Raw genomic sequence first — 114,639 nt, 5'->3', positions numbered from 1 at the left:
CTGCTGTCGATGCTCGCCGGCGGCCTCGCGTATCGGACCGATCTCACCGCCGAGGAGATCCGCGGTGCCGCGCAGGCGATCCAGGAGAACGCGCACCTGTCGCTGAACGAGCTGCGCACCGTGCTCGGGACTCTCCGGTCCGATGGCGCCGTCGCGGCTCCGCAGCCGACCCTGGCCCATCTGAGCGTCCTGTTCGACGAGGTACGCGCCGCCGGCCAGCGGGTCGAGGTGGCCGACGCCATCGCCGACCGGGACCTGCTCCCCGAACAGACCGGCCGGCACGCCTACCGGATCCTCCAGGAGGCCCTCACCAACGCGCGCAAACACGCACCGGGCAGCCGGGTGACCGCCGAGCTCGACGGACGGCCCGGCGAGGGCCTGCGGATCCGGGTGAGCAACCCGGCGTCCGGAGCGTCCCCCGGACCGGGCGGGCGGCTGGGCCTGGTCGGCCTGGCCGAGCGGACCCGCATGGCGGGCGGTACCCTCGACCACGCCTTCCGGAACGGACGGTTCGTTCTCGATGCCCGCCTGCCCTGGGAGAATCCGAGCTCGTGATCCGACTGGTGATCGTGGATGACGACCCGATGGTGCGGACCGGGCTGCGCCTCATCCTGGGCGGCGAGCCCGACCTGGAGATCGTCGGCGAGGCCGGCGACGGCCGGGAGGCCGTGCACGTGATCGACGATCTCAAGCCCGACCTCGTGCTGATGGACATCCGGATGCCCGTCCAGGACGGCCTGGCCACCACCGAGCTCCTGGTGACGCGCCCGGCTCCGCCCCGGATCCTCGTGCTCACCACGTTCGACGCGGACGACATGGTGCTGCGGGCCCTGGAGCTGGGCGCCGCGGGCTTCCTGCTGAAGGACACCTCGCCCCCCAAGATGGTCGAGGCGGTCCGTAACGTGGCCAACGGCGAGCCCGCGCTCTCGCCGAGCGTCACCCGCCAGCTGATCGCGGCCGCCACGCGGCACGATCTCCCGCGTACGCACGCGCGACGCGAACTGGCCAGGCTCACCGACCGGGAGCGCGAGGTCGCCGTCGAGGTGGCCCGCGGCAGCTCCAACGCCGAGATCGCCCAGAGCCTCTACATGAGCGTCGCCACCGTCAAGGCCAACATCACCCGGATCTTCGCCAAACTCCAGACCGACAACCGCGTCCACGTCGCCATGAAGGTCCGCGACGCCGGCCTCCTCTGACCGCCTACTTGATGAAGCCCTGCTGCGTGAGCCAGTCGTGGGCGACCTGCTTCGGCTCGTAGCCGTCCACGTCGACCTTCGCGTTGAGCCGGCTCATGGTGTCGTTGGTCAGCTTCTGCGCCACCGGTGCGAAGATCTTCTGGATCTGCGGGTACTTGTCGGCGATCTGCTGGCGCAGGGTGAGCGACGCGTTGTAGACGGGGAAGAAGTGCTTGTCGTCCTCCAGGACCTGCAGGTGCTTGGCGGGGATGCGGCCGTCGGTGGTGAAGACCTCACCGAAGTTGCAGGTCGAGCCCTTGGCGGTCTCGGTGTAGATGACCCCGGTGTCGAGCTGTTTGACGTTCCCCGCCGGCACGTTCATCCCGTACGCCTTCTTCAGGCCGGGCCAGCCGTCGTCACGGGTGGAGAACTCGCTCTCGATACAGAACGTCGCCTCGGCGGGCTTGGTCTTGAGCAGGTTCGCCAGGTCGGACATGGTCTTCACGCCGAGCTGCTGCCCCTCCGCCTGCCGGATCGCGAACGCGTACGTGTTGTTCAGCGGAGCGGGCGGCTCCCAGACGATCTTGTTCTTGGCCAGGTCCTCCTTGGCCACCGCCTGGTACTGCTCGGTGGGGTCGGCGATCGGCTTGGCGTGCTTGAGATAGGTGATCCAGCCGGTCCCGGTGTAGTCCCAGTACAGGTCGACGAGGCCCGAGGTCAGGGCGTTACGGGTGTTGGTCGAACCCTGGATGTTGGTCTTGTCGGTGACGCTCGCGCCGTGCGCGCGCAGCAGCTGCAGGGTCATCTGCCCGAGCACGAGCTGTTCGGTGAACTCCTTGGAGCCGACCCGCAGCGACGCCCCCTTGAGCTCCTGGCCGGCGCTTCCCTGCTCGACCTCGGACTTCGATCCGCCGCAGGCCGCGAGCGAGGCCGCAAGAGTGAGCACTCCGAAAGTCGCTCCGATGGCGCGAAGACGCATGTGAACCTTTCTCTCTCCCGGCCGGTCATGGCGATCGGTCGGGGCGTGGTCGGGAGGAAGCGGTCAGGAGAGACCGCGAGGTCGTAGTACGTCCTCGGCGAGGCTGCCGAGCCAGTCGACCAGGAACGCGATGCAGCAGGTGAGAACGCCTCCAGTGATCAGGACCGGATGGCGTGACAGTTTGATGCCGTTGACGATCATGTCGCCGAGGCCGCCCGCGTTGACGAAGGTGGCGAGCGTGGCCACGCCGACGGTGAGCACCAGTGCCGTCCGCAGACCGGCCAGGATCACCGGCACGGCCAGCCGCAGCTCCACCGAGAGCAGTACCTGCAGCCGCGTCATGCCCATGCCGCGTGCCGCCTCGACCAGGGCGGGGTCGACCTGCTGGATGCCGACCATCGTGTTGCGGAGCACGGGCAGCACGCCGTACGCGACCAGGCCGATCATGGCGATCTTGAACCCGACTCCGAACTTGATGGTGAGGAGCACCAGCACGCCGATGGAGGGGATCGCCTGGCCCAGGTTGGAGAGGCCGAGGATGACCGGGCTCACCCACCTGGCCCTCGGCCGCGAGACGACGACGCCGAGAGGGATCGCGATGACGACGATGATCACGCTGGCGATCAGCGTGAGTTTGAAGTGCTCGATCACCCGGTCGTGCATGTACGTGTAGTTCAGCGTGCGCCGCTCGATCGAATCGAGCTTGAGCCCGTGCACCCACAGGTAGAGCACGCCGAGCGCGGCGGCGATCGCGATCGGCGTCCCCAGGTGCCGGAACAGGACGCGCGCCCGGCCGCGCCGTGGTGCCCCGGTGTCACCGACCCCGCCGGTGACGGGCAGCGTGTCAGCCACCACTCGGCTCGACCTCCCGGCTCTCACTGTTGATCGCTTGACAGATGTCCTGGTAGGTCAGGCGGTGACGTACGTCCCCCGAGACGGCGGCGACCTCCTCGGTCCCGTGCGCGACCATGGCGTCCAGCGCTTCGCGCAGGGTCGCCGTCGCCTCGACCTCCGGCAGTCCGGCCGTCCCCTCCGGGCCGTCGCCGGCGGTGCGGGCCTCCTCGACGGTGATCAGGGCCAGGCGCTTCAGCGTCCCCGCCGTGCCGATGAAACCGGCGACGTAGTCGTCCGCGGGAGCGCTCAGGATCCGCGCCGGCCGGTCGTACTGGGCGATGTGCGACCCCTCCCGCAGTACGGCGATCCGGTCCCCGAGCTTGATGGCCTCCTCGAAGTCGTGCGTGACGAAGATGATGGTCTTGCGGAGTTCGCGCTGCAGGCGCAGGAACTCGTTCTGCAGGTGTTCGCGGGTGATCGGGTCGGTGGCGCCGAACGGCTCGTCCATCAGCATCACCGGCGGGTCCGCGGCGAGCGCGCGAGCCACACCGACCCGCTGTTGCTGTCCGCCGGACAGCTGACGTGGATACCTCGACCGGAAGTCCGCCGCGTCGAGCCCGACCAGGCCGAGCAGCTCGTCGACCCGGTCGTTGATCTTGGCCTTCGACCAGCCGAGCAGTTTCGGCACCACGCCGACGTTCTGGGCGATGGTCAGGTGCGGGAACAGCCCGATCTGCTGGATCACGTAACCCACGTGGCGGCGCAGGTCGTCCGGGCGCATCCGCAGCACGTCCTCGTCGCCGATGCGGATCTCGCCGGAGGTCGGCTCTATCAGCCGGTTGATCATCTTCATCGTGGTCGTCTTTCCGCACCCGGAGGGGCCGACGAAGACGACGAGTTCCCCGGCCGGCACGTCGAGCGAGACCGCGTCCACGGCGGGAGCGGTCTGTCCCGGATAGCGCTTGGTGAGCTCGCGCAGCTCGATCCGGACGCCACCGTCACTGTTCTCGAACACGAAGACCCCTCGGACTGGTTAGACGGCGGACGATGAGGAAGAACAGGTCGCAGAGGAGGGCGAGGATCACGACGCCCAGCGTTCCGGCCAGCGCCTCGTTCAGCGAGTTCGCCGAGCCCAGCCGGGCCAGCCCGTCGAGGATCTGCTGGCCCAGCCCCGGACCGGCCACATACGCCGCGATCGCGGTGATGCCGATGATCATCTGTGTGGCGACGCGGATCCCGCTGAGGATCAGCGGCCAGGCGAGCGGGAGCTGAAGGCGCCACAGGACGTGAAAGGAGCTCATCCCCATGCCGCGCCCTGCCTCGATGACCGCCGAGTCGACGCCGCGCAGGCCCACGACCGTGTTCCGGATGATGGGCAGCAGCGAGTAGAGGGTGAGCGCGAACACGGTCGGTGACCAACCGAGGCCCAGTACCGGGATCAGCAGGCCGAGCAGCGCGAACGACGGGATCGTGAGGAACCCGCTGGAGACACCGATGGCGAAGCCGCTCAGTCGCCGGTGCCGCCAGGTGAGCACCCCGATGCCGACACCGAGCACGGTGGCGATGGCGATGGACAGCGCCACGACGAGTGCGTGCTGTCCGAACGCACGCGTGAGCTCGTCCGACCTCGTCTGGACGTACTCCGTGAACGTCATCGCACTCTTTGAATAGCCATGTTTTATACCTAATTGTCGGGATCTAGCGCTTGGAGGGTGGAATCTTACGGCATGAAACGGTCCGAAACCATGTAGGGACCCTCAGTCACGACGGCGACGGTCGTGTTCGCGCGCCGCGCGCGGGTACGTGGCGCGCCGACGGCGAGCCGAGGGCGGGAGGCGTGGATCGTCGCCGCGGAACACGTGGCCGGCCTGCGAAAACGCCCCCGAGTGTCGAGTGCGGGCGCGGCCGCGCGATGACGGCCGGAGCGTGCCGCGACGGGAGCGGATCACGACCAAGATCACGTTTTGGCATCGCGTTCGGGATTCGCCGGAGCGAGGCAATTAGCCGACGAAATTTTCGGCGGAGCGCCGCCCGGCCCCCGTACGGAAAAAGCCCTCACCCGTATGGGGGGCGGGCGGTCGCCCGCGGTGTCACCCCTTGACGGTCAGCAGGGGGCGGAGTTCGACGACCGGGTCGGCGACGCCCGCGTGGCGCAGGCTGGAGACGACCGGGCCGATGTCCTTGTAGACCCAGGGCGCCTCCTGCTTGAGGTCACGGCGCCAGGCGGCCAGGACGTCGGCGCGGTGGGTGACCTTCGGGTCGCGGTGGTCCAGCGGCGTGACCACGCGGAACTCCCGCAGGAACGCGTCGAGCTCCTTGTCGTTCGACCGTGAGGCGGCGCCGCGCGGCACCCGGCGGCCCGCGCCGTGGCAGGCGCTCGCCAGCGACCGCGGGTTGCCGTGCCCGCGCAGGATGTAGCTCGCCGCGCCCATCGAGCCCGGCACGATGACGGGTTCGCCCCACAGCGCGTACGGGCCGCCGGCCGTCTCCTCGTAGCCCCCGGCCGGGGTGGCGCCCTTGCGGTGGGTGACGGTGTCGCCGTCCTGCCAGAGCAGGTTGTGCGGCGCGTCGTACACGAGGTCGGCGGTGAGATCGCCGCACTCGGCGGCCAGCCCGGTGCGCAGCATGAGGGACAGGAAGAACCGGTTACCGACCGCGAAGTTCGCCGCGTTTCCGAGGGCGTCGAGGTAGCGCCCGCGCCGCGTCGCGGAGCGCTCGTCGAGCGACATCGGGATGATCTTGTTGTCGGGCACGGGGAGCTCCTGCGGCCATGCGGCGCGGGCCTGGTCCATGCCGTCGGCGTTCGCCTGGTGGCCGAGGGACAGCGAGCCGCTGTGCACCATCGAGACGACTTGGCCGAGCTCGAAGCCCCAGGCGTACGCGGCCTGCCGGTCGTGGACGGCGGCGACGTACTGCAGCTCGGCGAAGTGGTTGCCGCCGCCGACGCTGCCGATGATGCTGTCGTAGCTCGTCCCGCCCGCGCTCGTGATCCAGTCGCGGAACGGCTCCGCGGTCGTGGTGGGGTAGCGGGCGCGGTGGATACGGTCGTGCCTCTCGTCCTCGCGCAGCGCGGCCCAGACGCCGTCGTTCGGCGGCGGACCGGCGTCGAGGAGGCCGGGCAGGCCGTCGCGGAGCAGGCCCTCGCGCTGCGCGGCGGTCAGGGCGATGCGGCGGCCGCCCTCGAAGAACAGGTGGCGCAGGCGGCGTTCGAGCGCGTCGAGCCGGGGGCGTACGTCGTCGGCGGTCAGCGAGGTCGTCTCCACGCGCATGCCGCAGTTGATGTCGTTGCCGACGGCCTGGGGGATCAGCGCGCCGCGGGTGCGCAGGACCGTGCCGATCGGGATGCCGGCGCCCTTGTGGAGGTCGGGGGTGAGGACCACCCGGGTGATCGCGGCGTCCCCGCCGAGTCGTTCGAGGGTGCCGGCGGTCTGGAGGACGGTGAGGATCTCGTCGATGGCGCTGGATTCGATCGGCACGTCCTCGGCGGCGCAGATGTCGACCGGGACGTGCCAGGGGTTGGGCAGGCGCAGCCAGTCGTCGTCGACGCGGACGAGTCGTGGATCCTGCGTGGGAGAGCTGGGCATGAGGCCTTCCTGACGGCTGCGGATGAGGGCATGAAGAAATGCGCCGCGTTTTCGGTGCGCGGCGGATCGCCGGTATTCCCCGGGTTCAGCAGCCGCGAGGTGAAATGACGATATCCCGCCGGGCCGGGGCGGCCGCAACGGGATTTCGTCGGTTCTCTCGGTTACCGGGTCCGCATCGCCGCGACCGGGGCGGTGAGCGGGGCCCGGCGGGCGCTGCGGAGCGTGCTGACGCTCATCGCGAGCAGCCAGTAGCTGAGGATCGCGCCTATGGAGGCGGTCGTGCCCCAGCCGTTGGCGGCGTAGAAGAACGAGGGCTTGTTGCCGAAGAACATCGAGGGGATGAAGGCGAAGTTGATCGCCGCGAGGACGTACGCCGAGCGGCCGGTCCAGCGAGGGAGCGCCCGCGTACGGCCGATCGCGTACCCGAGGGCGGCGAGGAAGATGCCGAGCAGCATGCGCCCGATCGAGCCGTACAGGATGTAGGTGCCGCTGACGGTGATGGTCGGGTCGATCGGGTGGTCCGTCGCGATGACGGAGCCGGCCTCCAGGCCGCTGGAGATCAGGGTGACCACCACGTACGCGAGCCCGGCCGCGGAGGCGATCCCGCCGATCCACTCGTGCTGGGGGCTGACCGACTTGATCAGTTCACGGAAGCCGGTGACGAAGAGCAGGAGGGCGCCGAGGGCGAGAATGCCGATCAGGAGGCGGGCCAGAACGTTCCAGTCCGGCGGCGCGTCGTCGTAGACGAAGTAGAGCGGCACTTCGACGATGAACGCCACGGCGGCGGTGAGGCAGGAGAATCCAGTGAACTTGCGGGCGAGTTTCTCGTTCATTGCGGCTGGGGCCTTTCCGAGCGTTTCTTGCTGATGTCGGCAATCCTGCTGGGGAAGGCCACAGTGCGTCCGTGGGCGTGGACACCGAGTAAGGGTGGACCTGGCACCACTCTTTCCCCGGTGGTGCCAGGACCTGGTGCGTGCGGAACGACGGCTCGGCGGGGTCCTACGCCGGGGTCTCCCAGAGGTCGAGTTCCCGGTCGATGTCGCTGCCGGGCGCCGTGTCGCCGCCCCGTGCCCAGTACTGCGCCGCCCGGCCGAACGGCAGGACGGTCGACGCCGCGCTGCCGGCGACGCCGACGTAGTTGTTCAACGCGCGTGTCCCGCCTTGACCGTCTGGTACCTGGTAGGACAGGACCCGTATCTTGCGTTGGTCGAACGGGTACGGCTTCCCGGATGGATCGGTCCAGTACTGGTTGAAGCCGAAGTTGCGAAGAACGCCGTTCTTGGCCGATCGCCCGGTCTGCTTTCCCGTGCTGACGAAGACGTGAAAGTCGTTGATTCTCGCGTGTTTCCCGGTGGCGTCGGCCCTGACGCGAGAAAGGGTCTGGCGGCCGCCGCCGTACCCGGACTCCATGAATTTCCGTCCGGGCGTCGAACGCAGCAGCGCCGTGAAGGACTTCGCCTTGATCTGCCGGAGCTCGGCGCGCAACCGGCGCACCAGGCCGCTGACGCGCCGGAGCATTCCTGCCAGCACCGTCATCACCCGCCCGACGTCGCCGGCGGTCCTGCTCGACTCCGCGGTGATCCGCTGCGCGGCGGCAAGCTCCGAGGCTCCCAACGTCTCGGCCGCGGCCAGCTGGGCGCTGAGCCAGGCCACAACCGCCCACACCACCACCTCGCTGATCATCCCGCGGATGATCGCCTCCACGTCGGTGATGAGCGAGCTGACCAGCTGCAGCAGCGCCGCCGTCCGGTCGGCGCTGCCCGCGGTGTCCGCGATCCCGTCTCGCACCTCCGTCAGGCGCTGCCGCGCGGTGTCCGCGGCGATCCCCTGCCACGTCTCGCCGAGAGTCCGGTGCATGGTCTCGTCGAGGTCGGTCGCGAGCTTGCGGCAGCCCTGGGCGATGCTGTCGAAGTTGTACGCCGCCTGTCCGGTGGCGATCGGGTCACCCGTCAGCCGGTCCGCGACGGTCTTCGTCCAGTAGAACGCGTTCAGCAGGAAGGAGACGCCGCCCCGGGCCAGAAAACCGATCGGGTCGGCGATGATGTTGGCGTAATTGGAACGCACCGCTAGGAAAGCGGCAGAGGCGTCGGTGACCAGCAGTGCGATATCAGTGCCGATGTTGTACTTGTCGTCGCTGTCCAGGTCGCCGAAGAACCGCCAGGTATGAAGGGCCGCCGATCCCAGCGTGCCGGCGGCCATGGGCAGAGAAGTGATGACGCCGTTCCAGGCGCGGTGGTCCTGGTAGAACCGTGAGGCCGGATTCAACTGGCGGAGTCGCCGGCCGTCGCCGTATTCGTCGCCGACTTTCGCCAATACCCGCAGACACGCCGTCTCAGCGGAAGAATAGTGGGTGCCCGTCGCGTGGAGACGTTTCTTCGCGCCGTCGATGGCGCCGGACATGTGGTCCAGATGCTGTTCGAACTCGGCGGCGAGCGACAGGAAATCCTGTCTCAAGGACCGGAGCAGCCCCCACACGTGCTCGGGCGACAGGGCACGCGTCGCATCGCCGGTGGCGCGGTGAAAGGTCTCCACCCGGGTCGCCAGTGTCTCGACGCCGCGCGCGGCGCTTCCGACGGCACCGGCGGAGGCGATGTATCCGTCCATACGCCGTCCCTCAAGACGATCCCGCCGGTGCCCGGCGTCAAGCGGTGAATGCCGAAGTCGATCTTACCGAGCGGCCTCGCGGCTCCCATCGTTGACCTCGGCGGCCATCCGTCCAGCGCGTGGTCGGCGGTCAGGTCCTGGGTGCCGATGACGTCCAGCAGGCGCAGCTGCTCCACAGTTCGCCTTCCGCCGTGTGGCCCGGCGGAAGGCGAGATACCGTGCGTAAGGCGGCTTCGAGTATCGGTTTCGGTCTGAGTGGGGACGGCTGGTCTTGCGGGGCGACACGATCGGTGGATCGCGATGAGACGTCGGCAGCGACTCGAGTTAATGCTGCAGGTGACGCTCGTCATCACGGCAAGCCTGTTGGGAATTGTCACCAACTATGCCACGAACAGTCAGCGAGCGCCGTACGTCCTCAAGGTCCTGCAAGGGGTCGCCACTCCCGCCATCGGGGTCTTCATTCTCGCGCTGATCGTCGGGAACGTCATCGTCTATCGCCTGGAGAGCCCCACGGCGCCCAAGCGGGTCTGGGATTCCCGGCGCACCCCCTATCCGGGGCTGGACGCCTACTCGGAAGACGACGCACCGATCTTCTTCGGCCGAGACATCCAGATCGCAGAGTTGGTCCGTCGGTCGCATGAAGCGCCGGCCCGCTTTGCGGACCGCTTCATTCCCCTGGTCGGCGCCTCGGGCAGCGGCAAGTCGTCCCTCATCCGCGCCGGGCTCGTCCCGCGGCTTCGGGAGCGTCGATGGACGGTGTTCCCGGTGATCGTCCCTGGAGCGGACCCGATGAGCGCACTGGCGAAGGCGCTGAGCAGCGTCCTACCCGACGTCGATGTGACGGACCTCCAGCAACGGCTACGCCGCTCACCGCAGGCGCTCGGCGCCGAACTGCGGCGGCTACGCCGGGGCGGTCAGAGGTTTCGGCGGCTGCTCATCGTGATCGATCAGATGGAAGAGCTGATCACGCTCAGCGGACGAAGCGAACGCACGCTCTTTCTGAACATCCTGGCCGATGCTCTACGGCGCGATTCACGCCTGTGGGTGCTGACGACGGTACGAGTGGAATTCCTGCGGGACTTTCTGGAGACATCTCACCCGGAATTGTTCCAGTCGCCGATGGCGATCGGCACGTTGGGCCGTACCCAGCTGGTACAGGTCATCGAGCGGCCTGGCGAACTCGCCGGAATGTCATTCGCGTCCGGCCTGGTCGAGGAGATCATTAAAGAGACCGGCACCGTCGATGCCCTTCCCCTGCTGGCTTACCTCCTGCAGGAGCTCTACTACACGGTCAGTCCAGCCGCCGTCGCGACGGAGGAGCACTACAGGGCCCTGGGGGGAGTCGCGGGCGCACTGGCGCGCCAGGCCGATCAGGTCGTAGTCGAGCTCCGGGGCGACAAAGGGATCGACGACGTGCTCAAGGTCTTGTTGAAGTTCGTGGCGGTGGAAGGTCAGGAGGTCGCCCGCCGTAAGGTCTTCCTGACCGGCCTGTCGGCCGAGGAGCGCCGAGTCGTAGACGCCTTCGTGGACGCGCGTCTTCTCGTCACTGATGTAGAGGAGAACCGGCCGTCGGTGCACGTCGCCCATGAGGCGTTGTTCCGTCAGTGGCCTCCGCTGCGTCAAGAGGTGGAGGCGCGAGCCGAACAACTACGCCAGCGTGCCGAGCTGGAACGTTGGGCGGCCGACTGGTTCCGCTCCGACCGGAGCGGTGACTATCTGCTCACAGGGGATCGGCTGGTTCTGGCCGAACGCTGGCTTGCCGGGCTGGAAGAGACCGGTCAGGCATCGGATCCGGTACGGCAGCTCGTCGACGTCTCCAAAAGACGCGACCTGGCCTTCCTACGCAGGGTCTCTGACGGCATCGGCGAGCACGTCCTGGCGAACGTCGAGCGGTATCCAGAGCTGTCTATCCTGCTGTCGCTGGCAGCGTTAGGGGAGTGTGCGGCCACTCCGGCGGCGCAGCGCGCCCTAATGACCGCGTTGGCCTTTAGCCATCTGCGCACCGTGCTGGTCGGCCACACCGACACGGTCCGCAACCTTGCCTGGTCGCCGGACGGCTCCAAAATCGCCACGGCATCACGGGATGGGACCGCGCGGATCTTCGACGCGGTTTCCGGGCGCGGTCTTCTGACGTTGACCGGTCATACGTCAATGGTGGAGATGGTCGCCTGGTCCCCGCGTTCGAATCGGGTCGCGACCGCGTCCCGCGACCGCACCGTACGAGTGTGGGACGCCCACACCGGCGCCCAGCTCGACGTCCTCAGCGGAGCTGGGGACGTCGTGCGAGCCGTCGCCTGGTCTCCCGACGGTCGCTGGATCGCCTCGGCGTCCCGGGACCTGGTCGTACGGATCTGGGACGCCTACACCGGACGGCTCGAACAGGCATTGCACGGACACCGGGACAACGTGCTCGGTATCGGCTGGTCTCCTGACGGGAGGCGTCTGGCCACCGCCTCACACGATCGAACGGCGATAATTTGGGATCTCGACGGCTCGACGCCCACGCGAACGCTGAGCGGGCACACGGACTTCGTCGAGGGACTGGCGTGGTCGCCCGACGGTGCCGAGCTGGCCACGTCGTCCGGCGACCACACCATCCGGATCTGGGACCCCGACGATGGCCGGGAACGGCTGTTGATTCGCGGCCACGCAGACCAGGTCTGGAACGTGGCGTGGTCGCCCGACGGCACTCGGATTGCGTCGGTGTCCACGGACCGAACGGCCAGGGTCTTCGACACCCGTGACGCCAGGCTCGTCGCCGTGCTGCGCGGTCACGATGACACCGTATGGGGCGTCGCTTGGTCACCCGACGGTACCGCGATCGCGACGGGCTCCGAGGACAGCACCGCCCGCATCTGGAACATCGTCCCCCAGGGAGCCGAAGACGTCCTCGTTCATGGGCACGACGAACGCGTGAACCAGGCCACGTGGTCCCCCGACGGATCGCAGGTGGCGACGGCATCCGATGACGCGTCGGTGGGCGTCTGGGATGCTCGCACCGGCCGGCGGACCTCAGTTCTGAGCGGTGGTGCCGGCTCCCACACGGATCGCGTCTGGGCGGTCGCGTGGTCGCCGAGCGGATCCACGATCGCGACCGGTTCGAGTGACGACACCGTGCGGCTGTGGCAGGACGGCTCGGCCGTCGTCCTGGCGGAAGGCGTGACCGTCGAGGCCGTCCACTGGTCGCCGGACGGAACCCGGCTGGTCACTGGCGGACACGACGCTCTGCTACGTGTCTGGGAAGTGTCCGAGCGGGTGTGCACCGCCACCCTTAGCGGCCACCAGGACTGGGTGATCAGCGCAGCCTGGTCACCAAGCTCACGCATGATCGCCTCTACCTCGGACGATCGGACCTGCCGAATTTGGGAGGTCGGCTCCTCGGATCAGCTCACCGTCCTGCGTGGACACGATAACTGGGTGGATGACGTCTCCTGGTCACCGGACGAACGTCACGTCGTCACCTCGTCTGCGGACTGGACGGCCCGCATCTGGGAGGTCGCGACGGGGCGGGAGGTGGCGATTCTCAGAGGCCACCAGGGCCGGGTGCGCACGGTCGCGTGGTCTCCTGATGGAACTCGCATCGCGACCGGTTCCGATGACCACACCGTGCGCGTGTGGGATGCCGCGAGCCAAGAGGAAGTCGTGGTAGCCGGAGTCCATCAGGACAAGGTGACGTCGGTGGACTGGTCCGCCGACGGGCGGCTGCTGACGGCTTCGTTCGACGGGACGGCCCGGATCTGGCGCGCGGAGCCGGACTTCGATGTCCTCCAGGCCAGGGCGCGAAATCGAGTGTTTCGCTCACTCAGCGCCGAAGAACGCCGCAACCACCTTCTTCCGTCACAACCTTGACCGCTAAAGAACCGTCTCAACGGTCCGTACGTCCGTGTCGAGCAGGTAGTCGGCCGGATCGAGGTTCATTTGCTCGCGTTTGGGAGACGCCCAATAGGCGGCGTTCCGGTCCGCGAACGTCTCGTCCCCCTCATAGGAGACCAACCACACGAACTGGTTGCGCTCCCGGTCCAGCCATCCACCGCCGATCTCAAAACCGAACTCCAGCCGTAGGGGCACGATCAGGCTCCGCCACTTATCCGCCCACTCGTCCAGCAGGCTGGCGCGAACCGTGTAGACCCGGAGTTGCGTTGTCCGCGGCATCTGACGCATCCCATTCCCTCGTCCTCGCCCCCGTCGGGCGCCCGATCGACTGATTATCCCGACAGGCTCATGACGTGGCCGTCAGGTCCTGGGTGCCGATGACGTCCAGCAGGCGCAGCTGCTCCACGGCCCGGGTGCCGGGGCGCGGGGCGAACCACAGCAGGCGCTGGCGGCCGTCCTCGCTCAGCAGGGTCAGGCAGTCGATCTCGATGACGCCGAGCTCCCGGTGGATGATCCGCTTGCTGTCCCGGCGGCGTACGGCGACGTCGCCGGTGTCCCACAGCCCGGCGAACTCCGGGCTCTCGCGGCGGAGCGCGGCCACCATCGCGTCGGAGTGACGGTCCCTCCCGCGGCGGCCCACGGCGGCGCGCAGGTCCGCCGCGAACGCCGCCGACTGGTGCGCGTGGTCCTCCGGCGGATAGATCGCGCGGGCGGCCGGGTCGGTGAACCAGCGGTAGGCGAAGCTCGTCTCGAAGCCGCCCGACGTCGGGTGCCGGCCGAGCAGCGCCACGGCCAGGGGGTTCTGCACGAGGGTCTCGTGGAGGTCGGTGATGATCTGCGCGGGCGTACCCGTGAGCCGGCCCAGCAGGTCCAGCATGGCCGGCTGGACGTGCGCCAGTGCGCCGTGCGGCGGAGGAACGGGACGTCCGCCCAGGTTGAACAGGTGGTCGCGCTCGTCGTGGTCGAGCCGCAGCGCCCGGGCCAGCGCCGAGAGCATCTGCGCCGACGGCTGCGCGCCGCGGCCGCGTTCGAGTTCGGTGTAGTAGTCCACCGAGGCCCCGGCCAGCGTGGCGATCTCGTCGCGCCGCAGCCCCGGCACCCGCCGCCGCGGCCCGGTGGGCAGGCCGACGTCGGCCGGCCTGATCCGCGACCGCCGGGAGCGCAGGAACGCGCCGAGCTCGGAGAGGTCCATCAGCCCAGTATGGCCAGAGGCGGCCCGCTCATCGTGGGGACGTCGTCCCCAGGAACGGCGTCCAGGGGTTACCGCGCCCGGCGATCGATGGTATCTGTGGGTAGTTGACCGATTACCTGATTCCTCTTGGTGTGTCCTTCACGCCGCCGGGGAGGTGCGTTGAACGAGCGGATCGTGCCCCGTCACGTGGCGTGCGTGATGGACGGCAACGGCCGGTGGGCGGCACTGAGGTCGCTGCCGCGCACGGCCGGGCATCGGGCGGCGGAGGCCGCGGTGATCGACGTGATCGAGGCGGCGCACGCGGCCGGGGTCGAGTGGCTGAGCCTGTACGCCTTCTCCACGGAGAACTGGCGGCGGCCCCCGGCCGAGGTCGCCTTCCTGATGCGGCTCGTACGGCGCGCCATCCGCAAGCACGCCCTGTCGTTACACGCGCGCGGCATCCGGTGCCGCTTCCTCGGAGTCACCGATCCCCGCATCCCGCCGCCGCTGGCCCGCGACATCGCCGACCTGATGATGCTCACCCGCGACAACCGGCGGATGACGCTGACGGTGGCATTCGACCACGGCGGGCGCCGCGACATCGTGGAGGCCGCGCGGTCGCTCGTCCGCGACCGGGTGCCGGCGGAGGAGATCACCGAGGAGACGTTCGCCCGCCATCTGCCCCACCCCGACACGCCCGAGGTGGACCTGGTCATCCGCACCTCCGGCGAGCAGCGCATCTCCAACTTCATGCTCTGGCACGTGGCCTACGCCGAATGGGTCTTCCCGCTCGTGCTCTGGCCGGACTTCCGCGCCGGGCACTTCCGCGAGTGCCTGGACCTCTACCGGCGGCGCGAACGCCGCTTCGGCGACGTACGGGTACCCACCACGACAGGAGACGCATCGTGACCAGCGAGACGACGACCGCACCGGCTTCGCTCGACACCGCCGACCTGTACGGCCCGGACTCGATGCTGCGGCGGTTGTGCCACGAGGCGCGCTGGGGGCTGGCGGTCGCCCGCGCCACCGTCCTGGAGGCCGCGCACCCGCAGATCGGCGCCGCGCTGATCGCCAACTCCACCTTCGTCGCCCATCCCTGGCGGCGGCTGCGCAACACCGTCCTCAGCGCCCAGCGGCTGGTCGACCCCGACGAGCGGGTACGGCGGCGGGAGGCCGCCCGGCTCAACCGGCTGCACGCCCGCATGGCCGGCACCGACGCCGAGGGCCGCCCGTACACCGCGCTCGATCCCGGGGCGCGCGCCTGGGTGGTGGCGACGCTGTTCGAGTCCACGGTCACGATGTACCGGCTGGGCGGCCGGTCCCTCGACGGCGCGTCCCTCGACCGCCTGTACGCCGAGTTCCGGGCGTTCCTCGCCCAGATGGAGGGCGGTGAGGGCGAGCTGCCGCCGACGCTGCGGGAGTTCTGGCGCTACTACGACCTGATGGTCGAGGAGCGCCTGGAGAACACCGAGGCGGCCGCCCTCATCCTGCACCGGCTGTTCGCGGAGGTGCCCGCGCCGCCCGTGCTGCGCGACCGCCCGGCGGTGTGGGCGGCGGGACGGGCGCTGGCCGCCCCGCTCGCCACGGCGGTCACCGTGGGCTCGCTGCCGGCCCCGCTGCGCGAACGGCTGGGGCTCGCCGAGATCCCCGGCGCGCGGACGCTGACGCACGCCGCGTACCTGTCCACCGGGCTCGCGTCGCGCCTGCTGCCGGACGCGTGGACGCGGCTGGAGACGGTCATGGCGATGTTCGATCCGACCTTCACGCCACGGCCGGGCACCGACCCGTTCGCGGGGCTGCGGCGCGGCACGGCCAAGGCCGGGGCGCTCCTGCGCCTGCTCACGCCCGACCGCGAGACGGCCGCCGAGGCGCCGCCATCGGCCATGCGTTTCTTCGCCGAGGTGCTGGACCAGACCGGCAACGGCTCCCTCGACTGGCCCGACCTCGCCGCGATGGCCCGGGAGATCGCCACCCGCCTCGACCTGGACGAACGCGGCGAAGACCGCCTGTTCACCGCCTTCGCCGACTGGTGGCGCGAGCTCCAGGCCGCGCTCGACACCGACCACGACGGGCGCATCAGCGGGCACGAGTACGCCGCGGCGGCCGCCACCATGACCAGCCCCGCCCTCGTCCGGGTCGCCGAGGTGCTCTTCGACGCCACCGACACCGACGACGACCAGGCCATCGACGCCGAAGAGCACCGCACGCTCTTCCGCGTGGCGTTCGAGCACGACCCCGGCGACACCGGCACGCCGGACCGCCTGACCCGCGCCGCGTTCGTCCGCGAGTTCCTGAACTTCATGGCCGGCCGCCACCACTCCGAGGGTTATGACCGGCTCTTCGCCCAGGCCTGAGCTCCCGGGTCAGCCCGGCAGGGTCGCCGCGACCAGCCGGCGGATCGCGTCCAGGTCCACGTCCTCGGCCAGCGCCGACTCCTCGGGCATGTCCTTGATCACCTCTTCGACGTTGAGCAACGTACGGAACAGCCGCGGCAGCACGGTGCGGGCGAGCAGGTCCTCGGCGAGCGCCGCGCTGTCCGCGTTGTCCATCGCGTACCGCTCGGCGAGGTAGGCGCTCAGGCGTTCGTACGTGCTGGCGAAGATGGCGTCGAAGTACGTGCTCGAACTGCCGGGCAGCCGCTCGGCCTCGGCGATGATCAGCCGGCAGGTCCGCACCTGGGCCTCCCACACCATCAGCTGCAAGAACCGCCCGCAGAACCGCGTCACCGCCTCCGGGGGGTCCTCGGCGTACGCGCCGGGGGTGCCCAGCCGGTGGAGGTACAGCTCACGCACGAGATCCAGGACCGCGAGGAACAGCTTGTCCTTGCTCTCGAAGTGGGCGTACAGCGTCCGCTTGGACGTCTCGGCGCGCGTCGCGACGGTGTCCATCGACGCCCGTTCATAGCCGGTCTCGAGGAACACGTCCTTGGCCGTGAACAGGATGTGACGGCGCAGCTCCTCGCCGCGCCGCTGCCGGCTCCGCTGCGGTTCGTCCTTCATCGGCTTGCGTCCTCACAAGTAAACGGTACAGTAGAGTTTACTTCACTCGGAGGCCCGGACCGGCTCCCTTGGAGAGAACTCATGATCGTCATCACCACCCCTGCGGGAAACATCGGACACCGGGTCCTCGACCGGGTCCTGGCCGGCGACCAGCCGGTCCGCGTCATCGTGCGCGACCCGGCCAAGCTGCCCGCCGACGTCCGTGACCGGGTCGAGGTCATCCAAGGCTCGCACGGCGATCGGCGGGTCGTCACCCGAGCCTTCGACGGCGCCGACGCCGTGTTCTGGCTCTATCCGCCCGACCGCGGAGCCGACGACGTCGTCGAGTCCTACGTCGGCTTCACGCGCCCCGCCGCCGAGGCGATGCGCGGCCAGGGCGTCAAGCGCGTCGTGGACGTCAGCTCCCTGGGCCGCGGCACCGCCTACGCGGGCCGGGCGGGGCAGGCGACCGCGTCGCTGGCCATGGACGACCTGATCGCCGGCACCGGCGTCGCGTTCCGCGCGCTGGCCCTGCCCGGGTTCATGGACAACATGCTGCGGCAGGCCCGGGCCCTCCAGGAGCAAGGCGTGTTCTTCGGCGCCCTCGCTCCCGACCTGAAACTGCCCACCGTCGCCACCCGCGACATCGCCGCCGTCGCCGCCCGCCTGCTGCTCGACACCACGTGGACCGGCCGGCAGGAGCTCCCGGTGCTCGGCCCGGAGGACCTGTCCAACAACGACATGGCCGCCGTCATCTCCGAGGTCCTCGGAAAGCCGGTGTGGTACGAGCAGGTCTCCGCTGAGGCGCTTGGGAAGCGGCTCACCGGCCACTCCGTCTCCGAGGCCGTGGCCCGGGCGATCCTCGACATGATGACCGCGGTGAACAACGGCCTGTACGACGGCGTCGCCCGTACGCCCCAGCACGCGGTCGATACTCGCGGCGCCCACCCGTCCTGCGCACGCCTGCCGAGCACGGGCCGGCTCGCACGGCACACGCGATGAGCCTCGTCTCACCCTGGGGACGCCGTCCCCGGGGAAAGGGCCCTCTGGTCACCCGCGTCCCGTACGGCGACGGTGGAGGGAAACGAGGAGGAACACATGCCATTCGCCAACCTCAAGGTGCCGGCGGGCCTGCTGTCGGCCGAGGAGAAGCAGAGACTCGTCACCGGAGTCACCGAGCTGTACGTCGAGACCTTCGGCGAACGAGCCCGGCCCAACACCATGGTGCTCGTGGAGGAGGTCACCGACGGCGGCTGGGGAGTGGCCGGCCAGGTCCTGACCCAGGCGAAGCTCCAGCAGCCCGACGAGCAGCCCGACCAGAAGCCGGATTCCTCCGGCGGCTGAGCGCCCCGCGGGAACCCGGCGGGCGTCCGGTGAGTCGAACCAATTCTTCGATCATGATGAGGAGACACCGGTTTGACTCAGGACGTCATCGGCGAGGCCCTGGTCCGGGCCTTCGCGGACGAGAACCTCACGGCCCGGATCACCGGCCCCACGACGATCGGCATCAGCGTCCCGGACGTGGGCGACCTCAGTACCGACATCGGTGAGTGGCGCGCCCACGCCGGTCGCGTGGCGCCGGCCGACCTTCCCGCGTTCGCCGCGGACTTCGTGCGCGGCTTCGCGCGCGGGATCCGCAAGCAGCTGGACCGGGCGCAGGCCGCCGCGGCGGTCGACATCGAGAGCCTGCTGGCCGCGGAGGCGCTGCGCGTGCGGATCTACCCCGAGGCGGCGCTGGCCGAACCGCCCGGCATGCGGGACGCCCTGCTGACCCGCACTCTCGCGCCGGGGCTGGTGGAGACGGTGGTCGTCGACCGGCCCGACTCGATCGTGCCGCTCAACCGGGCGGACCTCGGCGGCCGGCCGGAGGACCAGGTCTTCGGCGCCGCGCTCCACGCGTCCCTGAGCCGGGAGCCGCACAACACCGGGACCGACGAGATCTGGGGCGTCCCGATCACGCACATCGGCGAGACCCACCGTTACATCGGTTCCCGCGTTCACGTGCTCAGGCGCTTCCTCGGACCCGCCCCGTACGGCGCGCTGGTCTCCTTCCCGGTCCCGGAGTACCTGATCGTCCACGAGATCGGCGGCACGCACGTGATCGCGGCGATGGAGGCCATGCAGGCTCTCGCCCGTACCCACGTCGAGAAGGGGGAGAACGCCCTGACCGCCCAGGTCTACTGGTGGCGCCCCGGCGCGTACGAGCAGCTGCCCGAGGCGCAGGCGCTCGCCGGCGGCCAGGTGCCCGACCTGCGGCCCGTGGAGATCGAGGTGGACCACCAGGAGAAGAGCATCACCCCGCGCACCGCGGAGACGCAGGAACTCGTCGACCTCTGGATGCGCGCCAACGCCTGACGCCCGGGGTCACGGAAGAACGCGTTCGGCCGGCGGGCGGGGATGGCGGGCCAGGTGGTCCTGGAGTTCGCGGTGGCGGAACTGGTAGGCGATGCCCGCGACGCGGATCAGCGCGGCCTCCTCGTAGCACCACTGCAGGAACCGGCCCGGCCGCCGTGGCAGCCGGCCCACCATGCAGACCGTCAGCAGCAGATAGCGCAGCGCCGCCAGGCCCGCAGCGCCCGCGGGCAGGAGGATTCCGAGCCAGAACGCGAACACGAGGCCGGCGGCCGCCGCGGCCGCCGTGAGTCCGTTGAGCCCGCCGGGCCGGATCTGCGCGATGATCCCGGCGCAGAGTGCCGCCGGCAGTACCAGCCCGAGCATGACCGCCACCCCGCTGGCGAGGTCGTCGCGGACGATGTCGCGCGGGGCGGCGACCGGCTTGGAGCCGGGAGTCATCGCCGCGTTCCAGAGACTGAACAGGGCCCCGGCCACCAGACCGCAGGCCGGACCGGCCACCAGGCCCACCGGCCCGTACCGGACTCCGCCGATGAGCCCGAGCGCGGCACAGACCGCGAGCACGATGACCGTCACGCCGGACCGCAGTTCTCCCAGGTCGATGTGGGTGAGGCGGGGCCACTCCTCCACCCATGAGATGAACCCCACGCCGCCGGCCATCACGACGGCCACGACCATGCCGAGTGCGTACCCGCCGGCGGTGCCGGAGCGGATCGCCACCATGAGCACCGATCCCGTGACCGCCGTGACGAAGGCGATGAGTCCCAGGGTGAGGACGCGAGCGCCGTTGCCGGCGAGCGGCCAGAGCTCGTGCAGAACGATGTCCGTGCTGGACAGGGTGCGCCCCGCGACGGGCGGCCGGGTCGCGTTGGCGTTCAGATGGCGGGCCAGGACCCCCAGCCAGGCGTGGACCTGCTCGGGCCGATGGCGGGGCCGCCCGCCTCCGGAGGCGGTGGCCGCGACGGCCGCGGGGATGTACAGGCCGAGCAGATGGTCGCGGATCTCGTCGGGGTCCGCGGCGCCGGACGGGCCCGTGAGGCGGGTCAGTTCGGCGGGATCACGCAGGTACGCACCGGTCTCGGGGTGGCGTTGCTGGTAGACGGTGACGGCCACGGTGAGCCGCCAGGGCGTGGCCAGGGCGTCGGCCAGCGGGTGGCCGGGCCGGGCGAGAGCGTCCAGGACCGGCTGCCAGCGTGCCCGCTGATGTGCGCCGGCCACCGCCTCGACGAACCTCCCCGCGGGCTTCGCCCTGACCGGCCGGAGGGTGATACGGGCCGCGTCGTGCGCCCAGGCCTCACTGGCGATGAGCTCGTCGTAGTCGGTCGAGCGGCAGGTGATCACCAGCCGGGCCTTGGCGCTCCCGCGCTGGTGGGCGTTCAACGCCCGCAGCGCGTTGCCGGCGCGTGAACCGTATCCGGGCTCCGGCTCGGCGTCCATCTCGTCCAGCCCGTCGACGACCGGCAGGATCCGGTCGTGCTTCACCAGCGCCCGTGCCGTGGCCGGGCGCAGCCGGAAGGTCCGGACCAGGTGGGTCGTCAGCCAGTCGGGCACGCTCACCTTCGGGTCCCAGCCGGCCGCCGGGACACGGACCGGCACCGGATCGTCGAGCGCGCGGTCCGGGTCGGTCAGCAGGCCGAGGATCAGCTCGATCGCCAGCACCGTCTTCCCGGACCCGGGGTCCCCAGTGATCACCAGTCGCTGCGGGCTCAGCGCACGGAAGTATCCGGCGATCCCCTTCAACGTGCCCTTGGCCGCGGCGCCGGTGGCGTTGTGCCCGGGCGCGGGGGTGAGGACGAACTTCACGTTGATCGTCCGGTCCTGGCCGCCCAGGAGCTGGGTCCGCTGCGCCGTCTCGTCGCTCAGGACCCTGACGGCCAGTTCCCTGGTCCACCGGTCCACGTCGGTGTCACCGGCCCGCTCGGCGCGAGCCGCCTGCCGGCCCGACCACACCGCCACCAGCAACGAGAGGAGGGAGAGCGTCGCGCTCAACGGATCGATGCCGCCCCACGTCGCCTTTCGCAGACCGGCCACGGCCACCGCGCCGGCCAGCACGAGCAGCAGCCCGCACGCCAACGCCCATATCCCACCCGAGCGGCGATCCCCGTTCATATCGCACCATCATCAACAACGACGCGCCCGCGCGCATGGGCTTCGGCGCATCAGGGGGTCCCCGGACGAAAGCTACCGAGGAGGCGCCACCAGACCGGTCTCGTAGGCGATGATGACCAGCTGGACCCGGTCGCGGGCGTCGAGCTTGGTGAGCAGGCGGCTCACATAGCTCTTCACGGTGGCGACGCTGATGACCAGCTCCGCGGCGATCTCGCTGTTGGACAGGCCGCGTCCGACGAGGGTCAGCACCTCGTGCTCCCGTTCGGTGACGCCGTCGAGCGTGGGCGGTTCGGGAGCGGGCGCCGGACGGCCGGCGAACTCCTCGATCAGGCGGCGCGTGACACTCGGGGCGATCAGGCCGTCGCCGGCGGCGACGACGCGGATCGCGGCGAGGATGTCGTCCAGCGCCATGTCCTTGACGAGGAATCCGGCCGCGCCGGCGCGCAGGGCGCCGTAGACGTGGTCGTCGTCGTCGAACGTGGTCAGGACGACGACGTGCGCGGAGGAGGGACCGGCCGCGATCCGCCGGGTGGCCTCGATCCCGTCCATGCCGGGCATGCGGATGTCCATCACGACGACATCCGGGTCGAGGTCCCGTGCCAGCTCCACCGCCTCGGCGCCGGTGCCGGCCTCGCCGGCGACCTCGAGGTCGGGGGCGTCGGTGATGACCATCTGCAGGGCGGTGCGGACCAGCGGCTGGTCGTCGGCGAGAACGACGCGGATGGTCATGCGACGCCTGCGGGGAGGGGGAGTTCGGCGGTCACGCGGAAGCCGCCTCCGGGCACCGGCCCGGCGGAGAAGTCTCCATGGAGCAGGGCGACGCGTTCGCGCATCCCGGCCAGGCCGTAGCCGGTGTCCGGGGTGCCGCCGCGTCCGCGCCCGCCGTCGACGACCTCGAGCAAGAGCGCCCCGTCCCGATGGTCGATGGAGACGGTGCACGATCGGGCGTCGGCGTGCCGCACCACGTTCGTGACGGCCTCCTGGATGATCCGGAAGGCGGACAGGTCGACCTCCGGAGAGAGCGGGCGCCGGTCCCCGTGCCATCGGACGTCGACGTGGACACCGGCGGCCGTGGTCGTCTCGGCCAGCCGGTCGACGTCCGCCAGACCGGGCATCTCGTCGAGCGGTGCGATGTCGGTTCCCTCTTCCCGCTCGGCCTGCCGGAGCGCGCCGAGCATCCGGCGCAAGCCGGACAGCGTCTCCCGGCTCGCGGTCTCCACCTCGCCCAGGGCGTCGCGTGCCCGGGCGGGCTGCGTGTCGATGACTCTCCGCGCCGCTCCGGCCTGCAGGGCGATGATGCCGATGCTGTGCGCGACCATGTCATGCAGCTCGCGGGCGATCCGGAGCCGTTCGGCGGTCACCGCCTGCGCGCGCCGGCCGTCGGCGTGCTCGCGGGCCTGACGGACCGAGTTCCCGATGAGCCAGGCGATCAGCGCCGTCATCATCACGGCCAGCTCCGTCGAGGTCCCGATGGACCATCCGCACGCGACCCGGAAGGCCAGATAACCGGCCAGCGTGGCGACCACCAGACCGGCGGCGGTGAGAGACGTCCGGCGCCGCCCGGAGGCCGCGACGAAGCACAGGGCGACGTCGACGGAGAGGAACTGCGGCACCGGGATCGCGCCGACGCTCAGCGGAAGCGTCCCGATGACGGAACCGGCGAGCACCAGGACGATGGCCGCGATCGGCCGGCGGAGCAGCAGGCGGCCGCCGGCCAGCGTGAGCGCGGTGGCCGTCATCAGCATCGTCAGGCCGTCCCACCGGTAGAAGATGACCCCGGTGTTCATCGATGCCGCGTTCTCACCGGGCAGCCTCAGCCGGATGAGGAACGTGAAGACCGTGCCGGCGCACCAGGCCGAGGTCGTCCAGACGCCCGGCGTAATGCGCCTGAACAGGGGAGAAGGGGACGCGGCGGACATGGACCCGATCGTATTCGGGTGATCTTGGGGACGCATCGGACCACGGGCGTACGACCACGGGCGATACCCGTCCCCGGGGATACCGCCGACGGCCCGATGCGCGGCGGGCCCGGCCCGCGACACCGTTGGCCAGTGATCGAAGTGAGCGGACTGACGAAGCGCTATGGCCCGAAGACGGCCGTCAACGGACTCACCTTCACGGTGCGTCCGGGACACGTCACCGGGTTCCTCGGCCCCAACGGCGCGGGCAAGAGCACCACGCTGCGGATGATCCTGGGACTGAACGAGCCGACCAGCGGAACCGCCGCCGTCGCCGGCCGCCCGTTCCGGGACCGCCCGCGCGGACTCCGGCACGTCGGCGCGCTGCTCGACGCCCATGACGTGCACGGCGGCCGCACCGCGTACGCGCAGCTGTCCGCGCTGGCCCGCGGCAACCGGATCCCACGGCGCAGGGTCGAGGAGGTCCTGCGGGAGGTGGGCCTGGCCGAGGCGGCGCGCCGTCGCGTCGGCGGGTTCTCACTGGGCATGAGGCAACGGCTCGGCATCGCCACCGCTCTGCTCGGCGACCCGCCCGTGCTGTTGTTCGACGAGCCGATCAACGGGCTGGACCCCGAGGGCGTGCGATGGGTGCGCGGGCTGTTCCGCCGCCTGGCCGCCGAAGGGCGGACCGTGTTCGTCTCCAGCCACCTCATGAGCGAGATGGAGCACACGGCCGACCATCTCATCGTCATCGGCCGGGGCGAGCTGATCGCCGACGAGAGCCTGGCCGCGTTCGCGGCCCGCGGTACGCCCCAGAGTGTGACCGTGCGCACTCCTGACGTCGCCTCGCTGACGGCCGTCCTGACCGCCGAGGGAGCGTCCGTACGACCGGACGGGGACCAGGCGCTCACGGTCACCGGTCTGAGCGCCGCCCGCGTCGGCGAACTCGCCTTCCGGCACCGCGTGCCGCTGCACGAACTCGCCGCCCGCACCGCCTCGCTGGAGGAGGCGTTCATGGAACTCACCGCCGGCAGCGTCGAGTACCTCGCCGGAGACGTCCGATGACCGCGCCGGCCCTCACCGACCGCCCCGCCGTCGCCGAGCCCCGCGCCCGGTTCCGCGACCTCCTCGCCGCCGAGTGGACCAAGCTCTGGTCGCTCCGCTCGACCTACTGGACCCTGCTCCTCAGCGGGCTGGCCGTCATCGGGCTGAACGTGAACGCCGCCGTCGCCGACCACCACAACTGGCCGCGGTACGGCGCCGACATCCGCGCCATCTTCGTTCCGATCTGGGCGATGCGGGACGCTTTCACGCAGGTCGCCGGTCTGGTGCTCATGCTCGCCGCCGGCAGCGTCGGCGCGATCACGATCACGGGCGAGTACGGCACCGGACTGGTCCGCACGACCTTCTCGGCCGTGCCGGACCGCCGTTCGCTGGTGACGGCGAAGCTGATCGACGTGACGGTGGTCATGCTCGGCTACGGAGCGGTCGTCGCCGGAACCTCCTTCTGGGCGACCCAGGCCATCCTGTCCGGCCGCCACGCCGGCATCTCCATCGGCTATCCCGGAGCGTTCCAGGCGGTCGCGGCGTCGGCGGTGCTCGCACCGGTGTGCGCGCTCATCGGCATGGGCCTCGGCGCGATCATCCGGCACGGCGCGGCGACCATGGTGATCACCACCGCGGTGCTCCTGCTGCTGCCCTTCTGCTTCACCGACCACTACCGCTGGACGGCCGACATCGAGCACGTGCTTCCCGCGAGCGCCTGGCAGCGCCTGATCGACGTCGGCTACGGACGTTTCGGCTTCCCCGTGCGCCGGCCGACGACGACCACCGAGGCGTGGATCGCGTTGGCCCTCTGGGCGCTCGGCGCGGCGCTCGTCGCCATCACCGTCGTCCACCGCCGCGACGTGTGAACGATGGGCGCCACTCTCATCGTCACCAATGACTTTCCGCCGCGGATGGGCGGCATCGAGACGTTCGTCCACGAACTGGCGCGCCGGTTCCCGCCCGGCGAGGTGGTGGTCTACACGTCGCGTGAGCCGGGCGGGGAGCGGTTCGACGCCGGACTGCCGTTTCCCGTGGTACGGGATCGAGCTCGGACGCTGCTGCCGACTCCGACGGTGGCCGCGACGGCGGCGGCGGTCGCGGACGAACACGGATGCGACCGGGTGTGGTTCGGCGCGGCCGCGCCGCTCGGCCTGCTCGCCGGGAGGCTCGGACTCCCCTCGGTGGCCACCACGCATGGGCACGAGGTCTGGTGGGCGTCCTTGCCCGGGTCGCGGCAGGTGCTGCGCCGGATCGGCGGCCAGGTGGGCACCGTCACCTACCTGACCGGGTACACGCGTCGGCGGATCGTCCGGGCCTTCGGCCCCCGGACGCGAACGACGCGGCTGGTCCCGGGCGTGGACACCTCGGTGTTCCGCCCGGACGCCGACACCTCCGGGATCAGGGAGCGCTACGGCCTGCGGGACCGGCCCGTCATTCTCAGCGTGTCACGGCTGGTCCCCCGCAAGGGGCAGGACCGGCTGATCCGGGCGCTGCCGCTGGTGCGGCGGGCGGTGCCGGACGCGACACTGCTGATCGTCGGGTCCGGCCCGTACGAGGACCGGCTGCGCCGGCTCGCGGGGGAGGGGGTCGTGTTCGCCGGGCCGCATCCGCACGAGGCGCTGCCGCCGTTCTACGCGGCGGCGGACGTGTTCGCCCTGCCGTGCCGGAGCCGGCTCGGCGGGCTGGAGGTCGAGGGGCTGGGAATCGTCTTCCTGGAGGCCGCCGCGGCCGGGCTTCCGGTCCTGGCGGGGGATTCGGGCGGTGTACCCGAAGCCGTCCGGGACGGCGAGACCGGGTACGTGGTGGACGGGCGTTCGGTGCCGGCCATCGCCGACCGGCTGGTCGAACTGCTCACCGCCCCCGGCGCGATGGGGGAGAAAGGCCGCGCCTGGGCCTGTGCGGAGTGGACCTGGGACCGTTCCTACGAGCGACTGCGCGACCTGCTGTCCCGTACGGACGGCACCTGACCGGACGGTGGCTCCGCGTTCATCTCCGCGGGGCGTGGCCGGACAGGCGACGGGTGAGCTCGGCGGAGGCCTCGCGGACGCGGGCGGCGATCTCGGGCCACTCCTCCTCCGCGCGGGCGTCGCGGCGGAACGTCACCGTCATCGCGGCGGCCGGGCGGCCGACGTGGTCGAAGCTGCACGCCGCGATGCTCGCGAAGCCCTCCGTCACGTGGCCGTCCTCGACCGCCCAGCCGCGCCGGGCGTCCTCGGCCAGGAGCCGGCGCAGCTCCCGCAGCGAACGGGGGCCCGCTCCGGTCCGGTTGACCAGCTCTCCGGGAACCAGGGCCCGCACCTGCGCGGTGGGCAGGTGGGCCAGCATCACGCGGCCGCTCGCGGTCAGGTACGCCGGCATCCGTACGCCCACGTCCGTGACCAGGGTCGCGTGGTGGCGGGGCTGCTCCTTCAGCAGGTACAGCGTCTCGGCCCCGTGCAGCACGCCGAGCTGGACGATCTCGCCGAGCCGGTCGACCAGGCGGACGAGGAGCGGGCGGGCCAGGCGCTCCAGCGGGCCCTGGCGCAGGTACGCCGAGCCGATCTCGAACGCGGTCACGCCGAGGCCCCACAACCGGTCTTCGGGCAGGTACGTGACGAAGCCGTCCTCGGCCATCGCGGTGAGCAGGTGGTACGTGCTGGAGCGCGGAAGGTCCAGCGAGCGGGCGATGGCCGAGGCGGCGAGGGGCCGCGCGGAGGAGGCCAGCAGGCGGAGCACGGCCATCACCCGCCGTGCCGCCGGCACCTGTTCGCCCGCCATACCTTCTAGTGTCTCGTATCTGAGACACATGCCGTCCACCCGGGGTGCGGGCACGGCACGCGGTCGCGTCCAATAGGGGTATGACGAACATCCCCGTCGGCACCGGCCCGCTCGCCTTCGGCGACGTGGTGGCGGTCGCCCGCCACGGCGCCGAGGTCACCCTCACCGACGAGGCCCTCAAGGCGATCGCCGAGGCCAGGGCGCACGTGGACGACCTCGCCTCCCGGCCCACGCCCGCGTACGGGATCTCCACCGGCTTCGGCGCGCTCGCCACCCGGCACATCCACGAGGAACTGCGGGCACGGCTCCAGGAGAACATCGTCCGCTCCCACGCCGCCGGGTCCGGGCCCGAGGTCGAGCGTGAGGTCGTCCGGGCGATGATGCTCCTGCGCCTCAGCACGCTCGCCACCGGCCGTACCGGCGTGCGCCCCGTCACCGCCGAGACCCTCGCCGCGCTGCTCAACGCCGGCATCACCCCGGTCGTGCACGAGTACGGCAGCCTCGGCTGCTCCGGCGACCTGGCCCCGCTCAGCCACGTGGCGCTCGCGCTGATCGGTGAGGGCGACGTCCGCGACGCCGACGGGAACAAGACCTCCGCGGCTCAGGCCCTGGCCGAGGCGGGCATCCAGCCCCTCACCCTCGTCGCCAAGGAGGGCCTGGCCCTGCTCAACGGCACCGACGGCATGCTCGGCATGCTCGTGCTGGCCATCGAGGACCTGCGAGCCCTGCTGCGCGCCGCCGACATCGGCGCCGCCATGAGCGTCGAGGCCCAGCTCGGCACCGACCGGGTCTTCGCCCAGGACCTGCAGGAGCTGCGGCCCCACCCCGGCCAGGCCGACAGCGCAGCCAACCTCCGCCGGCTCCTCAAGGACTCGGCGATCATGGAGTCGCACCGCGGGCCGCACTGCAACCGCGTCCAGGACGCCTACTCGCTGCGCTGCTCCCCGCAGGTGCACGGCGCGGCCCGCGACACCCTCGCCCACGCCGCTCTCGTCGCCGAGCGCGAGCTGGCCTCCGCCGTCGACAACCCCGTCGTGCTGCCGGACGGCCGGGTCGAGTCCAACGGCAACTTCCACGGCGCGCCCATCGCGTACGTGCTGGACTTCCTCGCCATCCCGGTCGCCGACGTCGCCTCCATGGCCGAGCGCCGTACCGACCGGATGCTGGACGTGGCCCGCTCGCACGGGCTCCCGGCGTTCCTGGCCGACGACCCGGGCGTCGACTCCGGCTACATGATCGCCCAGTACACCCAGGCCGCCGTGGTGAACGAGCTCAAGCGGCTCGCCGTGCCCGCCAGCGTCGACTCGATCCCCAGCTCGGCCATGCAGGAGGACCACGTCTCCATGGGCTGGGGCGGCGCCCGCAAGCTGCGCCGCGCCGTCGACGGCCTCACGCGGGTCGTCGCGATCGAGATCATGACCGCCGCCCGCGCCCTCGACCTGCGGGCGCCGCTGCGGCCCGGCCCGGCGACCGCCGCCGTCGTCGCCGCCCTGCGGACGGCCGTGCCCGGGCCCGGCCCGGACCGTCACGTCGCCCCCGAGATCGCCGCCGCCGTCGACCTGGTCCGCGACGGCTCCCTCGTCACCGCCGCCGAGTCCGTCGTCGGCCCCCTCGCGTAAAGGAGAGAACGCCATGGGTCCCCGTCCCGTACGCGCGCCGCGCGGCACGACACTGAGCGCCAAGGGCTGGCAGCAGGAGGCCGCCCTGCGGATGCTCATGAACAACCTCGACCCCGAGGTCGCCGAGCACCCCGACGAGCTGATCGTGTACGGCGGCTCGGGCCGCGCCGCGCGCTCGTGGGACGCCTTCGACGCGATGGTCCGCGCGCTGCGCGACCTGGAGGCCGACGAGACCCTCATGGTCCAGTCGGGCAAGCCGGTCGGCGTCTTCCGTACGCACGAGTGGGCGCCGCGGGTGCTCATCGCCAACTCCAACCTCGTGCCTCAGTGGGCGACCTGGGAGGAGTTCCGGCGGCTGGAGTCGCTCGGGCTGACCATGTACGGGCAGATGACCGCCGGCTCGTGGATCTACATCGGCACGCAGGGCATCCTCCAGGGAACGTACGAGACGTTCGCGGCGGTGGCGGCCAAGAGGTTCGGCGGCACCCTGGCCGGGACGATCACGCTGACCGCCGGGCTCGGCGGCATGGGCGGCGCCCAGCCCCTCGCGGTGACCATGAACGGCGGCGTCGCGATCTGCGTCGAGTGCGACCCCTCGCGCATCGACCGCCGGGTCGAGCACCGCTACTGCGACGTGCGCGCCGACAGCGTCGAGGAGGCGCTGCGGCTCGCGCAGGAGGCCAAGGAGGCCCGCCGGCCCCTGTCGATCGGCCTGCTCGGCAACGCCGCCGACATCGTGCCCGAACTCCTCGCGGCGGGCGCGCCCATCGACATCGTGACCGACCAGACCTCGGCGCACGACCCGCAGATGTACCTGCCGCGCGGCATCGCCTTCGAGGACATGGCCGACGCGCGCGAGAAGGACCCCGACGGCTTCGTCGCCAGGGCACGCGAGTCGATGGCCGCACACGTCGAGGCGATGGTCGGCTTCCAGGACGCCGGCGCGGAGGTCTTCGACTACGGAAACTCGATCCGCGGTGAGGCGCAGATCGCGGGCTACACACGCGCGTTCGACTTCCCCGGCTTCGTGCCGGCCTACATCCGGCCGCTCTTCTGTGAGGGCAAGGGCCCGTTCCGCTGGGCCGCCCTGTCCGGTGACCCGAAGGACATCGCCCGTACCGACAAGGCGATCCTCGACCTGTTCCCGGAGAACGAGCAGCTCGCCCGCTGGATCCGGATGGCGGGGGAGAAGGTGCACTTCCAGGGGCTGCCCGCGCGGATCTGCTGGCTCGGGTACGGCGAACGGGACCGGGCCGGGCTGGAGTTCAACAAGCTCGTGGAGAGCGGCGAGATCAGCGCCCCGATCGTGATCGGCCGCGACCACCTCGACTCGGGCAGCGTCGCCTCGCCGTACCGCGAGACGGAGGGAATGGCCGACGGCTCCGACGCGATCGCCGACTGGCCGCTGCTGAACGCCCTGGTCAACGCCTCCTCGGGCGCCTCCTGGGTGTCGATCCACCACGGCGGCGGCGTCGGCATCGGCCGGTCGATCCACGCGGGCCAGGTCTCGGTGGCGGACGGCACGCCGCTCGCCGCGCAGAAGCTGGAGCGCGTCCTCACCAACGACCCCGGCATGGGCGTCATCCGTCACGTCGACGCCGGGTACGACCGCGCGGCCGAGGTGGCCGCCGAACGTGCCGTACGGGTCCCGATGCGCGAGGCTTGAGCCATGGCGTTCGAAGACATGTGGGAGGCGTTGCGCCCCATCGGGCGGGCCGACGGCGGTGGCTACCGGCGGTTCTCCTGGACGGCGGCGGACCGGGAGTGCCGAGCGTGGTTCACCGAAGAGGCCCGGTCCCGTGGGCTGACGGTGGAGCGCGACCCGAACGGCAACCTGTTCGCCTGGTGGGACGCCGAGAAGAACACGGGCGCGAGCATGGGCGGCCTGATCGCGTCCGTGGCGAGCATCGCCGCGGACGCCATGACGGGCGACTTCCACGGGGAGCCGGTGACCGGACGCCGCGACGCCGTGCTGACCGGCAGCCACCTGGACTCCGTGCCCGACGGCGGCGCGTACGACGGGCCGCTGGGCGTCGTCTCGGCGTTCGCCGCGATCGACCTGCTGCGTGAGCGGGGCGCGACGCCCCGCCGGCCGATCGGCGTGGCCGTCTTCGCCGAGGAGGAGGGCGCCCGCTTCGGCGTCGCCTGCCTGGGGTCACGGCTCGCCACCGGGGCGATCGACCCGGCACGCGCGCGCGGCCTGCGCGACGCCGACGGCGTGACCTGGGGCGAGGCCATGGCCGCCGAAGGGTACGACCCCGAGGCGATCGGCCCCGACCCGCAGCTTCTGTCGCTCAACTGCTTCGTCGAACTGCACGTCGAACAGGGCCGGGCCCTGACCGCGCCGGTCGGGCTGGCGAGCGCGATCTGGCCGCACGGGCGGTGGCGCTTCGACTTCACCGGGGAGGCCGACCACGCGGGCACCACCCGGCTCGCCGACCGCCGCGACCCGATGCTGCCGTTCGCCCGTACGGTGCTCGCCGCCCGCGAGGCCGCGGCTCGGCACGACGCCGTCGCGACCGTGGGCAAGGTGCGGGTCACGCCGAACGGGGTCAACGCCATCCCGTCGTCGGTGGCGGCCTGGCTCGACGCCCGCGCACCGTCCGAGGAGGCCGTGCGCGCGACCGTGGCGGACGTCCGTGCCGCCGCGCGGGAGGCCGCCGGGCGCGACCGCGTCGAAGTGTCGCTGAGCGAGGAGTCCTACACCGAGGTGGTGGACTTCCACGCCGACCTGCGCGACCGGCTGGCCAAGACGCTCGGCGACCCGCCGGTGCTGCCGACCGGCGCCGGCCACGACGCCGGCATTCTCTCCGCGCACCTGCCGACCGCGATGCTGTTCGTGCGCAACCCGACCGGCGTCTCCCACGCGCCGGCCGAACACGCCGAACTCACGGACTGCCTGGCGGGCGTGGAGGCGCTCGCGGACGTACTGGACGAGCTGGCGTGCCGGTGAGATATCACGCCGCGCACGCGTGGCTGGACGGCGCGGTCGTCGCGGACGTACTGCTGGAGGTCGAAGGAACGCGCTTCACGTCGGTGGTCTCCGGCGTGCCCGCGCCCCCGGACGCCGTACGGCTGGCCGGGCTCACGCTGCCGGGCCTGGCGAACGCGCACTCGCACGCGTTCCACCGGGCCCTGCGGGGGCGCGTACAGGCGTCGCGGGGCACCTTCTGGACGTGGCGTTCGCAGATGTACACGGTGGCCGCGCGCCTGGACCCGGACAGCTACTTCGCGCTCGCCCGCGCGGTGTACGCGGAGATGGCACTTGCCGGGATCAGCTGCGTGGGGGAGTTCCACTATCTCCACCACGGGCCGGGCGGGGTGCCGTACCGGGACGCCAACGCCATGTCCGCGGCGCTGCTGGCGGCCGCCGAGGAGGCGGGCGTGCGGATCACCCTGCTCGACGCGTGCTACCTGACCGGCGGCATCGGCGACCCGCTGCTGGGGCCGCAGCTGCGGTTCGGCGACGGGACGGCGTCGGCGTGGGCCTCCCGGGTGTCGGCGCTGCGGCCGGGCGAGCACGCCCGCGTCGGCGCCGCGATCCACTCCGTACGGGCCGTGCCGCGCCGTGAGCTGGGCGAGGTCGCCGAGTGGGCGGCCTCACACGCGGCGCCGCTCCACGTGCACCTGTCGGAACAACCGGCCGAGAACGCCGCGTGCCTGGAGGCCTACGGCCGGACGCCGGCGGCCCTGCTGGCCGAGACCGGCGCGCTGGGACGGCGGACGGTGGCCGTGCACGCGACCCACCTGACCGCCTCGGACGTGACCCTGCTGGGCGGTACGCGCACGGGTGTGTGCATGTGCCCGACGACCGAACGCGACCTGGCCGACGGCATCGGCCCGGCCCGCGCCCTGACCGACGCCGGTTCGCCGCTGTCGCTGGGCTCGGACCAGCACGCGATGATCGACCTGTTCGAGGAGGCACGAGCGGTCGAACTGGACGAACGCCTGCGCACCCGCGAGCGAGGCCACTGGACCGCCGCCGAACTCCTCACCGCCGCCACCGCGGACGGCCACACGGCACTGGGCTGGCCGGAGGCGGGCCGCCTCGCCCCGGGCGCGTACGCGGACCTGGTCACGGTGACGCGCGACTCGGTCCGCCTGGCGGGCGCGGCCCCGGACCACCTGGCCGAGTCCGTGGTCTTCGCCGCGTCCCCCGCCGACGTGCGGGATGTGGTCGTCTCCGGCCGCCAGGTCGTCCGCGACGGTCACCATCTCCTCGTGAAAGACGTACCCGCCGCCCTGACCGAGTCGATCGCCGCGGTGACGGGTTGAACGGACGGCCGTGTTGACCGCGTCGCTGCCGTTCATCCGGATGGTTTCAGCGGCAGGTGGACCCTGGCATCATGTCGCCCGTGCACCGACGAATGCTTTCACTGGCTCTCATTCCGGTGCTGCTCTTTCCTGTGGCATGCACTTCCTCTCGCCTCTCGGCAGAACGTCCCAGAGCCAAAGGTGAGGCGGTCGTCGTACTCGCTGGAAACGGCCGGACCGTGCAGCCGAGGCCGAACGCCCTCGCCACCCGAGTCGGCTTCGACAGGCCGAGCGCCATGGCTTATTCGGCGGCTGACGGGGCTTTGCTGGTAGCCGCCAACCATGAAGGCCAGGGGCAGATCATAAGCATCGGCAGGAATGGGCGCGTCGGGGTCCTGCAATCGGAACTTCCGGGCCCGGTCCGGGCGATGGCGGTGCGCGGGTACAAGGTATGGACTCTATGGCCCGCACAGGATCCCTCCGACGCGAGCTGGTCGGCGCTGTTCCGACAGTCATTGGACGGAGACGATCCCGTCCCGCTCTTCGGTGGCTACGACGAAGACCGGGGCGGCTATAAAAAGGCGTTGACACAAGTGGATCGGAAGGGCGCTCCCGTGTCCCGGCGGGCACAACGCGAACTCTTCCGTTCATGGAATCCGGTGGGCCTCCATGTCCCGGTGAAGGGTTCTCCCATCGTGGCACTTGCCGACGGGCGGCTCTTCGAAGCCCTGGGCAGGTCCAAGGTTCGTCAGCTCGTTCCCAAGGGCTACCGAAAAGCAGTGGACGCCGTGGACGGGAAGGCGTTTTCCGCATTGGCGATGGCCGATGACGTACACGGAGGTTTCGTCGTTCTGAGCCCGGCGGGAGCCGTGCGGGTGCCGGTGGACGGAGCCGCGGAGGGAGTGCGCTTTCGCCCCCGGATCCCACCTGCGGTCTACAAGGGCTGGTGGAAGGAATGGGGCGCGACGGTGCTCGGCAACGGTGACGTGCTCGTCGCCGCGCAAGGGCGGCTCTATCGAGCGGGCCGGGACGGGGGCGTGAGGGGGATTCCGACGGGCAGAGCCGTGACCTGCCGCGCCGCGTCGAAACTGTCCGGCTTCGGGGTCCCCGCGAGAACGCGGCTGCTACGGCTGCCCGACGGACAGGTGATGATGTCGGCGGTTGATCAGTGCTATCGCGTGTACGGTTTCAAGCTGCCGAATTCGTGAGCGCCGCCAGGTGAGATCGACCGGGTGCGGCGGCCGGTGCCGCCCAGCACGACCCAGACTCCGGGCTCGATCTCGCGGGACCGGGTGCGGATCTCGTCGCCGAGGTCCTGCGGCCACCGGGTGTCGGCCGACCAGCGGACCGCTCTGAGCCGGGCCTCGGTGAGGTCCGCTCCGGTGAGGTCGGCGCCGGTCAGGTCCGCGCCCACGGCGTCGGCCCGGACCAGGCGGGCGCGGCCGAGCCGCGCTCCGGCGAGGTTCGCGCGGGCGAGGCGGGCGCCCGTCAGGTCGGCGCCGGTCAGCTCGGCCGGTGCCAGGTCGGCGCCGGACAGGTCGGCCCCGGTGAGGTCGGCGCCGGTGAGGTCCGCGCCGGCGAGGTTGGCCCGGGCCAGGTTGGCGAACAGCAGGTCGGCGCGGGTCAGGTTCGCGCTCATCAGCTGCGCGCGCGTCAGGCGGGCGCCCGCGAGGTTCGCCCGGAGGAGGTTCGCCGAGATCAGGTCGGCGTCGGTCAGCGTCGCGCCGGTCAGGTCCCGTCCGGTCAGGTCGGCGCCGATGAGGTTCGCGCCGGTCAGGTCCCTGGCGACCAGGTCGACGCCGACGAGGTTCGCGCCCGGGACGGGGGGGAGCATGTCGGGCGTACGGTGTCTGCCGAGGTGAACGTCGGCCGTGGCCTGGGCTCCCGCGGCGATCAGGAGCCGCGCCCACCAGGGTGAGACGGTCAGATGCACGCAGGGCCGCAGCGGCCGGGCCGCCGCGACGAGTCTGGCGGCCATACGCCTAGCGTCGTCGGTCATCCGCGGCCCCCTCTCGTGCCGGTGTCGTGCATCTCACTCGCAGAAGATACGGCCTTTGGGGCCCCTCGGAGGCCCGGTCCCGTTCGCCGACGGCGATCGTGCTCACGGCGGCCATGCCGCCGCCAGCGAAACGAGCCCGGCGGCGGGTCCGCCCGCACGCATCGACTCCCGCCGCCACGCCATTCGCCGAACCCGGACTCGTCGATTTCCTCGTGTCGGGGTGTCGAGAGCCGGGCGCGTACGGGTTCGTGGACGGCGGTACGACCGGTGACGGCATCAACGGCGCCGTCGGCGGTGATCGCGGTCAGGTCCGTACGCCACCCGGCAGCGGCCGCCGTGATGCGGAAGCCGTCCGGTAGCCGTGGGGGGCGGATGCTGGGCGCGCCGCGAGATCCGTCGTGCCTTCCGGGCACTTCCGCTGGTGGGCGTGCGCGTTCCGGGCGAGGACGGCGGGTGCCCTCGGCGACTCCGGGCAGTGTGGTCGTCGGCCGGCGGGGCCCGGGAACGGGGTGGCACGGCATAGGCTCGCCGCGAGATGCGTGTGGCGATGCTCGGGCCCCTGCGGGTCCGCGACGGGGACGGCCGGCCGGTCGAGGTCGGTGGGGCTCGGCTGCGGCTGTTGCTGATCCGGCTGGCGCTCGATCCCGGGCGCGTCGTCACGGCCGACCGGCTCGCCGACGACCTGTGGGGAGACGGTGCGCCCGCCGATCCGGCCGGGGCGCTGCAGACGCTCGTCGCGCGGCTGCGGCGGGCCCTTCAAGGCGAGCGTGCCCGCCTTGTGTCGCATCCGGCCGGTTACCTGCTCGACGTCGCGCCCGCGGACGTCGACGTCCTGGCGTTCGAGCGGGCCGCGGCGGACGGCCGTGCCGCGCTGGCGGCCGGTGAGCACGCTCAGGCGGCGGAGCTGCTCCGTGGCGGCCTGGACCTGTGGCACGGGACGCCCCTCGCCGACGCCGCCGGGGCGCGGTTCGCCCTCGCGCCCGCCGCGCGGCTCGAAGAGACCCGTCTCACCATGGTCGAGGACCTTCTCGCCGCCGACCTGGCCCGGCGGGCGCCCACGGCCATCGGTGAGATCGAGGCCCTCGCCCGCGAGCATCCCACGCGGGAACGCCTGCACGCCCGGCTCATCCACGCGCTGCGCGCCGCCGACCGGCGGGCCGAGGCGCTGGAGGCGTACGAGCGCGTCCGGCGGGAACTGGCCGACCGGCTCGGCGTCGACCCCGGGCCCGAGCTGCGCGAGGCGCACCTCGCGGCGCTCCGCGAGGAGAACCGCCGCGGCGTGCCCGCGCGGGCGACCAGCTTCGTCGGCCGCGAGACGGAGCTGGCGCGGGTCCGTGACCTGCTGAACACGCACCGGCTCGTCACGATCACCGGGTTCGGCGGCACGGGCAAGACCCGCCTGGCCCTGGAGGCGGCCGACGCGGCGGCGACGTCCGTACGGCTGGTCGAACTCGGGTCGGTCGCCGACCCGGCACGCGTCGTGCCGGCGGTCACCGCGGCGGTCGGCGACGGCGACCTGTTCGGGAGCGGCGCGGACCGTACGCCGCTCGAGCGCCTCGGTTCCATGCTCGCCGGGCACGACCTGCTCCTCGTCCTCGACAACTGCGAGCACGTCGTCGACGCCGCCGCCCGCCTCGCCGAGCATCTCCTCGCCGCGGCGCCGGGCGTCACGATCCTCGCCACGAGCCGGGAGCCCCTCGCCATCGCGGGCGAGGCGCTGGTACCGCTGGCGCCGCTCGGCCTGGACGGGCCCGCCGTCGCGCTCTTCGCCGACCGTGCCCGTGCGGTACGGCCCGGCTTCACCGCCGACGACGCGGTGACCGGGATCTGCCGCGAGCTGGACGGCATCCCGCTGGCGATCGAGCTGGCCGCCGCGCGGCTGCGGTCGATGACGCTCGGGCAGCTCGCCGAGCGGATCGGCGACCGGTTCGGGCTGCTGGAGCGCGGCAGCCGCACGTCGCTGCCGCGCCACCGTACGCTGCGGGCGGTCGTGGACTGGAGCTGGGACCTGCTCGACGACGCCGAGCGCGCGGTGCTCCGCCGGCTGTCGGTCTTCCTCGGCGGCGCCACGGTGGAGGCCGTCACCGAGGTCTGCGCGCCCGCGACCGAGCCTCTCGACCTGCTCGCCGGACTGGTCGACAAGTCGCTGCTCATCATGGCCGAGACCGACCAGGACGTCCGGTACCGGATGCTGGAGACCGTCCGCGAGTACGCCGGGGAACGGCTGGAGGAGTCGGGGGAGGCCGAGCGCGTACGGGAGGCGCACGCCGCGTACTTCCTGGCCCGCGCCGAGACCGCCGAACCCCGGTTGCGCGGCCCCGGGCAGCTCGCCTGGCTGGCACGTCTCGACGCCGAGCAGGGCGACCTGGACGCCGCGCTCGGCCACGCGATCGGCCGCGGCGACCACGGGCGGGCGCTGCGCCTCATGGCCGCGCGCACCTGGGCCTGGCTCATCCGCGGGCGGCGGCGTGAGGCGGGCGAGTGGGCGCGGGCGGTCCTGGCGGCCGTCGGCGACGAGCCTCCGCCCGGCCACGAACCGGACCACGCCATCTGCCTGCTCATCGCGCCCCACCCCGATCCGGCCCGGGTGAAGCGCGCGCTGGAGGTGACCCGGCGCTCCGACCGGCCCGCCGCGCTCGCGGCGTGGACGATGGCGAGCGGCTACTCGGACGGGCCGGAGACGATCCGCGCGCGTGCCGAGGAGGCGATCGAGCGGTTCGGCGCGGCCACCGACCCCTGGCTGCGGGCCATGGCCGACATGGCGTACGGGGTGGTCGAGTTCGAGTACGTCGCCGGAGGTGCGAGGAGGGCCGAGGAACGGCTCCGCGCCGCTCTCGACGGCTTCACGGCCGCGGGCGACCGGTGGGGCCAGGCGGTCACGCTGTTCGCGCTGGGCAACGTGCTGGCCAACCGCGGCTCGTGGCCGGAGACCGTGCGCGCCCTCGAACGCGCCCATGCCCGCGCCGCCGAGGTGGGCGGCGCGGAGGAGATCCCGGCCCCGATGATATTGCTGGTCCGGCTCGGCGAGGCGCGGATGCGGGCCGGCGACCGGGACGGCGCGCGGGCCGATCTGGAGCGCGCGCTGACCGCCGCCGAGCGCGGCGCCGACCCGATCGCGCTCGCCCGGGTGCGGCGCGCCCTCGGCGATCTCGCGTACGCCGAGGGCGACATCGCCGAGGCCGTGAGCTGGACGAGGGCCGCGCTGGCCGGGGGGTGCGACGCGCCGCCGCAGTTCGTCGCGCTGCTGCACATGTCGGGGGCGCTCGCCGAGGCCGCCCTCGGTGAGCACGGGCGCGCCGACGAACTGCGCGCCCGCGCCCTCACACTGATCGCTGACACGGGCGACGACGTGGCCCGTGCGAGCGTCCTGGAGGAGGCCGCCGCGTGGTGCGCCGACCCGGCCGATGCCGTGGCGGTCCTGGCCGCCGCCCGTAAGCTGCGGGGCATCGAGGACACCGGCGACCCCGGTGTGCGCTCCCTGCTCGCCCGCTGCCGCGCCGACCTGGGGGAGGAGGCGTTCGCCGTCGCCTGGGAGCGCGCTCTCGCCGACCCGGAGGCGTTCGCCGCTCAGGCCAGCGCCCGCAGGTAGTCGTCGACCGGCGCGTCGTAAACCCCGATGTAGCCGTCGGGACGTACGAGCACCAGGCCGTCGGTGCCGTACGCGCGGCGCGCGTGTCCCGCCGCGTCGACCAGGTCGGCGCCGTCGTCGCCGACCGTGTAGGCGCGGACGGCGGCTCCGTATCGCTCGTTCACCCGGGCGACCGTCTCCGCGTGCCCCTCTCCGAAGGCCAGCAGCGTGAAGTGCGGGCCGCGGAAGACGTCGAACAGGCGTCCCTCCCGCAGCGGTGCGTCCGGCGCCCGCTCCCCGGCCTTCCCGCCGCCCACCGACAGCGAGGCGCCGGGATAGCCGATGCCGAGCTGATCGGTCTCCCCGCCGCGGCGGTACGCCTCGGCATGGCGCTCGGACATTCCCCGGTACAGCCGGGTGCTGAGGCCGAGCACGCCGGCGGCGACCGGGAGCCGCTCCTCCTCGTAGGTGTCCAGCGCCCGCTCGGCGGCCAGCTTCCAGCCGAGGTTGTAGGCGTCCTGGACGCCGGTGTTGAGGCCCTGGCCGCCGGCGGGGGAGTGCACGTGCGCGGCGTCCCCGGCCAGGAAGACCCGGCGGTCACGGAATCGCTCGGCCATCCGGATGTTGACCCGGTAGACCGACGCCCACCCGACCTCGCGCAGCCGGACGTCCGACACCTCCGAGACGATCTTCTGGAACGTCGGGAGCGTCAGTTCCGGCGTGTCGGTGCCGATGAGCGGGGCGGTGAGCTGGAAGTCCTCGGTGCCCGGCAGCGGGCAGAGAGCGAAGCGCGGCGTCCGGCTCGCCGTGTCGCCCCAGAAGTGCCAGTGGTCCCGGTCCACGTCGTCGGTACGGACGTCGGCGATGAGCATCCGCTCGGTCTCGTGCGTCTCGCCCGCGAACCCGATGCCGAGCCGTTTGCGCACCACGCTCCGGCCGCCGTCCGCGCCGACGAGGTAGGCCGCGCGGATCCGTTCGCCGCCGGCGAGCACGGCCGTCACCCCGTCATCGTCCTGCTCGAAGTCGATCAGCTCGCCCCGCTCGACCCGCCCGCCGAGCTCGGCCAGCCGGTCGCGCAGGATCTGCTCCGTCCGCCACTGCGGGAGCATCGGGGCCGTGGGATACGGCACCTCCGGAGTCGGCTCCTTCGGTTCGTGCATTCGGCCCTCCCAGACGACCTCGCCGCCCGCGTACGAGCGCAGCGGCGGGTACGGCGCGCCGGCCGTCAGGACGGCGTCCAGCACGCCGAGGTCGTCGAAGACCTCCAGCGTGCGGGGCTGCAGGCCCTTGCCGCGCGACCCGGCGGGCCGCTCCTTCTCGATGATCCGGAAGTCGGCGCCCCGCCGCGCGAGGTCGCACGCCAGCGTCAGCCCGGTCGGCCCGGCGCCGACGATCAGTACTCGTGTCTCGTTCATGGCCCGTACGGTGCCGGGCGCCGCTGTCAGCTCACCGGCATCCCGCTGTCAGCCGGACGCCGTCGAGTATCAGCCGCAGGCCGTGCTCGAAGTGCTGCTCCGGATGGGGCGCGGTCAGGTCGTCCGCGGCGGCGACGAGGTTGGGGTGCCGCACCGGGTCGAGGGCGGCCGTCAGGCGCTCCGTGGCCTCGGCGCCGCCGTCGGGCAGCCCCGCGGCGAGCTGCTCCTCGATGACGTGGCCGACGACGAAGTAGTTGAGCGTGTCCACCGCCCACAGGGCGTCCCGGCCGCTCAGCCCGGCCTCCCGCAACAGGCCGGCCATGGTCTCGCCGTACGCCAGGGCGTTCGGGAGCGGAAAGAACACGCCGGAGAACACGTGGGCGCCGTCGCGGCGCGACAGCAGCGCCCGGCGGAGGCGGCGGGCCAGCTCGGCGGCCCGCTCGTGCCAGGGCGGGCGCGTGTCCAGGTCCTCGGTCAGACCGGCGAGCATCGCCTCGGCCATGGCCTCCAGCAGGGCCTGCTTGCTGGGGAAGTGCCAGTACGTCGCGCCGTTCTTGACGCCCAGCGCGGTGGCGAGCCGGCGCATGGTCAGGCCGTCGAGGCCGACCTCGTCGAGCAGGTCCAGGGCGGCCGTCAGCACGTGGTCGCGGGTCAGCCGCATGGCGCCGTCCTCTCGGAGTTCACGTTGACAGACGCGAACAGTATGCCGCAGACTTCAACGTCGTTGAAGTTCAACACTGTTGAAGTATCTGGGGAGGGCACATGCGCCGGGTCTGTTTCCGCTCGTACGGCGGGCCGGAGGTGCTCAAGACCGAGGACGCGCAGCGACCGGAGCCGGGCGAGGGCGAGCTGCTGGTCGAGGTCGGCGCGGTCGGCGTGACGTACCCGGTCGTGCGCCTCACCCGCCGGCCCGACGTCGCGCTGCCGCACGTGCCCGGCGGTGATGTCGTCGGCCGCGTGGTGGCGGCCGGGCCGGGGCTGGCCGAGCGGGTGGGCGAGCGGGTCGCGGCGCTCGCGTTCGACGGGGCGTACGCCGAGCTGGCGGTCGTTCCGGCGATGTTCGCGTTCCCGGTGCCGGACGCGGTGGACGACGCCGGGGCGGTCGGGCTCGTCCGCGGTGGGCAGGTCGCGCTGGGCGCCCTGCGCGCCGGCGCCGTGCACGCGGGGGAGTCCGTGGTGGTCACCGGCGCGGCCGGAGGCGTGGGGCACCTCGCGGTCCAGCTCGCACGGGAGCTCGGCGCCGCGCGGGTGGTGGCGGCCGTGGGCGACCGGGCCAAGGCCGGGTTCGTCCGCGACCTCGGGGCCGACGAGGCCGTCACCTACGACGAGGAGTGGGGTGCGCCCGCCGACGTCGTGGTCGACGGGGTGGGCGGCGACGTGCAGGCGGCGGCGCTGCGAGCGCTGGCCCCGCTCGGCCGGCTCGTCGCGTACAGCGGTGCGGGGCGGCCCGTGGACGTGAACGAGCTGCGGGCGCACGGGCGGTCCGTCGTGGGCTTCGCCATGCGGCCGTTCGTGGCGGGACGGCCGGAGGCGTACGCGCGGCAGCGGGAGGAGCTGTGGGACCTGTACGCGCGTGAGCGACTGATCGTGGGCGTGCACCGGACGCTGCCCTTGGAGGAGGCCGCCGAGGCGCACCGGATCATCGAGCGCCGCGAGAACCGGGGCCGGGTCCTGCTGCGCCCCTGACGTCTCGGATCCGAGACGGCGCGTGCGGCGCGGGGGTGCCGCCGCCCGCGCCGCCGGTGAAATGCTGGCGGCGTGAGCACCGTGATCACGAACATCGGCGAACTGGCCGGGGCGGCCGAGGACCGCTGGCTGATGGAGGACGCCGCGCTGGTCATCGACGGCGGACACATCGCCTGGGCGGGTCCGTCGCGGCGGGCGCCCGCCGCCGACGAGGCGTACGACGCGGGCGGGCGCGCGGTCCTGCCCGGATTCGTGGACTCCCACGCGCACCTGGTGTTCGCGGGGGAGCGGGCCGAGGAGTTCGCCGCCCGGATGAGCGGCCGCCCGTACGCCGCCGGAGGCATCCGCACCACCGTCGAGCGGACGCGCGCGGCGTCCGACGACGAGCTGCGGGCCAACGTGCGGCGCCTCGTCGCGGAGATGGCCCGGCAGGGCACGACGACGGTCGAGTGCAAGTCCGGCTACGGCCTCACCGTCGAGCAGGAGGAGCGGGCCGTGCGCATCGCGGCCTCGCTGGTGGACGAGGTGACCTTCCTCGGCGCCCACGTGGTGCCGGCGGACACCGACCCGGCCGAGTACGTGCGGCTCGTCACCGGGCCGATGCTGGCGGCGTGCGCGCCGTACGCGCGGTTCGTCGACGTCTTCTGCGAACGCGGGGCGTTCGACGCGGACCAGACGCGGGAGATCCTGACCGCCGGGCGCGCGGCCGGGCTGGTGCCGCGGCTGCACGCGAACCAGCTCGGGCACGGGCCGGGCGTGGCCATCGCGGTGGAGTTCGACGCCGCCTCGGCCGACCACTGCACCTTCCTGTCCGAAGAGGACGTCGCCGCCCTGGCGGGCTCGCGGACGGTGGCGACGCTCCTGCCGGCGGTGGAGTTCTCCACGCGCCAGCCGTACCCGGACGCCCGCGCGCTCATCGACGCCGGGGCGGACGTCGCGCTGGCCACCGACTGCAATCCGGGCTCGTGCTACTCCTCCAGCATGGCCTTCTGCGTCGCCCTGGCCGTACGGGAGATGCGGATGACACCGGAGGAGGCCGTGCGCGCGGCGACCGAGGGCGGGGCGAAGGCGCTGCGCCGGACGGACGTCGGGCACCTGCGCCCCGGTGCACGTGCGGACGTGCTGATACTGGACGCGCCGTCACACATCCATCTCGCCTATCGGCCGGGGGTTCCGCAGGTGGCGCGCGTATGGCGCAATGGCCGGGCGGTTGAATTTCGGCACGGGAATTTGTCCTAAAAACAATCGATAGGGCTTTCTGTCCGCTGTTCGGGGAAGTATTCGCCGACGTCAGGGCCTTTCTCGGCCACCGTTGGGCGTTGACTGATCACCAATCGTCATCCACTGTTGTCAGTGCACTGGCCCTAGCCCCTCGGGAGTCCATGATGCGCGACCTTGATCGTTCGCGGCCTCAGGCGGACCGGTATCGGTTGTTCCCGACCTGAGCGTACGTTCTTACGCCGCCGGTAGAAATCTGCCGGACGAAAGGCTTGATCTCGTCCGGACGAAACGACTATGCCATGAGGCGAAAAAGTGATCAGCATTCTCATCGTCGAGAATATGAACCTTGTCAGAGGCGGTCTTGTCGCCTTACTTTCCGGACATCCGGACATGGAGGTGGCGGCCGCGCTGGAGTCGGCGGACAAGGCGCTCCCGACCGCCCTCGAACTCGAACCCGACGTCGTCATACTCGGGGCGGACATGGACGACGGCTTCGCCGTGGTCCGGTCCCTCCACGAGGAGTTGCGGTCCTGCGCGACCGTGATCATGGCGAACCGCCGCCGTCCGGGCGACCTGCGGCGGGCCGTCGCCGCGGGCGTGACGGGCTTCCTGCTCATCGACACGCCGCCGGCCGACCTGGCCGACGCGGTCCGCCGCGTCGCCCAGGGCGAGCGGGTGATCGACTCGGAGCTGGCGTTCGCCGCGCTCCACCGCCCGGAGAGCCCGCTGACCGAGCGCGAGGTGGACGTGCTGCGGCTGGCCGCCCAGGGCGCGTCGTCGGCGGAGATCGCGGGTCACCTGTTCCTGTCGGTCCGCACGGTCCGCAACCACATCTCGCGGATCATCGGCAAGATCGGCGCCCGCAACCGCGTCGACGCCATCCGCATCGCCGACGACGCCGGCTGGCTCTGACGCGAGGCGATCATCTCACCGCCGGCGCGCGTCCTTCGGTCGTCCAGTGGCCGTGCAGCTCCCGGTAGAGGGGGCAGTCCTCCAGCAGGTCCTCGTGCGCGCCGAGCCAGGCACGGGTGCCGTCCAGGACGAGGATGCGGCGCGCGCGCCGGGCCGACGTCATCCGGTGCGCGATCACCATGAGGGCGCCCGGCCGGGCGGCGAAGGCCCGCTCCGCGCGCTCCTCGGCCGCGGCGTCCAGGTGACACGTCGCCTCGTCCAGGATGACCAGCCGGGCCGGTGAGACGTACGCGCGGGCCAGCGCGACGAGCTGGCGTTCACCGGCCGACAGGGCGGCCGGGTCGACCGTGCCGTCGAGGCCGCCCAGCCGCTCGGCCAGCGGTCCGGCCCCCACGGCCGCGACGGCCCGGTCCAGCGCGTGGTCGGAGGCGCCCGGCCGCAGGTAGGACAGGTTCTCCCGGAGCGTTCCGCCGAAGACGTACGCCTCCTGCGGGATCAGCGCGCGGACCGACGGGTCGGCCTCGGCGGCCGGCACGCCGCCCAGCGTGACCGACCCGTGCGCCGGCGTGAGGAGGCCCACGGCGAGCCGCGACAGCGTGGACTTGCCGATGCCGCTCGGGCCGACGATCGCCAGGTGGTCGCCGTCCGGCACCCGCAGGGACAGCGCGTCGACCACCGGTTCGGCCTCCGGCCCGTACGCGAAGGTCACCCGCCGCAGCGCGAGCTCGCTCCCGCCCGAACGCGCCGGGTACGGGGCCGGCGGCGTCCCGGCGGCCGACATCACGCGGTCGAGCGTCACGGCGAGCCGCAGCCCGCTGCCGCCCACGCCCCGGATGATCGTGGCCAGCGCCGGCGACAGCCCCTGCAGCACGTACGTCAGCGAGCCCAGCACGACCCCGGGCGTGGCGCCGTGCCGCACGAGCCACGGCGCCGCGCCCAGCACCAGCAGGAGTGGCAGCCGCCCGCCCACGGCCAGCGCGACCGTGCGGCCCGCTGCCAGCCGGGCCATCGACCGGGCCGCCGCGGCCTGGGCGTCGATCAGCCGCCCGGCCGAGGCCGCCACGGCGTCCTCCGCGCCGCACGCCGCGATGTCGCGGAGCCCGCCGGCCAGGGCGGTGGCCGACTCGGCGATCCGCTCCTCGGCCAGGATCAGCTCCCGCTGCCGGCGGATCGACCGCCCGACGAGACCGAGGAACAGCCCGAGTCCCGCCACGACCGGCGGCACCACGAGCAGGAGCGTCACCGGCATCAGCGTCAGTAGCCCGACCAGCGCGCCGGCCAGCGTGAACACGAATCCCTGCACGATGTTCAGCAGGCCCGCGAACGTGTCCCGGACGATCTCCACCTGCTGGGTCAGCCGAGCGACGGCGCCGTCGTCCGCTCGTTCGGTGCGGACCGACTCGTGGACGGCGCCGCGCACGACGTGACGGACGAGCGCGTCGCGGAACGGTTCGACGACCGCGGCCAGCGGCCCGTACGCCCGGGCGGCGCCGACCGCGCCGACCACGGCCGCGCCGGCCAGCACGCCCAGCCAGGCCAGCGCCGGCCCGGCCCGGTGCGCGAGGAACGCGTCGGTGGCGCCCGCGACCGAGCGGCCGAAGACCAGCACGGGCACAGCGCCGAGCGCGGACCACAGGCCGAAGGCCACGAGCGCGCGCGGCCGGCGCCGTAGCGCGGCCACGAGGACGCGGCGGCTCCTGGCCCGGTGGTCACTCACCGAACACCTCGCGGTACTCCGGATCCGACCACAGCTCCCGGTGCGGCGCGCAGGCGCGCACCGTCCCGCCGTCGAGCCAGGCGACCAGGTCCGCGCGCGCCGCGGTGCCCACCCGGTGAGCGATGATCAGACGGGTGCGGCCGTCGCGGGTCAGCACGTCGCCGACCTGCGTCTCGGTCACGGTGTCCAGGCTGGACGTGGCGTCGTCGAGGACGAGGACCCGGCCGGGATGGGCGAAGGCACGCGCCAGCCCCAGCCGCTGCAGCTCACCGCCCGACAGGGGCGCCTCCGACGGCGGCGTGCGGTACCCCAGGGGGAGACGGCGGATGAAGGCGTCCGCGCACGCCGCGCGGGCGGCCGTCTCGGCGTCGCCGCCGATCGCCTCGGCGATCGTGTCGCCGAACAGCGCGGGCCGCGCGAAGGCGTACCCGACCGCCTCCCGCAGTTCGGCGTGCTTCAGCGACGGCAGAGGCACGCCGTCGAGCAGGACCTCACCGTCGTCGGGGTCGGCCAGCCGTCCGGCCAGCGCGGCCAGCAGCGACTTGCCGCCGCCGGAGCGCCCGACGACGGCCACCGCGCCGCCGCCGGGGACGACCAGATTCACGCCGTCGAGCACCGAGGCGGCCGACACGCCACGGAACTCCAGCCGTCCGGGCCCGCCGGGCAGCGACCCCGGCCCGTACGCGGACATGGGCCGGTCGAGCACCGGGGCCAGCCGGGCGGCGCCGGCGCGGGCGCGGGCCAGGCGGCCGAGCTGGGCGATCACCGGGCCGATGTCCGAGCCGAGCCCGGCGTACTGCGCTCCCGCGAGCAGCCCGCCCGCGGTGAGCCGTCCGTGGGCCAGCTCGTACCCGGCGACGGCGAGCACCGCGAGCTGGAGGAACGGCACGGCCAGGGTGCTGCGGCCCGCGGTCGTCGCCTGGATCCGCCAGGTCGCGTGGCCCTGCGCGGACAGCTCGGGCAGCGGGGCGAGCACCCGCTCGGTCTCGCGCTCGGCGGCGCCGGCGGCGGCGACCGTGCGGCTTCCCGCGAGGGTCTCCACCAGCCGGGTGGCGATCCGGCTCTGCGCCTCCAGGTACCGGCCGACGACCGCCGAGGTGTCGCGGACGAACGAGCGCAGCAGCGCGACGATCGCGGGCAGGCCGAGCGCGAACGTCAGCGCCAGCCAGGGATCGAGAAGAACGAGGGCGATCACCCCGCCGAGCGGTGGGACGACCGCGGTGGCCGCCAAGATCGCGGCGGACGGGGCGTACGCGGTGTCCGCGGTCGCGGTGACCGCGCGGCTCGTCAGGTCGCCGGGAGGCAGGCCCGCGGACGGGCCGAGGCCGAGGACGTGCCGGGTGAACAGGTGCCGCAGCCGTGCCGTCGCGACGGCCGTGCCGGCCCCGGTGGACAGCTCGGTGAGCGCGTCGCCGGTCATGGAGATCGCCACCAGGCCCGCGTACACGAGAGGCCAGGTGAGCGAGGTGGAGCCGCCGAGCACCCCGTCCACCGCCCGGCCGAGGACGGCGGGGAGGACGAGCGCGGCTCCGGCCTGGAGCAGAGAGGTGACAGCGAGCAGGCTCGCCCAGACGCCGCCGTAGCGGACGGTCCGGATCACGAGCCTGCTCGCCGTCATCGGTCTCCCTCGGGGACTGCCGCACGGTTCCGTACGGGACGGGGCCGGTGGGCAGCCCCTGCTGTCGTGGTCCTGCCATGGCTACCAGGGCCACGGGGCAGGCGTCAGAGGCAGATCGTGATGCTGTGCGAGCTGTGGCAGAGCAGGCTCAGCGTGCTGTTGGCCTCGCCGCCGCCACCGCCGCCACCGGGGGTCGTGCTCATCCCCTGCATGTCGAGAAGCGCCATCGTCGTGTCACCTCCTCACGGATGAAGGACGGCCTCGACCGGGAAGACCGGTCATCAGAGGCAGAGAACGATGCTGTTGGAGCTGTGGCAGAGCAGGCTCAGCGTGCTGTTGGCCTCGCCGCCGCCACCGCCGCCACCGGGGGTCGTGCTCATCCCCTGCATGTCGAGAAGCGCCATTTGTCGTGTCACCCCCTCGCCGGTTGCGTGATCGCGGTCCCCGCGAGGGTTCTCGCGGGAGGCTTGGGTTCCCCGAGGAAGGGAAGGTGGACCGGCCGGTCGTGCAGCGCGGCGCCCATCGCCAGCAGCACGCCCGCCGTGCCGGTGCCCAGGTCCATCGACATCCGCAGCAGGTTCTCGCCGGGGAAGGACAGCCCGCCGCCATACGAGAGCGCGTGCCACGCCAGGTCGCGTACGTGCGTGGCGGCCCGCGTGTCCCGCCGGCGCGCGAGGTGCAGGAGCATCCCGGCGCGCCCGCTGAACAGCCCCGACTGCGCGTAGTAGCGCGTCAGCGCGGCCGTGCGGATCCGGGCCGAGGCCTCGCGGAACCGCTGGTCCTCGCGGTGGGCGAGGTAGTCGTCGATGACCATGCCGATCCCGACGCTGCCCCGCGCGAGGTAGGGCAGGACGCGGTTGCCGTCCTGGACGTGCAGCGCGCCGTTCTTGTCGGTCGTGCACCCGTCGAGGTCGAGCCCGATGGCGCGGGCCGCGAGATCGAGCAGGTGGGTCTCGCCCGTGCGCTCGTACCGCCGGATCAGCATCAGGGCCGGGCCGGACAGGCCGCGCATCAGCCCCGGCCGGGCCGGCGTGGCGTCGGCGGTCTCGACGTGGTCAGCGACGAGCCGGGTCGCGCGGTCCGCCGCCTCACGCAGTGTCGGCGAGGCCAGCACGTCGGCCAGGTGGTCCAGGTTGAGGGCGATGCCGGACAGGCCGCCGTGCAGGTCGACGCCGAGCTTCTCCCAGCGGTCGCCGAGGCAGATGTCGGCGACCCGGGCCGCGGCGCCGAGCTGCCCGAGGTGGGCCAGACCGTACGCGGCGCCGTGCAGCCCGTCGTACAGGCCCAGACCGGTGCCGCGCGGCGGATCCGTCGCGTGGTCGGCGAGCCACTCCACATGCCGCGGCGATACCTCGCAGCCGGTGACGTCCAGGGCGTACAGGACCCCGGCCGCGCCGTACGCCAGGCCGAGCCCGCCGCTGCCGAACTGCTGGATGTCGCCGGGGAACAGCCGGTCGTCGCGGCCCGGCGTCGCGCTGGCGAGGATCGCGGTGCCGAGCGCGCCGCGCGCGTCCCGCCAGCCGGCTGGCTCCGGGGCGAACCGGGGGATCGGACGCCGGCCCGGTTCGCCCCGGTTGATCTCGTCGACCGCCTGCTGGAGGTACCCCTCGGGGACGGGGAACCACTCGGCGATCACCTCGGCCAGGTGTGCCGCCTTGGCCAGGTCGAGCATGAACAGGTTCGTGGTCGGCATGAAGAGCGCGATCTTCAGGCAGGCGAGGCTGTACAGGTCGATGTCCGTGCCGCGCCGGTCGGGCGGCGCCAGGAAGCCGGGGTTGGCGAGCGTCTGCCGGCGCTGCTCGGCCGCGGGGGCCGCCGCCTCGAAGTCGATCAGGGACACCGTGTCGTCGGGCCCCACCATGATGTTGAACATGTGCAGGTCGTTGAAGGCGACCCCGCGCGCGTGCACCTTCCGGATGATCCGTTCGGTGCCTGCGTAGATCTTCATCGCCCATTCGGTGTACGCCGCGAGGTCCTCCGGGGCCGGCTCGGGGTCCAGGAGAGGATGCCGCTCGGCGAAGAAGCCGTTCAGCGGACGGCCCTCGACGAACTCCTCGACGAGGAAGTGGTGTTCGCCGACCACGAAGTAGTCCAGGGCCGCGGGCACCCCGTCGATGCCGGCGAGGAGCCGGAGGATGTCGTGCTCGCGCCTGACCCGCGTGACGGCGTCGGTGCCGTCGGCCGCGAGCCCGGCATGCGGCCGGCCCTCTTTGAGCACCACCCTCCGGCCCGTCCTGGTGTCCTCCCCGGCGTACACGCCGCCGCCATTGGAGAAGTGGAGCGCCTCTTTGACCTCGTACGGGACGTCGGTCATGGTGACGGCGTTGCGCGCCTCCAGGTGCGGGACGAGGCAGGCGGGCAGCGTGACCCAGGGCGGCACGGTGAAGACCGGGTTGCGACGGTCGGGAACGAGGCGTCCCTCGCCGTCCTCGATCGCGGCCACCAGCCGGCCGTCCTCATCCTCACAATGGCGTTCGATGAACCCGCCGTACCGGACATAAAGCGGGCCTTCGCCAATGCGGAGGTCGCTGAGAATGTACGGTCCGGGCTGTCCCTTGAGAATGTCGCCGAGTTCGGTGAGAAGGGTGGCGAGCTCCGCCTCGTCGCGTGGGTAGATGGTGACGAGTTTTCCGCTGGCGCCCCGGGGAGAGTATTTCGCATTGCGCATGAGCAGCACGTTCACACTGCGCAGGTGCTTGAAGGAGACACCGCGGGGCACGCAGTGGTCGCGGACGCGTACGAGCACGTCAGCGGCGTTGTCGTGAGACGCGGAGATGTGGATCTTCCAGCCCTGCGCCGGGATCTCCTGGGCCGGCGGGACGTAGACGACCCATTCACTGCGCGGCACGCGCTGCCAGCCGTCGGGGAGCGGTTCGTCGACGATGGAGAAAGCCGGGCTCTCCTGTCCGTCGAGGACGTCATAGAAGAGCCTGTCTTTCAGGCAATACACCTCGTACTGCTTTTCCACCGCTGCTTCCTCTGCTCTTCGACACCGGAGGGGGCGAACGTCGGATGCGACCGTTCGTTCCGAGAAGAGAGACTTGCAGCCCGAGGTGGTGGAAACCTAGGGACAAGTGTCACTAATGGCCCGTGAACTTATCCCATTGGGCTAAGTGAGTCACTCTAGGTAAGAGCGGAAGTCATGGTCATTCTTCCTGCATAGGACAAGTTGCCGGGTATTTGGGACGTGCCAAATGGCGGGCGATCCCGGTGCCGTGGTCATGGCTCTATGCCGGGACGCGAGGGGCGTCTCATGGCGGCCGGCCCGGTGAGGACGGCGACGGCCGAGGCCTCCGGGTGGCGCTGCGCCGGGGCGAAGTGATCTTCCGAGGCGAGTTTGCCGATCATCCTTCGTTCGTCGGCATGGCTCTAGTAGATTCGGTCCGCCCGTAGCTTTCGACGCACATACATGCGGGTATTACTCTGCGTGACTATAGTGGGCTGCCCGCGGCAGCCCATCTGAAGTTTGAGGAGAGGGCAATGGCGGCCGATCCAGATTCACTCATACTCGCCGAACCTTGGCGAAAAGGCTCGCGCAGTGGTGGCGGCGGCTGCGTGGAGGCCGCTCGCGTGGCGATGCCCCACCCTCGACCGGTTGACGCGCCGATCAGCGCGGAGGACGACACCTCCCGATAACGCCGCGTCAGCCCACCGGGGTCGCGTCCCCCTCGTTCATCGGTTCAGCGGCCGTCTGGCCTTCCATTCGCGCAGCGGCCGCTTTGATGAACTCGATGGTCTCGTCCTCGCGCAGCGCCAGCTGGCGCAGGTGATCGAATGCTTCGAGATATTCGGCCACCTCTTCGCTGTCGGTGACCGTCGCCGGCTTTTGCGTATTCTCCAGGTACAGCACGCCGGGCGGACCCATCTCGAATCCGAGCACGGTGAACTCACCGAGCATGCCGAAATGCGCTCCCTTCTCGAAGGGAATCAGCTCGAGCGTGATGTCGGGACGGCGGGCGAGGTCGAGCAGATGGGCGAGCTGGCGCGGCATGATGCCCTGGTCACGCTGGCCGCCGACCCTCCGCCGGATGACGGCCTCATCCAGTACGTAGTGCTGTTGCGGGAGATCCTCCCGGCTGAACATCTTGTCCTGGCGCTGCATACGGACCTCGATCACCGTCTCGGCGACCGGCTGGGGCTTGTACTCGATGGTCAGCGCCCGCGCGTAGTCCTCCGTCTGCAGCAGGCCGGGGACGAGAAGCGGGCTGAACGAGCGAATGAACGAGGCGCCGAGCTCGTACCCCAGGTACGTCGAGTAGGCGTCGTCCAGATGATCGCGGTAGAGAGTCCACCAGCCGCGTTCCCGCGCTCCGCGGGCGAGCGTGGACAGCTCGGCGATCCGCTCCTCGTCGGTCACGCCGTAGTGGCGGAGGAGCGCCTGAAGGTCGGTCGTCGAGATGCGGACGTTGCCGCCTTCGATGCGGATCAGCTTCGACGCGGACCAGTCGAGTGCCCGGGCGACCTCATCCTGGGTCTTGCCGGCGTCACGCCGGAGCCGCTGGAGCTCGGCGGTGAGGCGTGCGCGCTGAACGACGGGGCCGGGGTCCAAGGCATCTCTCCCCTCGCGGACGAAGATCGAGAATCCGGGGGGCTCGGCCGGACATCTCGCTCATCGCTGCCTTCCAACGCGCTTAGATTAAATCAGCGAGGTGGCAATGTGCCATACCTATTTCGAGCGAGGTGGCAAGCGTCCACCCGGCGGCTCATCAGGTCGCATGAATTGATCATGGCGGGATCGTTCCAATAAGAATCCGGCGTCGGCCGAAAAGGACGCCGTCCCGGTCGTGTGGCGGTCGTCGCCTTCCTTGTCGCCGCAGGTGAACGCCGAATCGCGCCGAATTTCAGTCGCCGCAATCGCGGGAATCGGCTCGCTCCGGCCGGCGCCGTCTGATCCGGTATGCGTGTCGGCCTTTCGCCACCTGGCCACCCGCGAGGCCGTGCGCCGCCGGTCGGCCCGACGCCGCCGCGCGCGGCGACAGGCGGCGGTGCGGTGACCGGCGCCGCGCGGGCAGGCGGGTTGATCGGAGGCGGGACGCGGGGAGGCGTCGCGGTGGGAGGCGGCCCGACGGCACGCATGACGCGTGGACGCATTCTGAAATGTGAAGAATGGCGTGCTGCCGTCTTACTTCATGGCGAATAAACAGTGGGCAACCTGCGTTATTGCAATTATTCGAGTCTATTGGAAATGGCTCGAAGCTGCGTTATCATTCTTTTAGCGGAAGAGTAGACGGGAGCTGTTCTTCCGTAAAGGAGGTGATTCGAGTGGTCATCCTGATCGTCGTGGCCGTCGCCGTGTTCATCGGAATTCGTTCCGAGCGCGCACGTCAGGCCCACCAGATGTGGGGCAGCTACAAGTCCCGCCTCGCGTCCATGCGCGGGCTACGGATGAAGGAGACGCTGAACGCCCTCTTCGGCATCTGCGCCCTCGTGTTCGTCGTCATCCTGATCACCGGTATCGGCGGTTGACGCGGATCAACGGGGGCCGGTCCGCGGCGATGTGGTCGACCGAGAGGACCTCGGCGACGAAGAGCACATGGTCGCCGGCCGGCACCCGTTGCCGGGTCTCGCACTCGAGCGCGGCCAGGCCGTCGTCTATGATCAGGGCGTCGGACAGCCGTCCCCGGTGATGGGGGACGCTCGCGATGAGCAGCCGGGCGCTCGGGCGCCCGGCTGCCGCGAACCGGCCGGCGATGGCCCGCTGCGCCGCCGACAGCACCGTCATCGCCCAGCGATCGCACCGGTGCAGCACCTCGGCGAGGTACGACTCGTTCGCCACCGAGATCATGACCAGCGGCGGGTCGAGCGACACGGACGAGAACGCCGTCAGCGTGGTGCCGATGTCGTCCCGCCCGTCGCGTACGGTCACCACCACGACGCCGGTCGCGAAGGTCGCGAGCGCGTCGGTGAAGTCCCGCGACGGGACCTCCTCCACGGTGAGTCCTCCGTTCACACGGCCCCGGCCTGGAATCGATGTCGCGGCGCCGTCAGCGGCCGGACACCGTCACATGATCTCCCAGGTGCCCGGCAGCATCAGCGGGCCCCCGGACGGCAGGCCCACGCGCGCCGCGACGGCGGACAGCGGGCCCCACGCGTCGAGGCGGGCGGTGGCGGCGGTGCGGTCCTCGCTCGACTCCGCCGGGCGCAGCCGGTCGATCGGAGACACGTGCGGGTACAGGCGCACCGGAGCGTCCACCGCCAGACCCGCCTTCTTGCGGGCCAGTTCGAGCGCCCGCGCCAGACCGCCGAGCTCGTCCACCAGCCCCCGCTCGTGGGCGTCCGCGCCGGTCCACACACGGCCCCGCGCCAGGGAGTCGACGCGTTCACGCGGCAGGTCGCGGCCCTCGGCCACCTTGCCGACGAAGTCGTCGTAGATGCGGTCGAGGAAGGAGTTGACCCGGCCCCACTCCTCCTCGGTGAAGTCGCGGGTCGGCGCGTACATCCGCGCGTGCGCGCCCTGCTCGACGCTGTCCAGGCCGATGCCGAGGCGGCCGAGCAGGTCGCCGACGACGGGTTTGCCGAACACCACGCCGATGGAGCCGGTGAGCGTGCCCGGCTGGGCGACGATCACGGTCGCGGGAGCCGCGACGAAGTACCCGCCCGACGCGGCCACGTTGCCCATCGACACGATCACCGGCGTGCCGGCCTTGCGGGCCAGCACGATCTCCCGCCAGATCGTGTCGGAGGCGACGTACGAGCCGCCGGGGGAGTCGACGCGGAACACGATCGCCTTGATCCTGTCGTCGCGCACCGCCGCGCGGATGGCCGTCGCGATCGTGTCCGAGCCCATGGACGAACCCTGGCCCGGCATGGCGCCGCGCCCGCTGCGGCCGAGCCGGATCGCACCCTGGCCCTGGATCAGCGCCACCGCGTCCTGCCGCTGCCGCGGCAGCCGCTTGGCCAGCCCCTGGGCGCGGTTGTACCGGGCGACGTACCGCAGCCGCGCGTCGTCGTCGCCCACGGCCGCGCGCACGTCGGCGTACACCTCGTCGCGGTAGGCCAGCTTGTCGACCAGTCCGGCCTCGAGCGCCTCGGCGCCCAGGAGCGGCGCGTGGTCGATCAGTTCGCGCACGCGCTCCTCCGAGAGCCCGCGCCCCTCGGCGACGCCCGCCACCACCTGTTCGCCGGCCGAGGCGACCAGCCGGCCGGACATCTCCTTGTGCTCGGGCGTGTAGGCGCGCTCCATGAACGTGTTGGCGGCCGTCTTGTACTCGTGGCGCTTCGCGAAGCGCGGCGTGACGCCGATCTTGGCGAGCGCCTCGTTGAAGAACGGCTCCTCCAGCGCGACGCCGGTGAGCGCCAGGTCGCCGGACGGCTGCAGGTAGATCCGCTCGAACGCGGTCGCCAGGTAGTACGGGACCGTGCCGCGCCCGGTCTCGCCGAACGACTCCGCCCACGCCACCGCGAGCTTGCCCGCGTCACGGAACCCGCGGACCGCGTCGCGCAGCTCCTGGGCCATCGCCAGCCCGAGCCGCTGCCCCCCGATCCGAACGACGAGCGCACGCACCCGCGGGTCCGTACGGGCCCGGCGCAGGCCTCCGAGGACGTCACGCAGATGGGTACGGCGCATGCTGAGCAGGGCCGACACCGGGTCGGCCGGCTGCCCCTCCACGATCCCGTCGGTCAGGTCCAGTTCGAGGATCAGCGGGGCGTTGCGCCGATCGCGGGCATCTTTGAGCAGGTCAACGACTGATCCGGCATCCACCATGAGGCAACTCTATGTGCGCCGTGCCGCGCGCGAGCCGGACTCGGCCAACCGCCTTCCACCGCCGGGGCCGCTATTCTCCGGTCGGGCGGTGACGGGGAGGCGGGTCCGTGGACATCTGGCTGGTGCCGTCGTGCGCGCTCGGCGGAGTGGTCGCCGGCTGGTTCGCCGCGCCGCTGGCCGAACGCTACTTCGAGCGTCCGGTGCGGTGGGCGCGGCCGGGTGTCTCGCTCACGATGGCGGTGACGTTCGGGCTGCTGGCCTGGCGCCTCGGCGGGCGGGCCGAGTTGCCCGCGTTCCTCTACCTCGCCGCCGTCGGAGCGCTTCTGGCCTTCGTCGACGTCGCGGTCAAACGGCTTCCCGACCCGTACACCCTGCCGTCCTACCTCATCGGACCGGCGCTCCTGGGCGTCGCGGTGCTCACCGACGGTCGTCCCGTACGCCTGGTGCACGCCCTGGTCGGGCTGGCGGTGCTGTGGGCCCTGTACGCCGTGCAGCACCTGTTCGCGCCCGGGGCGATCGGCTGGGGTGACGTCAAGCTGTCCGGCGTGCTCGGCCTCTACCTCGGCTGGCTCGGCCTGGCGGCGTGGTGGCTTGGCGTGCTCGCCGGATTCGTGCTCGGCGGCCTGTACGCGGCGGCGCTGCTGATCACGCGCCGGGGTTCGCGGAAGACCGAGATCCCGTTCGGGCCGTTCATGCTCGCCGGGGCCCTCGCGGGCATCCTGCTGAGCTGAGACAGACGTCCTAGGCTATCGTCGATCACTCAGAGTAGTCAGATGATCGGGGGGCGTCCCATGAAGACCGCACCGGCGGCCGGACACGTCGTGCTGCGCGCGCCGGCGTCCGGCGACTTCGGCTGGGTGATCCAGCGACACGGAGCCCTGTACGCCGCCGAGTACGGGTGGGACGCGACCTTCGAGGCCCTGGTCGCCCGGATCGTGGCCGACTATGTCGACGAGCGCGGGCCCGGTGACGGCGCGTGGATCGCCGAGCTGGACGGCGAGCCGGTCGGCTGCGTGTTCTGCGTGCGCGAGACCGATCAGGAGGCCCGGCTGCGCCTGCTGCTGGTCGAGCCCGCCGCGCGTGGCTTGGGGATCGGCGCCGCCCTGGTCGGGGAGTGCGTCGACTTCGCCCGCCGGGCCGGCTACCGCGAGCTGACGCTGTGGACCAACGACGTGCTCACCGCGGCCCGCCGGATCTACGAACGGGCCGGCTTCGAGCTGGTGAAGGAGGGGCCGCACCACAGCTTCGGGCACGACCTCGTCGAGCAGACCTGGCGGCTGGAGCTCTAGACTAGAGCGTCCAGCGATCAGGTGGTCACCGGTCCAGCGCTGGAGTTCGGTCGCGGTGGCCACGACCAGGCGTCGCCAGGGCGGCCCGTGCTGGAAGTCGCCGGTCCATCGATCAGCCAACCGCGCTGTTGTGGTCATGGAACTGCCCGATCAGGTCGAGCAGGTTTGCGACTCGAGGGTCGTGCGAGTCGGCCGGCCAGGCCAGCAGGACATTCCTTGGGGGAAGTCCGGTCACCGGTACGGCGGCGACATGCCGTCCGAGCCGGTCGATGACGCTGTCGCCGACGACCGCGACCAGTTGCCCGGTGGCCACCAGGTCGATCAGGGCGTCCAGGCCGACGGGCGGGAGCTCGGCGGCGTAGGTCCGGTCGTGGAGCAGGCAGGCCGGGGTCAGCGTCCGCCGGGCCGCGAAGGGGTGGCCGATCGGAACGAGCGCCACCGGGTGTTCGGTGGTGACGTCTTGGACGTCCATCCCGGTCAGGTCCTCAGCGGAGCAGACCAGCGCGACGTCGGCCCGGCCGTCACGGACCGCGGAGGCCTGATCCCTGGTGAAAACGAGTTCGACGGTGTCGCGGCCGAAGCGGGCGAGGTAGTCGCGGAGTATCTCGCGCAGCAGGCCCGAGCCCGTTCCCGGCGCGGTCGCGATGCGCAGCGCGTCATGGCCGACCTGCTGCGTCCGGCGGACCGCGCGGTCGAGGGAGCGCAGGGTGTTGCGCGCCTCGGTCCTGAACACGCGGCCGGCTGCTGTCAGTTCCACGCGACGGCTCGTCCGCTCGAACAGGGTGGTGCCCAGCCGCCGTTCGAGCTGTGCGATCGCCCGGGACAGCGGAGGCGGAGCGATGCCGAGCCGTTCGGCCGCGCGAGCGAAGTGCAGCGTGTCGGCCACGGCCAAGAAGTACTCGAGCTCACGGACCTCGATCCGTTTCATGACCCACAGGGTAATGCTCGGTGTCTTCTTCGTCATCGCGCCCGACTGCCCGCCGTTGCCACCCTTGCCATAGAACAGAAGGGACAGTGCTTTGAGAATCGGCATCATCGGCACCGGCAGCATCGGGGCCGGTCTCACGCTCAAGCTCAGCGCGGCTGGACATGCCGTGCAGGTCGCGAACACGCGCGAGCCGGGAAGCATGACCAAGCTGGCCGAGGAGTCGGGAGCTGTCGCGACCACCCTCGACGAGGTCGGCCGCGACGTCGAAGTGCTCATCACGTCCATCCCGTTCGGCCGCATGCCGGACCTCAAGCCGATCATCGACCGCCTGCCCGGCGACGTGCCCGTCGCCGACACGTCGAACTACTACCCGCACCGGGACGGCCGCATCGAGGAGATCGACGACGGCAAGCCCGAAGGCGTCTGGATCGAGCAGCAGCTCGGTCGCCCGGTCGTCCGAGCGTGGAACTCGCTCGTCCAGACGACACTCGCGGCCAAGGGCAGGCCGAAGGGGGCCGCCGACCGACTCGCCGTACCCGTCGCCGGAACCGATCCTGCCGCCAAGCAGCTCGTGATGGGCCTGGTCGACGACACCGGGTTCGATCCGGTCGACGCGGGTACCGTCGAGGACACCTGGCGTATGCAGGCGTCGACACCGGCCTACTGCACCGAGCTGAACGCCGAACAGCTGCGGAAGGCGCTCGCGCTCGCCGATCACGACGCCGCGATGGTGCGGCGCGAGGCGGTCCTGGCGATCATCGGCTCCTGGGAGCCGGGCGGGTCGATCTTCGAGGACATCGTGGCGCTCAACCGCGCCGCAGCGGGGTTGCATCGACTTCTCGGCCAGTACGAGTGACCGAGGTGGCTCAGCCCGACGCGGTTGGTGTCCGGCTGCCGAAGATGGAATGACCGCAGTGCCCGCGGCCCCAGCCCGCCGGCGCCGATGTCGGCCTCGACCACCTCGGTGACCTCCTGATCGGCGCGGCCGACCCGGCCACCGGCCTGCACGGTGGCTCTGGGACTCCTACCTCGGCCACATGGACGGTGAGAGGTAGAGCCGTCAGGCCGACGGCCACTCCGTGATGCGCCGGATGCGCGTCGTCCGGCCGCCCTCGATCTCCAGCAGCACCGCGCCGATGACGATCGGGCCGTCGAGCGGGGCGGGCAGCGGCGGCGCGAACGGATCGCCCACCGTCGTGAGCCCCGTGACGAAGCCGTCGTAGGCGAACCCCTGGACGCCGCCGTCCGGGCCGTTCATCCCCACGTCGGACACCAGCGCGGTGCCGCCGGGGAGGATGTGCAGCGCACTGGTCGCCTCGTGGGTGTGGGTGCCCAGCACCGCGGCGGCCTGACCGTCGACCGCCCGGGCGAAGATCTGCTTCTCGAGCACGTGGTCGCCGTGGTAGTCGACGATCACTGTGCCGCGCCGGTCGGCCTCGTGCCAGGCGGTGTAGGCCGGCCGGAACTTGCCGGCGGTCGCTCGTACGCTCTTCATCGCGCACGCGTCGGCGAGGTTCAGCACCGTCACGGTCTGCCCCGCGTGCTCCAGCCAGGCGATGCCGCGCCCGGGGACGCCCTCGCAGAGGTTGAGCGGGCGGATCACCTTCGGATTCGCGAGCGCGTCGACCGAGTCGGGGCTGTCCCACGAGTGGTTTCCGCCGGTGATCAGGTCCACTCCGGCGTCGAGCAACGCCTCGACCTGTTTCGTCGTCTGCCCGAGTCCGGACGGTGCGCAGTTCTCGGCATTCACAATGACGAGGTCCGCCTGGTGCTGCTCGCGCATTTTAGCTAGATTTTCAATTATCTGATTTGTTGCCACGTCTCCGACGACGTCACCGAAGAACAGAATGTTCACGGCCGGCCTCGCATTCACTCTCGACTTGTGGCGACCGCAATCCTTGCGCGCCTGTTCAGGGGGAGCATCGCCCCAAGCGATGAGTGCGGCTACGACCTTCGGCGCATGCCGACTACATCATGCGGCCTTATGAATTGGCACTTCAACCCGCCTTAGCGCGGTACTTATGATGCGAATCAAGTCCGCACGGAAAAGTGGAGGAACGCATGCCAGAGAACAATTCCCGACGGCCGATCATCGCGTTCATGAGCGACCTCGGGACGACCGATGACTCGGTCGCGCAGTGCAAGGGCCTCATGCTGAGCATCTGCCCCGACGTGACCATCGTGGACGTGTGCCACTCGATGACGCCGTGGGACGTGGTCGAGGGCGCGCGGTACATCGTCGACCTGCCCCGCTTCTTCCCCGAGGGCACCGTGTTCGCCACCACGACGTACCCGGCGACGGGCACCACGACCAGGTCGGTCGCGATCCGGCTCAAGCACGCCTCGCCGGGCGGTGCGCGCGGGCAGCTGGCCGGCTCCGGCAAGGGCTTCGAGCGGGCGGACGGCTCCTACATCTACATCGCGCCCAACAACGGCCTGCTCACCCGGGTGATCGAGGAGCACGGCTACCTGGAGGCGTACGAGGTCAGCTCGACCGACGTGATCCCCGAGAACCCCGAGCCGACGTTCTACAGCCGTGAGATGGTGGCCGTCCCGTCCGCGCACCTGGCCGCCGGCTACCCGCTGGAGAAGGTCGGCCGCAAGCTCTCCGACGACGAGATCGTGCGGTTCGAGACCAAGGTCGCGGTGCCCGCCGGCGAGGGCGCCCTCAACGGTGTCGTCTCCGCGATCGACCACCCGTTCGGCAACGTGTGGACCAACGTGCACCGTCGTGACCTGGAGAAGCTGGGCGTCTCGTACGGAACCCCGCTGAAGATCACGCTGGACGGCGTGCTGCCGTTCGAGCTGCCGCTGTCGCCCACGTTCGCCGACGCCGGCGAGATCGGCGAGCCGGTGGCCTACCTCAACAGCCGTGGCTTCCTGGCGGTCGCCCGGAACGCCGCGAGCCTGGCCTACCCGTACAACCTCAAGGAAGGCATGTCGGTCCGCGTCGTCAAGGCCTGACCGACGGTCCCGGTCCCGGCTCGCGGCACCATCGGCGCCGCGGGCCGGGCTCCTGATCGGAAGGCACCATGTCCCTCCACCTGGCGGATGTCGCGCACATCCTGATCGCGTTAACGCTTCTCATCCTGATGGCGCATCTCTTCGGCCACCTCTTCGGCGCCCTGCGGCAGCCGCCCGTGATCGGTGAGATCCTCGGAGGGCTGCTGCTCGGGCCGACCGTCCTGGGTGCGTTCGCGCCCGGAGTCAAGGACTCGCTGTTCCCGGCGTCCGGGCCGACCGCGTCGGTGCTGGGCGGGTTCTACCAGCTCGGCCTCATCTTCCTGATGTTCCTCGCCGGAACCGAGTTGCAGTCGGCCGGGTCGGCGGCGGAGAACCGGACCGTCGTCGGCATCACGGTGTTCGGGCTGGTCCTTCCGTTCGGGGCCGGGCTGCTCCTCCAGCAGCTCGTGGATCCCGCGAGCCTGTCCGGCCCCAAGGGGTCGGCCACCTCGTTCGCGCTGGTCTTCGGCATCGGGATCGCCGTGACGAGCATTCCGGTGATCTCTCGGATCATGCTCGACCTGGGGATCCTCGGTACGCCGTTCGCCCGGATCGTGCTGTCCGTCGCGGTGCTGGAGGACCTGGCGCTGTACGTCATGCTGGCCGTCGTCCTCGGCCTGGTCCAGGCGCACTCGGGTGACGCCTTCGGGCTGTGGGACCTCACGGGCGTCAAGTCGGTGCCGCTGACCTCGGTCTACTACGTCGCCGTCTCGCTGCTGTTCCTGCTGCTCTTCCTGATCTTCGGCAGGCGTCTCTTCCGCCTGCTGACGACGCGCCGGCTGGGCGCGCTGGAGCGCCGGAACCCGACGGCGCTGCGGATCGTGTTCCTGTTCGTCGCGGTGTTGTGCTGCATCGCGCTGGGTATCAACGCGGTGTTCGGCGCGCTCATGGCGGGGGTGAGCGTCACCGGGGCGGCCGACGGCGCGGATCCGGCACCCGGCGCCGGTGCGGCGTCCGGCGATGTCTCGCAGACCGTAAAACATTTCTCTCTCGCCCTGTTCGTGCCCGTCTATTTCGCGATCGTGGGCCTGCAACTCGACCTTCTGCACCACTTCCCGGTTCTCTTCTTCGTGTGGTTCATCGTGGTGGCGTGTGCGGTGAAACTGGCGGGCGTGTGGGTGGGGGCGCGGCTGGCGGGAGAGGACAACCGGTCGGCGACGAACCTGGCGGTCGCGATGAACGCCAGGGGAGGCCCGGGAATCGTCCTGGCCACCGTCACGTTCACCGCCGGAATCATCAACGAGGAATTCTTCACGGTTTTGGTACTCCTATCGATTCTTACGTCCCAGGCCGCCGGAATCTGGCTTGACCGGAAACTCGTCCGGCGCACGGACGATCGCAACGAAATGGAAGGCGAGGATGTCTGGTCTACGGAGTCGGAGGCTGTTCGAAGGCCGTGATCGAGCCCCGACGAGAGCGTTTCTGCGGGGGATCGGTTATTCCACCGACGATCTGCGCAAGCCGGTGGTCGGAGTAGCCCATTCCTGGGTCGAGACGATGCCGTGCAACTACACGCATCGCCGTATCGCCGAACTGGTCAAGCAGGGCGTCCGCGAGGCCGGCGGAACCCCGATGGAGCTCAACACGATCGCGATCTCCGACGTTGTCACGATGGGCACGGAGGGGATGAAGACGTCGCTGGTCAGCCGGGAGGTGATCGCCGACTCGATCGAGCTGGTGGCGCGCGGTCACATGTTCGACGCGCTGGTCACGATCGTCGGATGCGACAAGACGATCCCCGCCGCGGCCATGGCGCACGCACGGCTCGACATCCCCGGCCTGGTGCTCTACTCCGGGTCGATCATGCCGGGCTCCTTCCAGGGGCGGAGCGTCACGATCGCCAGTGTCTTCGAGGCGGTCGGCGCGAACGCCGCCGGGCGGATGAGCGACGACGAACTGCTGGAGCTGGAGCGCAGCGCGTGCCCCGGGGCGGGCGCGTGCGGCGGGCAGTACACCGCGAACACGATGGCGATGGCACTGGAGTTCCTGGGCCTGTCGCCGCTGGGTTCCGCCGGCCCTCCGGCGGTGAGCGGGGCCCGTGAGGAGACCGCGGTCGAGGCGGGCCGCCAGGCGATGCGGCTGCTGGAGGCCGGCCTTTCGCCCAGCGGGCTCCTCAGCCGCGCGTCCTTCGAGAACTCCATCGCGGCCGGCGTCGCGACGGGCGGCTCGACCAACCTGGTGCTGCACCTGCTGGCGATCGCGCGTGAGGCGGGTGTCCCGCTGGACCTGGAGGCGTTCCACACCATCAGCGAGCGGACGCCGATCGTCGCGGACATGATGCCGCACGGGCGGTTCACCGCCGTCGACCTCGACCGGGCGGGCGGGAGCAGGCTGGTGGCGCGGCGACTGCTCGAGGCGGGCCTGCTCGACGGCGCGGCGCTCACCGTGACGGGCCGGTCCATCGGTGAGGAGGCGGCGGAGGCCGCCGAGACTCCCGGGCAGGAGGTCGTCGTGACGGCCGCCGAACCGCTGTCCGCGACGGGTGGCCTGGCCATACTGCACGGCGAGCTGGCTCCGGAGGGCTGCGTCGTGAAGACGGCCGGCTGCGAGCACCTGTTCCACCGCGGCCCGGCCCGCGTGTTCGACAACGAGGAGTCCGCGATGGCCGCGGCGCAGGCCGGCGACATCAAGGCCGGTGACGTCGTGGTGATCCGGTACGAGGGACCCCGAGGCGGCCCCGGGATGCGGGAGATGCTCGGGGTCACCGCGGCGCTGGTCGGGCGCGGGCTCGGCGGCGACGTCGCCCTGCTCACCGACGGCCGGTTCTCCGGGGCGACTCGCGGCCTGATGGCGGGGCACGTGGCGCCGGAGGCGGCGCTCGGCGGCCCGATCGCGCTCGTGGAGGACGGCGACGTGATCACGATCGACGTCGCGGCCCGCCGCGTGGACCTGGCGGTCGACCGCGCGACGCTCGACGCGCGGCGATCCGCGTGGAAGGAACCGCCGGTCCGCTACACGGGCGGAGTGATGGGCAAGTACGCGGGGCTCGTGGGATCGGCGGCGCTCGGCGCCGTCACCACCCCGCCCGATGAAGGGAGCCGGTCGTGAACTCTCTCGCCGGACTGTCCTGCCTGGTGACGGGGGCGGCCAACGGCATCGGCCGGGCCACCGCCACGCTGTTCTGCCGGGTGGGCGCGAAGGTGACCCTCGCCGACATCGACGAGGCCGGGCTGACGCGGTTGCACGCGGAGCTGACCGAGGCGGGCGGCGTCGCGAACATCGTCGTCGGCGACGTGTCCCAGGCCGAGGACGCCCGGCGGATGGTCGAGTCGGCGGTCGACACGTTCGGCGGCCTCGACGTCCTCGTGGCGAACGCGGGCATGATCCCGCTGCTGGACATCGCCGAGGCCAAACCGGAGGACTGGGACGAGGTCATGGCCGTGGACGGCCGCGGGATGTTCCTCACCTGCAAGTACGCGATCGAGCAGATGGCCGGGGACGGCGGCGGCGCGATCGTCTGCCTCTCGTCGATCTCCGGGATGGCCGGGCAGAAGAGCCAGGCGACGTACGGGCCCGCGAAGTTCGTCGCGACGGGTCTGACGATGCATCTGGCCGTCGAGTGGGCCGACAGCGGGATCCGGGTGAACGCCGTCGCTCCGGGCACGATCCGGACCGAACGCGTGCGACGCCTCCCGGACGAACCGGGCGGCACGGAGTATCTGGCCGCGATCGAGCGGATGCACCCGATGGGCCGTCTCGGCGAGCCCGAGGAGGTCGCGGCGGCGATCGCCTTCCTCGCCTCCCCGGAGGCCTCCTTCATCACGGGCGCGATCCTGCCGGTCGACGGCGGCTACCTCGCGCAGTGACGCTGTGAGGCGGTGGGGGTAGTGGAGCCGGGGCGCCACGTCGCGCCCCGGCCCCACCACGACCGTGCCCCGCTCAGCAGAGGTCGAAGAACCGGTCCAGCACGCGCGCCCCGAACCGCAGGCTCTCGGTCGGAACGCGTTCGTCCACCCCGTGGAAGACGCCGGGGTAGTCGAAGTCCGGAGGGAGCCGAAGCGGCACGAAGCCGAAGCAGGCGATGCCCAGCCGGCTGAAGTGCTTCGCGTCCGTGCCCGCCGACAGCAGGTAGGGCACGGCCCGGCCGTCGGGATCCTCCGCCTCCAGGCTGGCGCGCATCGCGTCGGTGACCGGCCCGGTGAAGTCGGTCTCGACCGCGATGTCGTAGTGCAGTTCCTCGCGCCGCACGTGGGGACCGAGAAGGGTGTCGAGCTCGGAGAGGAAGGTCTCCTCCGAACCCGGCAGGTAGCGACAGTCGATCTCCGCGTGCGCCTGACCCGGGATGACGTTGGTCTTCATCCCGGCCCTGAGCACGGTCGGAGTCGCCATGTCGCGGAAGGTCCCCCCGACGATGCGCTCGACCGGCCCGAGGGCCTTGAGCAGCGGAGCGGGGTTCTCCAGGTCGAGCGGTTCGCCCAGCTCGGCGGCCAGCTCCGTCAGGAAGTCCCGCAACGCCGGCCGGATCCGCTGCGGGAACCGGTGCCGGCCGATCCTGGCGACCGCCTCGGCGAGCTCGATCACGCTGTTCTCGTCGTTCAGCATCGAGCCGTGCCCGGCGACGCCGTCGGCCGTCAGGCGGTACCAGGCGATGCCCTTCTGGGCGGTCTCCACGAGGTAGAGCCGGCGTCCGGTCGGCAGCGTCACGGAGAAGCCGCCGACCTCGCTGATCGCCTCCGTGCATCCCTCGAACAGCTCGGGGCGGTTCTGGCAGAGCCAGCCCGCACCGTGATGGCCGCCGGTCTCCTCGTCGGCCACGAACGCCAGGACCACATCGCGTGCCGGGGGACGAGACTCGCGCCGCCGCTCGCGTACGACCGCCAGGACCATGGCGAGAAGGTTCTTCATGTCGACCGCGCCGCGGCCCCACACGCACCCGTCGGCGATCTCTCCGGAGAACGGCGGGTACCGCCAGTCCGCGGCGTCGGCGGGGACCACGTCGGTGTGGCCGTGGACCAGGAGCCGTGGCCGGTCCGGATTCGCGCCGGGCCAGACGGCGACCACGTTCGTACGGCCCGGCGTCGGCTCGATGATCTCCGGTTCGAGTCCCGCGTCCGCGAGCACGCCGGCGATGTACTCCGCCGCCAGGCGTTCTCCCGGACCGGAACCGTCGCCGTAATTGGTGGTGTCGAATCGCAGCAGGTCACGGCAGATCGTGACCGCGTCCTCCGCGGCGGCGTCCCCGAGGGGCGTTCCGGAGGCTTGCGAGACCATGTGTCTCCCTTCGTCGTCGCGGGTTCAGCCGGCGGCTTGTGAGGGGCGTGGTTCGAGCGGTTCGGCGGCGTCGGGCTGCTCAGTGGCCTCGACGGCCAGCCCGGTGGTCCTTGGCCCGAGCGCGAGTACGTCGATGATGAGGAGCCCGAGGGCGATGGCGACCACCGTGAAGACCGCGGAGCCGCCCCAGTGGTCGAGGACCGGGATCAGGATGTACGGCAGCAGCGCGGTGACGAGCCGGCTGATCGAGTACGCCGCTCCGGCGGCCGTGGCGCGTACCGCGGTCGGGTAGATCTCGCCGAGGTAGACGTGGAAGGCGTTGGAGAAGATGTTGCTGATCACCGTGAACAGGAAGCCCCAGAGCACGATCCAGAAGGCCGAGGGGGCGTAGCCGAACAGCAGGCCCGTGATCGCCATGCCCGCGGCGCCGGCCGCGATCAGGACCTTGCGCTCCAGCCGTTCGATGATCGGCAGGGACAGCGCCGAGCCGACGGGGTAGCCGATGTAGGTGAACGCGAGGAAGGTCAGCGAACTGACCACCGAGTACCCCTTGGACAGGAGCACCAGGGGCGCCAGGCTGCCGAAGCCGTAGTAGCCGAAGACCTCCAGCCCGTTGATCGTCCACTGCATGAAGGTGCGGCGGGCGAACCTGCGGCTGAACAGGACCCGTACGGGCAGGCGGTCCTGCGAGACGGTGACCTCGTCCTGCTGCGGTGGGGGAAGGTCGGCGCCCGAGCGGCGCGCGTCATCCTCCCAGGAGGTGACGATCCGGTCGGCCTCCTCGGTCCGGCCCACCGACTCCAGCCAGCGCGGCGACTCGGGAAGCGCGCGCCGCAGCACCCAGACGAGCAGGGCGCCGAGCGCGCCGATGAAGAACATCCACCGCCAGCCGGAGACGCCGAGCGGTTTGAGTGGAACGAGCCACCGGGCCAGGAAGCCGGCGGCGGGAATGCCGAGGAACGCGGTCGTGTACGCCCACGCGAGATAGCGGCCGCGGAACTTGGGCGGCAGGAGGTCGGACAGGTAGGCGTCGGCGAGGGCGAGTTCGGCGCCGAGGCCGAGACCCGCGATGAAGCGGGCGATGACGAGGACCGTCGCGTTCGGCGCAAGGCCGCCGATCAGCGAGAACACCGAGTAGATCGCCAGGTTCAGGACGAACGCCTGCCGGCGGCCGAGCCGGTCGGCGAGGCGCCCGAAGAAGATCGCGCCGAGGAACTGGCCGACGAAGGCGCTGGCCAGGACGGCCTTGAGCGTGTCGGGGGACAGCCCGAACTGGGTCTTCAGGACCGCCGAGAGCGTCCCGGCGAGGAAGACCTCGTAAGTGTCGAAGAAGAGCCCGAGGCCGACGAAGATGACCGCGAGCTTGTGGACGCGCCCAATCGGGAGCCGGTTGAGGCGAGCCGCGATGCTTCCGCGGACTGGCGACGCGTCGTCGGGAATCCCTGGTGGATATTCGGCTGTCATGTGCGAACTCCCGTCCATTCCAAGGTTGGGACCCAATCGTTACGGACTAACTCGGTTGCCCGAGATGTTGGGGATTCAGCCGGAAGTGCGTTCGGGTGAGGAACGCGCACTGTCAGCCATAGTGCGCACCGGCGTCTTCCCCTTCCCCCGAGAAAAGGACCGATGCCATAATGCTGCAACAACTGCCTCATTCCCCGACATTGCAGTTATCCGACGACGGCGGGACGCTCAGTGCACGAAACCGGCAACGAACTGAGGGAGCTCGACCTCGCTCTGGTCAACGCGCTGCAGATCGCGCCGCGCGCGCCCTGGCGGCTGATCGGCGAGGTGCTCGAGGTCAACCCGGTCACCGCCGCGCGGCACTGGGAGCGGTTAAGCACGGAGGGACTGGCCTGGGTCACCGCGTACGGGGCTCCGTCGCTCATGCGGAGCATGTCGTTCGCCCTCGTCGCGGTGCACTGCACCGCCGACCGGGTACACGACGTGGCGGCGGCGCTCGCCGACGACCCGCAGGCCGTGACCGTCGCCCACACGGTCGGCACCTGCGATCTCCTCGTCACCGTCTGGACCCCGGACCTGCCCACGCTCTCCCACTATCTGCTGCGCCGGCTGAACGCGCTGCCCGGTGTGGTGTCCAGCCGCACCTCGGTGGCCAGCGAGATGTTCGTCGAGGGCAGCCACTGGCGATTAGAGTCGCTTTCCCCCGCGCAGCGGCGCCGCCTGCAGAGCGGGTCGCCGGCCCGGACCGGCTCCGCCGAGCTACGCCCCACGGACCGCCGGCTGGCGGTGGCGCTCAGCCGTGACGGCCGCGCGTCGTACGAGGAACTGGCCACCGTCACCGGCGCGAGCCCGAGCACGGTACGCCGCCGGCTGCACCGTCTGCTCGACAGCGGCGCGCTGACGCTGCGGTGCGAGATATCCCGCGCGATCTCCGGCCGTCCCGTCGCGGCGACCCTGTGGATCGACGTGCCGCACCACTCCCTGGCGGAGGCCGCGGCGCATCTCGCCCGTCTGCCGCAGACCCGGATGTGCGCGGCCGTGGTCGGCCACAGCGACCTGGCGGTGACGGTGTGGCTGCGGTCCGTCGAGGAGCTTCAGCCGCTGGAGATGGAGATCGCGGCGGCCGTGCCGAACCTCGTCGTCGCCGAACGCACCCTGACGCTACGGCACGTGAAGCTGATGGGCCGGGTGCTGCGCGACGACGGACGCGCCGCGCGCGCGGTGCCGCTCGACATCTGGCGCGACCCCACGCCGCCGGCCCGGGAGCCTCGGCTCACACTCCACCAGTGGTGAGCGACCTCTCGCTCACCGCCGGTGGACCGGCCGCCTCGGCGAGCCGGACCAGACGCTCCCGCATCAGCTGCGCGTCCACGCCGCACGCGACGAGCTGGATCCCCAGCTCCCACCACGCGCGGGCATGGGCCTCGTCGGGCGCGAACACCGCGGTGGCCATGTTCCGCGCGGCCGCCGCGGCGGCCGCCTTCTCGAGGGCGTCGCGGACACTCGGATGATCGATCTGTCCCGGCACGCCGAGGGAGTGCGACATGTCCACCGGCCCGAGGAAGACGCCGTCGAGGCCGGTGACCTCGAGGATCTCGGGCATCGCCGCGATCCCCTCCGCCCCCTCGATCATCACCATCACCGCGACGTCCCGGTTCGCGCCGGCGAACCAGTCCGCCGTGGCGCCGTACCGGGCGGCGCGGACGAAGGGGTTGGCGCCACGCGTGCCGTCCGGCGCGAACCTGGCCGCCTCGACCACGGCCCGCGCGGCGTCGGCCGAGCCGACCTGCGGGACCAGCACGCCGTCCGCGCCGACGTCCAGCGCCGCCCCGACCAGCGCCGCCTCCGCCGTCCTCACCCGGACCACCGTCCGCAGGCCGTGCGCCCGCGCGGCCAGCAGCCCGGCGCGGACCGTCTCCAGCCCGAACGGCCCGTGCTCCATGTCGATGATCACGAAGTCCAGGCCGCTCACCGCGATGATCTCGACGACGTCGGGCGACGGGATGATGCTGAACGTGCCGAGGAGCCGCCGTCCCTCCGCGAGCAGGGACCGCAGCGACCGCGGGTCGGTCACCGGACCGCACCGGCCTCGCGCACGGCCGCCCGGAGAAGGGGCCCGATCTCGTCGGCGCTGTCCGTGCCGTACGCCGAGGTCAGCATGGCGGTGAACCGGTCGGGCTCGAGCTCGTAGCCCTGCGGCCCGGCCACCCCGAGCACCAGCGTGGCGAGGGCGCAGCCGATCTCGGCCGCCCGCTCGGGCCGCAGGCCCCACGCGATGCCGGACACGAAACCGGCACGGAAACCGTCGCCGACGCCGGTCGGATCCACCTCGTCATCGGTACGGACGGCCGGCACGTCGATCCGCGGCCGCTCCGAGCCGTCGATCGAGACGCCGTCCCGTCCCCGCGTGGTGATCCACTGCCCGACGCGCGCCAGCACCTCCTGCTCGGACCAGCCGGTCTTCTGGCACAGCAGCACGCGTTCGTAGGCGTTGGTGAACAGGTACCGGGCGCCCTCGACGAGCTGCCGGATGTCGGGACCGTCCATCCGCGCCAGCTGCTGAGAGGGATCGGCGGCGAACGGATACCCGTCCCGGCGGCACTCGTCGGTGTGGCGCAGCATCGCGTCCGGGTCGTCCGGGGCGATCAGCACCAGGTCGACGCCGCCGAGCCGCTCGGCCACCGGCCGCAGGTAGACCTCGCGGGCCTCGCTCATCGCGCCGGGGTAGAACGTCCCGATCTGGTTCCCGACGGCGTCCGTCGTGCAGACGAAGCGCGCGGTGTACTGCTCCGCCGAGATCCGGACGAACGCGTTGTCCACCCCTTCGTTCTCCAGGTCGGCGCGGTAGTCGGCGAAGTCCGGGCCGGCCGCGCCGGCGAGCACCGGCCGGTGCCCGAGCCGGGCCAGCCCGAGCGCGATGTTCGCGCCGGTACCGCCGCGGCGGACGGTCAGCCCGTCCGCGAGGAAGGACAACGAGACCTCGTCCGCGTGGTCGGCGATCAGATGCTCCGCGAACCGTCCGGGAAAGGTCATCAGGTGGTCGAGCGCGATGGAACCTGTGATAACGACTCGCACGAATCTCGCTCCTTGGGTACCGGCATCCCAGAAAGGATGACCGGGGGCCCGGCGGGCGGACAATCTCGCAATGGTGGAACCGGGCGTTACACCTTTGCGGGTACTCGTCATACGTCTTTGTGGGATTCCTGACGTCACGACGCTCCGAATAGGCTGTGGCTGTTCGTCATTCTCCAATGGAAAGGGCGTTGAACAGCGATGACGGCTGACACTGAGCGGCGCGCCGAAGCAAGCCGCCGAGCGTTCGACCTTTTCGAGGGATATGCGGTGAGCAGTGTGCTGGCCGCGTTCGAGATGGCAGGCCTGCTCACCGATCTGGAGAATGGCGCGCTGACCCGGACGACGGTCAAGGACCGCGGCTCGGACCAGGCCGCGCTGCTCGGCGCCTCCCTTCGCTACCTGATCCAGCGGGGCCTCGTCGAGGAGAACGGCGACGCCTTCACCCTCACGGACTACGGACGCGACGTCTGCCAGGACAAGGGCTACCTGGTCTGGCTCGTCGGCGGGTACGGCGAGCCGCTGCGGCGGATGGACGCCTTCCTGAGCGGCGACAAGCGGTACGGCGTCGACTATCCGCGCGACGGACGCTGGGTGGCGGACGGCGCGGCGATGCTCGGCCGCAAGGACGTCGTCCCCCACGCCCTGCGCCTGCTCGAGGGGATCGAGTTCGACACCGCGCTCGACCTCGGCTGCGGCAACGCCAGGTTCCTGCTGACCGTGTGCTCGCGCTTCGGCGCGAGCGGCACCGGCGTGGACATCAGCCCCGAGGCCGTGGTGGAGGCCGAGAAGGCGGTGCGCGAGGCCGGGCTCACCGACCGGGTACGGGTCGTCCGCGGTGACGCCGGTGACCTGAACTCCATCGCGGCACTGGCCGACACCCAGCTGGTGGTCACGTTCTTCCTGCTGCACGAGATCCTGGCCCAGGGCCGGGACGCGCTGGTGGCGTACCTGTCCGACATGGCCGGCCGCCTGCCGGACGGGGCACGGCTGCTCATCGCCGAGGTGCAGCCGCCCGCCGAAGGTGACCACCGTCCGTGGTTCACCCCGGAGTTCACCTTCGTGCACGCCCTGATGCGGCAGACGCTCCTGGACTCCAAGGGCTGGAGCGAGGCCCTGGCCGACGGCGGCTTCACCGTACGCGAGGTGCTCGAGGACGACATGCCGGGCGGCATCCTCATCCTCGCCGAGAAGGCGCGCTGATGGCCGGCGCCCCGGCCGACGACGTCAAGACCGTCGACGTCGAGGCGATCGCCGGCATCCTGGATCGCGCCTGGGAGGAGCGGCACACCATCCGGCCGCTCAGCGAGACGACCGGCCTCGACTCGCCCGCCACGGCCTACGCCATCCAGACCCGCTGGTCGGAGCTGCGGGCCGAGCGCGGCGAGCGGGTGCTGGGGCACAAGATCGGGCTGACCAGCCAGGCGATGCGGGCCCAGATCGGCGTGGACGAGCCCGACTACGGCCGGCTCTGGGAGTCGCGGTTCTACCCCGCCGAAGGGGGCCGGTCGAGCGTTCCGGCCGAGGTGTTCCTGCAGCCGCGGGTCGAGGGTGAGCTGGCGTTCCTGATCGGCAAGCCCCTGGACCGCGAGGACTGCACCGCCGAAGAGGTCCTGGCCGCGACCGACGCGATCGCGGCGTCCGTCGAGGTGATCGACAGCCGGATCACCGACTGGCAGATCAAACTCGTCGACACCATCGCGGACGACGCGTCCTACGGCGCCTTCACCGTGGGACCCTGGAACCAGGCGTTGCGCGACGCCGACCTGCGGACGATCGGCATGCTCGTCCACCGGAACGGCACCACGGAGGTCGAGGCGCTGGGCAGCGCGGTGCTCGGTCATCCGGCCGAGTCGGTCGCGTGGCTGGCCCGCACGTTGAACCGCCTGGGCACCAGCCTGCTCCCCGGCGACATCGTGCTGTCGGGGTCGCTCGGCCGGGCGCTGCCCGCGTCGCGCGGCGACGAGTTCGTGATCGAGACGCACGGCCTGGCACCGCTGACCGTAAGGTTCGAGTGAGCAGGGGAGATGCGATGGACGACGCATGGCTCCGGAAGATGTTCGGCACCATCGACGCCATGGACTGGGACGCGCTGCCGGAGTTCTTCCACCCGGAGATCGTCTACGAACGGCCGGGATTCCCCTCGCTCGACGGTCTCGACCGCGTCCTTCGCTTCTACCACGACGAGCGGAAGATCCTGTCGAGTACGCACCACGTCGAGCACACGGTCGTCCAGGACGGGAGGGCCGCCGCCTGGGGTGTCGTGAGCTGTGTACTGCCCGGCGACACCCGCACCGATGTGGGGTTCGCCGACATCTATGAGTTCGACGACGGGCTGATCCGGCTGCGGCGGACCCATTTCTTCGTGCCCAGCGTCTGAGTGACCGCCCGGAACCCTCGTCCGCGAGGGTTCCGGGCGGTCCTCGGTCACACGCCCGCCGGCCGGCCGGACAGCCGCAGATCCAGCGTGATGTCGCCGTCCGCCAGCGAGACCCGCTCCGCCCCGTCGCCGACGGGACCCCGCCGGATCTCGTCCGCGAGCACGTTCTGCCCGATGACGGTGGTGTGCGCGGTGAGCATGTCGGCGATCTCCCCGCGCGGGTCGGCGCCGACGTCGACCGTCATCGTGACGCGGTCGGCGAAGCCGAGGCCGCGACGCTTGCGCAGGTCGTTGGTGAGCCGGACCAGCTCACGGGCCAGGCCCTCCAGGCGGAGTTCGCGATCGATCGAGACGTCGAGCGCGACGCTGTGCCCGCCGTCGCGGCACACCTGCCAGCCGATGACCGGGATCTCGGCGATCTGCACGTGCTCGGCGTCCAGCGTGATCGGTTCACCGTCCACCTGGACCGTGAACCGCCCGTCCTCGCGGACGGCGGTGGCGACGGCCTCCGGGTCGGCCTCCCGGACGGCGGCGGCGACCGCCTGGGTGCGGTTGCCGAACGTCGCGCCGATCGCACGGAACACCGGTTTGATCGCGTGCGACACCGGCTCGGCCCGGCCGCCCCCTGTCAGCTCGAGCTCCTTGACATTGAGCTCGGTCGCGATGACGTCGCGAACGTCGTCGAAGCGGTCGTGGAGCCCGGCCGGCAACGTCACGACCGCGCGTCGCAGCGGCTGGCGCACGCCGATGCCGGAGTTGCTGCGCGCCTCCCGGCCCAGCGTGACGAGCCGCCGCGCGGTGGCCATCACCTCCCGCAACCCGTCGTCCCGCGCGGACGCGTCGGGTTCGGGGAAGTCGGTCAGGTGCACCGACTCCGGGGCGGCCGGATCGACGCTGAGCACGAGGTTCCGGTAGAGGACCTCGGCCAGGAAGGGCGTGATCGGGGCGAGCAGCCGGCTGAGCGTGGACAGACACGTGTGCAGGGTGGCGAACGCCGCCTCGGAGTCCGCGGCCGGCGCCGCCGGGTCGGTGTTCCAGAACCGGTCCCGGCTGCAGCGCACGTACCAGTTCGACAGGTCGGTGACGAAACCGGCGAGCCGCCGCCCGGCGGCCGTCACGTCGAAGTCGTTCATGGCCGCGTCGACCTCGGCGGTCACGTCGGCCAGCTCGGCGAGGATGTAGCGGTCGAGCACCGGCCGCCGCTCGACCGGAGGCACGTCCTGGCCGGGCCGCCACTCCGCGAGCCGGGCGTAGGTGACGAAGAAGTAGTAGGTGTTCCAGATCGTCAGCAGGACCCGGCGGATCGCCTCCTCCAGCACCCGCTCGCCGACTCTGCGGGACTGCCAGGGGTTGCCCTCGACGAGCAGCACCCAGCGCAGCGCGTCCGCGCCGTAGGCGTCGACCAGCGCGAACGGGTCCAGGACGTTGCCCGCCGACTTGGACATCTTGCGTCCGTCGTCGTCCACGATGTGGCCGAGGCACAGCGACCGCCGGTAGGCGTTCTGGCCGAACAGCAGCGTGCCGACCGCCTGCAGGGAGTAGAACCAGCCGCGGGTCTGGTCGATGGCCTCGCAGATGTAGTCGGCCGGGTACGCCGTCGTGAAACGCTCCTCGCTGCCGGGCACGTGCGGGTACCCGAACTGCGCGAACGGCATCGAACCCGAGTCGTACCAGGCGTCGATGACCTCGGGGACCCGCGTCATGGTGCCGTCGCAGGACCCGCAGTCGAAGGTGATCTCGTCGACGTACGGGCGGTGCGGGTCGAGTTCGGACAGGTCACGGCCGGCCAGCTCGCCGAGTTCGGCGCGGGATCCGACGGCCACCGTGTGGTCGCACCGCGAGCAGCGCCACAGCGGCAGCGGGGTGCCCCAGTAGCGCTCCCGGGACAGCGCCCAGTCGACGTTGTTGGCCAGCCAGTCGCCGTATCGGCCGTCCCGGATGTGCGGCGGCCGCCAGTCGACCTCGGCGTTGCCGGCCAGCAGGTCGTCCCGGAGCCGGGTGGTGGCGATGAACCACGACGGCTTGGCGTAGTACAGCAGCGGCGACGAGCACCGCCAGCAGAACGGGAACGAGTGCCGGTACGTCCCCTCCTGCACCAGCAGGTCGTTCTCCCGGAGGAAGTCGGTGATCGGGGCGTCCGCGTCGCGGATGAACATGCCGGCGTACGGGCCGACCCGCTCGTCGAACCGTCCCTCGGCGTCCACCGGCTTGACCGTCGGCATGCCGTTGGCACGGGCCACGCGCATGTCGTCCTCGCCGAACGCCGCGCCGGTGTGCACGATCCCGGTGCCCTGGTCGATCTCGACGAAGTCATCGATCACGACGAAGCGCCAGGAGGCCGGGTCGCCGTCGGGGTCGTCCGCCGAGCCGGGACCGACGAAGTCGAAGGGCGCCTTGTAGCGGGCGCCCGCCAGCTCCTCGATCGTCACGTCGCGGATGATCTCCGCCTCGTCGCCCAGAGCGACCTTGACGCGCTCGGCGGCCAGGACCACGAAGTGGTCGCCGGCCCGCCCGCCGCGGGCCAGGACGTACCGGATCTTGTCGCTGACGACCGCGGCCGTGGCGGGCACGAGCGTCCACGGCATCGTCGTCCACACCAGGAGCGACACCTCGGCGCCCGGCTCGGGCAGGCCGGCGCCGCCGGGACCCAGCGGGCCGGACAGCACCGGGAAGCGCACGAAGATGCTCGGGTCGTCGGTCTCCCGGTACCCCTGGGCGACCTCGTGGTCCGAAAGCGCGGTGCCGCATCGCGGGCAGTACGGCACGACGCGCTGGTCCTGGTAGATCAGCCCGCGCTCGTACAGCGTCTTGAGCGACCACCAGACGCTCTCGACGTACTCGTCGCTCAGCGTCCAGTAGGCGTCGTCGGTGTCCACCCAGAAGCCGGTGCGCTCGGTGAGCCGCTGGAACTCGCCGACGTAACGCGTCACCGACTCGCGGCATCGTGCGTTGAACGCCGCGACGCCGTACTCCTCGATCTGCTTCTTCCGCGTCAGCCCGAGCTCGCGCTCCACCTCCAGCTCGACGGGAATCCCGTGGCAGTCCCAGCCGGCCTTGCGGGGCACGGCCTGCCCCTTCATCGTCCGGTAGCGGGGAAAGACGTCCTTGAACACCCGGGCCTCGACGTGGTGCACGCCGGGCCGCCCGTTGGCGGTCGGCGGGCCGTCGTAGAACCGGAACAGCGTGCCCCCGGCGGTCCGGTCCAGGGATTTGCGGAACACTCCCTCGTCGTTCCAGCGCCGCAGTACTTCTTCCTCCAGCTTCGGCAACTCGGGTCGCTGGGGGACCGGGTCGAACGTCACAAGGCTCCTCCGTGTCTGGGATGGGTCAGGCGGATCAGCGGGTGAAGGCCGATCGGCCGGTGATGCTGCGGCCCAGGATGAGCTTCTGGATGTCCTGGGTGCCCTCGTAGGTGTAGAGGGCCTCGATGTCGGCGTGATGGCGGGCCACGTGCCGGTCGATCAGAAGTCCGTCACCGCCGAGGATGTCGCGCGCGTCCAGGACGATCTGGCGGGCGGCGGCGGCGGTGTGCAGCTTGGCGGCGGACGCCTGGGCGAGGGTCGCCCTGCCCTCCTCTTCCAGACGGGTCAGCCGCCAGCACATCAGCTGCATGCTAGTGAGGTCGGCGAGCATCCGCGCGAGCTTGGCCTGGACGAGTTGGAAATCGGCCAGCGGACGGCCGAACTGGCGGCGGTTCACCGCGTGGGCCGCGGCGGCCTCGTACGCGGCGACGGCGTGCCCGAGCGCCTCCCAGCAGACGTCCTGGCGGGCCTTGAGCATCAGCGGCGTGATCGCGCGCCACGACGTCGCCTCGCTCAGGCGGTTCTCGGCGGGCACCCGCACGCCGGTCAGCGAGATCTCGGCGTGCGCCGCCACCCGGCAGGCGGTCTTGCCGCGCATGGCCGTCGCGGCGTACCCCTCCGCCGGGGTCTCCACGACGAAGCCGCCGACCTCGCCCTCGTCGTCGCGGGCCCAGACCACGACGACGTCCGCGAAGGTGCCGTTGCCGATCCAGCGCTTGGCGCCCTCCAGGACGTACGCCTCGCCGTCGCGCCGCGCTCGCGTCTCCAGCGAGGAGACGTCCGACCCGTGCGCCGGCTCGGTCATCGCGAACGCGCCGAGCGTCTCCATCGAGGCGAGCTTCGGCAGCCAGCGGGACCGCTGCTCGGCCGAGCCCAGCAGGCCGATGGACATCATGGCCAGGCCGTGGCCGACGAAGAAGACCCGCAGGCCGCCGTCGGCACGGGCGAGCTCGGCGGCGACGAGGCCCTCGGCGAGCGAGCTCATCCCGGGGCAGCCGTCACCGGCCAGCGATCCTCCGGCGATCCGCAGCTCGCCCAGCCCCGGTACGAGCGCGAACGGGAACTCGGCGCGTTCCCAGTAGTCGTTGATGATCGGCAGCACCTCCGCGTCGACGAAGTGCCGGACCCGATCGCGTATGTCGCGTTCTTCCGGCGTGAGCAGTTCGTCGACCAGGAAGAGGTCCGTTCGCGTGATGTCGTCACCGGCAGCCATGCTCCGACTCCCTCAATCGTGTTCCGGTCCTTCGCCACGGGTCGTTCCCGCGGTCAGCCCACCCGCCCCGCGCGGTCGGCGCGCTGCGTGTACAAGTAGCCGATGTAGAGGACGACGCCGACCAGGAGCCACGCCGAGCCGATGGTCACTCCGGTGAATCCGCTGGCGACGAGCAGACCCGCGCTACACGCGAAGGCGAGGGGCACGAGGATCCGCGGGGCCGGTGTGGAGAACGCCGGGCGCTCGCCGGCGTCGTCGCGGCGCAGCCGGACCAGCGCCAGCAGGGGCGGCACGAAGTGGAGGACGTACAGGAAGCCGCCGGTCGAGGAGGACATCGAGACGGTGCCGACCAGCGCCACGCCCCCGATCAGGACACCGTTGATCAGCACCGCGATCCAGGGAGACCCGGTGCGCGCGCTCACCGCGGCGAACGGCGCGGGGAGCATCCGGTCGCGCGACATCGCGAAGACGGTGCGGGACGTCACCACGACGATGGCGTTCGCCGTCGCGGCCGTGGTCAGCAGGGCGCAGAACACGATGAGGTGCCGCGCGAGGTCGCCGCCGAAAACGCCGGCGGCGTCGGCCAGCGGTGAGGCCGAGGAGCCCAGATGGTCCGAGGAAACGGTGCCCACCGCGACGAACGCCACGATTACGTAAAGGAAGAGCACGCCGGCCAGAGTCAGCAGAATGGCGCGCGGCAGGTTGCGTTCCGGGTGTTTTATTTCTTCTCCGGCGGCGGCCACCATGTCGAATCCGCCGAATGACAGGAATGCTACGAGTGCGGCCAGGAATATGCCGTTGACGCCATGCGGGGCGAAGGGGGTCAGGTGGCTGAGGCTGACATGCGGCAGGCCCCAAAAGGAGAATCCGGCCAGGCCGATGATCGCCGCGGCGATCACCGCGGTCTGGACGCCGCCGGATACCTTGACGCCGAGGAGGTTCACCGCGATGCACGCGGCCACCAGGACCGCGGCGCCCGCCGTCGTGGGGAAGCCCGTCGCGGCGTGGAGGTAGCCGCCGAAGCCGATCGTCACGTAACCGGACAGGAAGACGTAGGCGCCCCAGTAGATCCAGCCCATCAGGAATCCCCAGTGGGGACCGAGGACCTGGCGGGCGAACGCGTAGCCGCCGCCCGCCATCGGCAGCCGGCAGGCGAGTTCGGCGTAGGGGAGTGCGATGAAGAGAGAGGCTACGAAGGCTAATGAGAACGCGATGAGGGCGGCGGGTCCGGCTTTACCTCCGGCGACGCCCACGAGGACGAAGATGCCCCCGCCGACGGTGCCCCCGATCCCGATCGCCACCGCTTCCTTGAGCCCCAGCTCGCGTCGCAACTCGGTCGTCGTCCGGCGCTGGGGCCGCCGATCCGCGTCTACTTCGGCCATGAATACTTCCTATCGCGACCAGAGGGTAGCTTTGTCCGGGTAGGCCTTTTCGGCCAGCAACATTTTCTGCAGGCTCCTGTTAGAATGTTTTAATGCTTGATGTGCGCCGCCTGTGGATTCTTCGCGAGGTCTCCAGACGGGGCTCGTTCACCGCGGCGGCCCAGGCGCTGGCCTACACCCCGTCCGCCATCTCCCAGCAGATCGCGGCGTTCGAACGAGAGCTCGGCACCCGCCTGGTGGAGCGCGGCGCACGCGGCGTCTCGCTCACCGAGCCGGGGCGACTGCTCGTCAGCCAGGCGGAGACGGTCTTCCAGCAGCTCGACTCGATCGAGAAGGAGCTGCGGGCGTTCGCCGGGCTGGAGTCCGGGCTGCTGCGGCTCGGCTGGTTCGCCACCGCCGGCTCGACCCTGGTGGCACGGTCGATCGCCGCCTTCCGCGATCGCTACCCCGGCATCGAGCTCGACCTGTTCCAGGGCGATCCGGACGAGTGCGTGTCCGGCCTGCGCGCCAACGAGATCAACCTCGCGCTCGTCTACCAGTTCGAGCAGGAGCCCCCGCTGCCCGACGACATCGAGCAGCTGGATCTGGTCGACGATCCGCTCCATATCGGGCTTCCCCTCGGGCACCCGCTCGCGGAGATGGACAGCGTCGGGCTCACCGACCTGGCGGGCGAGCCCTGGATCCAGGGCGTCCGGCACGGCTCGACCCTGGAGGTGCTGCCCGAGGCCTGCCGTGAGGTGGGCTTCGAGCCGATCGTCGCGCTGCGGACCGACGACCGGACCGTGGTCGAGGGGCTTGTCGCCGCGGGCGTCGGGGTGGCGCTGATACCGCAGCTCACCGTGCCCACGGTCCGTGCGGACGTCGTGGTGCGACCGCTGGACACCAAGGCGCTGTCGCGGAAGATCCGCGTCGCCCTGGCGCCCGGTTCGTACCGCTCGCCCGCCGCGCTGGCGATGCTGAGCGTGCTCAAGAACGTCTGCGCCGAGCTGAAGGACGAGGCGGCCCGCCGGCTCGCGAGCGGCTGAGAGCCCGCGTGGACCGGGCCCGCGCGGCGCGGTCCCGATCCACTTGGGCCCTGTCGTCGCGGGTGCTGCGAACGGCGGGCGTAACCGGGTCATCCCGCCGGTAGCCAGGCCACGGCCCGGCCGGGAGCGCCGGTGGCGCGCTCCACGTTCAGCGGCAGGAAGCAGAAGAACGCGCCACGTTCGGGCAGCCGGTCCAACCCGGTCAGGCACTCCACGTAGACGGCGCCCCCGCTCAGCCCGCTGACGTGCACCGCCTGCCCGCGGTCCTCGTGCGCCGGCCCCATGCTGGGCGCGTCGATGCCCACGCAGCGGACACCGCGCTCCAGAAGCAGCTCGATGGTCTCCACCTCGGGCGCCGGCCAAGCGGGGCGCCGCCCGGTCACGACGATGTCGTGCAGGTACGCCGAACCGGCCTCGCCGCGCTGGTAGTGGACGTCCCAGCCGGTGCGGAACAGGCACACGTCACCGGGGCGGAACCGGCCGTTCTCCTCCTCCCAATCCGTGATCATCCGAGCGTCGATGATCGGGCTGCGGCCCGGCTCGTCCACGGTGCCCACCAGCGCGGACACGTCGACGACTCCGGCCGGGCCCATGGGCCGATCGAGCGGCACCCGGTCGATCGACACGGCGCCGGCCGGCCCCGCGTACGGCAGTCCCGACCCCTCAGGGGGGATGAAGTGGCTCGGGGCGTCGAGGTGCGTCCCCGTGTGCTCGTCGATCGCCATCCACCGGGTCGCGTACGGCCCGGAACGATTGATGACGCAGCCGCTGGGCTCGCTCCTGCTCTCAAACCAGTTCCACGTCTTGTGCTGGAACGGCTGGTGGGTCGACCAGTAGCAGGGCAGGTCCTCGGCGATCAGTACCGAGAGGTCGACGAGGACGTGGCCTCCCTCGATCATCGGGGGCGCTGTCGCGGTCGAACTGTCGGTCATCGTTTTCTCCCTCCGGATCGGCGCCGGATCAGTAGTGCTTCGGGTGCCGGAAGCCCCTGGGTTTGATGAGTCCCATTTCGATCGCCTTGTTGATGGCGTTCATCCGGGTCGTCACGTCGAGCTTCACGTACACATTCGTCAGGTGCCGTTTCACCGTTCCCTCGGTGATGAACAGCCGGGCGGCGATCTGCGCGTTGCTGAGTCCGGCCGAAACCGCCGTCAGCACCTCGAGTTCGCGCGGCGAGAGTGGGGATTCCGGTGGTTCTCTTAATCTGATCACCGTTTCCCGGGAAACCGAGACGACCACGTGCTGGTCGTCGTGCCTGGCTCCCCGGACGGCGGCCAGCAGCGCCTCGCGAGTGGCGCCCTTGATGACGTACGCCCGGGCTCCGGCGGCGAGCATTTTCTCGACGAGTCCGGGATCGTCGTGCATGGTCAAGATGATGACGCGAGTGTCCGGAAGTTCGCTGACGATCTCCCGTACGGTCGCCTCCGCTCCCGGTCCCGGCATCTCGACGTCGACAATGATGGCGTCGGGATGTATCTTCCGGGCGATCGCGAGAAGTCCGCGGCCCGAATCGGCTTCGCCGGCGACTTCCAGATCCTTTTCTCGAGCCAGTATTTCCGCGATTCCCTCACGAAACAGCGTGTGGTCGTCCGCGATGAGGACCCGGATCCGCCTATCCCCCGTGCTCACGCAATGCTCCCCGAAGCGGCATCCCAATGGTGACGCGAGTGCCACAGCAGGGGCAGGAGGCGATGTCGAGCCGGCCGCCGACGCGGACGGTGCGCTCACGCATCGAGACCAGTCCGACGCTCTTCGCGGGCGGCAGCCGGTGCGGTTCGAAGCCGCTCCCGTCGTCCTCCACGACCGCGTTGATCCAGTCTCCGTCCGCCCGCACATCGACCGCGACGCACTTGGCGCGCGCGTGCGTGACCGCGTTGAACACCGCCTCCCGTACCACTAAGAACAGCTCGTCTTGCACCTCGCTGGCCTCGCCCGGGACCGTCGTCCGTGCCTGGTCGGCGGGTGCGGCCGTGGCCTTGCAGACGCGGTCGGCCCTGCGGTGTGCATCGTTCCAAGACTCTGCCTTGCGGGGTGCATCGTTCCAAGGATGGGTGACACGTTCGGCCAGGACGCGAAGGCGGGCGGCGAGTCGCCGGACCTCCTCGAGCGTCTCCGCGGTGGACCTCTTCGCCTGGGCGAGGCGAGATCTCGTCGCCGGCTCGGCCGCCTCCCGTTCCAATTCCACCAATTCAAGGCTGTTGAGCACGGTGAGCACCGAGTGAGCGATCCGATCGTGGACGTCGCGGCTTAACTCGCGGAGTTCCTCGGTGCTCGCGAATCGCTCTTCAACGACTTCAATAGTAGTTTCGTTTTTCGTAGTCGAGTGTGCGTTCATTCGTTCTCCAATGTGCAGAGAATTTCCCGGGCGTGCACGGACGTCGGCAGGGTTCGTGACGATGCCGTGCCCAGCTCGGTCGAGGGGGCCGGTTGAATTGGCCACGTCCGGCCTGGGCGCGGATACCGCTATATCGATCTTGCTGTTATCAGCTTCATTGCTCTGCCGATATGCTCGGGTGTCGGCGAAGATCGGGTTCGGACCGTGCATGAACGCATCGCCTCATTGACGGATCTGTTGATTTCCGCGGACGGATGACCACTACTGCGGAATGCTTTGCGTCTGACCTGGGAGTGGCAAGGGTTTACTCGTCGGTCAGGAGGACGGTTCCATATCAGCCATTACGTGTCAAGTCGATGCTCCTGTAACCAGAGATTCATCAGATAATCCTGTAGCCGGTGTTGTTGGTGATAAAACAGACCGGCGCGGACCGATATTGACCTCAATTCCCTGTCGGTAGGACCGAAAACACCTTTGCCGGACCGAGTCGGCCTTCACCGCCGAGCCCCGGAATGGTGACCACGACCGCATACCCGGCGACGGCCGCCCCGCTGCGGCGGACCAGTTCGTCGGCGGCCGCCATGGTGCCGCCGGTCGCCAGCACGTCGTCGACGACGATCACCCGCTCGCCCGGCCGCAGGACGTCCCGTTGCACCTGCAGCTCGGCGCTGCCGTACTCGAGGTCGTACCGCACCGAGTCGACCGGTCCGGGCAGCTTGCCGCTCTTGCGGGCCAGGACCAGTGGCCGGTCGGCGTGGCAGGCCACCGCCGTTCCCACCACGAATCCCCGAGCCTCGATCGCCAGCACCCGGTCGAAGTCGCCGGCGAAGGCGTCGCTTATCGCGCCGGCAAGTGCGCCGAGCAGGGCGGGTTGGGAGAAGACGGGACAAAGGTCGAGGAAGGCGATGCCGGGACGGGGAAAGTCCGGCACGGTCCGGATGTTGTCGCGGATCAGATCGGCGAGCCGCTGACGGTCGGTCAAGGCGTCGATGTTCACGATCAGATCCCCGTGACCTCTCGCAGGGCCGCCACCCGGTCGCAGCGTTCCCAGGTCATCTCCGGTTCCTCCCGGCCGAAGTGCCCGTACACCGCGGTCTGGGCGTACTTCGGGCGCCGCAGGTCCAGGTCCGCGATGATCGCCGCCGGCCGCAGGTCGAAGACCTGGTTGATGGCGTCCTGGATCTGTTCGGTGGGGATCTTCTCCGTGCCGAAGCACTCGACGAACAGGCCCACCGGCCGTGCCTTGCCGATCGCGTACGCGACCTGCACCTCGCACCGCCCGGCCAGCCCGGCCGCGACGACGTTCTTGGCCACCCAGCGCATGGCGTACGCCGCCGAGCGGTCGACCTTGGAGGGGTCCTTGCCGGAGAAGGCGCCCCCGCCGTGCCGGGCCATACCGCCGTACGTGTCGACGATGATCTTCCGGCCGGTCAGCCCGGCGTCGCCCATGGGACCGCCGACCTCGAACCGTCCCGTCGGGTTCACGAGGAGCCGGTAGTCATCGGTGGCCAGGTCGAGCGAGGTGATCTCCGGAGTGATCACGTGCTCGATGATGTCCGGGATGAGAAGTCCCTCCAGGGAGACGTCCGGGGCGTGCTGCGTGGACACCACGACCGTGTCGAGCCGGACCGGAAGGTCGCCCTGGTAGGCCAGGGTGACCTGGGTCTTGCCGTCCGGGCGCAGGTACGGAATGGTGCCGTCGCGCCGCACCGCCGCGAGACGTCGCGCGAGCCGATGGGCCAGGGTCAGCGGGAACGGCATCAGCTCCGGGGTCTCCGAGCACGCGTAGCCGAACATCAGGCCCTGGTCGCCCGCACCCTGGAGGTCGAACTCGTCGGTGCTGTCCGTACGGGCCTCGTACGAGCGCTCGACGCCCTGCGCGATGTCCGCGGACTGTGCGCCGATCGACACCGCGACGCCGCACGAGGCGCCGTCGAAACCCTTGGCGGAAGAGTCGTACCCGATGTCCAGGATCTTCTTCCGCACGAGCGCCTCGACGTCGGGGAGCGACCCGGAGACCTCCCCGGTGACGTGGACGAAGCCGGTGCTGATCAAGGTTTCGATCGCGGTGCGGCTGTGCGGATCCGCTGCCAGCATCGCGTCGACGAGGGTGTCGCTGATCTGATCCGCGATCTTGTCGGGGTGGCCCTCGGCGACCGATTCCGAGGTGAACAGCCGATAGCTCATGACGGTCCTCCGTTCTCGTTCGTTGGTCGTTGGTCGATCAGGCGTTGAGGTGTCTGCCGATGAGGAGATCCAGCCGCTCACGCACCGAGGGCGGCACGGCGGCCCGGTCGGTGATGATCGCGTGGGCCAGCGCGTCCTGACATTCGCACTCGGCGTCGGCCGGGAGTTTCTCGACGAGGCGGACGATCGTCCTCTTCGCGGCGTCGGCGTTGCGCGCCATGACGGCGGTGACCAGATCGGCCTCGACGGCCTGTTCGTCCGAACGCCAGCAGTCGTAGTCGGTCACCAGCGCCAGCGCCGAGTAACACAGCTCCGCCTCGCGCGCGAGTTTGGCCTCCGGAACGGCGGTCATGCCGATGATGTCCATTTTCAAAAACCGATAGAGTTCCGATTCGGCGCGCGTGGAGAACTGCGGTCCCTCAATGCAGATATAGGTGCCGCTGTCGTGAATCGTGGTATCGGTCGCGCTGTGCGCCGCCGCCATGAGTTCTTCGCGGAGCCGGCCGCAGTACGGGTCGGCGACCGAGGTGTGCACGACGATCCCGTCCTCGAAGAACGATTTCGGCCGGCCGCTCTTCGTCCAGTCCACGATCTGGTCCGGCACCACCAGACTTCCCGGCCGGTATTCCTCGCGCAGGCTGCCGACGGCGCTGATGCTGAGGACCTGCCGGACGCCCAGTGCCTTCAGCGCCCAGATGTTCGCCCGCACCGGAATCTCGGTGGGGGTGAGGCGGTGACCTCGGCCGTGCCTCGGCACGAACGCCACCGAGCGGCCGGAGAGCCGGCCGACGACCAGGGCGTCACTGGGCGACCCGAAAGGAGTCTCGACCTCGATCGTCTCGGCGTTCTCCAGCTCCGCCAATTCATACAGGCCGCTGCCGCCGATTATCCCTACTTCCGCGCGGGTTTCTGTCATTTTGTTATCAACCATCCTTGTCTTCCGCCGGTGGTAATGCTTAGTGCGAGATGACACCGCTGCGCCGAAGATAACCTGATGCCCCAGTGGATGAATCCGCTGTTCGGAGAACACGGGTGCGACTTTGGTCGCAGCATGATTACACCAATGGTGGTTATGCGAAAGATTGCCGTTCTACTTATTCTCGGGCTTCAAGGCGTGTCCAGACCATCGCCCAAGCGAATGGAGAGCGAGTTGACAAATTTCGAGTACAAGGTCGCCGATCTGTCACTGGCGGCGTTCGGCCGCAAGGAGATCGAACTCGCCGAGCACGAGATGCCGGGCCTGATGGCGGTCCGTGAGGAGTACGCCGAGTCCAAGCCGCTGCGCGGGGCGAAGATCATGGGCTCGTTGCACATGACGATCCAGACCGCCGTGCTGATCGAGACCCTGGTCGAGCTGGGCGCCGACGTGCGCTGGGCGAGTTGCAACATCTTCTCCACCCAGGACCACGCCGCCGCGGCGATCGTCGTCGGCCGGGACGGCACGCCCGACGATCTGCGGGGCGTCCCGGTGTTCGCCTGGAAGGGCGAGACGCTGGAGGAGTACTGGTGGTGCACCGACCAGGCGCTGTCGTGGCCTGGCGACGAGGGCCCGAACATGATCCTCGACGACGGCGGCGACGCGACGCTGCTGGTGCACAAGGGCGCCGAGTACGAGAAGGCCGGTGCCGTGCCCTCGGCGTCGGAGGACGACCCGGAGGAGTGGAAGGTCATCCTGGGCCTGCTCCGCCGTACGGTCGACGGCTCGGGGCGCTGGACGAAGACCGCCGAGCGGATCAAGGGCGTGACCGAGGAGACCACGACCGGCGTCCACCGGCTGTACGAGATGGCCAAGGCGGGCACGCTCGCGTTCCCGGCGATCAACGTCAACGACTCGGTGACCAAGTCCAAGTTCGACAACAAGTACGGCTGCCGGCACAGCGTGATCGACGGCATCAATCGCGCCACCGATGTCCTGATCGGCGGCAAGGTCGCGGTCGTGTGCGGCTACGGCGACGTCGGCAAGGGCTGCGCGGAGGCGCTGCGCGGGCAGGGCGCCCGGGTCGTCGTCACCGAGATCGACCCGATCTGCGCGCTCCAGGCGGCGATGGACGGTTTCGAGGTCACCACGCTGGATGACATCGTCGGCAAGGCGGACATCTTCGTCACCTGCACCGGCAACACGGGCATCATCAGCGCCGACCAGATGGGGCGGATGAAGCACCAGGCGATCGTCAGCAACATCGGCCACTTCGACAACGAGATCGACATGGCCGGCCTGGCGAAGATCCCCGGCATCAAGAAGGAAGAGGTCAAGCCGCAGGTCCACACCTGGACCTTCGAGGACGGCCACTCCATCATCGTGCTGGCCGAGGGCCGGCTGGTGAACCTGGGCTGCGCGACGGGTCACCCGTCGTTCGTGATGTCGAACTCCTTCACCAACCAGGTGATCGCCCAGATCGAGCTGTTCAACCACACCGAGAAGTACCCGGTGGGGGTCTACACCCTGCCCAAGCACCTCGATGAGAAGGTCGCCCGCCTGCACCTGGACGCGCTCGGCGTCAAGCTGACCACGCTCACCAAGGAGCAGGCCGCCTACATCGGCGTCGACGTCAACGGTCCCTACAAGGCGGACCACTACCGGTACTAGTCAAGCGGGGAAACCCGATGAACGAGGAGCGCGAGGACGTACGGACCGGTCCGCCCGAGCGGACCGGTCTGACGGCACAGCGGTACGAGACCGAAGAAGTGCGGGCGAAGGCCGCCGACGCCTTGCAGATCGCCCTGGACCGGCGCGACAACGGCGCGCCGCGAAACGATCTGGCAGAGGACCCCGGCCACCCGGACTCCTGAGAGCGTGCGGGCCGTCGGCCCGGTCAGACGGCGCCCCTGGGACGAGCGTGCACATGCTCGTTCCAGCGGTCGCCGGCCGGGTCGTCGCCGCCGGGGTACGGCCAGAGGTGATGCGCGGACCAGTCGTGTCCGTCGCGGCTGTCCGTTCCGATCCAGGGGGCGAGCAGAGCGAGGACCGCGAGTGCCGCGAGAAGCATCCATCCCATGGGAATTCACCTGACTGCCATTGCAGGATCGAGATGTTGACTCCCTTCAACTATTGATTAAGATGGCTTATCATGCCATCGACATCTACTTAAGGCTCGATTAAGCTGCACTAATGGCTTGAAAATTCGTTCTCGAATCATTGTCCGGCGAGTATTATCGGGGAGCCGACGATAGCCGGTCCGCGGGCGTCGGCGACACCGGAGGAAGCGATGATCGCCAGGACTTGGGGCGCTTCTGCGACCATCGACGGAGCAGCTGCCTACCAGCGACATTTCGAAAGTTCCGTGCTCGTCGAGCTGGCCCGGGTGCCGGGATACCTGGGCGCTTTTCTCTTATGCCACGAGGAGTCGGGCCGCGTCCGGCTGACGGTGCTCAGCCTCTGGAATTCCACCGACGCGATTCGTCGCTTCGCCGGGCAGGAGTACGAGACCGCGGTGGTCCACGATGACGCGAAGGCCGTCCTCGATGACTACGACACGGTCGTCCGGCATCACTCCGTGGCGGTGGCCGCACCCGCACCGGGTGGCCCGGAGTGACACGAGGCGATCCGGAGCGCCGGCCGGCGGTGCCGGTTCCGGTCGCCCGACTGATGATCCTTGTGGGTGACCGCATCCGCCGGGATCGCCGGGCCGTGCACACCGAGATCGTCGCGCGGGCCCGCGAGGCCGGGCTGGCGGACGTCACCGTGTTACGCGGCCTCGACGGTCACATCGGCGCCTCCCGGCGGACGCGCCGGGGACTCCTGCGCCGCCCCGACAACGTCCCGGTCACCATCCTGGTGTTCGACCAGGAAGAACGCCTCCGGAGGTTCCTCACGACCCTGGCCGACATCACGGAGGAGTGCATCGTCACGCTCGACACGGCCGAGGCCTACCGGTACGGGCGCGTCGGCTCCGCCGAGCGGAGCCGTGGCCGCCGCGACGCCGGCTGAGCGGCCGGTTCAGTGTCCGGCGGCCTCCACCTGGCCGTCACTCCGTCCACCGGTGCGTGCCGCCAGCCGGTCGGTGAACCTCGCGATGTCGATGACCGCACGCTCGTGTGTTCCCTTGCAGACCACCCCGGCGTCGTCGGACGCCCGTACGGAGAAGGTGAGCCGGCGGCCCTCGACGGAGACGAGCTCGACGCTCACCGTGAGGTCCGCCCCGGGGGGCGTGGGCCCTTCGTGACTGAGATCGACATGGATGCCGAGGGTGCGTTCGGCGTCGTCGAGTTGTCCGGCGATCGCGCGGATGCACGTCCACTCGACGATTCCGACGAGATAACCGGTGGCCAAGACGTTCGGCAGTGCCGCGAATTCGGCCGATTCGGGCAAAAGATTCGGGACTGTCCGCTCGGGCGGAACTGTATACGTCATCGTCGCCGTCAGGCCAGGCCGCAGACCGTCGCGCATTCGTCGCTGTCCCATCTCGGTCACCGTCATCGCGGAGGGTGGCCCCGCGTCGTGACGGGGGCATACGTTATCCGGTCGAGGTGCCCGCGACCGGGGTATCCGGCCCCCGCGAAGTCAACCTCACTAAAACAGAGCTGTCAGCACCGAGCAAGGGAGATCGATAATGTCGACCACTCCGGCCGTTCCGGACGAACTCCTTCCCCGGCTGCGGGAGCTGGTCGCCGAGGAAATCCGTCCGCGTGCGGACGAGGACGAGGCGCACAGCCGCTTTCCGCGCGACCTGTGCCGCGATCTCGGGAAGCTCGGCGTGCTCGGCCTGCCGTACGCACGCGAGCTCGGCGGGAGCGGATGGCGTTTCGAGGACTATCTCCAGGCGCTCGAAGTGCTGGCCGGGGGCTGGCTCACGATCGCCGAGACGGTCGCGGTGCACACTCTCGCGTGCTTTCCCGTCGCCGCCCACGGTGACGACGCGCAGCGCCGCGAGCTGCTGCCGGCCATGCTCGGCGGCGAGCTGCTCGGGTCGTACTGCCTGTCCGAACCCGGCGCCGGCTCCGACGCGGCGTCGCTGACGACGAAGGCGGTCCCCGACGGCGGGCACTTCGTCGTCAACGGAACCAAGGCGTGGATCACCCATGCCGGGCACGCCGACTTCTACAACCTGTTCGTCCGGACCGGCGGGGACGGCCCGGGCGGGATCAGCTGCCTGCTGGCGGACAAGGACACTCCCGGGCTGTCTCCGGACCGGCCGGAGAAGAAGATGGGGCTGACCGGGTCGCCCGTCGCGCAGATCCACCTGAACGACGCGAGAGTCCCGCGGGAGCGGCTCGTCGGTGAGCTCGGCCGGGGCTTCGCGATCGCCATGTCCGCCCTGGACCGGGGCCGCCTGGGCATCGCCGCGTGCGCCATCGGGCTGTCCCAGGCGGCGCTGGACGTCGCGACCGACTACGCGATGACCCGGCGCCAGTTCGGCCGTCCCGTGGGGGAGTTCCAGGCGGTCGCCTTCATGCTCGCCGACATGGCCACGGCGATCGAGGCGGGGCGTTGCCTCTACCGTTCCGCGGCGCGCCGGCTCGACGCGGGTGAGGACCTGACCAAGGAGGCGTCGATGGCGAAACTGTTCTGCACCGACACCGCGATGCAGGTCACCACCGACGCCGTGCAGATCCTCGGCGCGGTCGGGTACACCGACCGCTACCCGGTCGAACGCTACATGCGAGAGGCGAAGGTGTTGCAGATCTTCGAGGGGACCAACCAGATCCAGCGCCTGGTGATCAGCCGGCGGCTGACCGCGGAGCGCCGGGACGCGGCCTCGGCCGGCCGGTGAGCCGGGGGCCACGCCGATGCTCCTGACCGACCGCCCGCTCGTCCAGCGGGACATCGACATCGCCGCGCCGCCCGCCGTCGTCTGGGCGCTGGTGACCGATCCGGCGAAGATGGGGACGTTCTCCCCGGAGAACACCGGGGGCGGCTGGGACCCGCCCTTCACCGAAGGGGCGCCGGGCGCCCGTTTCACCTCGGGGAACACGCGCGGGGACCTGTGCTGGAGCCGGACGTCCACCGTGCTGACCTGGTCCCCGCCGCGCGAGTTCGCCTTCGCGGTCACCGATCCCGACGATCCGGCCGGCGACCCGGCCCGGCCCATCGCCGTCTGGAGATACCAGCTGCATCCGCTCCGCGGCGATCGGACGTGGCTGTGCGAGTCGGTGGACTTCGGCACGGCGCGATCACCACTGACCGACCGTATCGCCGAGGTCCCCGACATGCACGAGCGGGTCGTCGCCGCCCGGTGCCGCGAACACGCCCGCAACATCGACGCGACCCTGCGCGCCGTCAAGGCCGCGGCCGAACGCCGCTGAGCCGGGTGAGGAGCGGCCCCGTCGCGGAGCCGCTCCTCGCCGCGTTACTTGAGGCCGCCGTCCAGGGCGGACATCAGGGTGCCGGTGTCACCCGACATCTCCCAGATCATCGCGCCGCCGAGGTTGTTGGCCTTGATGTAGTCGGTCTTCTTGCCGATCGACCACGGGTCGTCGAAGGTCCACCACTGGCCGTTCGCGCCCGTGTAGCAGTACGTCGCGACGGACTGCTCGTTGTGGTGGACGGTGCAGCCGGGGACGTTCGTGGCGATGTTCTTGTAGCCGCGGGTACCGGCCTCCTCCGGGAAGTCGCCGGGCGCCGCGCCGTTCGCCTGCTGCCACTCGCCGTTCGCGCCGCCGTCGGCCACCTGCTGCCAGCCGCGGCCGTAGAACGGGATGCCGACGAGGACCTTGCGCGGGTTCACGCCGGCGCCGGTGTAGAGCTTGACGGCCGAGTCGACGCTGAAGTGCGTCGGGTACGGGTCGTTCGGGTCGACGTACAGGTTGGCCTGGTCGCCGGTGCGGTTCGGCTCCCAGGAGTTGTCGCTGCCGGAGCCGTGGAAGTCATACCCCTGCATGTTGGCGTAGTCGAGGGAGTTGAAGATCTTCGACAGGTCCCAGCCGGCGTTGATCTTCGCCTGGTCGGCGGGGGTGAACGCGGTGAGCAGGTAGCCGGAGCCCAGCGCGTTCAGCTCGGTACGGAACTCGGCGAGCAGCGCGGTGAGGTTGGCCTTGTCGTCCGCCGAGTAGTGGTTGCCGGGGTGCCCGTCGGCGCTGCCCGGCCACTCCCAGTCGATGTCGAACCCGTCGAACACGCCCGCGCCGGTGCCCGTCCCGCCCGTGCCATCGGAGGAGACGGGCAGGTTGCCCTTGATGAACATGTCGATGCAGGAGCCGACGAACTTCTTGCGCGACGCGTCGGTCTTGGCCACGTCGGAGAAGAACTTGGAGTACGTCCAGCCGCCGAGCGAGACGAGCACCTTGAGGTTCGGGTGCTTGGCCTTCAGCTTCTTGATCTGGTTGAAGTTGCCCTTGAGCTTCTGGTCCCACGTGTCGGCGACGCCGTCGACGCTGTGGTCGGCGCTCACGGAGGCGCCGTAATCGGCGTACGCGTCGCCGGCGCCGGTGCCCTGGTCCGGGTCCTCGGGGTTGGTGGTGGTCGCCTTGGTCGTCTCGAAGCAGGTGAGGTTGTTCGGATCGACGTTCTCGAAGGCGTAGTTGAGCACGGTCAGCTTGCCCGCCGCGCCGTTCGCGTCGAGGTCCTTCATCCAGAAGTTGCGGCCGTAGATGCCCCACTGCGGGTAGTAGCCGATCTTCTGGTACGTGCCGCCGGTGCCGCCGCCCGACTGGGTCGTGCCGGTGACGGACGCGCTCTTGGCCGACTCGTTGCCGGCGGCGTCGAGCGCGGTGACGGTGTAGGTGTGGCTGGAGCTGGCGGACAGCCCGCCGACGGTCGCGCTCGTGCCGCTCACGGTCGCGACGACCGTGGACCCCTCGTACACCCTGTAGCCGGTGACGCCGACGTTGTCGGTGGAGGCGGTCCAGGCGAGCGCGATCGAGGAGGAGGTCGTGCCGGTGACGTGGAGGCCGCCGGGGACGGACGGCGCGGAGGTGTCGGTGCCGCCGCCACCGCCGCCCGCGCAGGGCGAGCCGTTCAGCGTGCAGTTGGTCGGCGTGGCCGACTCGGGGGCGCCGTTGAACCCGAAGCTCACCGAGGCGCCGGGTGCCAGCGTGCCGTTGTAGGAGGCGTTGGTGAACGTGTAGTGGTTGCCGCTGTGGGTGAGCACGGTGTCCCACGCGGAGCCGATCGACCCGCCGGCGGGCACGTCGACCTCGACCTTCCAGCCGTTCAGCGTCGTCGAGCCGCCGTTGGTGATCGTGTATTTGCCCTGGTAGCCGGTGCCCCAGCCGGAGTCCTTGGAGAACGTCGCGGTCGGCGTACCGGCCGCCCGGGCGAGGTGGGGGAGCGTGAGGAGCGCCGTCGCGGCGAACGCGACGACGAGTCGGAGGATCGTACGTTTCACTTGATGCTCCTCGGTCTGGCGGGAAAGAGGAGCGCGGCGCCGCACTAACAAAAAGGAAACTTTCCTGTAAGTTCGGACCGTAGCCCGGCCGGAGCCGCGCGTCAATGCCCTCGGAGACCGCCGTGAGTCACGGTCCGTCCCGCCGGCGGACGGGCGCGGATGAGGGCCGCGCCGCCGTGCGGGCTCTAAGCTCGCCCCCATGGGCGACGGCGACGGCTGGGCGAACTGCGACGCGGGACATCGGCACTGGGGACGCTACGGGGCGGCGGGGGTGCTGCCGTACTGCATGGACCCAGACCCGTACGTCCTGTTGCAGAAGCGGTCGCGGCTGTCGATCGGCGGTGGCACGTGGGGCCTGCTCGGCGGGGCCCGGCACAGCCACGAGAACCCGGTCGAGGCGGCCCTGCGCGAGGCGTCCGAGGAGAGCACGCTGGACCCCGCGACCGTCCGCGTGCACTGGCTGTCCCACGAGGACCACGGCGGCTGGTCGTACGACACGGTGATCGGTTCGGCGCCGACGCGGAGCGAGGTGCGCCCGCGGTCGTTCGAGAGCGCCGCGGTGGAGTGGGTGCCCGCCGACGAGGTCGCGGACCGGAAGCTGTTCCCCGCCTTCGCCGATGCGTGGCAGCGGCTGCGCCGGTCGCTGTACCGGGTGGTCCTCGTGGTCGACGTGGCGAACGTCATGGGTTCACGAGCGGACGGCTGGTGGCGCGACCGCCGGGGCGCGGCCGAACGGCTGCGCGACGAGATCGCCGCCATCGACGGCTTCGACGGCGTTCCAGGAGCCGTCGCCGACCTCTGCTATCCGGAGATCGTGCTGGTCGTCGAGGGCGCGGCGCGCGGCGTGGGCACGGTGGAGGGCGTCGAGGTCGTGGCCGCCCCGGGCAGCGGCGACGACACGATCGCCGGCCTGGCCGCGCGGCGGGCGCCGGACGAGCACCGCCTCGTCGTCACCGCCGACCGCGAGCTCCGCGCCCGCTGCGAGGCCGCGGGCGCGGCGGTCGTGGGCCCGCGCTGGCTCCTGGACGCGATCCGCCGTTCCTGCTCCACCTGAGCGCCGGTCCGGTTCCGGTCGTTCACGTACACGTCGCCAGGAAGGGTCAGAAATTGGGATACGCGGAATCGGGATACGCGGTCCACGCGGCGAGTCTCGCGCGGTACCACGACGACGCCCTCGCCCCGCACGTCCAGGCGCTGCGGGATCTGGAGCGGAACCACGCCGACCAGGCGCTGCCGGCCTTCCCCCAGGGCCTCGCGGCCAACGGCGCCGCCGACCTGTTCAGGACGGCCCACGACCGGTTCGGGCGGGTACTCGGCGACGCGGTTCGGCACGCGGCGTCCAGCCAGACCAGGCTGGCCGAGACGACGGGCCGCTACCGCGGGGCGGAGGCCGCGAACCTGTCCTACCTCACCGGCACCGGCCCGGACACGGGGGCGGTCGTCACGCCGTCTCCGCCGGTGTCCGACGGGTCTTCGTCGCCGCCCTCCACCGCCGGGGACCCGCAGGATCTGCCGGCGCTGCTCCGCACCGTGATCGACAGGCTGACCTCCACGGTCGCGCCGCTGGGCGGGCTCTCACTGGTCCGGCCGGTCACCGACCGGCTCTGGGCGAACGCCGTCGACCCCCGGCACTACGACACGGCGGCGAGCGTGCACGCCGCACACGCTCGGCACATCTCGACGTTGCGGTCCCGGCTCGACGAGTCGGCCAGAGTGACCGTGGCCTGGGACGGTTCGGCGCGGGACGGATTCGAGACGGACCGGAGACGCCACCTCGCCACCCTGGACGACGCGGAGGCGCACTCCCGTACGCTGTCCGCCGCGTACGGCGCGATGGCCGGCGCGATGCGCCGGTTCCTCTCGCACGCGGCGCTGGCGATCGTCGCCTTCCTGGCCACGTTCTCGGTGACGCTGTTCGTCTCCCACTTCTTCGAGTCGGCCCTGTTCCTCTGCCTGGCGGAGATCGCCGCGTTCGTGCTCTACCTGGCCGGCTGGCTCGTGGTCCGCCTCGTCGACATGACCCAAGAAGTCCAGAAGACCTTCGGCTCCCACGCCGCCTAGGGCGGTCAGCGGTACAGGGCGGCGCGGGCGGACTCGCGTAGCTCTCGGGCGACCCGGTCGTAGTCCGCCGCGAGTTCCGCGGTGATCCGCTCGGTCTCGTCGGCTTCGATCCGTACCCGTGGCTCGGACTCGGGCCGGTCGCGCAGCACGGCGATCCGCAGATGCGTCGGCGGGTGGCTCTCGTCCACGCGCAGGCGTTCCCGCGCGGCGAGGCGGCGCCGGCGTTCGCGCTCCGACTCCGGCAGGTTCGCGACGGCCTCGCGTTGCTCGGCCCACAGTTCGGTGCCGGCGCGCACTGCGGTGCGGCGCAGGGCCAGCCGGTGGGTCTGGGCGGTGACGAGCATGGTGTCGAGCATGTCCGCGGCGGCGCCGGGGGAGGCGACCTGACCCGCGAGGCGGTCGGCGAGGTACTCGGCCCGCTGGCCGGCCCGCAGCGTCAGCGCGAGCTGCGCGCGGAACACCATCGCGACCAGCCCGCTCACCACACCCTGCAGCGCCCGCACCATGAGGTCGATGAGGTAGTTCATCCGCCGGTCGCGGCCGCCCGGCCGGGTCGCGTGGTGCAGCCGGGCCAGCGTCGACAGCGCGGTGCCGACGACCAGGCCGTGCCGGGAGTCGCCGTTGACGCCGTGGGCGAATTCATGGCCCAGCAGGGCCACGCGCTGCTGCCCGGTCAGGGGGTCCCAGATCGGCAGGCCGATCGTCAGTACGTGCCGCCGCCGGAGGCCGACGGCGCCGTAGGAGGCGTTGAACTCTCCGGTGACCACCACCGTGTGCACGGGCGCGGCCCCGACCTCCGTGCCGACCCGGTCGAGCAGGGCGAACAGCGCGGGCGCGTCCTCCCGGCACTTCACCGCGTCGCCGCGCGGCATCCGGCCGAGGCGCGGGGCGAGGAAGTACGCGAGGACCACCAGTACGACGGCGGCGATGACCGTGACGGCGTTGACGTCCGTCCACAGGAGCAGACCGGCGACCGCGAGAAGGGCGAGCGGGCAGGCGTGCACGGCCAGCGCGAGCAGGTAGGAGGCGACCCGCGCGGCGTTCCAGCCGGGGCGGGCGGGCTCGGCGCGCGACACGTCGCGGTACAGGGCCTCGACGAGAGCGGCCGACCGCCGGTCGAACCAGGCCCGCACCGGCCCGCCGCGCGGCGCCTCGGGCTCGCCCAGCCCCCACTCGCACTCCGCGCACCAGACCGGATGGTCACCGGCCGCCGGGAGGACATGGGAGCACGTAGGGCACAGATCGGACGTATCGGTGGTCACGGCGCGAGATCCTATGGGCGCGCGGCACTCCCCGGCCGGTGTCGTGACGGCACCGGTACGCGAACGAGATCTCGCGCCGTGACGATGTCGCCCGCGTACGCCGCGGCGGCCTCCTCGGCGAACCTCGGCTCGTCCTCGGCGCCGTACCGTTCGGAGAAGTGGGTCAGGACCAGGCGCCGTACGCCGGCGTCGGCGGCGATCCGTCCGGCCTGGCGCGCGGTGAGGTGTCCGTAGTCCTCGGCCAGCCCGGCGTCGGCGTCGAGGAACGTCGACTCGATCACGAGCAGGTCGGCCCCGTCGGCGAGCGGCTTGATCGCGTCACAGAGCCGGGTGTCCATGACGAACGCGACCTTCTGGCCGGGCCGGGGAACGCCGCACTCCTCGAGCGTGACCGTACGGCCGCCGGGCGCGGTGACCCGCCCCTCGCGCTGGAGACGTCCGACGAGCGGCCCCGCGATGCCGTACGCGGCGAGCCGGTCGGGCAGCATCGTGATGCCGCCGGGCTCCTCGATCCGGTAGCCGTAGGACTCGACACTGTGGCAGAGCCGCCGCGCGGTGAGCGTGAACGGCGCGCCGTCCGCCGCGACCTCCTGGACGTCACCGGCGACGGGCCGCTCGGCGATCACCTGCGTGTCGTTGAAGAGCGTGGCGTGACGCAGCCGCCGCCAGTACTCCGTACCGCTGCGGGGAAAGACGGCGCTGACCGGATGCGCGACGCGGTCCCGCGCGATCCGCTGCACCACCCCGGGTACGCCCAGGCAGTGGTCGCCGTGGAAGTGGGTGAGGCAGATCGCGTTGACGTCATGGGCGCTGACCCCGGCACGGACCATCTGCCGCTGCGTGCCCTCCCCGGGGTCGAACAGGACACCGAACCCGTCCCAGCGCAGGAGGTACCCGTTGTGGTTCCGGCTCTTGGTCGGCACCGCACTGGAGGTTCCCAGGACCACGAGCTCCCGTGAGGACATGCCCTCATGATGCCGGACCCCTTGATCGCGGACGGCGCGGTGGCGGAGTTCCCGACCTGCGGTAGCGGCTGCCTCGTATTGGTCATGCCGTATATAGAGGCCTTTCCGTATTCGGTATCTTGCCGCGCACGGTTGAAATTGGGTCTGGCGATCATGATGTCGGCGGAGTTAGCCTGCAAGGCTCGGCAACTACAGTTGGCGGAATATGTAAAGGGCTGACCTTATGGTGGTGGATCGGGTCGACGGCGCGAACACCGGTGAGACGGCCGAACGGCCGGCGGGCGGCGAACAGTTTCCGGCGGATCACCCCGGATCGGACGATTCGTTATCCCGAGTCGAGAGTCGATTAGCCGCGCTCGCGGCGAATGAGAAGCCTCCGGAAACGGCCGCTGACGTGGGGGAGCGGGCGCCGCAGCCGTACGCGAAATTGCTCGACACTCCCATCGCCGACGACCAGCCGACGCCGCGTGAGGTGCTCGGCCGGTTCGCGCCCGCCGACGCGGGCCTGCCCGAGGTGACGGAGCGGGAGGCCGCCGACCACATCGCCCGGTATGTCGGCGAGCGTCCGTGGCTGGCCTGTGCCGCGGACTCCGACCCGGCCGTCCAGCGGGTGCTGGTGGCCCTGGACCTGGGCCAGGGCCACGCGCTGGAGCGCCACGAGGGCTACGCCGACCACGAGAGGCTGCGGCGCCGCGTGACCGCGCTCGAGGACCCCGCCCAGCTGGACCCGGCCAAGAGGGTGGCGGGGATCGACGGATGCAAACCGGGCGACCGGGCCCACCGGTGCGCCGACACCGCCACCGCGGTCCAGGATCCGGCCGCGTTCGCGACCATGTTCGCCCGCGCGATGGAACATCCCGACATCCGTGACGTCCTCCGCAGACCGTTCGATCCGCATGCGAATCCGCCACGTGTCGCCATCCCGATCGAGGAACTGCTGGGGCCGGACGGCCATCGATACTGCAGCGGTTATCGGCTTCTGCCGGTGGGCGGACAGATCCGCGCGGCCTTGGACTGCCGCGATTCCTGGGTCGACTCGCGCGCCAACGATCGTGATCCCGACGTACCTGATCCGGGCGCGGCCTTAGTTGATTCGTTCGATGGAGGAAAAGTCCAATTCTTCTTTCGGGCGAGGGCATTGCGTGACGGCTATGAAGTCAGCACGATGTTCGTGGAGCGACCTTAAGGGGTGCAGACGTATGGCCTTGACCGACAGATATTGGCGAAACCATCCCGAGGCGCCTTTCTCCGTTCTCCTGGACACGGTGGAGGCCTACTGCCATCCCGAGGCCCACGACGAGGCCTACGAGGACCTGATCACTCGGGTGCGGAGCCCGAAGGGAGATCCCGCGATCCAGCGGTTCAAGTCGCAGCTGGGAGACGCGTTACGCGACCGGTCGGCCCTGCCCGAAGACGCGTTGTACGTCGCCGCGCAGTACAGCGACGGCAGCGACCGGGCGTTCCTCGAACGGCTTTGGCGCGACCTGTATCCGGACGAGCCGCTTCCGGGCCGGTGACGCCGCGACCTGACCTTCACGCCGGGGGGGAAGGTCGAGGACGACGGCAGGCCCGTCTCGGCGTGAGAGGGGTCGGCGGAAGACGTGCGGCCGACGGGAGGACGGTGTGGCTCGGGCCGCGCCAGGCCTGTCCCACCGATGACCCCGCGGGCCTTCGACGGCGTGCCGCCGCTCGCCACCACCGGCAGGCTGATCCGGCTGCCGCCAGGCCCCTTCGTGCCCGTGGCATTGATAATCCGAAGATATCGGCATTCCGTATTTCAGTGTCGCCGGGTGATCATGTACGAATTCGTTCGGCGCTCTGGTGATCACGATGGTCGCGAAGTTAGCCTGTAGAGCTCGGCAACCTCAATTGTCGAAATGTCAGGGATGCCTCCATGGGGATGGATCGCATTGACGGCGCTGACACGGGCGAGACGACCGAAGGGCGAGCGGGCACGGAACGCCCTCCGGCCGATCTGCCCGGATCGGAAGATTCGTTATCCCGTGCCGAAAGCCGCAGGGGCGCGCTCGCCGCGAATGAAAAGCCGACTCCGGCTGGTCCGGAAACGGCTGTTGACGCGTATGAGCCGGAGCCGTACGCGAAGCGGCTCGACATTCCCATCGCCGACGACCAGCCGACGCCACGCGAGATCCTGCGCGGCTTCCGGCCGACAGAGGCGGGTCTGCCGGAGATCGGCGAAGGCCGGGCCGCCGAGTACATCGCCGAGAACGCGGACCGGCGTCCGTGGCTGGCCCAGGCGAAGGACTGCGACCCGGCGGCCATGCGGGTGCTGGTAGCCATGGACATGGGGCAGGGTCACGCCCTCGAACGCCACGAGGGTCATGCGGACGACGAGAGGCTCCAGCGCCGGGTGACGGGTTTCCAGGATCCCGCCCAGCTCGACGATGCCAAGCGGTTCGCCGGAATCGACGGCCTCAAGCCCGGAAACCGACCGCATCGCTGCGCCGACACCGCAACCGCGATCCAGGATCCGGAGGCATTCGCGACCGCGTTCGCGCGGGGAGTGCGACATCCGTCGGTCCGCGATGCGTTGGAGACCCCGTTCGTGGCCGGAAAAGTGCCACAGGGCGTCGCCCTGACAGTCGAGGACCTTCTGGGGGTGGGCGGCCATCATTACTGTTCGGCGTATGCGCTGGAGCCGGTCGACGGCAGCCTGGATGAGGCCTTACGCCGCCGCGCCGATTGGGTGACGGCGAAGAGAACGTCAAATCAGGATTCAGATGTCCCCGAGCCGACGTGTGTACCCGTCGAGATCCGTGACGATGCAAAGATTAAGTTTTACTTCCGGCCCAATCGGGATATGAATGGCTACGAGATTTCGACGATGTACGTGGAGCCGTGACCGGACTCTTCCCTGGAGGAAGGATGAGCAGGCCGTTCTGGAACATCGATCCCGATTTGCCGTTTGGTACATTAATCTCCGTTTCGGAGATTTATTGTCATCCCGAGGCGTACGACGAGGCATTCGACGACCTGAAGCAGCTCGTGCGGCACGAGTCCGACGAGGAGATCAGGACCTTCAAGAACGAGCTCCGTGCGGCCATCCTCGACCCCGACAGTCTGCCCGGTGACGAGCTCTATCGTGCGGTCCGCTATGACGACGGCAGTGCAGAGAAGTTCCTCCGGCGACTGTGGCGGGACCTCTACCCGCACGAGCCGTTGCCGGAAACGTGAAACGGGCCCCGGGACGCGTGTCCCGGGGCCCGTCGTCAGGCGATCAGTGGAAGAAGCGGGGCTGGCGGGGGAGGACCACGCGGGCCGGGCCGCGCCAGGTCTGTTTCGCCGAGAACGTCTTGTCCTTCGACGGTGTGCCGCCGCTCACCACCACCGGCAGGCTGATCTGGCTGCCCGCCAGATCCACCTTCACCGTGGCGCCCGTGGCCTGTTCGTCGTACTGGACGTCGCCGTCCACGCCGAACAGGATCAGCGCCAGCCGGTGGCCCGCCTTGAACCGGTAGTCCTGCGGCAGGGTCGGCCAGTGCACCGAATACGTCGTCCCCGGCGTCAGCGGCGACGACGTACTCAGCGACGTACGGTTCTGCGCGTCCAGGAAGCCGCGCGTCACCACGTTCACGTCCGAGGTCGCCGTGTCGGTCACCACCTGCTTGTAGCAGGCGTCGTCGGTCGCGGTGCTCTCACCGTGGCAGTCCTCGGTCGTCAGGGTCTTCACGCCCGAACCCGCGCCGAGGTAGTTCACCCGCGTGTCGGTGCCGTAGTCGACCAGCAGTGCGCCCAGGTCGGTGGCGGGGCGGTCCGTGGTGAACCTCAGCGACACCGTCGGCGTGCCCGACAGCCGTACGTCCTGCTTGAGCGGGGGCGTGGTGTACGCCAGCCGGTACGGCTGCGCCGTCGTCGGGTCCGACACGAGGGAGCCCTCGTCCTCCTTGGTGTCGGTGAACGTCGCGCTGCCCGAGGAGGCGGACAGGCCCAGGGTGCCGTCGGCCTGGGGACGCAGGGGCAGGCTCCGCGCCCGCGGTGACGGCCAGTCCGACTCGGTCGTCCACTGGTCCGGGCCGGTCTCGATGTCCGCGCGCGGCTGCTTCATGATGCCGTTGTGCACGTGCCAGAGCCAGTAGTCGAACCACTGGTGCAGGGTGTCCACCCACGCGTCGCGGCGGAAGTCGAACGGGTCCACGTGCCCGTACTGCGACAGCCACACCTTGCGCGGCACGTTCCGCGCCGCGAGGCCGGCCCACCACGTGGAGAACTGGCTCGGCTTGACGTTCAGGTCGTTCGTGCCGTGGACGGCGAACACGCTCGCGTGCACGCGGCTCACGTCCGGGGTGGGCGCGGACCGGTAGTCGCGGGAGCTCCAGAACGCGTTGTAGTTCCCGGTCGCGTCGTCCTGGCCGGTGGCGAGCTCCTGCCGTACGGCGGCGCACTTGGCCGGCGGGTCGGTGTCGACCGTGTCGGCCAGGCCGTCCTCCTCACCCGTCCACCACAGCGTGCCGTTCATCCGGCTGTAGTCGTACCAGGAGCTGATCGCCGAGATCGGCACGATCGTGTCCAGGCCCTGCACGCCGGTCGCCGCCACACCGTTGGCGAGTGTGCCGTCGTAGGACTTGCCGATCATCCCCGTACGGCCGTTGGTCCAGGTCGCCTTGACCTTGTTCCCCTTGGCGTCGTACGCGGTGGCGCGGCCGTTCAGCCAGTCGACGACCGCCTTGCCGCCCAGGACGTCGGACAGGCCGCCGGAGGTCGGGCAGCCGTCGGACTTGGTCGTGCCGTCCATGTCGACGTCGAGCACCGCGTAGCCGCGGGGCACGAAGTAGTTGTCGTAGAAGAGCGGGAACTTCACCGGATTCCCGGCCGCGTCGTACGTCTTGCGCTCGCCCTCGTTGCCGCGGCCGAGGTTGTCGTAGTACGGGCTCTCATCCATGATCACGGGGACCTTGAAGTCCGGGCCGCTCTCCTTCGGGCGGATGATGTCCACCCGGATGAGGTCCTTCTTGCCGTCGTGGTCGGCGTCGACCGGCGACTCGACCCGGACGTACTCCCGGATCGCGTCCGCGTAGGAGAAGACCGGCTGGGTCACCCCGTCCGACACCTTGATCGTGGGTTTCTTCGCCGCGTGGGCGGCGGGCGCCCCCGTGACCGCGAGCGCGGCCGCGGCGGCGATCGCGGCGGCGAGAAGGCCTCGCCGTGGTGAGATCGGCACGCGTTACCTCCTGAGGTTGCGCGCGCAAATCTGCCGCGACCGGTGCGGCCGCACAAGATCTCTAGCCATATCCGGCCGTGAGTCGAGCCGGCCGGATGGCGGAAGGTCACTCCGGGGAGAGCCAGAGGGCGCCGAGCGGGGGGACGCGCAGCAGCGCGGAGGCGGGCTGTCCGTGGCACGGCTCCTCGGTGGCCCACACCGCGCCCATGTTGCCGACGCCGCTGCCGCCGTACTCGAACGCGTCGGTGTTCACCACCTCGCGCCAGCGGCCCGTACGGGGCAGGCCCAGGCGGTAGTCCTCATGCGGGACGCCGGCGAAGTTGATCACACAGGCCAGCGGCGTGCCGTCCTCGGCGTACCGCAGGAACGAGATCACGTTGCCGGCGACGTCGTCCGCGTCGATCCAGCTGAACCCCTCCGGCCGGGCGTCCCGCGTCCACAGCGCCTCCGCCTCGCCGTAGGCGCGGTTGAGGTCGCGGACCATCCGCTGCAGGCCCGCGTGGAAGTTGTCCTCGGCCTTGTCGAGCAGCCACCAGTCGAGCGACCGGGACTCGGCCCACTCGGCGCCCTGGCCGAACTCCTGGCCCATGAACAGCAGCTGCTTGCCCGGGTGCGCCCACATGTACGCCAGCAGCGCGCGCAGCCCGGCGAACCGCTGCCACTCGTCGCCCGGCATCTTGCCGAGCAGCGAACCCTTGCCGTGCACGACCTCGTCGTGGGACAGCGGCAGCACGTAGTTCTCCGAGTAGGCGTACACCATGGAGAAGGTGATCTCGTGGTGGTGGTAGCCGCGGAAGATCGGCTCGTGCTTCAGGTAGCCGAGCGTGTCGTGCATCCAGCCCATGTTCCACTTGAAGCCGAACCCCAGCCCGCCCAGGTGCGTCGGCCGGGTCACGCCGGGCCACGCGGTGGACTCCTCGGCGATCGTCATGATGCCGGGGGAGCGCTTGTAGCAGGTGGCGTTCATCTCCTTGAGGAAGTCGATCGCCTCGAGGTTCTCCCGCCCGCCGTAGATGTTCGGCGTCCACTCGCCCTCGCCGCGCGAGTAGTCCAGGTAGATCATCGAGGCGACCGCGTCCACCCGCAGGCCGTCGACGTGGAACTCCTCCAGCCAGTACGAGGCGTTCGCGACGAGGAAGTTGCGCACCTCCGAGCGGCCGAAGTCGAAGATGAACGTGCCCCAGTCCTTCTGCTCGCCCCGGCGCGGGTCGCCGTGCTCGTACAGCGGCGTGCCGTCGAACCGGGCCAGCGCCCACTCGTCCTTGGGAAAGTGGCCCGGCACCCAGTCGACGATCACGCCGATGCCGGCCTGGTGCAGCCGGTCCACCAGATGGCGGAACTCGTCGGGGTCGCCGAACCGGGCGGTCGGCGCGTAGTAGGAGGTCACCTGGTACCCCCACGACCCGCCGAACGGGTGCTCGGAGACCGGCAGGAACTCCACGTGCGTGAAGCCCATGTCGGAGACGTAGTCCACCAGCTCGGTGGCGAGCTCGCGGTAGCCCAGCTCCGACCGCCACGAGCCGAGGTGCACCTCGTACACGCTCATCGGCGAGCGCAGCGGGTCATAGGACTTGCGCCGCGTCATCCACTCGTCGTCCTCCCACGTGTAGCGGGAGGTGAAGACCTTCGAGGCGGTCGCGGGCGGCCGCTCGGCGTACTGCGCCATCGGGTCGGCCTTGCGCCGCCAGATGTGGTCGGCGCCGAGGATCTCGAACTTGTAGTTGGTGCCGTCACCGACGCCGGGCACGAACAGCTCCCACACCCCGGAGGAGCCGAGCGAGCGCATCGGGTGCGCACGGCCGTCCCAGTGGTTGAAGTCGCCGATCACCCGGACGCCGCGGGCGTTCGGCGCCCACACCGCGAACGAGGTGCCCTCGACCGGCCCGAACACCGACCGGTACCGGCGGGTGTGCGCGCCGAGCACCTCCCACAGCTCCTCGTGCCGGCCCTCGCCGATCAGGTGCAGGTCCAGCTCGCCGAGCGTCGGCGCGTGCCGGTACGGGTCGTCCTGGACCAGCTCGGGCCCGTCGTACGTCACCGCGAGGCGGTAGTCGGGCACCGCCACCGGCTCGTCGTCGGACAGCGGGCTGCCGGGCGCCAGGGTGGTGGCGAAGACGCCCGCGTGCACGTGGCGCATCGGCCGGCGTTCACCGTCGGCGAGGACGACCTCCACCTTGCTCGCCAGCGGCCGCAGCGCACGGATGGTCACGCCGTCCGTACCGGGGTGCGCGCCCAGGATCCCGTGGGGGTCGTGATGGTCCCCGCCGATCAGCCGGTCGATCTCGTCGTGGGTGACCCGCGCCATGACGCTCCTTGAACTCTCGCTGCCAACTCGTACCTTCAACGTGCCCGGTGGGTGGAGCGTAATCCTTTTCGATCACGAGATTCGCGCCGCCGTCGATCGCCGATCAGGAGTCCTTCCACTCCTCGCCCTCGTACTGGACGAGGCGGGGGTGCACGAGAGTGTTGACCTGGACGTCGCGGGACCGGCGGTCCTTGGGGAAGACGGACGCGGCCTGCAGCACGGACGCGTCCAGGAACCGCAGCGGCGGGGCGTCCGGCGGCAGCGCCAGCGCGGGCGGCTTCGCGGCGGGCGCGGCGAGGACGAAGCCCCAGTCGCCGAAGCTCGGCACGTCCACGTGGTAGGGGGTGGTCGTGAGGCCCGCGGCGCCGATGGACTTCTCGATGCTGTAGAACGACTTCGGGGCGAAGTAGGGCGAGCCGGACTGGACGACCATCCGGCCGCCGGGTGCGAGGATCCGCTTCACCAGGCCGTAGAACTCGACCGAGTACAGCTTCGCGGTGGGGACGTCGTCCGGGTCCGGCATGTCCACGATGACCGCGTCGAACCGCCGGCTCTGGCCGCGCAGCCAGGTGAACGCGTCGGCCCTGACCGCGGTGGCGCGCGGGTCCTCGAACGAGCGGTGGTTGAGCGACACCAGCGGCTGGTAGGTGCGGGCGAGACGCAGCATCTCCGGGTCGAGCTCGATCAGGGTCGCGCTGCGGACGTCCGGGTAGCGCAGTACCTCGCGCAGCGCCAGGCCGTCGCCGCCGCCGAGGATCAGCACGTTCCCGTGCGGGCCGGACATCAGCGGGTGGACGAGCGACTCGTGGTACCGGTACTCGTCCGCCGAGGAGAACTGAAGGTCCCCGTTCAGGTACAGGCGCAGGTCCGTGGAGCCCGCGAGCGTGACCTTCTCGGTGATCACGATCTCCTGGTACGGGGTGTCCCTCGCCAGCACGATCGGGTCCTGGAACAGTGCCTGCCGCGCGGTCACCTCGATCCGGTCGGCGAGCGCGTAGGTCGTCCCGAGGACGGCCAGGACCGCCACCATGCCGAGCCCGAGCGCGACCCGGGCGACATGGCCGAGCTGCCGCCGGAACAACCACAGCACCACCGCCACGCCGGCGACCGCGTTCACCACGCCGACCAGCAGCGCGCCCTTGATGTGTCCGAACGTCGGCAGCAGGACGAACGGGAACGCGAGCCCGCCGACGAGCGCCCCCACGTAGTCGGCGGCGAACAGGTCGGCGACGGCGCTGCCCGCGTCCTGCTTGCGGATCTTCTGGAGCAGCGTCATCAGCAACGGGATCTCCGCGCCGATCAGCGCGCCGACCGCGAACGCCACCGCCACGAGCGCCGGGACGTACAGGTCCAGCCAGGAGAACGCGGCGTACAGCGCGAGCACCGACAGGCCGCCGACCAGCGCGAGCGCGCCCTCGACCAGCGCGAACGCGGCCGCCGCGTGCCGCCGCAGCGGTTTGGCCAGCAGCGACCCGACACCCATCGCGAAGACCATGACCGACAGCACGATCGACGCCTGCGTGACGGAGTCGCCCACCAGGTAGCTGCCGAGCGCCACCAGCGCCAGCTCGTACACCAGCCCGCACGCCGCGCACGTGAAGACCGCGGCCAGCACGAGCGCCCGCGCCACCCGGGCCGAGGCCCCGAGCCTCCCGGCCGGCGGCGCGTCCGCCTCCGGCACGGACGGCGGCGGCGCGGACCGGTCGAGGTCGCGGGCGGTCAGGAGACCGCCCCGGACACGATCGCGGCGACGGCGATGTCGGCGGCGGCGACCACCCAGCCCGCCGGGTGGACGGCGGCGCCGTCCACCAGCGTCGCGCCGAGCCTGCCAGGCGTGATCAGGGCGAGGAAGTAGAACGCCACGACCATCAGCACGATGCCGATCCCGCCGTAGACCGCGGTGTCGACCAGCCCCCGGCTCAGGTCGTTGTCGCTGGTGACGATCGCGGTGGTGACGATCGCGCCGATGCCGAGCAGCTTGACGCCGAGGAGCAGCGCGGCGCCCTTGTTGGCCTCGGTCCAGATCTGACGGCCGAGCCGGCCGGGTGTCGTCACCTCCACCACCAGGTAGCCGAGTGCCATCAACGCGATGCCGACCGCGCCGTAGGCGAAGGTCGCGCCGATGTCATGGAGGGTGTCGTGCATCGGTTGCTCCTTATTTGCCTGACCCGGGACCGCCGCCGCGGAAGGATGGGATGCCGTGGCTGTTCCAGCCGTTGCTGCCCGGGGCGCTCCAGCGCCTGCCGACGTGGGAGTAGTACCGGTTGTAACCGCCGGCCGGCTTGTCGACGGTGATCCTGCTGCCCGGCCCGTACGGCGTCACGCCGACGACGAGCCTCGGGTAGCGCAGGAAGATGCCGCTCCCCGAGCCGAGCGTCGCCAGGTCGTCGACCCGGTCGATCGCCTTGAACTTGCGGTTGATCGCCGCCGCCACGGCCTGCGGGGGCAGGGACGACCGGTAGGTGTCCGTCCCGACCCGCTGGTACTTCTTCGCGATCCATGACGACGGCGAGCCGCAGCCGGTGAGGGTCACGGCCAGCAGCGCGGTGGCGAGCACGCCGACCACGGCCCGGTACGTCCTGTTCATGCCCCGGGTCCTGTTCATGAAGGTCTCACCAGCCGGCTCCGCGTCATCACGATCTCCCGGGTCTGGGGGTAGGCGTGCCAGGTCCGCCAGCCGATCCCGGACTGCCGCGCGGTGGCGTGCGGCGCCGCCGCATCGAGGGCGATGGCGGTGACGGCGTGCGGGGAGCCGGGGAACGCACCGGTCAGCGCGTCGCCGCGGTCCGCGAGCCGCGCGCACACCGCCTCGATGGCCCGTCCGAACGCCGCGTCGTCGTCGTGCGCGGCGGTCTCCGCGGTGAACGCGTACGTCCAGCCGGGCAGGGCGGTGGCCGCGCTGCCGGGCAACGGCGAGGCTGCGCCCGGCAGGCACGCGACCGTCTCGCTGAGCGGCCCGGCCAGCACCTGGTGGGACGCGCCGAGCAGCCGCAGTTCGACGGTCACGCCGGCGCGCTCGACCGGCAGGACGGCGAGCGCGTCCAGCGGCGGCAGGCCGAGCGCGAACGAGAGACCGTCGGCGCGCGCGTCCTGGTAGGGGGTGTCGAGGACGGCCAGCATTCAGCCGCCACTCGGGTAGATCGTCATCGTGCCGACGGGGACCCGCTCGCCGAGCCCGGCCTCCCACTGGCCGCCGCCGTACTGTTCGAACGACAGGTAGCGGCCGCCCGGGCCCTCGTAGTCGACGTACTCGACGCGGCCCCGGGCCCCGACGCCGGTCGTCCCCTCGCTGGTGTAGTCGGCCGTGCCGTGCTCGTCGCGGCGGTACTCCACGCCCTCGACGGTGACCGTCCTCGCGCCCGGACGCAGGTCGCCGATCTCGTATTCGGTCCAGAAGACGACCTCGAGGTCGGGGTCCTCCTCGACCGACAGCCACACCTTCCGCCCTTCGGCCGTGTCGGCGTCCAGGAGGTGCTCGTTCCAGGTGAAGCCGCCCTCGCGCAGCCGCAGCGAGCCCCGTACGAAGTAGCGGGTGCCGAGGTACTCGACCAGGTCGCCCGCCTTGAGCGTGCGGGGGTCGCCGGCGACGCTGTCCTCGGCGGCGAACGGGTCGCGGGGCACCGCGGGCGGCGGTGCCGGGCGCCGCCGGCCGAGCACCACGATGAGCAGGATCACGAGCGCCACAACCAGGACGATCAGTGCCAGCACGAGCACCAACACGATCCCACTCACGGACATACCTCCATCGGTTCGCCCAAGCCGGGAAGGGCGGAGAACAGCGGATCTTACCGACTGTGGCCGCCCAGGCCCATACCGCGATCAGACGTGATGGGGGAGCATCCGGTTTCATGCGGTGACATCAGAAGTTGATCAGGATTTACGCCGCGAGCCGTACGGTCGCATCCGGCCCATCGTCATCGGCCTTCTCCGGTGGGCGTTGCGACTGTGTGGGGGTTTGGTGTGACCGGACGTGATGCGGAGGCCGCGCGGGTCTTCCAAGCCGCGGCCCGCCTGTTCAAGGCCCCGGCCGACACGTCGGGTACTCGCGCCGTACAGGCCGCGGGGAAGATCCGCGTCTTCCGGTTCTGCGACCGGAACAACCCCGATGACCTGATACCGAACCTCTGGCGGAACGGCACGGAGGCCGACATCCGGCGTGTCACCGGCCTGGCGCGCTTTCCGGAGGGCATGCGGCAGCTCGCCGAACTGCACGTCCAGGGCGTCGACGGCAGGCTGCGGCTCAGCCCCTTCGTCTCCGTAACGAGCGACCCCCAGGTCGCCGGCCGCACCCGGGACGGTCTGCTGAGAGAGATCATCCATACCAGTCCCGAGCGGGCCGAGTTCGACGTGCCCCGCGACCTTCTGTACACGCCCCAGGGCCTGCTGGCGACCGACGCGGCCGAGATGCTGTACCTCGGCAACGATCTCGCCGACCATCTCGTGCGCTGGGAGCCGAACCCGTATCGGCGCCGGTAGGGACGATCCCCGGCAGCGGGACTCCCCGAGGTCCCGCGTGCCGACGACGGACCGGATCAGCGGGTGCGCGACCCCGGGGCCGGTGAGGCGCTCAGCGCGGCGATGGAGCTGAGCGGGATGTGCAGCCACGACGGCCGGTTCCGCGCCTCGTACATGACCTCGTAGACGGCCTTGTCGAACTCGAAGGCGCGGATGATCTCCTCGTGCGCCGCCGGGTCGACGCCGCCCGCCTCGGCGTAGCCGCGGCAGAACGCCGTGCGGTTGCGCTCGGCCCACTCGTGCGCGCGGTACTCCAGCTGGTCCGGGTTGCCCGAGACCGCCTTGGCGTTCACCAGCAGGTGCCGGGCCGCGTAGTCGTAGGAGCGGAGCATGCCCGCGACGTCGCGCAGCGGGTGCGCCGGCCGCCGGCGTTCCTCCAGCGGCTTGGCCGGCTCACCTTCGAAGTCGAGCAGCATCCAGCCCATCTCGGTCCGCATGACCTGGCCGAGGTGGAAGTCGCCGTGGACCCGCTGGACCATGAGGGGTTCGTCGACCGTGGCGAAGGCGTCGAACGCCTCGCTGAGCCGCCCGGCGTACGGGACGAGCTGGGGGACCGCGGCGCAGGCCTCGTTGAGCCGGGCGTGCATCTGCCGGGCCAGCTCCCGCACCTCCGCGGAGGCCATGACGCCGGTGCCGAAGGCGGTGGCCAGGTCGCGGTGGACCTCGGCGGTGGCGGCGCCGAGGCGTTCGGACTCGGCCGCGAAGTCGCCGCCGACCTCGTCGGCGTGCAGGTCGGCCTCGGCGTACAGGTCGCGCACGCTCGTGCCGGCGAGCTGCCAGCCGTCGGTGCCGGTCCGCAGGAACTCCGACAGCATCGCGAGCGTGGAGACGGTGCCGTCCAGCTCGCAGGAGATCCATCCGTGGAGCGCGGGCACGTGCTTGCTGCCCGCGCCCATCAGGCCGCGGCTGAGCTCCAGGTCGGGGTTGATGCCGGCGGTCAGCCGCCGGAACAGCTTGCAGATGTAGAGGTCGCCGTAGATGAGCGAGGTGTTGCTCTGCTCGGCGGGGCTGGCGAGGCTGTCGAGGTCGGTCTCCAGGCCGGAGATCGACCGGAAGGCCAGCGGCCCCGCGTCGGAGCAGTCGGCCATCTTCTCCAGGAGCACGCGGGTCAGCTCGGGGTCGTGCACGGCGTCATAGACGTGCACGCCGTCGATGCGCCCGATCTCGGCGTACTCCAGCCGTCCGGGTAGCTCGCGGCGGAGGCCGACCGGTACCTGGTAACGGTCGACCTGCTCACCCTGGCGTACGGCGATCACTACATGGCGTAGCGACGGATCGCCGGAGACCAGCTCCGTTTCGAACACGACCGAGACGTCGTCGATCCCTCGGTCCTTGCCCGCGAACCACCGCTGGCGCGGAAGCCAGTCCGCGATCAGATCGTCGAGTCGTTCGGTCAGCCGCACTGGCTACGTCACCTCGCCCGTTCCTCCTGCCTGGGCCACATGGCTATTCGCCACCACCTCCGTGGTTCGCCGGCAGGAGGAACCAGTAGAAACCGTGTCCTGGAAGTGTCAGGAGATATGGCAATTCCCCGATTGGGGGGAATTGAACACCACCCATGCACTCGACCGGGTTGACGCCCTCGAAGCGCCGCAGGTCGAGCTCCACGGGTTGGGGGAACCGTGACAGGTTGTTCACACAAAGTACGCGATCCGCGCCGAACTCCCTAACGAAGGCCAGGACGCTCGGGTTGGACGCGGACAGCTCCGTGTAGTCGCCGACCCCGAACACGGGGTGGCGCTTGCGGATCTCGATCATCTTGCGCGTCCAGTGCAGCAGCGAACCCGGGTTGTTCTGCTGCGACTCGACATTGATCGCCTGGTACCCGTAGATCGGGTCCATGATCGTCGGGAGGTAGAGGCGGCCCGGGTCGCACTTGGAGAAGCCCGCGTTGCGGTCCGGGGTCCACTGCATCGGGGTACGGACCGCGTCGCGGTCGCCGAGCCAGATGTTGTCGCCCATCCCGATCTCGTCGCCGTAGTACAGCACCGGCGATCCGGGCAGCGACAGCAGCAGCGCGGTGAACAGCTCCAGCTGGTTGCGGTCGTTGTCGAGGAGCGGGGCCAGCCGCCGGCGGATGCCGATGTTGGCCTTCATCCTCGGGTCCTTGGCGTACTCGGAGTACATGTAGTCGCGCTCTTCGTCCGTCACCATCTCGAGCGTCAGCTCGTCGTGGTTGCGGAGGAAGATGCCCCACTGGGCGTTCTCGGGGATCTTCGGCGTCTGGGCCATGATCTCCGAGATCGGGTAGCGCTGCTCCCGGCGTACCGCCATGAAGATCCGCGGCATGACCGGGAAGTGGAACGCCATGTGGCATTCGTCACCCCCGGTCGCGGGGTCGCCGAGGTACTCCACGACGTCCGCCGGCCACTGGTTGGCCTCGGCCAGCATCACCCGGTCGGGGTAGAGCCGGTCGATCTCGGCGCGAACCTTCTTCAGGTAGTCGTGCGTCTCCTTGAGGTTCTCGCAGTTGGTGCCCTCGCGCTCGAACAGGTAGGGAACCGCGTCGAGACGGAAGCCGTCGATGCCGAGGTCCAGCCAGAAGCGCAGGACCTCCAGCATCGCCTCCTGCACGTCCGGGTTGTCGAAGTTGAGGTCCGGCTGGTGGCTGAAGAACCGGTGCCAGTAGTACTGCTCGCGCACCGGGTCCCAGGTCCAGTTGGAGGTCTCGGTGTCGACGAAGATGATCCGCGCGTCGGCGTACCCGGTGTTGTCGTCGGACCAGACGTAGAAGTCACCGAACGGCCCGTCCGGGTCCTCCTGGGACGCCTTGAACCACGGGTGCTGGTCGCTGGTGTGGTTCATCACGAGATCGGCGATGACGCGGATGCCGCGCTTGTGGGCCTCGTCCACCAGCTCCACGAAGTCACCGAGGTCGCCGAACTCCGGCAGGATCTTCATGAAGTCGCTGATGTCGTACCCGCCGTCGCGCAGCGGCGACTCGTAGATGGGCAGCAGCCAGATGCAGTCGATGCCGAGCCAGACCAGATAGTCGAGCTTCTCGGTGAGGCCCTTGATGTCGCCGGTGCCATCGCCGGTCGAATCGTAGAAGCCGCGGATCAGCACCTCGTAGAAGACCGCGTTCTTGTACCAGTGCGGCTCGTTCGGCGTCTCGCGCGTGAACGTGTCCGGAACCGGCTCTACGGTGCCGCCTCCGAGCAGGGGATCGATCTGGGTCAACTCTCGCCTCTCGAAACCGTGAAGATGTGTGCGGACTGGGTGTGCGGGTCGAGGCGCACGTAGTTCGATTGCCGCCAGGTATAAGACCCGCCAGACAATTCGTCTCTGACGACGAACTCCTCCGGCCAGTCCAGACCGAGCGCGGGCATGTCGAGGTGGACGGTCGCCTCGCGAACCTGATGTGGATTGAGGTTGACGACGACCAGCACGACGTCCCCGAGGTCCGCGGCGTTCCCGTCGGTCGGAGGCACGCGTTTGGAGAAACAGATCAGCTCAGGCTGGTCGACGTTATGGAATCGTAGATTACGCAGCCTGCGCAGTGCGGGGTGTGCTCTTCGCAAAGAGTTGAGGGTCGAGATGAGTGGCGCGAGGCTTCGGCCCTCGCGCTCGGCCGCCTCCCAGTCGCGCGGCCGGAATTGGTATTTCTCCGAATCGCGGTACTCCTCGCTGCCCGGTCGCACCGGGGTGTTCTCGAACAGCTCGTAACCGGAGTAGACGCCCCACGTCGGGGACAGCATCGAGGCCAGCACGGCCCGCACCGCGAACGCGGGCGGCCCGCCGTGCTGGAGGTACTCGTGGAGGATGTCCGGCGTGTTGACGAAGAAGTTCGGCCGCATGTACGCGGCCGCGGGGCCGGACAGCTCGTGGAGGTACTCCTCCAGCTCCTGGCTGCTGTTGCGCCAGGTGAAGTATGTGTAGGACTGGTGGAAACCGATCTTGGCGAGCGTGTGCATCATCGCCGGCCGGGTGAACGCCTCGGCCAGGAACAGCACGTCGGGGTCGGTCTCGGCGATGCTCGCGAGGAGCCGTTCCCAGAACGCCACCGGCTTGGTGTGCGGATTGTCCACCCGGAAGATCCGCACGCCGTGGTCCATCCACAGCCGTACGACCCGCTCGACCTCGGCGTAGATGCCCTCGGGGTCGTTGTCGAAGTTGAGCGGATAGATGTCCTGGTACTTCTTCGGCGGGTTCTCGGCGTAGGCGATCGACCCGTCGGCGCGCGTGGTGAACCACTCGGGGTGCTCCTTGACCCACGGGTGGTCCGGCGAGCACTGCAGCGCCAGGTCCAGTGCCACCTCCATGCCGAGGTTCTTGGCATAGTCGACGAACGCGTCGAAGTCGGCGAACCCGCCCAGCTGCGGGTGGATCGCGTCGTGCCCGCCGTCCTCGGACCCGATCGCCCACGGCGATCCGGGGTCGTGCGGCTCGGCGTGCAGCGTGTTGTTCGGGCCCTTGCGGAACTGCGAGCCGATCGGGTGGATCGGCGGCAGGTAGACCACGTCGAAGCCCATCTCGGCGATCGCCGGGAGCCGCTTCATCGCGCTTCGGAACGTTCCCGACTGCGGCGCGCGGCGGCCCATCGGGTCGTACGAGGCGCCCTCTGAGCGGGGGAACATCTCGTACCAGGAGCCGTACAGGGCGCGCTCGCGCTGGACGAGCAGCGGCTGCCACTCGGTCACCGTCACGTGCTCGCGCAGCGGGTGCCGCTCCACCAGCGCGTGGATCTCCGCCGTGTCGGCCGCCTCGAAGCGCATGAGCGGCGGGATGGCGGTCTCGCGCAGCGCGCGGACCACGCTCGTGACCGCCGCACGCTCGGCCCGCGGCACCTCACGGGCGAGCCGCTCGAACAGCCGGGCGCCCTCCTCGAGCATCAGCTCGGTGTCCTGGCCGCGCGGGATCTTGATGCCCGCGTCGTGCCACCAGTGCGCGATCGGGTCGCCCCACGCCTCGACCCGGAAGTGCCACGTCCCGGTCGAGGAGGGCGTGACCTCCGCGGCGTACCGGTCGGTGCCCGGAGTGACCTCGTGCATGAGGGCCGGCGGTCCGGCGTGGCCCTCGGGATCGCGCAGCACGACGCCCGCGCCCAGCATCTCGTGCCCCTCGCGGAACACCGTGGCGCTCACCGTGAAGGTCTCGTGGGGGACGGCCCTGGCCGGCCAGCGACCGCAGTCGACCACGGGCTGCACGTCGAGAATGGGAATTCGTCCGATCATCGCAGGCGAGCGTACCGACGTGGAGGCGGGATCAACCTCGTCTTCCGAAATAAATGATCTTTCTTGACCACGGGTGGCGCCGTGCGGTACGGGGGTGCTCGGCGAGGGCTCGCGCATATGGACTCCGTTGCCAATCTCCCGCGACTGAAACAGGAGAATTGTCGGTTTTCATGATCGGGGAGGATCTCGGCACGTCGGCGTACCGGGAGGGGATCCCAGGGGGAGGTCTGCGCGGCCAGATCCGGTGGTTGTGCCTTGTCTCGATGGTAAGGCGATGGCGTGACCGGCCCGTACGGCGCGAGCGTGCCGGGCGGGGTGTGCCGCGCACGCGAACGGCTCGCCGAGGATCGGCCCGGCGGCCCTTCGGTCAATGGTGACATCACCCGGCGGACTTCGCACTTCGCCGCGTCCGGCGTACGGAGGCGGCAAACATAGATCCAAGGATGTGGGCCGCTGTGCGGGTTTGGGTCGCGAGCACTGCCCGTTACCGATTAGTGTCGCGCCACGTGAAGGCCATCCGGAGATTCACCGTACGCACGGTCCTGCCCGAGCCGCTCCAGCCGCTCGAGGAGCTTGTCCTCAACCTGCGCTGGTCGTGGCATCCAGAGACGCTCGAGCTCTTTCAGTCGGTCGATCCGGAGCTCTGGGAGGCGACTCGCCATGATCCGATGCGGTTGCTGGGGGAGGTCTCGGCCGAACGCCTGGACGCTCTCACCGGCGACCGGCGTTTCCTGCGCGCGCTCGGCGACGCCGTCGAGGAACTGCGCGAGTACGTCACCGCCCCGCGCTGGTACCAGGGGCTGTCCGACGTTCCGGCGGCCATCGCCTACTTCTCCCCGGAGTACGGCATCGCGGCGGCCCTGCCGCAGTACTCCGGCGGTCTCGGCATCCTCGCCGGCGACCACCTGAAGACCGCGAGCGACCTCGGCGTGCCGATCATCGGTGTCGGCCTGCTGTACCGCCACGGGTACTTCTCCCAGTCGCTGTCGGCCGAGGGCTGGCAGCAGGAGCACTACCCGCCGATCGACCCCGACGGCCTGCCGCTGAC

At 70.7% G+C, this 114,639-nt stretch carries 102 protein-coding genes (2 of these 102 only partly in view); 47 read left to right on the top strand and 55 right to left on the bottom strand.

Translation table 11 applies throughout. The features are described from left to right. Together QSK37_RS06045 and QSK37_RS06040 are read left to right on the top strand one after the other, a co-directional pair. Positions 1-555: the 3' portion of a sensor histidine kinase gene (locus QSK37_RS06045; RefSeq protein WP_285618135.1), read on the top strand. It extends 600 nt beyond the left edge of the window; 555 of the gene's 1,155 nt are visible here — the last part of the coding sequence; its start codon lies off the left edge, out of view; the stop codon is at positions 553-555. Beyond that, positions 552-1,196 carry a response regulator gene (locus tag QSK37_RS06040; protein ID WP_285618134.1) on the top strand — a complete coding sequence of 215 codons (645 nt, stop codon included), beginning with the start codon at positions 552-554 and terminating at the stop codon, positions 1,194-1,196. Before QSK37_RS06045 ends, QSK37_RS06040 begins: the two co-directional genes overlap by 4 nt. Before the next feature lie 4 nt (positions 1,197-1,200). On the opposite strand, the gene QSK37_RS06035 is transcribed toward QSK37_RS06040, so the two are convergent. The 7 genes from QSK37_RS06035 to QSK37_RS06005 all read right to left on the bottom strand — a co-directional run bounded on the left by QSK37_RS06035 (position 1,201) and on the right by QSK37_RS06005 (position 9,176). Continuing rightward, positions 1,201-2,121 (bottom strand): glycine betaine ABC transporter substrate-binding protein, encoded by a 921-nt coding sequence (locus tag QSK37_RS06035; RefSeq protein WP_285618133.1) that lies wholly within the window; start codon positions 2,119-2,121, stop codon positions 1,201-1,203. Between the two features lie 96 nt (positions 2,122-2,217). Continuing rightward, the gene (locus tag QSK37_RS06030) at positions 2,218-3,006 is read right to left on the bottom strand and encodes an ABC transporter permease (protein WP_285618131.1); all 789 of its coding nucleotides are present in this window, start codon (positions 3,004-3,006) and stop codon (positions 2,218-2,220) included. After that, positions 2,999-4,003, bottom strand: coding sequence for an ABC transporter ATP-binding protein (locus tag QSK37_RS06025; RefSeq protein ID WP_285618130.1), 1,005 nt, complete (start codon positions 4,001-4,003; stop codon positions 2,999-3,001). Before QSK37_RS06025 ends, QSK37_RS06030 begins: the two co-directional genes overlap by 8 nt. Further along, a complete protein-coding gene (locus QSK37_RS06020; RefSeq protein ID WP_285618129.1) occupies positions 3,987-4,643 on the bottom strand; it encodes an ABC transporter permease in 657 nt (218 codons plus the stop codon). Before QSK37_RS06020 ends, QSK37_RS06025 begins: the two co-directional genes overlap by 17 nt. A 435-nt stretch (positions 4,644-5,078) precedes the next feature. Next, the gene (locus QSK37_RS06015; RefSeq protein ID WP_285618127.1) at positions 5,079-6,572 is read right to left on the bottom strand and encodes an RtcB family protein; all 1,494 of its coding nucleotides are present in this window, start codon (positions 6,570-6,572) and stop codon (positions 5,079-5,081) included. Positions 6,573-6,733: 161 nt separating this feature from the next. Continuing rightward, complete coding sequence (locus tag QSK37_RS06010; protein WP_285618126.1) at positions 6,734-7,405, bottom strand: hypothetical protein; 672 nt, start codon at positions 7,403-7,405, stop codon at positions 6,734-6,736. Positions 7,406-7,571: 166 nt separating this feature from the next. Continuing rightward, a complete protein-coding gene (locus QSK37_RS06005; protein WP_285618124.1) occupies positions 7,572-9,176 on the bottom strand; it encodes a hypothetical protein in 1,605 nt (534 codons plus the stop codon). A gap of 327 nt (positions 9,177-9,503) precedes the next feature. Here QSK37_RS06005 and QSK37_RS06000 point away from each other — a divergent pair, with 327 nt between their 5' ends. Beyond that, the gene (locus tag QSK37_RS06000; protein WP_285618123.1) at positions 9,504-13,025 is read left to right on the top strand and encodes an nSTAND1 domain-containing NTPase; all 3,522 of its coding nucleotides are present in this window, start codon (positions 9,504-9,506) and stop codon (positions 13,023-13,025) included. Between the two features lie 3 nt (positions 13,026-13,028). Here QSK37_RS06000 and QSK37_RS05995 read toward each other — a convergent pair whose 3' ends face one another. Both QSK37_RS05995 and QSK37_RS05990 read right to left on the bottom strand, forming a co-directional pair. Next, positions 13,029-13,328, bottom strand: a complete 300-nt coding sequence (locus QSK37_RS05995) for an NIPSNAP family protein (RefSeq protein ID WP_285618122.1) — start codon at positions 13,326-13,328, stop codon at positions 13,029-13,031. 67 nt (positions 13,329-13,395) lie between these two features. Then, the gene (locus QSK37_RS05990) at positions 13,396-14,241 is read right to left on the bottom strand and encodes a helix-turn-helix transcriptional regulator (RefSeq protein WP_285618121.1); all 846 of its coding nucleotides are present in this window, start codon (positions 14,239-14,241) and stop codon (positions 13,396-13,398) included. Positions 14,242-14,400: 159 nt separating this feature from the next. Here QSK37_RS05990 and uppS point away from each other — a divergent pair, with 159 nt between their 5' ends. Both uppS and QSK37_RS05980 read left to right on the top strand, forming a co-directional pair. Continuing rightward, entirely contained in the window at positions 14,401-15,129 is a 729-nt protein-coding gene (uppS, locus tag QSK37_RS05985) for a polyprenyl diphosphate synthase (protein WP_285618120.1), read from the top strand. Beyond that, complete coding sequence (locus QSK37_RS05980) at positions 15,126-16,574, top strand: oxygenase MpaB family protein (RefSeq protein WP_285618118.1); 1,449 nt, start codon at positions 15,126-15,128, stop codon at positions 16,572-16,574. Before uppS ends, QSK37_RS05980 begins: the two co-directional genes overlap by 4 nt. A 9-nt stretch (positions 16,575-16,583) precedes the next feature. Here the strand turns inward: QSK37_RS05980 and QSK37_RS05975 are convergent, their stop codons facing one another. After that, positions 16,584-17,219 (bottom strand): TetR/AcrR family transcriptional regulator, encoded by a 636-nt coding sequence (locus QSK37_RS05975; protein WP_285618117.1) that lies wholly within the window; start codon positions 17,217-17,219, stop codon positions 16,584-16,586. Between the two features lie 81 nt (positions 17,220-17,300). Between QSK37_RS05975 and QSK37_RS05970 the strand changes: the two genes are divergently transcribed. The 3 genes from QSK37_RS05970 (at position 17,301) to QSK37_RS05960 (ending at position 19,553) form a co-directional block, all read left to right on the top strand. After that, positions 17,301-18,200, top strand: a complete 900-nt coding sequence (locus QSK37_RS05970; RefSeq protein ID WP_285618115.1) for an NAD(P)H-binding protein — start codon at positions 17,301-17,303, stop codon at positions 18,198-18,200. A gap of 96 nt (positions 18,201-18,296) precedes the next feature. Then, entirely contained in the window at positions 18,297-18,542 is a 246-nt protein-coding gene (locus QSK37_RS05965; protein WP_285618114.1) for a tautomerase family protein, read from the top strand. 72 nt (positions 18,543-18,614) lie between these two features. Further along, a complete protein-coding gene (locus tag QSK37_RS05960) occupies positions 18,615-19,553 on the top strand; it encodes a hypothetical protein (RefSeq protein WP_285618113.1) in 939 nt (312 codons plus the stop codon). Positions 19,554-19,562: 9 nt separating this feature from the next. Here the strand turns inward: QSK37_RS05960 and QSK37_RS05955 are convergent, their stop codons facing one another. From QSK37_RS05955 to QSK37_RS05945, 3 genes are all read right to left on the bottom strand, one after another. Continuing rightward, positions 19,563-21,659 carry an NACHT domain-containing protein gene (locus QSK37_RS05955; protein WP_285618111.1) on the bottom strand — a complete coding sequence of 699 codons (2,097 nt, stop codon included), beginning with the start codon at positions 21,657-21,659 and terminating at the stop codon, positions 19,563-19,565. 72 nt (positions 21,660-21,731) lie between these two features. Then, the gene (locus QSK37_RS05950) at positions 21,732-22,388 is read right to left on the bottom strand and encodes a response regulator (RefSeq protein ID WP_285618109.1); all 657 of its coding nucleotides are present in this window, start codon (positions 22,386-22,388) and stop codon (positions 21,732-21,734) included. After that, positions 22,385-23,578: a sensor histidine kinase gene (locus QSK37_RS05945; RefSeq protein WP_285618108.1), complete on the bottom strand. Its 1,194-nt coding sequence runs from the start codon at positions 23,576-23,578 to the stop codon at positions 22,385-22,387. The genes QSK37_RS05950 and QSK37_RS05945 overlap by 4 nt, the downstream gene beginning before the upstream one ends. Positions 23,579-23,710: 132 nt before the next feature. Between QSK37_RS05945 and QSK37_RS05940 the strand changes: the two genes are divergently transcribed. From QSK37_RS05940 to QSK37_RS05930, 3 genes are read left to right on the top strand one after another with little or no spacing between them, the layout of a single operon-like run. Beyond that, positions 23,711-24,622 (top strand): ABC transporter ATP-binding protein, encoded by a 912-nt coding sequence (locus QSK37_RS05940; RefSeq protein WP_285618107.1) that lies wholly within the window; start codon positions 23,711-23,713, stop codon positions 24,620-24,622. Next, a complete protein-coding gene (locus QSK37_RS05935) occupies positions 24,619-25,470 on the top strand; it encodes a hypothetical protein (protein WP_285618106.1) in 852 nt (283 codons plus the stop codon). Before QSK37_RS05940 ends, QSK37_RS05935 begins: the two co-directional genes overlap by 4 nt. Before the next feature lie 3 nt (positions 25,471-25,473). Further along, positions 25,474-26,571 carry a glycosyltransferase family 4 protein gene (locus QSK37_RS05930; RefSeq protein WP_285618104.1) on the top strand — a complete coding sequence of 366 codons (1,098 nt, stop codon included), beginning with the start codon at positions 25,474-25,476 and terminating at the stop codon, positions 26,569-26,571. Positions 26,572-26,590: 19 nt separating this feature from the next. Here the strand turns inward: QSK37_RS05930 and QSK37_RS05925 are convergent, their stop codons facing one another. Continuing rightward, positions 26,591-27,361, bottom strand: a complete 771-nt coding sequence (locus tag QSK37_RS05925) for an IclR family transcriptional regulator (RefSeq protein WP_285569889.1) — start codon at positions 27,359-27,361, stop codon at positions 26,591-26,593. Positions 27,362-27,441: 80 nt separating this feature from the next. On the opposite strand from QSK37_RS05925, the gene hutH reads away from it, so the two are divergent. From hutH to QSK37_RS05900, 5 genes are all read left to right on the top strand, one after another. Beyond that, entirely contained in the window at positions 27,442-28,980 is a 1,539-nt protein-coding gene (gene hutH, locus QSK37_RS05920; RefSeq protein WP_285618102.1) for a histidine ammonia-lyase, read from the top strand. A gap of 13 nt (positions 28,981-28,993) precedes the next feature. Beyond that, the gene (gene hutU, locus QSK37_RS05915) at positions 28,994-30,646 is read left to right on the top strand and encodes a urocanate hydratase (RefSeq protein WP_285618101.1); all 1,653 of its coding nucleotides are present in this window, start codon (positions 28,994-28,996) and stop codon (positions 30,644-30,646) included. A 3-nt stretch (positions 30,647-30,649) separates the two neighbouring features. Further along, positions 30,650-31,933 carry an allantoate amidohydrolase gene (locus tag QSK37_RS05910; protein WP_285618100.1) on the top strand — a complete coding sequence of 428 codons (1,284 nt, stop codon included), beginning with the start codon at positions 30,650-30,652 and terminating at the stop codon, positions 31,931-31,933. Next, positions 31,930-33,255, top strand: a complete 1,326-nt coding sequence (locus tag QSK37_RS05905) for a formimidoylglutamate deiminase (protein ID WP_285618890.1) — start codon at positions 31,930-31,932, stop codon at positions 33,253-33,255. The genes QSK37_RS05910 and QSK37_RS05905 overlap by 4 nt, the downstream gene beginning before the upstream one ends. A gap of 71 nt (positions 33,256-33,326) precedes the next feature. Then, positions 33,327-34,442, top strand: a complete 1,116-nt coding sequence (locus tag QSK37_RS05900) for a hypothetical protein (RefSeq protein WP_285618099.1) — start codon at positions 33,327-33,329, stop codon at positions 34,440-34,442. On the opposite strand, the gene QSK37_RS05895 is transcribed toward QSK37_RS05900, so the two are convergent. After that, the gene (locus QSK37_RS05895; RefSeq protein ID WP_285618098.1) at positions 34,406-35,212 is read right to left on the bottom strand and encodes a pentapeptide repeat-containing protein; all 807 of its coding nucleotides are present in this window, start codon (positions 35,210-35,212) and stop codon (positions 34,406-34,408) included. The genes QSK37_RS05900 and QSK37_RS05895 overlap by 37 nt on opposite strands. A 556-nt stretch (positions 35,213-35,768) precedes the next feature. On the opposite strand from QSK37_RS05895, the gene QSK37_RS05890 reads away from it, so the two are divergent. Further along, positions 35,769-38,822, top strand: a complete 3,054-nt coding sequence (locus tag QSK37_RS05890; RefSeq protein WP_285618096.1) for an AfsR/SARP family transcriptional regulator — start codon at positions 35,769-35,771, stop codon at positions 38,820-38,822. On the opposite strand, the gene QSK37_RS05885 is transcribed toward QSK37_RS05890, so the two are convergent. Next, the gene (locus tag QSK37_RS05885) at positions 38,801-40,216 is read right to left on the bottom strand and encodes an FAD-dependent monooxygenase (RefSeq protein WP_285618094.1); all 1,416 of its coding nucleotides are present in this window, start codon (positions 40,214-40,216) and stop codon (positions 38,801-38,803) included. The two genes, QSK37_RS05890 and QSK37_RS05885, sit on opposite strands and share 22 nt — an antisense overlap. A 31-nt stretch (positions 40,217-40,247) precedes the next feature. Continuing rightward, entirely contained in the window at positions 40,248-40,877 is a 630-nt protein-coding gene (locus tag QSK37_RS05880) for a TetR/AcrR family transcriptional regulator C-terminal domain-containing protein (RefSeq protein ID WP_285618093.1), read from the bottom strand. Between the two features lie 101 nt (positions 40,878-40,978). Between QSK37_RS05880 and QSK37_RS05875 the strand changes: the two genes are divergently transcribed. From QSK37_RS05875 to QSK37_RS05865, 3 genes are all read left to right on the top strand, one after another. Further along, positions 40,979-41,902, top strand: coding sequence for a quinone oxidoreductase family protein (locus tag QSK37_RS05875; RefSeq protein WP_285618091.1), 924 nt, complete (start codon positions 40,979-40,981; stop codon positions 41,900-41,902). Positions 41,903-41,974: 72 nt separating this feature from the next. Next, positions 41,975-43,141: an imidazolonepropionase gene (hutI, locus tag QSK37_RS05870; RefSeq protein WP_285569860.1), complete on the top strand. Its 1,167-nt coding sequence runs from the start codon at positions 41,975-41,977 to the stop codon at positions 43,139-43,141. 294 nt (positions 43,142-43,435) lie between these two features. Beyond that, complete coding sequence (locus QSK37_RS05865) at positions 43,436-44,035, top strand: response regulator transcription factor (protein ID WP_285569857.1); 600 nt, start codon at positions 43,436-43,438, stop codon at positions 44,033-44,035. 10 nt (positions 44,036-44,045) lie between these two features. On the opposite strand, the gene QSK37_RS05860 is transcribed toward QSK37_RS05865, so the two are convergent. The 6 genes from QSK37_RS05860 to QSK37_RS05835 all read right to left on the bottom strand — a co-directional run bounded on the left by QSK37_RS05860 (position 44,046) and on the right by QSK37_RS05835 (position 51,919). Then, entirely contained in the window at positions 44,046-45,752 is a 1,707-nt protein-coding gene (locus tag QSK37_RS05860) for an ATP-binding cassette domain-containing protein (RefSeq protein ID WP_285618088.1), read from the bottom strand. Beyond that, complete coding sequence (locus QSK37_RS05855) at positions 45,745-47,370, bottom strand: ATP-binding cassette domain-containing protein (RefSeq protein ID WP_285618087.1); 1,626 nt, start codon at positions 47,368-47,370, stop codon at positions 45,745-45,747. Before QSK37_RS05855 ends, QSK37_RS05860 begins: the two co-directional genes overlap by 8 nt. A gap of 104 nt (positions 47,371-47,474) precedes the next feature. Beyond that, positions 47,475-47,597, bottom strand: coding sequence for a SapB/AmfS family lanthipeptide (locus tag QSK37_RS05850; protein WP_285618086.1), 123 nt, complete (start codon positions 47,595-47,597; stop codon positions 47,475-47,477). Between the two features lie 54 nt (positions 47,598-47,651). Continuing rightward, entirely contained in the window at positions 47,652-47,774 is a 123-nt protein-coding gene (locus QSK37_RS05845; protein ID WP_285571344.1) for a SapB/AmfS family lanthipeptide, read from the bottom strand. 8 nt (positions 47,775-47,782) lie between these two features. Beyond that, the gene (lanKC, locus tag QSK37_RS05840; RefSeq protein ID WP_285618084.1) at positions 47,783-50,338 is read right to left on the bottom strand and encodes a class III lanthionine synthetase LanKC; all 2,556 of its coding nucleotides are present in this window, start codon (positions 50,336-50,338) and stop codon (positions 47,783-47,785) included. A 675-nt stretch (positions 50,339-51,013) separates the two neighbouring features. Continuing rightward, entirely contained in the window at positions 51,014-51,919 is a 906-nt protein-coding gene (locus tag QSK37_RS05835) for a helix-turn-helix domain-containing protein (protein WP_285569846.1), read from the bottom strand. A gap of 713 nt (positions 51,920-52,632) precedes the next feature. Here QSK37_RS05835 and QSK37_RS05830 point away from each other — a divergent pair. Then, positions 52,633-52,836 (top strand): hypothetical protein, encoded by a 204-nt coding sequence (locus QSK37_RS05830; protein ID WP_285618083.1) that lies wholly within the window; start codon positions 52,633-52,635, stop codon positions 52,834-52,836. On the opposite strand, the gene QSK37_RS05825 is transcribed toward QSK37_RS05830, so the two are convergent. Beyond that, positions 52,817-53,302, bottom strand: a complete 486-nt coding sequence (locus QSK37_RS05825) for a flavin reductase family protein (protein ID WP_285618082.1) — start codon at positions 53,300-53,302, stop codon at positions 52,817-52,819. The two genes, QSK37_RS05830 and QSK37_RS05825, sit on opposite strands and share 20 nt — an antisense overlap. Positions 53,303-53,371: 69 nt before the next feature. After that, a complete protein-coding gene (gene sppA / locus QSK37_RS05820; protein ID WP_285618080.1) occupies positions 53,372-55,075 on the bottom strand; it encodes a signal peptide peptidase SppA in 1,704 nt (567 codons plus the stop codon). Positions 55,076-55,182: 107 nt separating this feature from the next. Between sppA and QSK37_RS05815 the strand changes: the two genes are divergently transcribed. Together QSK37_RS05815 and QSK37_RS05810 are read left to right on the top strand one after the other, a co-directional pair. Further along, a complete protein-coding gene (locus QSK37_RS05815; protein WP_285618079.1) occupies positions 55,183-55,806 on the top strand; it encodes a prepilin peptidase in 624 nt (207 codons plus the stop codon). A 60-nt stretch (positions 55,807-55,866) separates the two neighbouring features. Then, positions 55,867-56,364 carry a GNAT family N-acetyltransferase gene (locus QSK37_RS05810; protein WP_285618077.1) on the top strand — a complete coding sequence of 166 codons (498 nt, stop codon included), beginning with the start codon at positions 55,867-55,869 and terminating at the stop codon, positions 56,362-56,364. A gap of 112 nt (positions 56,365-56,476) precedes the next feature. On the opposite strand, the gene QSK37_RS05805 is transcribed toward QSK37_RS05810, so the two are convergent. Continuing rightward, a complete protein-coding gene (locus QSK37_RS05805) occupies positions 56,477-57,292 on the bottom strand; it encodes a LysR family transcriptional regulator (protein WP_285618075.1) in 816 nt (271 codons plus the stop codon). A gap of 91 nt (positions 57,293-57,383) precedes the next feature. Here QSK37_RS05805 and QSK37_RS05800 point away from each other — a divergent pair, with 91 nt between their 5' ends. Continuing rightward, positions 57,384-58,148, top strand: a complete 765-nt coding sequence (locus QSK37_RS05800) for an NADPH-dependent F420 reductase (RefSeq protein ID WP_285618073.1) — start codon at positions 57,384-57,386, stop codon at positions 58,146-58,148. Between the two features lie 204 nt (positions 58,149-58,352). Here the strand turns inward: QSK37_RS05800 and QSK37_RS05795 are convergent, their stop codons facing one another. Continuing rightward, complete coding sequence (locus QSK37_RS05795) at positions 58,353-59,147, bottom strand: YmdB family metallophosphoesterase (RefSeq protein ID WP_285618071.1); 795 nt, start codon at positions 59,145-59,147, stop codon at positions 58,353-58,355. A 245-nt stretch (positions 59,148-59,392) separates the two neighbouring features. On the opposite strand from QSK37_RS05795, the gene QSK37_RS05790 reads away from it, so the two are divergent. The 4 genes from QSK37_RS05790 to QSK37_RS05775 all read left to right on the top strand — a co-directional run bounded on the left by QSK37_RS05790 (position 59,393) and on the right by QSK37_RS05775 (position 64,101). After that, positions 59,393-60,256 carry an adenosyl-fluoride synthase gene (locus tag QSK37_RS05790; protein WP_285618069.1) on the top strand — a complete coding sequence of 288 codons (864 nt, stop codon included), beginning with the start codon at positions 59,393-59,395 and terminating at the stop codon, positions 60,254-60,256. 68 nt (positions 60,257-60,324) lie between these two features. Further along, positions 60,325-61,695: a cation:proton antiporter gene (locus QSK37_RS05785; protein ID WP_285618066.1), complete on the top strand. Its 1,371-nt coding sequence runs from the start codon at positions 60,325-60,327 to the stop codon at positions 61,693-61,695. Continuing rightward, complete coding sequence (gene ilvD / locus QSK37_RS05780; protein WP_285618064.1) at positions 61,655-63,343, top strand: dihydroxy-acid dehydratase; 1,689 nt, start codon at positions 61,655-61,657, stop codon at positions 63,341-63,343. Before QSK37_RS05785 ends, ilvD begins: the two co-directional genes overlap by 41 nt. Next, positions 63,340-64,101, top strand: a complete 762-nt coding sequence (locus QSK37_RS05775; protein ID WP_285618062.1) for an SDR family NAD(P)-dependent oxidoreductase — start codon at positions 63,340-63,342, stop codon at positions 64,099-64,101. Before ilvD ends, QSK37_RS05775 begins: the two co-directional genes overlap by 4 nt. 73 nt (positions 64,102-64,174) lie before the next feature. Here QSK37_RS05775 and QSK37_RS05770 read toward each other — a convergent pair whose 3' ends face one another. Then, positions 64,175-65,506, bottom strand: coding sequence for a M20/M25/M40 family metallo-hydrolase (locus tag QSK37_RS05770; RefSeq protein WP_285618061.1), 1,332 nt, complete (start codon positions 65,504-65,506; stop codon positions 64,175-64,177). A 24-nt stretch (positions 65,507-65,530) separates the two neighbouring features. After that, on the bottom strand, positions 65,531-66,970 hold the full coding sequence (locus tag QSK37_RS05765) for an MFS transporter (protein ID WP_285618058.1): 1,440 nt from the start codon (positions 66,968-66,970) through the stop codon (positions 65,531-65,533). Positions 66,971-67,201: 231 nt separating this feature from the next. Between QSK37_RS05765 and QSK37_RS05760 the strand changes: the two genes are divergently transcribed. Further along, entirely contained in the window at positions 67,202-68,263 is a 1,062-nt protein-coding gene (locus QSK37_RS05760) for an Lrp/AsnC family transcriptional regulator (RefSeq protein WP_285618056.1), read from the top strand. On the opposite strand, the gene QSK37_RS05755 is transcribed toward QSK37_RS05760, so the two are convergent. Both QSK37_RS05755 and QSK37_RS05750 read right to left on the bottom strand, forming a co-directional pair. Then, positions 68,244-69,044 (bottom strand): HpcH/HpaI aldolase family protein, encoded by an 801-nt coding sequence (locus QSK37_RS05755; protein ID WP_285618054.1) that lies wholly within the window; start codon positions 69,042-69,044, stop codon positions 68,244-68,246. The two genes, QSK37_RS05760 and QSK37_RS05755, sit on opposite strands and share 20 nt — an antisense overlap. Beyond that, on the bottom strand, positions 69,041-70,045 hold the full coding sequence (locus tag QSK37_RS05750) for a carbohydrate kinase family protein (RefSeq protein WP_285618052.1): 1,005 nt from the start codon (positions 70,043-70,045) through the stop codon (positions 69,041-69,043). The genes QSK37_RS05755 and QSK37_RS05750 overlap by 4 nt, the downstream gene beginning before the upstream one ends. Before the next feature lie 267 nt (positions 70,046-70,312). Here QSK37_RS05750 and QSK37_RS05745 point away from each other — a divergent pair, with 267 nt between their 5' ends. Genes QSK37_RS05745 through QSK37_RS05735 form a run of 3 tightly spaced genes read left to right on the top strand, consistent with a single transcriptional unit; the run spans position 70,313 to position 72,422 of the window. Next, the gene (locus QSK37_RS05745; protein ID WP_285618051.1) at positions 70,313-71,245 is read left to right on the top strand and encodes an SAM-dependent methyltransferase; all 933 of its coding nucleotides are present in this window, start codon (positions 70,313-70,315) and stop codon (positions 71,243-71,245) included. Further along, positions 71,245-72,060, top strand: a complete 816-nt coding sequence (locus tag QSK37_RS05740) for a 2-keto-4-pentenoate hydratase (protein WP_285569799.1) — start codon at positions 71,245-71,247, stop codon at positions 72,058-72,060. The genes QSK37_RS05745 and QSK37_RS05740 overlap by 1 nt, the downstream gene beginning before the upstream one ends. A gap of 14 nt (positions 72,061-72,074) precedes the next feature. Continuing rightward, positions 72,075-72,422, top strand: a complete 348-nt coding sequence (locus tag QSK37_RS05735; protein ID WP_285569797.1) for a nuclear transport factor 2 family protein — start codon at positions 72,075-72,077, stop codon at positions 72,420-72,422. Positions 72,423-72,469: 47 nt separating this feature from the next. Here the strand turns inward: QSK37_RS05735 and ileS are convergent, their stop codons facing one another. The 3 genes from ileS to QSK37_RS05720 are packed head-to-tail and all read right to left on the bottom strand — an operon-like array spanning position 72,470 to position 78,319. Further along, positions 72,470-75,724, bottom strand: coding sequence for an isoleucine--tRNA ligase (gene ileS, locus QSK37_RS05730; RefSeq protein ID WP_285618049.1), 3,255 nt, complete (start codon positions 75,722-75,724; stop codon positions 72,470-72,472). Between the two features lie 34 nt (positions 75,725-75,758). Further along, positions 75,759-76,937 carry an acyl-CoA dehydrogenase family protein gene (locus QSK37_RS05725; RefSeq protein WP_285618047.1) on the bottom strand — a complete coding sequence of 393 codons (1,179 nt, stop codon included), beginning with the start codon at positions 76,935-76,937 and terminating at the stop codon, positions 75,759-75,761. Positions 76,938-76,990: 53 nt separating this feature from the next. After that, complete coding sequence (locus tag QSK37_RS05720) at positions 76,991-78,319, bottom strand: APC family permease (RefSeq protein WP_285569789.1); 1,329 nt, start codon at positions 78,317-78,319, stop codon at positions 76,991-76,993. A gap of 92 nt (positions 78,320-78,411) precedes the next feature. Here QSK37_RS05720 and QSK37_RS05715 point away from each other — a divergent pair, with 92 nt between their 5' ends. After that, on the top strand, positions 78,412-79,344 hold the full coding sequence (locus QSK37_RS05715) for a LysR family transcriptional regulator (protein ID WP_285618045.1): 933 nt from the start codon (positions 78,412-78,414) through the stop codon (positions 79,342-79,344). Between the two features lie 89 nt (positions 79,345-79,433). Here QSK37_RS05715 and QSK37_RS05710 read toward each other — a convergent pair whose 3' ends face one another. The 6 genes from QSK37_RS05710 to mtnP all read right to left on the bottom strand — a co-directional run bounded on the left by QSK37_RS05710 (position 79,434) and on the right by mtnP (position 84,896). Continuing rightward, the gene (locus QSK37_RS05710; protein ID WP_285618043.1) at positions 79,434-80,276 is read right to left on the bottom strand and encodes a cyclase family protein; all 843 of its coding nucleotides are present in this window, start codon (positions 80,274-80,276) and stop codon (positions 79,434-79,436) included. A gap of 28 nt (positions 80,277-80,304) precedes the next feature. Continuing rightward, the gene (locus tag QSK37_RS05705; RefSeq protein WP_285569785.1) at positions 80,305-81,018 is read right to left on the bottom strand and encodes a response regulator transcription factor; all 714 of its coding nucleotides are present in this window, start codon (positions 81,016-81,018) and stop codon (positions 80,305-80,307) included. Continuing rightward, positions 80,957-81,889, bottom strand: coding sequence for a sensor histidine kinase (locus tag QSK37_RS05700; protein WP_285618042.1), 933 nt, complete (start codon positions 81,887-81,889; stop codon positions 80,957-80,959). The genes QSK37_RS05705 and QSK37_RS05700 overlap by 62 nt, the downstream gene beginning before the upstream one ends. 232 nt (positions 81,890-82,121) lie before the next feature. Beyond that, complete coding sequence (locus QSK37_RS05695) at positions 82,122-82,676, bottom strand: adenine phosphoribosyltransferase (RefSeq protein WP_285618041.1); 555 nt, start codon at positions 82,674-82,676, stop codon at positions 82,122-82,124. Positions 82,677-82,678: 2 nt separating this feature from the next. Further along, positions 82,679-83,866, bottom strand: a complete 1,188-nt coding sequence (gene metK, locus QSK37_RS05690; RefSeq protein WP_285618038.1) for a methionine adenosyltransferase — start codon at positions 83,864-83,866, stop codon at positions 82,679-82,681. Between the two features lie 37 nt (positions 83,867-83,903). Next, entirely contained in the window at positions 83,904-84,896 is a 993-nt protein-coding gene (gene mtnP, locus QSK37_RS05685) for an S-methyl-5'-thioadenosine phosphorylase (protein ID WP_285618036.1), read from the bottom strand. Positions 84,897-85,016: 120 nt separating this feature from the next. On the opposite strand from mtnP, the gene ahcY reads away from it, so the two are divergent. Both ahcY and QSK37_RS05675 read left to right on the top strand, forming a co-directional pair. Continuing rightward, positions 85,017-86,453 carry an adenosylhomocysteinase gene (ahcY, locus tag QSK37_RS05680; protein WP_285618033.1) on the top strand — a complete coding sequence of 479 codons (1,437 nt, stop codon included), beginning with the start codon at positions 85,017-85,019 and terminating at the stop codon, positions 86,451-86,453. Positions 86,454-86,470: 17 nt separating this feature from the next. After that, positions 86,471-86,656 (top strand): hypothetical protein, encoded by a 186-nt coding sequence (locus tag QSK37_RS05675; RefSeq protein WP_285618031.1) that lies wholly within the window; start codon positions 86,471-86,473, stop codon positions 86,654-86,656. Between the two features lie 23 nt (positions 86,657-86,679). Here the strand turns inward: QSK37_RS05675 and QSK37_RS05670 are convergent, their stop codons facing one another. Beyond that, on the bottom strand, positions 86,680-86,862 hold the full coding sequence (locus QSK37_RS05670) for a hypothetical protein (RefSeq protein WP_285569765.1): 183 nt from the start codon (positions 86,860-86,862) through the stop codon (positions 86,680-86,682). Between the two features lie 210 nt (positions 86,863-87,072). On the opposite strand from QSK37_RS05670, the gene QSK37_RS05665 reads away from it, so the two are divergent. Continuing rightward, positions 87,073-87,399, top strand: coding sequence for a hypothetical protein (locus QSK37_RS05665; protein ID WP_285569763.1), 327 nt, complete (start codon positions 87,073-87,075; stop codon positions 87,397-87,399). Between the two features lie 53 nt (positions 87,400-87,452). Next, complete coding sequence (locus QSK37_RS05660) at positions 87,453-87,794, top strand: DUF190 domain-containing protein (protein WP_285618030.1); 342 nt, start codon at positions 87,453-87,455, stop codon at positions 87,792-87,794. 9 nt (positions 87,795-87,803) lie between these two features. Here QSK37_RS05660 and QSK37_RS05655 read toward each other — a convergent pair whose 3' ends face one another. Then, positions 87,804-88,283, bottom strand: coding sequence for a thioesterase family protein (locus QSK37_RS05655; protein WP_285618028.1), 480 nt, complete (start codon positions 88,281-88,283; stop codon positions 87,804-87,806). A 133-nt stretch (positions 88,284-88,416) separates the two neighbouring features. On the opposite strand from QSK37_RS05655, the gene QSK37_RS05650 reads away from it, so the two are divergent. Together QSK37_RS05650 and QSK37_RS05645 are read left to right on the top strand one after the other, a co-directional pair. Continuing rightward, the gene (locus tag QSK37_RS05650) at positions 88,417-89,577 is read left to right on the top strand and encodes an acyl-CoA dehydrogenase family protein (RefSeq protein WP_285618026.1); all 1,161 of its coding nucleotides are present in this window, start codon (positions 88,417-88,419) and stop codon (positions 89,575-89,577) included. 16 nt (positions 89,578-89,593) lie between these two features. Beyond that, positions 89,594-90,109, top strand: coding sequence for an SRPBCC family protein (locus QSK37_RS05645; RefSeq protein WP_285618024.1), 516 nt, complete (start codon positions 89,594-89,596; stop codon positions 90,107-90,109). Between the two features lie 44 nt (positions 90,110-90,153). On the opposite strand, the gene QSK37_RS05640 is transcribed toward QSK37_RS05645, so the two are convergent. After that, a complete protein-coding gene (locus tag QSK37_RS05640) occupies positions 90,154-92,130 on the bottom strand; it encodes a glycoside hydrolase family 18 chitinase (RefSeq protein ID WP_285618022.1) in 1,977 nt (658 codons plus the stop codon). A 199-nt stretch (positions 92,131-92,329) separates the two neighbouring features. On the opposite strand from QSK37_RS05640, the gene QSK37_RS05635 reads away from it, so the two are divergent. Together QSK37_RS05635 and QSK37_RS05630 are read left to right on the top strand one after the other, a co-directional pair. Continuing rightward, complete coding sequence (locus QSK37_RS05635; protein WP_285618020.1) at positions 92,330-93,184, top strand: NUDIX domain-containing protein; 855 nt, start codon at positions 92,330-92,332, stop codon at positions 93,182-93,184. A 53-nt stretch (positions 93,185-93,237) separates the two neighbouring features. After that, on the top strand, positions 93,238-94,191 hold the full coding sequence (locus QSK37_RS05630) for a hypothetical protein (RefSeq protein WP_285618019.1): 954 nt from the start codon (positions 93,238-93,240) through the stop codon (positions 94,189-94,191). Positions 94,192-94,196: 5 nt separating this feature from the next. Here the strand turns inward: QSK37_RS05630 and QSK37_RS05625 are convergent, their stop codons facing one another. Both QSK37_RS05625 and QSK37_RS05620 read right to left on the bottom strand, forming a co-directional pair. Further along, complete coding sequence (locus QSK37_RS05625) at positions 94,197-95,453, bottom strand: M48 family metallopeptidase (RefSeq protein ID WP_285618017.1); 1,257 nt, start codon at positions 95,451-95,453, stop codon at positions 94,197-94,199. Between the two features lie 11 nt (positions 95,454-95,464). Further along, positions 95,465-96,418: a ribonuclease Z gene (locus QSK37_RS05620; RefSeq protein WP_285618016.1), complete on the bottom strand. Its 954-nt coding sequence runs from the start codon at positions 96,416-96,418 to the stop codon at positions 95,465-95,467. Positions 96,419-96,647: 229 nt separating this feature from the next. Between QSK37_RS05620 and QSK37_RS05615 the strand changes: the two genes are divergently transcribed. From QSK37_RS05615 to QSK37_RS05600, 4 genes are all read left to right on the top strand, one after another. Next, entirely contained in the window at positions 96,648-97,604 is a 957-nt protein-coding gene (locus QSK37_RS05615) for a hypothetical protein (protein ID WP_285618014.1), read from the top strand. A gap of 13 nt (positions 97,605-97,617) precedes the next feature. Further along, the gene (locus QSK37_RS05610) at positions 97,618-97,935 is read left to right on the top strand and encodes a hypothetical protein (protein ID WP_285618012.1); all 318 of its coding nucleotides are present in this window, start codon (positions 97,618-97,620) and stop codon (positions 97,933-97,935) included. Between the two features lie 377 nt (positions 97,936-98,312). After that, positions 98,313-99,281 (top strand): hypothetical protein, encoded by a 969-nt coding sequence (locus tag QSK37_RS05605; RefSeq protein WP_285618011.1) that lies wholly within the window; start codon positions 98,313-98,315, stop codon positions 99,279-99,281. 23 nt (positions 99,282-99,304) lie between these two features. After that, positions 99,305-99,613, top strand: coding sequence for a hypothetical protein (locus QSK37_RS05600; protein ID WP_285618009.1), 309 nt, complete (start codon positions 99,305-99,307; stop codon positions 99,611-99,613). A 43-nt stretch (positions 99,614-99,656) separates the two neighbouring features. Here QSK37_RS05600 and QSK37_RS05595 read toward each other — a convergent pair whose 3' ends face one another. The 7 genes from QSK37_RS05595 to QSK37_RS05565 all read right to left on the bottom strand — a co-directional run bounded on the left by QSK37_RS05595 (position 99,657) and on the right by QSK37_RS05565 (position 107,625). Continuing rightward, positions 99,657-101,597 carry a Xaa-Pro dipeptidyl-peptidase gene (locus QSK37_RS05595; RefSeq protein ID WP_285618008.1) on the bottom strand — a complete coding sequence of 647 codons (1,941 nt, stop codon included), beginning with the start codon at positions 101,595-101,597 and terminating at the stop codon, positions 99,657-99,659. A 106-nt stretch (positions 101,598-101,703) separates the two neighbouring features. Further along, a complete protein-coding gene (gene glgB / locus QSK37_RS05590) occupies positions 101,704-103,902 on the bottom strand; it encodes a 1,4-alpha-glucan branching protein GlgB (RefSeq protein ID WP_285618007.1) in 2,199 nt (732 codons plus the stop codon). 103 nt (positions 103,903-104,005) lie between these two features. After that, positions 104,006-105,583: a polyamine aminopropyltransferase gene (locus QSK37_RS05585; RefSeq protein ID WP_285618006.1), complete on the bottom strand. Its 1,578-nt coding sequence runs from the start codon at positions 105,581-105,583 to the stop codon at positions 104,006-104,008. Between the two features lie 38 nt (positions 105,584-105,621). Then, on the bottom strand, positions 105,622-106,047 hold the full coding sequence (locus QSK37_RS05580; RefSeq protein ID WP_285618003.1) for a DUF350 domain-containing protein: 426 nt from the start codon (positions 106,045-106,047) through the stop codon (positions 105,622-105,624). A 10-nt stretch (positions 106,048-106,057) separates the two neighbouring features. Then, complete coding sequence (locus tag QSK37_RS05575) at positions 106,058-106,489, bottom strand: DUF4247 domain-containing protein (RefSeq protein WP_285618001.1); 432 nt, start codon at positions 106,487-106,489, stop codon at positions 106,058-106,060. A gap of 14 nt (positions 106,490-106,503) precedes the next feature. Continuing rightward, the gene (locus QSK37_RS05570; RefSeq protein WP_285617999.1) at positions 106,504-107,022 is read right to left on the bottom strand and encodes a DUF2617 family protein; all 519 of its coding nucleotides are present in this window, start codon (positions 107,020-107,022) and stop codon (positions 106,504-106,506) included. Further along, entirely contained in the window at positions 107,023-107,625 is a 603-nt protein-coding gene (locus tag QSK37_RS05565) for a DUF4178 domain-containing protein (protein ID WP_285618887.1), read from the bottom strand. A 237-nt stretch (positions 107,626-107,862) separates the two neighbouring features. Here QSK37_RS05565 and QSK37_RS05560 point away from each other — a divergent pair, with 237 nt between their 5' ends. Continuing rightward, positions 107,863-108,378, top strand: a complete 516-nt coding sequence (locus tag QSK37_RS05560) for a hypothetical protein (RefSeq protein WP_285617996.1) — start codon at positions 107,863-107,865, stop codon at positions 108,376-108,378. Positions 108,379-108,434: 56 nt separating this feature from the next. Here QSK37_RS05560 and QSK37_RS05555 read toward each other — a convergent pair whose 3' ends face one another. Genes QSK37_RS05555 through QSK37_RS05545 form a run of 3 tightly spaced genes read right to left on the bottom strand, consistent with a single transcriptional unit; the run spans position 108,435 to position 113,591 of the window. Continuing rightward, a complete protein-coding gene (locus QSK37_RS05555; protein ID WP_285617995.1) occupies positions 108,435-109,820 on the bottom strand; it encodes a maltokinase N-terminal cap-like domain-containing protein in 1,386 nt (461 codons plus the stop codon). 43 nt (positions 109,821-109,863) lie between these two features. Next, positions 109,864-111,579 carry a maltose alpha-D-glucosyltransferase gene (treS, locus tag QSK37_RS05550; RefSeq protein WP_285571337.1) on the bottom strand — a complete coding sequence of 572 codons (1,716 nt, stop codon included), beginning with the start codon at positions 111,577-111,579 and terminating at the stop codon, positions 109,864-109,866. Positions 111,580-111,593: 14 nt separating this feature from the next. Beyond that, entirely contained in the window at positions 111,594-113,591 is a 1,998-nt protein-coding gene (locus QSK37_RS05545; RefSeq protein WP_285617993.1) for an alpha-1,4-glucan--maltose-1-phosphate maltosyltransferase, read from the bottom strand. Positions 113,592-114,097: 506 nt separating this feature from the next. Here QSK37_RS05545 and glgP point away from each other — a divergent pair. Then, positions 114,098-114,639 carry the 5' portion of an alpha-glucan family phosphorylase gene (glgP, locus tag QSK37_RS05540; RefSeq protein WP_285617992.1) on the top strand. The gene runs 2,056 nt beyond the window's last position, so 542 of the gene's 2,598 nt are visible here — the first part of the coding sequence; its start codon is at positions 114,098-114,100; its stop codon lies beyond the right edge, outside the window.

The organism is Actinoallomurus iriomotensis (assembly GCF_030269445.1).
GTDB classification, from domain to species: domain Bacteria; phylum Actinomycetota; class Actinomycetes; order Streptosporangiales; family Streptosporangiaceae; genus Actinoallomurus; species Actinoallomurus iriomotensis.
This window is presented reverse-complemented; position numbering and strand designations above follow the sequence as displayed.

Coding starts and splice junctions, on each gene's coding strand:
- QSK37_RS06020 (WP_285618129.1), bottom strand. CDS start 4,643: ATGACGTTCACGGAGTACGTCCAGACGAGGTCGGACGAGCTCACGCGT.
- QSK37_RS06015 (WP_285618127.1), bottom strand. CDS start 6,572: ATGCCCAGCTCTCCCACGCAGGATCCACGACTCGTCCGCGTCGACGAC.
- QSK37_RS06010 (WP_285618126.1), bottom strand. CDS start 7,405: ATGAACGAGAAACTCGCCCGCAAGTTCACTGGATTCTCCTGCCTCACC.
- QSK37_RS06005 (WP_285618124.1), bottom strand. CDS start 9,176: ATGGACGGATACATCGCCTCCGCCGGTGCCGTCGGAAGCGCCGCGCGC.
- QSK37_RS06000 (WP_285618123.1), top strand. CDS start 9,504: ATGCTGCAGGTGACGCTCGTCATCACGGCAAGCCTGTTGGGAATTGTC.
- QSK37_RS05995 (WP_285618122.1), bottom strand. CDS start 13,328: ATGCCGCGGACAACGCAACTCCGGGTCTACACGGTTCGCGCCAGCCTG.
- QSK37_RS05990 (WP_285618121.1), bottom strand. CDS start 14,241: ATGGACCTCTCCGAGCTCGGCGCGTTCCTGCGCTCCCGGCGGTCGCGG.
- QSK37_RS05975 (WP_285618117.1), bottom strand. CDS start 17,219: ATGAAGGACGAACCGCAGCGGAGCCGGCAGCGGCGCGGCGAGGAGCTG.
- QSK37_RS05970 (WP_285618115.1), top strand. CDS start 17,301: ATGATCGTCATCACCACCCCTGCGGGAAACATCGGACACCGGGTCCTC.
- QSK37_RS05965 (WP_285618114.1), top strand. CDS start 18,297: ATGCCATTCGCCAACCTCAAGGTGCCGGCGGGCCTGCTGTCGGCCGAG.
- QSK37_RS05955 (WP_285618111.1), bottom strand. CDS start 21,659: ATGAACGGGGATCGCCGCTCGGGTGGGATATGGGCGTTGGCGTGCGGG.
- QSK37_RS05950 (WP_285618109.1), bottom strand. CDS start 22,388: ATGACCATCCGCGTCGTTCTCGCCGACGACCAGCCGCTGGTCCGCACC.
- QSK37_RS05945 (WP_285618108.1), bottom strand. CDS start 23,578: ATGTCCGCCGCGTCCCCTTCTCCCCTGTTCAGGCGCATTACGCCGGGC.
- QSK37_RS05935 (WP_285618106.1), top strand. CDS start 24,619: ATGACCGCGCCGGCCCTCACCGACCGCCCCGCCGTCGCCGAGCCCCGC.
- QSK37_RS05930 (WP_285618104.1), top strand. CDS start 25,474: ATGGGCGCCACTCTCATCGTCACCAATGACTTTCCGCCGCGGATGGGC.
- QSK37_RS05925 (WP_285569889.1), bottom strand. CDS start 27,361: ATGGCGGGCGAACAGGTGCCGGCGGCACGGCGGGTGATGGCCGTGCTC.
- hutH (WP_285618102.1), top strand. CDS start 27,442: ATGACGAACATCCCCGTCGGCACCGGCCCGCTCGCCTTCGGCGACGTG.
- hutU (WP_285618101.1), top strand. CDS start 28,994: ATGGGTCCCCGTCCCGTACGCGCGCCGCGCGGCACGACACTGAGCGCC.
- QSK37_RS05910 (WP_285618100.1), top strand. CDS start 30,650: ATGGCGTTCGAAGACATGTGGGAGGCGTTGCGCCCCATCGGGCGGGCC.
- QSK37_RS05900 (WP_285618099.1), top strand. CDS start 33,327: ATGTCGCCCGTGCACCGACGAATGCTTTCACTGGCTCTCATTCCGGTG.
- QSK37_RS05895 (WP_285618098.1), bottom strand. CDS start 35,212: ATGGCCGCCAGACTCGTCGCGGCGGCCCGGCCGCTGCGGCCCTGCGTG.
- QSK37_RS05890 (WP_285618096.1), top strand. CDS start 35,769: ATGCGTGTGGCGATGCTCGGGCCCCTGCGGGTCCGCGACGGGGACGGC.
- QSK37_RS05885 (WP_285618094.1), bottom strand. CDS start 40,216: ATGAACGAGACACGAGTACTGATCGTCGGCGCCGGGCCGACCGGGCTG.
- QSK37_RS05880 (WP_285618093.1), bottom strand. CDS start 40,877: ATGCGGCTGACCCGCGACCACGTGCTGACGGCCGCCCTGGACCTGCTC.
- QSK37_RS05875 (WP_285618091.1), top strand. CDS start 40,979: ATGCGCCGGGTCTGTTTCCGCTCGTACGGCGGGCCGGAGGTGCTCAAG.
- QSK37_RS05855 (WP_285618087.1), bottom strand. CDS start 47,370: ATGACGGCGAGCAGGCTCGTGATCCGGACCGTCCGCTACGGCGGCGTC.
- QSK37_RS05850 (WP_285618086.1), bottom strand. CDS start 47,597: ATGGCGCTTCTCGACATGCAGGGGATGAGCACGACCCCCGGTGGCGGC.
- QSK37_RS05845 (WP_285571344.1), bottom strand. CDS start 47,774: ATGGCGCTTCTCGACATGCAGGGGATGAGCACGACCCCCGGTGGCGGC.
- sppA (WP_285618080.1), bottom strand. CDS start 55,075: ATGGTGGATGCCGGATCAGTCGTTGACCTGCTCAAAGATGCCCGCGAT.
- QSK37_RS05810 (WP_285618077.1), top strand. CDS start 55,867: ATGAAGACCGCACCGGCGGCCGGACACGTCGTGCTGCGCGCGCCGGCG.
- QSK37_RS05805 (WP_285618075.1), bottom strand. CDS start 57,292: ATGAAACGGATCGAGGTCCGTGAGCTCGAGTACTTCTTGGCCGTGGCC.
- QSK37_RS05790 (WP_285618069.1), top strand. CDS start 59,393: ATGAGCGACCTCGGGACGACCGATGACTCGGTCGCGCAGTGCAAGGGC.
- QSK37_RS05785 (WP_285618066.1), top strand. CDS start 60,325: ATGTCCCTCCACCTGGCGGATGTCGCGCACATCCTGATCGCGTTAACG.
- ilvD (WP_285618064.1), top strand. CDS start 61,655: ATGTCTGGTCTACGGAGTCGGAGGCTGTTCGAAGGCCGTGATCGAGCC.
- QSK37_RS05770 (WP_285618061.1), bottom strand. CDS start 65,506: ATGGTCTCGCAAGCCTCCGGAACGCCCCTCGGGGACGCCGCCGCGGAG.
- QSK37_RS05765 (WP_285618058.1), bottom strand. CDS start 66,970: ATGACAGCCGAATATCCACCAGGGATTCCCGACGACGCGTCGCCAGTC.
- QSK37_RS05740 (WP_285569799.1), top strand. CDS start 71,245: ATGGCCGGCGCCCCGGCCGACGACGTCAAGACCGTCGACGTCGAGGCG.
- QSK37_RS05735 (WP_285569797.1), top strand. CDS start 72,075: ATGGACGACGCATGGCTCCGGAAGATGTTCGGCACCATCGACGCCATG.
- QSK37_RS05725 (WP_285618047.1), bottom strand. CDS start 76,937: ATGGCTGCCGGTGACGACATCACGCGAACGGACCTCTTCCTGGTCGAC.
- QSK37_RS05720 (WP_285569789.1), bottom strand. CDS start 78,319: ATGGCCGAAGTAGACGCGGATCGGCGGCCCCAGCGCCGGACGACGACC.
- QSK37_RS05715 (WP_285618045.1), top strand. CDS start 78,412: ATGCTTGATGTGCGCCGCCTGTGGATTCTTCGCGAGGTCTCCAGACGG.
- QSK37_RS05710 (WP_285618043.1), bottom strand. CDS start 80,276: ATGACCGACAGTTCGACCGCGACAGCGCCCCCGATGATCGAGGGAGGC.
- QSK37_RS05700 (WP_285618042.1), bottom strand. CDS start 81,889: ATGCACGGTCCGAACCCGATCTTCGCCGACACCCGAGCATATCGGCAG.
- metK (WP_285618038.1), bottom strand. CDS start 83,866: ATGAGCTATCGGCTGTTCACCTCGGAATCGGTCGCCGAGGGCCACCCC.
- QSK37_RS05675 (WP_285618031.1), top strand. CDS start 86,471: ATGAACGAGGAGCGCGAGGACGTACGGACCGGTCCGCCCGAGCGGACC.
- QSK37_RS05670 (WP_285569765.1), bottom strand. CDS start 86,862: ATGGGATGGATGCTTCTCGCGGCACTCGCGGTCCTCGCTCTGCTCGCC.
- QSK37_RS05665 (WP_285569763.1), top strand. CDS start 87,073: ATGATCGCCAGGACTTGGGGCGCTTCTGCGACCATCGACGGAGCAGCT.
- QSK37_RS05660 (WP_285618030.1), top strand. CDS start 87,453: ATGATCCTTGTGGGTGACCGCATCCGCCGGGATCGCCGGGCCGTGCAC.
- QSK37_RS05655 (WP_285618028.1), bottom strand. CDS start 88,283: ATGACGGTGACCGAGATGGGACAGCGACGAATGCGCGACGGTCTGCGG.
- QSK37_RS05650 (WP_285618026.1), top strand. CDS start 88,417: ATGTCGACCACTCCGGCCGTTCCGGACGAACTCCTTCCCCGGCTGCGG.
- QSK37_RS05645 (WP_285618024.1), top strand. CDS start 89,594: ATGCTCCTGACCGACCGCCCGCTCGTCCAGCGGGACATCGACATCGCC.
- QSK37_RS05635 (WP_285618020.1), top strand. CDS start 92,330: ATGGGCGACGGCGACGGCTGGGCGAACTGCGACGCGGGACATCGGCAC.
- QSK37_RS05620 (WP_285618016.1), bottom strand. CDS start 96,418: ATGTCCTCACGGGAGCTCGTGGTCCTGGGAACCTCCAGTGCGGTGCCG.
- QSK37_RS05610 (WP_285618012.1), top strand. CDS start 97,618: ATGGCCTTGACCGACAGATATTGGCGAAACCATCCCGAGGCGCCTTTC.
- QSK37_RS05605 (WP_285618011.1), top strand. CDS start 98,313: ATGGGGATGGATCGCATTGACGGCGCTGACACGGGCGAGACGACCGAA.
- QSK37_RS05600 (WP_285618009.1), top strand. CDS start 99,305: ATGAGCAGGCCGTTCTGGAACATCGATCCCGATTTGCCGTTTGGTACA.
- glgB (WP_285618007.1), bottom strand. CDS start 103,902: ATGGCGCGGGTCACCCACGACGAGATCGACCGGCTGATCGGCGGGGAC.
- QSK37_RS05580 (WP_285618003.1), bottom strand. CDS start 106,047: ATGCACGACACCCTCCATGACATCGGCGCGACCTTCGCCTACGGCGCG.
- QSK37_RS05575 (WP_285618001.1), bottom strand. CDS start 106,489: ATGAACAGGACGTACCGGGCCGTGGTCGGCGTGCTCGCCACCGCGCTG.
- QSK37_RS05570 (WP_285617999.1), bottom strand. CDS start 107,022: ATGCTGGCCGTCCTCGACACCCCCTACCAGGACGCGCGCGCCGACGGT.
- QSK37_RS05545 (WP_285617993.1), bottom strand. CDS start 113,591: ATGATCGGACGAATTCCCATTCTCGACGTGCAGCCCGTGGTCGACTGC.